We start from the raw sequence: 115,343 nt of genomic DNA, 5'->3' as shown, positions 1-115,343 counted from the left end.
GCTTAGACCAAGTACTTAAAACAAAGACCAAAAGAAGTCCAATAATTCCGGCTACTAAAGAAACGACAAACTTCGTGTTCTCTTCATGAAGAAGTCCTTTGTCCCAATCTAAACCGTAAAGGTTTACCCCTACAAAAAGTAAAAAGAGTACTAAAAAGAATTTATAAAGCCTTTCCATAACTGCTATAGTTTAAAAATGAATATACGATTGAATTAGTTCTGCAAAGTTACTCGTAAATAATTTAATAGAGATCGCTAAAAGGATAATTCCGAATACTTTTTCTATTACTTTCAGTGTAGAGCGTCCTAGCTTTCTTTCAATCAAACTTGCGGAGCGAAGAACTAGGTAAACAAATAAGGTATTGAGTAAGATTCCAAAGATAATATTAATGTCATGGTACTGCGCTTTCAGGGAAAGTGTAGTCGTTAAAGTTCCTGCTCCTGCAATCAAAGGAAAGGCAATCGGAACGATGGAAGCTGCTTTTGCCTCTTCGTGACGCTGAATTTGAACGCCCAAAATCATTTCAAGGGCAATAATAAAGATAACGAAAGCACCGGCAATGGCGAATGAATTCACATCCACCCCAATAAAGCCAAGTATCTTATTCCCCACAAAAAGGAAAGAAATCATAATAAGTCCTGCCACAATAGAGGCTTTCCCCGAATCAATGGCTCCAAACTTTTGTTTCAAACTCACAATAATCGGAATTGAGCCGATGATGTCAATCACGGCAAAAAGAATCATTGAACAAGTAAAAATTTCTTTAAAAGAAAAATGGCTGAATACTTCCATAACTCAAATTATTAATTTCGCAAAAATATGAATAATAAATAATAATTATACAATTTTCTTATAAATTCTTTCTGCCTGCTCATAAAGCCCTTCTAGTGGCTCTGCGGCGTGTGCAGGGGCATACTTTTCGATCTTCACTTTCTGTCTAAAATCGCGATACTCCTCTGCGGCCATCGCCCCAAACTGGGCTTCAAATTGCGATTTTATTCCTTTCGGATTTGTTTCCTCTACTTTCTGCTGCGCCTTTGCATCCAAATCTTCAAGTCCTTCAAAAAAAGCATCTCGATTTCCATTTTTCGCCTCTGTGGACAGCTCACTAAAGAGGCCCTCAAAGTTCATCTCCATTTCTCTGCGGATCTTCTCCTCGGTTTCATGGACCGAGCCTAAATCCACCTTCTGCGTTTTGGAGTCGCTTTTCATTAGCCTTCTAAAGAGAGAATAGAAGAGTAAAATAACGGCTAAGAACACGGCTATAAGCGTGTAATTGGAAAGAAGCGTCTTCCAATTGAATTTGTCTTTTTCTTCTATCTTAAATTGAGTGGTCTGTACAATGGGAGTGTTTACAGTCTCGAGCACACTGTTGGTGTACTCGTTTACTTTTTCAATGGCAGATTTACTCCCTTTGATTTCTTCCTCGGTCAAAACGTTTACAACCACAGGACTCGGATCTAGACTATGAAACTGCCCGTCCTTTGGATTAAAGTAAACAAACGGAGTGCTGGCCACTTGAAAGCGTCCCGCCACTTTAGGGATCACTAGATACTTGGCGCTCACATAGCCGTCGAGTCCTCTTTTACCCCCTAAAATGCGGGTGGTGACCTCCGGTCTAAACATTGAGCTCTCGCCCGTAACTGATAAATGAGGAAGCATCGTGCGACTTAAATTCCCTGCGCCTGTAAGGCGCAGTTCAAAGGGAATGGCCTTCCCTACTTGCAAGGGTTCTTGTTTTAACTTAGGAACGAGCGTAAGTTTATAATCCCCTACCGCTCCCTTGTAGCCCTTAGGAGGTGCAGAAGGCAAATCTTTCACGTGGAGCTTTGCACTGCCGCTTCGGAGTTCATGCGCTTTGTTCCCTTCCGCCATTACGTTCACGCTCACTGCAGGAACGGTTAGGGAACCTGGTTCTTTTGGAATCACGAGAGCCATTCCAATGACTTGAGAAGAAACTCCCGTCTTTTGCTGTATTTCGGATTTGTCAAAAGCCACAGGCTTAAAACGCATATGATCGCTTTTAGGGAACTTTACTTTCCCCACCCGACGTAGTTGATTAAAGTCTTTGCTATAGGCTCGAACAATCGCCATAGTAGGTTCACCGGGGTAGATCTGCTTTTGATCGATCTCCATTTCGATCGAGATTTTAGAAAGGGAAGACTCCTGCGCTGCGCGCGTATTAAAATCTCCATCTCTTACCGTCACCTCAAAGGGATCGGTCATGTAAATCTGGCCGTTCACGGTCACAAGAAAAGATCCAATCTTGAACTTCCCACTGCTTTTAGGCTCTAATAAGAATTCGTAAATCAACTGATTGATGACGGTACTCGTGGAGGGATCTCCATAGGTCTGCCGCACCGAACCTTGGCCTAAGACATGAAATTTGGATAAATCGGGTGTACGCAGAGGCGTTTCTTGAATCAGGTCGTTTCCGTTGAGTTCCTGAATTACGTAGAGGGTGAATTTCTCCTTACCGTTAAGAACTTTCTTATCGGTATCTGCTAGTAGACTCACCTGAGCATCGCTCAAACCTGAGACTACAAGGAACAGAAAAAATAAGAGCCTAGTCTTCATCACCAATCTTTCTCGTTGCTCCTAGGCACCGAATATGTGTTTTTATTTAATATTTTTCTTGCTGTCTCTGATTCCCGTCCTTCTACACGGTTCAGTAGTGCATTTTGCTCATCTTTTGGCATCTGACTTCCTTTGGGTGCATCTCCCTGGTTCTTTCCGTCCTCTCCTTTTCCTTCTCCTCCTTCTCCTGCAGTGCCTTCACTCGGTTTTCCATTCGGGTCCTTTTGGGCGTCTTTGCTTTTGTTATTGCCCTCATTCCCACCGCCGCCACCGCCGGCATTCTGAGATTCTTTCTCTTTTTCTTTCAGCATGGCAATCTCGTAATTTCGCCTTGCTTCTTCTTGGTAAGGATTTAACTTTAACGCTTGTTTGTAGGCCGCAGCGGCCCCTTTAGAATCATCAAGCTTCATAAGGGAATTTCCCAAATTGTACTGCGCCACGAGTCCTTCCTCTTTTGTCTTAGCGAAAGATAGGGCTTTTTCATATTCTGCCCTAGCCTCTTCAAATTTCTTTTCTTTATAAAGGGAATTCCCAAGATTGTAATGCGCTGCAAAATCGTTAGGGCTTTTTTCGACTGCACCTGAGAATTTCGATCTTGATTCCGAGAACTTTCCTTTTTCAAAATACTGATTCCCCTCGTGCATGAATAGCTTATAACTTGACTGGGCTTTTACAGAGTAAAAACCAAGCATAACAAAGAGAAATAGAAAATAATTTTTTTTGACCATTGATGCTACAAAATTATTTCTTTTAATCTGAATATCTGAGGGTAAAACCGTTAAAATTTGGTTAAAACAGCCGCTTTGGGTGGGGCTTTAGAAGTGAAAACCTCTTTTCGGATTGAAAAGAAGGATTAGCAGCCAGAAAAAGAGCGATACAGCTAAGAAATATTGGTAAAAATGCTTGGCATTTTGCGAGTCCACATAGAGATTCGAATCGCTTGAAGCCTTCTTTAGTTCATGCAGAATTTCTCTGGAGGCATTGTCAAGGGAATTTCCATTTACATAGCTGCCTTTGGTCCCTTCTGCCAGAGCTACAAGAGCCTTTTCCTCACGTTTTGTGACCACAGGCTGACCATCAAGTCCCATTTTGTACCCTAGAAGTTGACCGTACAAATATTCAGGAACTGGAGCACCTTCCGCAGTGCCAATGCCCACGCTTAGAATGCGAATGCCTTCTTTTTTCGCTAGGGATAAGGCTGCTTTCTGCTGCTCTTCATTGTCCTCTCCATCCGAGATCAAAACGACTTGCCTGGATCCTTTTGGAACCGACTTAAATTTCTTAACGGCCTCCTGAATCGGTTTTAAAAAATCCGTTCCTTGGCTTTGCAAAATCGTGGTCTCAATTCCTTGAACGTAGGACTGCACCGCGGTAAAGTCCGTCGTTAAAGGAAGGATGGAGCGACCCTCTGCGGCAAAAACAATGATTCCGACGCGATCGTTTTCTAATCCTTGCAGGGTGTTAATTAAAATGTTTTTTGCCATCGTGAGCCTACTTGGCTCTATGTCCTCGGCATTCATGGAACTGGAGACATCGAGTAAAAACAGAACGTTGTTCATTTTCTGCTCGGATTTGATTTTCTCACTTGCTCCTAAAACATCGACAATCGCAAGGACTAAAAATGCAACTGCCAATAGATAGAAAAGAGGAAGAACTCTTGAGATTAGACTGCTTTTAGAAAACAATTTTTCTCTAAACCTGGGTTCTGCAAAGGCCTCACGAGACTCCCGTCTCCATCGCAAAAACGCGACGATAAGCACCCCTAAAAATGGGATAAGTAGGAGTAGAAGCAGATAAAGAGGTTGGCCTAAGCTTACGTCCATGCGTGGTCTATTTAGAGTATGGTTTTAAACAGTGCCCATCTCAAAAGGGCATCTACGAGTAAAATCAGTAGTGCCCCCAAGAGCAAATAACGAAAATACTCGGTATAGTTATACATTTTCGAGGTTTTCACCTCGGATTTTTCAAGTTGGTTAATCTGCGCATACACATTTTGAAGCGCATCGTTTGAGGTAGCTCTAAAGTACTTCCCTCCCGTTTTCCTTGCAATGTCCAAAAGAGTGGGTTCATCAATCTTCACCTCGACTTCGGTAAAAACAAGGTCTCCAAAGATATCTATATTCGTGGGCATTAAGGCGTAGCCATTGGTTCCAATCCCAATGGTATAGACCTTAATTCCCAAACTTTGCGCCAAATCCGCTGCGACAAGGGGCGAGATGGAATTCTCAATCGTGTTGACCCCGTCGGTCATCAAAATAATAATCTTCGTTTTGGCTTTGGAATGTCTTAAATGCGTGGCCGCGACGGAGAGTCCGTCTCCAATTGCGGTTCCAGGCTCTAGTTCCATTGGATCTATTTGCTCGATTTCATCTAGCACAATCTGATGGTCAGAGGTGACGGGTACTTTGGTTAAGGCTTCTCCACTGTAAGTCACAAGACCAATTCGGTCGGTGGGCCTGTCCTTCACAAACTGACTTGCGATTTTTTGAAGCGCAGAGAGTCGATCGGGTTCTAGGTCTTTAGAAAGCATACTTAAAGAGGCATCCACTGTCAGCATAATGTCCATTCCTTTAGTGTCGTCCTGAAGCTCTGAAATACTAAAAGTCCGTGGCCTAGCCATGGCTAGGAAAAGAAGACTTAAAATCAAATATTTAGAAAGTTTTAAAAACTTTAAAACAAGGCCATACCCTTTCGAAGAGTCCATATCCTCTAAGGAACTTACTCTCAGCTGCTGGCTATTTTTCTTTGAAAAATCTCGAATCAGAAGGGGAACAAAGAAAAGAAAGAGCAGAAGCATCCAGGGGCTTTCCCATTGAAAATTCAAATCAAACATCCTTTCTCAAATTTTCAAATTCTAAATCCTTGCTCGATTCTTTAACCATCTGCACAATCGAGTCGTAATCCTTCGTCATCGCCTCCATATCTGGGAAAATTTTCGCAAATTTCACGAGATCTCCTCTTGTGAAAACTTCTTTTAAGATGGCTTCGCTCGGCTGCGAGACCGTTTGGTTCATATGAATCAGATCAAGTAAATCTTCCGTTAACAGAACGTCCGCAGGAATTCGGTATTGACGCGTCAAAAAGGCTCTTGAAATGTCGATTAACTCCACATAGAAAAGTCGGTAATTTCCTTCTTCAATGTACTGTTTCTTCTTAAGCTGTGCGAGGGCCTTTAATGTTTGGTTGGTCGCTACTTTTGGAGAGTCTTTTTGTCGTTTTCCGTACTTTATGAATTGGTAGATTAAAAAGACAATTGCGAGTAAGGCGAGCAGTCCTAGTAAGTAAAACTTATAGAGGTCCCAATAGTCTTTCATATTGAGTTTTACCTCCCTGTTTTTCATGATGTCATTAATTTGATCGCCCTTTTGCGCTGTGTTCACGACTTCTAATGTGTAAGGAATGGTTTTTAAAACTTTCTCTCCCACTTTCACCTCAAAGGCAGGAAGCGTAAAGGTACCTTCCTCAAAAACCGTAAAGGTAATGAGGCGCTCGTAATGATCTCCTTGCAAAGAAATACTGTCTTTAATCTCTTCGAAGTGAAACGGCAGCAACTCCCCTCGAGGGGCAAGCTGTACGTTTTGTCCGTTTAAATTTTCAATTCGGATCTTGTAGGTATTAGGCTCCGCGAGTGCAATGGTTTTCTTTTCTAGTACAGAAAAAAGCGTTTGACTACTTACACCTAGGCTCCAAAGCCCAAAAAGCAGATAGATAAGTTTTTTCAATCTCCTTACGTTTATCGGTTTAAAAAATACTGGTGCAGGGCACGCGTATACGGTGCTCCCGTGTTTAATTCAATAAGTCCTGCACTGTGTTTTTCCAAAATTTCTTTTAATTTTCGGGCTTTGGTTCTTCTCGCTTCGGCGAAATTATAGCGCCAGCGTTTGCTCGAAGTATTGACCCATTTGACTTCTCCTGTTTCGGAATCTTCAAAAGCTAAGTAGCCTAAATTCGGAAGTTCTAAATCGCTTCGATCGTTGACCCGAAAGGCGAGCAAACTGTGGCTTCTTGCCGCTACCCCAAGGGTTCTTTGCTCAATTTCTTCTTGAAAATCCGATATCATAAAGACAAAGGATTTCTTTTTGAACACTTTCATAAGATACGAAAGTGCATCGGCGTGATTGCTTTTGGCGCGGACGGGCTCAAAAGAAAGAATCAAAGAAAGAATCGAAAGCACATGCTTTCTGCCTTTACTCGGAGGAATCACTTTATAAACTTTGTCGGCATAGAGGATCAGTCCGACTTTGTCCTGATTGCCTGCTGCTGAAAATCCGATACTCGCGCAGATTTCAGCCATGTATTCTCTTTTTAGAGCGCTGTGGGTTCCAAAATCCATCGAGGAAGACACGTCCACCATGAGAATGACGCTGAGCTCTCTTTCCTCCTGCATTACCTTTACATAAGGCTCTTTAAATCGTGCCGTTTTGTTCCAATCAATTCTCCGAATCTCATCGCCAGGCTCGTAGGGTCTAATCTCAGAAAAGACCATCCCTTGTCCTTTAAAGGAACTATGGTACTGCCCCATAAGCGCAGCCTGGCTTTTGTGCCGGGTGCGTATCTCAATCTGTTTGACTTTCTTTACAAGTTCTTTAATGTCCATAGAATTCGTTCCTTTCTCTTCTTCCCTTTCGTAACAGAGAATTTCTCTTTTTACGGCGCTTGAATTTTCGCTAGAATCTTTTCAATTAAAGCCTCCGTAGTTAATTCTTCCGCCTGGGCCTCAAAGCTAAGGCCAATTCTATGTCTTAGAACATCCATTGCGACGGCTTTCACATCTTCCGGAATCACAAAGGCGCGGTTTTGCAAGAAGGCATGCGCGCGACTGGCAATGGCTAAATTAATGGAAGCTCTTGGAGAAGCTCCAAACGTAAGAAAATCGGAGAGTTCACTCAGTCCGTATTTTTCAGGATACCTTGTGGCAAACACCATATCCAGAATGTACTTTTCAATTTTTTCATCTAAGTAGATCTGATTCACGATGGTTCTTGCTTCTAGAATCTGATCTAAGCTAAGGACTGCATTAATAGTCTCAGGAGTCCCCGTAGCCACACGTCTCATCACTTCTCTTTCGTCTTCAAAGTCCGGATAATCAATCGTACATTTAAGCATGAATCGGTCACTTTGTGCTTCAGGAAGCGTATAGGTTCCTTCTTGGTCGATCGGGTTTTGCGTCGCAAGAACGAGAAAGGGTCTGGGTAGAGCCATGGTTTCATCGCCAATGGTCACCTGCCTTTCTTGCATCGCTTCTAAAAGTGCAGACTGCACTTTCGACGGCGCTCTGTTAATCTCATCCGCAAGGACAAAGTTTGCAAAAATAGGACCTCGCTTAATTAAAAAATCGTTCTCCTTAATGTTGTAAATTTGGGTTCCAATCACGTCCGCTGGAAGAAGGTCCGGTGTAAATTGGATTCTTGAAAATTCGCCATGCACCGCCTGGGCCAAAGATTTGATGGCTAAGGTTTTGGCTAGGCCGGGAACTCCCTCTAATAAAACGTGTCCGCTTCCCAGAAGCCCAATGAGCAGTCGGTCTATCATATAGGACTGCCCGACTATGGCTTTGTTAATTTCCTGTTTTAAACGTGTAAAATGAGCGTTGGTTTCGGTAAGCTTATGCGTAAGAATCTGAAGCTCTTCAGCCTGCTTTATTTCTGACATAAATTGAATTTAATATTGCGTGGGTAAAATTGCGATAAATACAAGCAAAAGTCAACACAATTAGTGCCAATTTCGCGTTAAAATTTGTTAAATGTAAAAGCGCCGGAATTGGGCTATAGAACCCTCTTTCTTTTGCTTTCTAAGTGCAATTTACAAGATTTTTGGCTTTGAAACTCAAATTTTGTCTTTGAATTTATATTTGCCTCCCCGCTCCTAACTCTGAAAAACCAAACCCCACGGTACCTGTAACCCTCTAAAATAAAGGAAAGAAGGATGTTTTTATCTGCGTGGAAAACAGGACACAAACTAAGTTTGCATGAATAGAGGCTTAGTAGGGCAAGTACTTCCACAAAAATCTTCTAAGGGAAAAGGGGGCCTTTGCCTCCTCTATTCGCATGCCTAAGGGGAACTTAAATGTAGCGCCTCTACTTGTGATTTACAATTAATTAAAGTACTTTTGAGGCTTAAAACCAAGTCTTATGACCTATCAATTTCAGACCCATAAAACGGTCAGAAAGAACTTAAAGGAAATCCTAGATTCCACTCCGTACGAGGAGCTTATGCTCATTCCCGATGGATTCAATAACAACCTATATTGGAACATTGCGCACTGCGTAGCGACCCAACAACTTCTTCATTATTACCTAAGTGGCAATTCGTTTCGAATTGATAAATACTGGGTGGAAACCTACAAAAAAGGAACACTTCCCAACCTAGACGTCTCCACTTCAGAAATAGAAGACCTCGGGTTCTTGCTCACGGAGACTTCCAAGATTTTAGCAAAAGATTACGATGCGAAGCTCTTTACAGACTATTCGAATTATCCCACAAGTTTTGGGATCTCCCTTAGTTCCATTGAAGAGGCCATTCAGTTTAACAACCTGCACGAGGGACTACACTACGGCTATGCCCTTGCACAAAAACGCGCCATTTTAGGCGAAACCCATTAATATGAAAGATTTTAACTCAAGCGAAGGTATCGACAAGAAAGACGACATGGTCTTTGGAATCCATCCCGTGATGGAAGCCATTGAAAGTGGCAAAAACATTGACAAAATTTTTGTTCAAAACCAACTGGTTGGAGCGAATGTACAGGAACTTAAAGCCTTACTCGCAAAGCACAAAATTCGTCCCAACTATGTACCGGTAGAAAAACTAAACCGACTCACTAGAAAAACTCACCAAGGGGTTGTGGCTTTTATCGCTCAGGTCCCGATTTACAGCATTGAAGACATTTTACCCGGAATGCTCGAGGAAGGGAAAACTCCTTTCCTTCTTATTTTAGATCGACTCACGGACGTAAGAAACTTTGGTGCGATCTGCCGTACGGCAGAGTGCGTAGGCATTGATGCCGTGATCGTCCCAGAAAAAGGAGGCGCACCGATCTCCTCGGATTCGATTAAGACTTCGGCCGGAGCCCTTTTCAACATTAAAATTTGCAAGGAGAAAAACTTAGCCCACACCGTGGACTATCTTCAACAAAACGGAGTGCTTGTGTATGCTGCGACAGAGAAAGCTCAAAAACTAGCCTACGATGTAGACTTCAATGAACCTTGCGCCCTTGTGATGGGGAACGAAGAGAGTGGAATTTCAAAAGAAGTGCTACACCATGCAGACGAAAAAATCAAACTTCCTATTGAAGGAAAAACCCAATCTCTAAACGTATCGGTAGCCACGGGCGCGATCCTGTACGAGGCCATTCGTCAAAAATCTCTTTCCCTTAAACTCGAATCGTAAGATTCACCACATTCGACTTAATTTATGAAAAAATATACTATTGTTCTTTTTGCCCTACTAAGTGTGACCGCTTGCAAAAAAGAAAACACAAGTTCAACGACTACTTCAAAAACAGATAGCCTTGCGCCCAATGCGTCTACATCCGATTCCACTGCGGTCTTAGGGGCTGAGAGTGCAGGACCTGCCATTGCTCAGAAGGAGGGGGTCTATACCCAAAACTTCAAATTAGCGATTGGAGAAACCTATCCTCTTACCACCTACCAAAGAAACCTTCAATCGGTCGTGGGACCGGACGGCAAGACCCAAAGGGCATCCAGCAATTCTACGGACGAGATGAGCTTCACGGTGAATGATTTGAAAGACGGAGTTTATGACATCACGATTAATTTAGTTGGAAAAACCAATTCCCAAACGGCCGCAGGAAAAACGCAGACGGTGGACACCAAAGGAAAAGAACCTGAGGACCCTCAATTAAAGATGATGTGGCATATGAACCGCGCACTTACAGGGAACAAACTTCAAATGAAAATGGATTCCAAAGGAGAAGTTCTATCCATTACTGGATTTGACCCAATCTATAAGAAAATCACAACAGCCGCCACTTCTCAAATCAAAGAAGCTGCGCAAAAAGAAGGTTTCCTTCAAAGCTTCAAGGATAGCTTCAACGAAAATACCATTAAGGAGCAGTTTACCAAAAACCTAATGGTTCTCCCAAAAGCCGGAGCGAAAATTGGACAAAAATGGAGTGAGACCGAAAATGCAGCACCGGACGGTTCTGTAAAACTAACGACGAATTACACGCTTGAAAAAGTAGAAAATGGAATCGTTACCATTAAAGTAACCGGCGGCATTCCGAAGAAATCAGACAAGAAAACAAACGAGGGAGTGACCCATACGATCTCCTCTGAGCTGACTCAAAGCGGAAGTGTGAAGCTGGACCAGGCCACAGGTTGGATCAAAAACCAAAACGTGAGCGTGAAAACCAAGCAAAGCCAAACGCTTTCCGATGGAAAACAAAGCGAAACCATGAAAAGCGAGTCGACTTCCACTGTCATTGTCAACCCTGAAAAATAAAGATTTTTACTTCTCATGAAATTCATCCTTCTTACGATACTCTCTACGATCATCATTTTCTTTGTGTGGAATATTTTAAAGAGACTCTTTTTCAACAAATTCTATCAATTTCCTAGTCCAAAAAAGAGTACACAAAGTCCTAAAGAAAAATTGAAGTCCAATTTAAAATGGGACGCTGAAACGGTAGAGTATGAAGAGTTAAACGACAAAGCAAATGGCCAAAAAGACTAATCTCCTATTCATAGTCCTTTCCTTAGGGATTTTACTTGCCATCTCCCTCTTGTACCTCTCTCCTGTTCTTACGGGTAAGAGTGTCATTCAGCCCGACATCGTGCATTACAAAGGAGGCGCAAGTGAACTTTTGGATTACCGCGCGAGCCACGGACAGGAAACCTATTGGAGCGATGCCATGTTTGGGGGTATGCCTACTTACCAATCGGGAGCTCAGTTCCGAGGCGATTTAATTAAGCAAGTAGATTATGCGCTGCAGATTTTGCCAAGACCTGCCAATTATATTTTCCTACTCATGGCGGGATTCTTTTTGCTTGGCTATGTGGTGACCAAAAGCTGGAAGTACGCCCTTTTAGGGGCAACCTTTTTTGGTCTTTCCACTTATTTTTACATCATTATTGCGGCCGGGCACAATGGAAAAGTCCATACCCTCGCCTATTTTGCGCCTTTGCTAGCAGGAATTCTCCTGGTTTACATTCGAAAGAAATACCTACTCGGGTTTGTTCTCACCACGCTTTTCATGGGACTGCAAATTGCAGCGAACCACCCTCAAATGACCTACTATCTCTTTATTGCCCTTGGGTTCCTCTTCCTATCGGAACTCTACAGAGCGATAAAAGACAAAACGAGACTTCGTCACTTTTTAGTGAGTTCCGGAATTCTGGCGCTCGCGTTTGTTCTAGGCGTCGGAATGAATTCACAAAGATTACTTGCGAATGCCGAATTTGTAAAGGAAACAACCCGTGGAAAACAGATTCTAGACAACCCTACCCAATCGAGTACGAAATCCGGTCTTGACAAAGAATCCATTACGATGTGGAGCTATGGAAAGCTCGAAACTTTAAACCTCTTCATTCCACGCCTAATGGGCGGCGCGAGTAGCGAAGAAGGATCTGACAAGATCATGGAAGGATTCCAGACTTTGGTGCAAGAGAACGTACAGAGTCAGGCGCAGTGGGATCGAATCTCTCAAGGCCTTCGAAGTTTAACTTACTGGGGCGAGCAGCCGGGAACCTCTGGACCTGCTTACCAGGGTGCGGTGGTTGTTTTCCTTGCTATACTAGGATTTTTCTTTGTTCGAAAAAAGTACCGATACTGGATCTTAGGAGCCAGTATCCTAACGATTCTACTCGCATGGGGGCATAACTTCTCCCTACTCACAGACTTTTTCATTGAGTACATTCCTTTGTACAACAAATTTAGAGCGCCTTCCTCCATTTTAGTGGTGGTAGAACTTCTGCTGCCTTTGGTGGCCATTTTAGGACTGTATCAGTTCTTTCAAAGCTCGGAAATATCCAAGGAAAAAAAGCAGAAAACACTTATCCGGGTCAGTGCAGCGGTGGGTCTGTTTTTAGTTTTACTTCTTCTAGGCGGAAAATCGCTTTTAGGTTTCTATACGCCTAGTGAAAAGACCTATCTTCCCCCTTATTTATTAGACTATCTTGCAGAAAACCGTCATTCGGTTTTTGTCCAAGACACGCTAAAAACTTTGGGCTATGTTGCACTTGTCTTTGCTCTACTCTTTTTGAGTCTAAGACAAAAGCTATCCCAAAACGTAGTTTTAATCGCAATTGGTCTTCTTAGTTTAGTGGATCTTTGGAGCGTAAACAAACGCTATTTAAACGACACCAATTTTGTTGAAAAAGCCTTTGCAGAGCAGCCTTTTTTAACCGAAGACTCTGAATTCTTACAGGAAAAAGCGAAGGACAATTCGTACATTCAAGGACTTTTAGGCCAAATCCCGGTGAATAGGGCTTTAGAAGAATTAACCACGACAGACACGAGTCATTATCGGATCTACAACCAAACTTTAGGAACTTTTGGTGAGACCAATACGTCGTACTTTAAATCTTCCATTGGAGGCTATTCCGCTGCGAAATTAAGAAGGTACGATGACCTCATCGATCGGTATTTCTTAAGAGGGGATTCTGTCCAAACTCCCAAAGTACTGAATCTCTTAAATGCGAAATACCTCATCTACGGCTCGACCGCAGATCCACAAGTGGCCCTGAATCCAGACGCAAACGGTCCGGGCTGGCTAGTCTCAGAAGTTCTCTTCACAAAAACAGCCAATGAGGAATTTGAAGCGATCGGTCAGGTAGACAGCAAAAAAGTAGCGGTCATTAATGCAGCAGACCAATCTTATCTCGAAGGAAAACCTCTTGCCGCGGATTCCACTGCAAGCTTTACCCTCACAGACTACAAAGCCAATGAGATTGCATTTGCATCCAAATCCAAAACGCCTCAATTGGCCGTGATATCAGAAATGTACTATCCGTATGGATGGAAAGCCTATGTCGATCAAAAACCTGCGGAGTATATAAAAGTAAATTATCTCTTACGAGGAATCTATCTGCCCGAAGGAAGTCATGAAGTAAAAATGGTCTTTCAGCCAGAGGTCATTCAAAAAGGAAAACTTTATTCTCTTTTGAGTACGGGTCTTTTTGTACTTCTTGCCGGACTTGGATTCTATATCGAACGAAAAAAGAAGCCTATAAAACCTACCAACAAGGAGGTTAAGGAGCTAGAGGGAGCGTAAAATGAACAAAAAAAAAGTTTTAATCATCACGTACTATTGGCCTCCCGCAGGGGGTCCTGGCGTACAGCGATGGCTAAAATTCACAAAATACTTGCCTGAGTTTGGGTATGAGCCCTATGTCTATACGCCTGAAAACCCAAGTTACCCTCTTTTAGATCCTTCGCTAGAGAAGCAGGTTCCAAAGGAACTCACGCTGGTACAAACCAAAATTTGGGAACCCTATCAATTGGCTGAACTCCTTAGTTCAAGCAACCAAAAATACAAAGCCGGTCAGTTTGATAAGGTAGAGAACCAGAGCCTAAAAGGAAGACTTTCCATCTGGGTTCGAGGGAATTTCTTTATCCCGGATGCCCGAAAGTTTTGGGTGAAGCCTTCGCTTCGTTTTCTAAAAACCTATTTGAAGAAGAACGGCATTGATACGGTGATTACTTCGGGTCCACCGCATTCTATGCACCTAATTGGTCTTGGACTCAAAAAAGAGGATCCCTCCCTAAAATGGATTGCGGATTTCCGAGATCCGTGGACAGAAATATCCTACTACAAGCATTTAAAACTCTCCAAGTGGGCGGATCGCAGGCATCACGCACTAGAAAAAGAAGTACTGCAAACCGCGGATCTCACTTTGGCAACCAGTTACTCTGACGCAGAGCAGTTTAAATCCTTAGGTGCTAATGCGATTTGCATCACCAATGGATTTGACCCAAGCGATTTGCCTGCTATCTCAAACGATAGCCCTAAGTCCGATTCAAAGTTCAGCCTCAGTTATATTGGCGTTTTAGAACAATTAAGAAATCCCCAGCTGCTTTGGGATGTTTTAATTGAGCTTGTAGAAAGCGAAAAAGCATGGAAAGAGAAGCTTGAGCTTCGTTTTGTGGGTCGAATCGACCCCAAACTTCTAGAGAGTCTCCAAAGCTCCCCACTGTCCCCTCACCTAAAGGAACTAGGCTATCTCTCTCATGAAAAGGCTTTAGCACAAATGCAAAAAGCTTCCTTACTTCTGATCACCAATTTTCCTTCAAGTGCCTCCAAAGGTATTATCCCAGGAAAACTTTTTGAGTACTTAGCCTCTGAAAAACGAATTTTGTCCTTTGGACCACCCTCTGCAGATGTACAGAAGATTCTAGAAGAAACGAAAAGCGGGTCTCATTTTGCGTATGACGAATCGAGCGCGCTTAAAGAATTTTTGAAAAAAGAAATGGACCTTTTTGAGTCCGGCGAAAAAAAACAAGGCTCGGCTTCCATTGAAAAGTTTACAAGACGCTCTTTAACAAAGTCTCTTGTCAATGCCCTTGAACGTTTAATTCCTTAAACTCAACCTCTATGACCCCTAACGAAAAACTATCCGAAAAAAGCACTCAGGAGCTCATTTCAGAGCGAGCAAAAATTAAAACGGCCCTCTTAACGAACGCGGTCATGGTCGGCGTTTTGATCGGCATCGCGATCTACAGTACCTATAACAATGGACTGAGCATTCTTACGTTCTTTCCACTTCTTTTCATTCCCATGTTTACAAAAAAGGCAGCGGGCAAAAAAGCGATTGACCAAGAACTTAAGAATCGAAACGTACTGTAAACGTTGGAATTAAAAGAGGCTCCCCTCTTATCCAACTTATAAATTTCTTTCTACTTGCTGTGTTCAATTAAATAATTGGCAATCACTTTCTCAATGAGTTCTTCCTTGGTTAGGTGATGAAAAGTGGATTTGATTTGAAGTTTAACCTCTTCTGGAATTTCACGGTTGGGTTTGGTTTTGAATACTTTTTTTGCCCAAACCAGAGTGTTGTTCCATTCTAGGTCTTTTGCATCTACTTTCCCTGCCGGCTCAAAATGAATTCCAAGTTCTTTTTCAAACGCAGCAATGTCTTTAACCTCTTCCTCTTGAAGGATCGTCATAGACAATCCTTTGGCACCGGCTCTCCCTGTCCGACCGCTACGGTGCACATAGGCCTCTTTCGTATCAGGCAAATGGTAATTCACCACGTAGGCAAGCTCCTTTACATCAATTCCTCGAGCCACTAAATCCGTGGCCACGAGTATGTCAATATGCCCTTCTCGAAATTGCTCCATGATGCGATCTCGAATGGCTTGGGTTAAGCTTCCATGAAGAGCCCCAGAGGGGATTTTACGGATGGCTAAGTTCTTGGCCAATTTGTTTACAGCCGCTTTGGTTTTGCAAAAGATAATCCCTCTTCCTCCTTTTTGAGAATTTAGAAAGTGCAGCAGCACATCCAGTTTTTCAATAGGGTCTACGACCAGATACTGATGATCGATTCCTTCGTGCGGCAATAGATCTGATTCAGACTGAACTGAAACGGCATTTTTGTTTAGGTAATTATGCACAATCTCTTTTAATTCTCCAGGCATCGTGGCACTAAACAAATACGTGCGACGCTCTTTAGGGAGAGCTTTTAAAATCTCCATCAAATCCTCTTTTAAGACTTGGAACATTTCGTCCGCTTCGTCGAGTACAAGATGCTTTAATCCTTTCACATCAAAGGCTTCTCTTTTAAGTAAATCTAAGAACCGACCGGGCGTCGCCACCAGAATTTGAGGGGAGGCTTTCAGGGCCTCGATTTGTGATTTAAGCGTACTTCCCCCTGTGATTAAGACGGTGGAAACTTCCACAGAGTAGGTAGAGAAAGAAATTAGGTTGTTATAAATCTGCTGACTTAGTTCTCTTGTGGGTGCTAAAATTAGAGTTTGTACCCCCGATTGCTGTGCATCCACGAGTTGCAAAAGAGGAACTCCAAACGCAGCGGTTTTCCCCGTTCCTGTTTTCGCAAGTGCGACAAGATCCTTCTTTTGGTCTAGAATTACAGGAATCACACGCTCTTGAATCTCGGTGGCTACCGTGATTTCAAGATCCGCTAAAGCTTTTTGAAGGGACTCGTTTATTCCCAAATCGGAGAGGCGTACAGACATATCTAATTTTCGACAAAGATAGCGACAGTTTTGCTCTTAAGACTATTCTAATCTCGTGAATTGTGGCAACTCCCCTAGATCCCTCCTTTTGGCCCTAAAATAAGAAGTCCGTCTCACCTTGGGTGAGACGGACACTTTTCTTTGACTGCGCACGTAAAGCGCGGCAGATAGAGAAGGGTTTAAGGGTTTACAACCATCCCATTTCTTCCATCCACTCGTCGTTATAGATTTTTCCTACATAACGAGAACCGTGGTCATGAAGTAGGACGACAATCACATCGTCTTTCTTAAAGGTGTCTTTCATCTGAACCAGGGCCGCGATGGCACTTCCTGCAGAATATCCACAGAAAATCCCTTCCTCTTTTGCCAGTTTTCTCGCGTAGATCGCGCCGTCTTTGTCGGTCACTTTTTCGAAATGGTCAATTACGCTCATGTCGTAATTTTCAGGAATAATATCCTCTCCAATTCCTTCCGTTATGTAACTGTACGCGTTCTCTAAGTTGATTTCGCCAGTTTCATGGTATTCTTTAAGTATAGATCCATAGGTATCCACTCCAATCACGTTTATACTTGGGTTCTTTTCCTTGAAGAACTGTCCACATCCGGTTACGGTTCCTCCGGTTCCTGCTCCTGCCATAAAATGGGTAAGCTTCCCCTCCGTTTGCTCCCAAATCTCAGGAGCGGTAGACTCGTAATGGGCCTGACGATTGGATAAGTTGTCGTACTGGTTCACGTACCATCCGTCTTTTGTTTCCTCAGCTAAGCGCTTGGAAACAGAATAGTACGAACGCGGATCTGTCGGTTTCACATCCGTAGGACATACGATGACCTCCGCTCCCAGAGCTCTAAGGATATCGCACTTTTCTTTGGATTGTTTGGAGTTGGTGACAAAAATACATTTGTATCCTTTCACAATCGCGGCAAGGGCAAGTCCCATTCCCGTATTCCCTGAGGTCCCTTCAATAATGGTCCCTCCTTTTTTTAAACGTCCGTCTTTTTCTGCGTCCTCTATCATCTTTAAGGCCATACGGTCTTTGACAGAATTCCCAGGATTAAACGTTTCCACTTTGGCAAGGACTAGGGCTGGAAAATCAGGTCCTAGCACTTTATTCAATTTTACAAGTGGGGTATTCCCGATGGTTTCGAGAATCGTATTTGCATAGTTCATAGCGTCTTTTCTACTGGTATTTAAGTGGTGCAAAGATACAATTTTCCCCTTAGGTATATTTGATAGAACGCACAGGAGAAATCTTTGAAATAAGGACACTAGGTAAAACCAGTGAGACCGCAGAAATTAGAAGTATCCCTACCGAAATCCCTACAATATAAAAGGGATTCAAATCCACCGGTACTTGACTTACGTAGTAATTCTCAGGATTCAGAGAGATAATGCCGAAGTATTTTTGAAGCAGTAAGAATCCAATTCCAATGGCATTTCCCACCACAAGCCCCGGAATCATGATAAGCAGCGTATAGTTAATAAAAATCATCCGTACCTGTCCATTGCTCGCTCCTAGGGTTTTCAAAAGTCCAATCGACTGAGTCCTTTCAATAATTAGGATGAGTAAGACCATGATAATGTTGATGACCACCACGGTAAGCATGATGGTAATAATCAGGGCGATATTCACATCAAAGATATTGATCCAATCCACGATTTGTGGATACTTAGAGGTCACTTTATCTGCCCGATTCCCCTCACCCACAAGCGCAGCAACCGCAGGAAACACCTCTTCTAAATCGTTGTTGTTGTCTAAGAAAACCTCGTATCCCCCGACATCCGTCGAACTCAAGTCTTGAATTCTTCTCGCGTGGTTGATCCCTCCGAGCACAAACAAATCGTCAATCATTTTGATGTCCGTCTTGTAAAGTCCAGAGATTTCAAATTTTCGGTATAGAGGGTTCTGGTCTACTTTAGAAAAAATGGCCACAATGCTATCCCCTACCGATTTCTGCAAGTCTTTCGCTAACTTTTCGGAAAGCACAACCTCATTCGTATAGCCTTCTTCCGTCACGATAGGAGTTCTCCCCTTCGTCACAAATTGTTTGAAGCGCTCATGGTCAAAATCCTTTCCAATGCCTTTGAAGATAATCCCTGCAAAGTTCGTCTCGGTTCGCATGATCCCACTCACCGTCACAAATTTTTGAACCTTGACTACGTGAGGGCTCGCTTCTAGTTCTTTTAAACGAACCGATGAAGTATTTAAAATAGCGGAATTGTAGGACGTGCTGCTGTTTTCACTTTTGATCTCAATGGCACCGGCAAAATCCGCCATCCTATTTTTGATCGCATTTTTAGATCCAATTCCTGTGGAAACGGTGATTAAAGAAACAATAATTCCAAGGGCGACGGAGAGTCGGCCAATGAAAATGATAATCTGTGAGAGATTATTTTTGCTATCTTTGGAAAACGCAATTTTCTGCGAGAAATAGAAAGGAAACTTCAACCCGATGAATTTTAGCCTCAAAATTAAAACTTTACTTCTTACAAGCCTAATTTTTTACGCAGCAATCGCTGGGTTATCCGCGCAGACCTCCTCAAAGGAATGCTTTAAGGCGGGCGCAGACCGACCTGAGCTCTATTTGCCGCTGTTAGAGGGCAAATCGGTGGCCGTGGTCACCAACCAAACGGGACTCTTAGAGGATGGGCAGCATCTTGTGGATTATTTGGTCTCTCAAAACATCAAAATCAAACACATTTTTGCGCCCGAACACGGCTTTAGAGGAACAGCGGATGCAGGCGCCGTGGTTAAAAATGGAGTGGATACAAAAACGGGACTCTCCGTTCTTTCGCTGTATGGAAGCAATAAAAAGCCATCTGCCGCTCAGCTAGCAGGCGTCGATCTTATCTTGTTTGACATTCAAGATGTGGGAGTTCGTTTCTACACATACATCTCCACACTCGCGTACGTTCTAGAAGCTGCGGCTGAACAAAAGATAGAAGTCATCGTTCTAGATCGTCCGAATCCGCACGATGGATATACCGACGGACCTATTTTAGAATCTAAATTTTCAAGTTTTGTAGGTCTTCATCCTGTGCCCGTAGTCTATGGACTTACCATTGGAGAATATGGAAAAATGACCATTGAAGAGGGATGGCTTAAAAACAAAGTAAAGCCTTCCTATACGCTCATTCCGATGCTAGGATACCATAAAAAAGAGCGGTATCCGATGCGGGTAAAACCCTCTCCGAACTTACCGACGGACCAGGCGATTAACCTTTATCCCTCGTTATGCTTTTTTGAGGGCACGCAGGTTTCTGTAGGTCGGGGAACGAATCTCCCGTTTGAAGTCTATGGCAGTCCTTGGACGCCCTCACTTCCTTATAGCTTTACGCCAAAACCGATGCCCGGAGCAAGCGACCCTTTCTTAAACGGGAAAAAAAGTTATGGAGAAAATCTGTCGCTTGAGCCTACGGATTTACGCAAATTAGATCTTTCGTATCTTCTAAAAGCCTATCAGGCATACAAGAATCCAAATCAAAATTTCTTTTTGAAGAATCTATTTTTTGATAAACTGGCAGGAACGGATGCTCTACGCAAACAAATCGTAGAAGGCAAGTCCGAATCAGAGATTCGAGAATCGTGGGAGAAGGGACTCATTTCTTTTGAGGCCATTCGCAGCAAATACATCATTTACCCGAACTAATCGAACGGCTCAGGTTTGTTTTTATCGTCCTTGTTTTTGTAAAGGATAAACATACCAATAGACAGTCCAATCACGCCTGCGGCGCCATTTAATAGTGCGCGAGAAAGCCTGTCCTCTGCATCGCTGCCAATATAGTTCATCCCAAAAATTAGGGCAAAAGTAATGATTGAAAATACAATGTGTGCTTTTCCGAATAGTTTCATAATTAGTTCAGTTTATAAGAGACCATAAGCCCTCCGCGGTACGGAAGCCATTCTCCACTTTTATTCCAACCTTCCGCTTGGTCGTAACGAATCCATTTGTCGGGTGGAACTTGCTCATACCCGTGGTACATTCCTTGACTGGTTCCCCCTCCGATAAAAGCATCTAGATTCCACTTCTCATGAATCTGCCACTGATATCCAAGGGTTGCTCCGACCATGAAATTAAATCCTCTTTGAAATTTTTCCGTTCCGATGTAATTCCACTTCGTTAAATCGTATAGACCAAACCCTGCGTTTAGTCCTAAATAAAATCCGTCCATTGCGGATTTAAAATAATGTCTTCCCTCAATATGTCCCATGTAGACTTGCATATGGTTTCCTACAAAGGATTTCCAAGGGGATACCAGGATGTCCGCTTGAAGGGTTTGTTTGCGGGAGAGCTGGTATTCAGCTCCTGCATTTAAGATGAGCGCGGGAGCAAGAAGGGCGTTGCCTTTCAAAAAGAGTTTGTGATCTTCTGCTTGCTGCTGCGCAGAAAAATGAGTGGTTCCAAGCCAAACAAGGCTCGTAAGAAAAAAAATGGGTTTCATTAACTGTTTTCAAGCTCACTAATTAGTTCTTGCACCAGAGAAGGATCTCTTCCTTCTTTCTTCACAAGGGCAAGGGCCAGATTTGCGCTGCTGCTCGCAAGCTCTGTATTTCCTAATTTCTGGTGCAAAAGCGCAAGAAGATAGGTGTTTTCCATACGAGCTTCTCTTTCGACGGACTGCTCCGCCCAAAGGACAGCCTTAGAAAGGGCCTGTGGATCTTGAATGTGTTTCCAAAACAAATAGCATGCCTCGTCTAATACAGAACTCTCAATCGACTCTCCCTTTTGAAGATAGGAAATCGCGGCATTCTCATATTTTTCAAAATTGCCCACAGAGGGGTAAAAATTCATAGCCAATCGGTGGAGCTCCAAATTTCCTTTTTCAGGTCCTAAAAGTTTAATTGCTCCATTCAAAAAAAGAGATTCGTCTAAAATCCCTTTCTCTATATCCATAGCCGACTTGGCTAGGGTGTTAAGCCGTATTCTTTGCTCATACGAATCGTAAATATCGCGTGGCAAAAGCTCTAAAATATTCTTTTTGTTCTTAGAAAAGACTTCGAACGTTTTATCTTTTGTGGATTCAATAGACGAAAGAAGCAGCGCCACTTCTTCATGGCTATAGGGTCCCATCGGTTTGATTTCAAAATAACGGTTGACCACTTTTTTCGCGAACTGAGGCTCTGAGCTAAGATACTTCTTGCTTGCCTCCATTAAAAAAGCGAGATCCGTTTCTCCCTTTTCAAAGCGATTCTTGATACTGCCCTGTTTTTTCTGGTCTAGCGCCTTTTGGCCTAGTCCAATTAATGCTTCCTTATTTAAATATCCATAGCCTCTTACTAGCACCTCGCCCTGGGCATCTAAAAATAAATAATGCGGAAAGGTATTCACCCCATAGGTCACTGCGAGATCTTTCCCCTCGCCTTTTTCCATGTCAATATGGGTGTTGATGAAATTGGAATTGTAAAAATCTCCCACGGTCTCGTCCGGAAACACGTTTTTCTCCATGAGTTTACAAGGTCCACACCAAACGGCGTACGCATCGATAAAAATGAGTTTATCTTGTTTGCCCGCCTCCACTAAAAGATCCGAAAACGGAGAATCATTAAACTCAATTCCTCCCTTCGCATACCCCAGCACGCTCACAAAAAACACCAAAAGGGCCACTATTCTATTCATATTCTCAGTCTAATGATAGGGTAAATATACAGAAAAACGCTTCAATTCAACCCTTCGCTTTCTCTGATTTTATGTAAAATTTAAGATAATTCCGTAATGAAAACAAAATTAGACGATTACAGAGTGCTTTAATTGCTCCTCTTGAGAAAATACGACAATTCAATGCTTTCTTCTTAAAAGCGGAAAGAAAAAAAGAGTTTAAAAATGGAAATTATATAAGACCTCAAACCTCTCAAAATTGCTATATTGCAAGCATCTAAAAACCGATAATCGTTTTGAGCTCATGATTCTAATTGTTGACGACTCTCCACAGAACATCATTTCACTGAAAAAAGTACTCGAAAAAAACAATTTCACAGTCGATACCGCGTCTTCTGGTAAAGAGGCACTTCGAAAAATCTTAAACCAATCCTATGTATTAATTATTCTGGATGTTCAAATGCCAGAAATGGATGGATTTGAAGTAGCAGAGGCCATTTCAGGCTTTTCAAGAGCCAAAGAAACCGCCATTATTTTCCTGTCTGCGGCCAGTGCTAATCTAAGTTTGATCACGCGTGGATACTCCTCCGGTGGACTGGATTACATCACCAAACCGGTGGATATGAATATTCTGCTATTAAAAGTAAAAACCTTTTACCGCATTTACGAACAAAACAGGGCGCTCAATTTAATGCAAGACACCCTTCGCGCAGAAATAGAAACTCGAAAAGATGCAGAACGAAAAAAAGACGAGTTTATTAGCATCGCAAGTCACGAGTTAAAAACTCCGATGACGAGCGTCAAGGGCTATATTCAACTCATGGAGCGAAGCCTTCTGAAAGGCGATATTGAAACCACAAAAGTAAGGCTGAGCAAAGTTCAAAATCAAATTGAAAAGCTAAACCTACTCATTGCGGATCTTCTTGATATTTCTAATATTGAAAGTGGCAAGATGCGCCTTAACCAAAACTACTTCTCGATGAGTAGTTTGGTAGATCGGGTCTTAGAGGTGATGCAACCCTCAAATCCCTCCATCGAATTTCAGCATGAAGTTCATTATAGTGAACTAATCTATGGCGATGAAAACCGTATTGAACAGGTGGTCATTAATTACTTGACCAATGCAATTAAATACTCTCCGGGCGAAACCCAGGTCCTTATCAAAACCTACGAGAAAGACAACCAAGTCTTTTTCTCGGTCCGCGACAAAGGCATTGGGATGAGTGAAGAAAATCGCCGAAAAGTCTTTGATAAATTTTACCGAATTGAGGAATCCTCTGAGCGGTTCCAAGGTCTTGGAATCGGACTTTACATTTGCAAAGAAATCATTCACCGCCACGAAGGTACTGTGGGAGTGCATTCCAAACCCAGGTTTGGCTCTGAATTTTTCTTTAGCCTTCCTCTACAACTAACCCCAATCCCTCATGAAGGGGCAACTCAATAAACCAAGCATGAATTTTAAATCCAATTTACTTTACGGTCTCGGACTTGCACTTTTGGTTCTCCTTGCCAGTTCCGTGGCCTCTTATATTAGCATTACCAATCTAATTAAGAGTTCTACGCAAGTAAAAAAGAGCAACGAGACCATTCAAGACATTTCCACCCTTTTCTCTTTAGTGAAAGATGTGGAGACGGCTCAAAGAGGATACCTTCTTACGCGCGATACTCAATTCTTACCCTCCTTTGAGGAAGGGAAGAAAAAAATTAGCACGGCCGTAGAAGAAGTTCGCTTAGAGTTAAGTGATAGCGATAAACAAAGGGCCAATTTTCAGTTTTTAAGCGAAAGCATCCAGGCTCGCGTGAAATTACTAGATCAAAACATAGCCTTACGAGAGGTACACGGCGGCACTTCAACCCTAGAATTGATGGAGGGAAAAACCCAAATGGATAACATTCGATCGGCCGTTGTACGCATGCAGCGAGAGGAGCAAGCCCTGCTTCAAAAGCGCACCAATCGAATGGATAGTTTTGCCTCGTATACACCTCTATTAATCGTGGCCTCTGCCCTGCTCGCCTTTCTAATTACTTTCTATTTCTTTCGGAAAATAAACGAAAGCTATAAAAAAACCCTTTCTCTCAGTCAAGAAGTAGAAAAGAAAAACGAAGAGAGCGAAAACCGTCTTCTAGCCATTGGAAAGGTCGCAGAACAGATTTCTTCGGGCGATTACAATATCAAATGGGACCAAAACATGCAGAATACCCTAGGCACAGTGGCAATCTCTTTAAATCGAATGTCCGACTCTTTGGATTCATCCTTCAAACTCTTAGAGGATAAACAGTGGTTAAGCTCTGCAAGTGCTCAACTGAGTGAACGAATGCTGGGAGAGAAAAGCTTAGAGACTCTTAGTAACGAAATCTTGGAGTTCCTAACGAGCAAAACGAAAAGTTTCTTAGGAGCCATTTACCTTCTCGAAGAAGAGGACCATCAACTTCATTTAAAAGGAAGTTTTGCCCTGGATTCTAGTGCAATGCAGAGAAGGATCGCGATAGGAGAAGGACTTTTAGGTCAGGCCTTCCAATCGAGAAATGAAATTCTTGTGCAGGAGTTTAATGAGAATTCCCCCTCAGTTACGTATTCGAGTGGAAAAACTTTGCCTACCAATTTATTAATTCTTCCCCTTACTCGTCACAACATGCCTTTAGGTGTGCTGGAGATTGCCTCGACCCATACGTACTGTGAAACCGAACTTGAGTTTTTGCGAAGTGCAGCGGGCACCATCGGTCTCTCTATTTTTGATACGCAGAATCGCATTAGACTTCAAGAACTTTTAGAAGAAACCCAGGCGCAGAGTGAGGAACTCATGAGCCAGCAATCGGAGCTGGAGAATATTAATTCAGAACTGGAAGCGCAGTCTCAAAAATTACTAGCCTCCGAGGAAGAACTTCGCGTTCAACAAGAAGAACTTTTGCAATCTAACCAAGAACTAGAAGAGCGTACAAGCTTACTAGAAGAACAAAACGAACTAATTGAACAGAGAAACCTAGACATTCAACAAAAGTCAATTGCCTTAGAACAGAGCACACGATACAAATCAGAATTCCTGGCTAACATGTCGCACGAACTGCGCACCCCACTCAACTCAATTCTTCTTTTATCCAAACTGATGACCGAAACAGAGGAATTGGAAGAGCAATACGTGGAATACGCCAGTGTAATTCATAGTTCCGGACAAGGACTCCTTACCTTAATCGATGAGATTTTAGATCTCTCGAAAATTGAATCGGGAAAGATGAACTTAGAACTCCATACGGTGCACGTTAAAGAGATTACCCATAGCATGCAAATGCTCTTTGGAGAAATCGCCAAAGAAAAGAACTTAAAGCTTGAAATCAAAACAAAGGATTTAGAAATAGAAACTCTTTACACGGACAGATTGCGTGTGGAACAAATCCTTCGAAACCTCCTTTCCAATGCGTTAAAATTCACCTCCGAGGGCACAGTAACGCTTGACATCTCCAGTGACAAGGACCAAGGCCAGGTGCATTTCAAAGTGTCGGATACAGGCATTGGAATTGCAAAAAACAAAATTCAAATGGTCTTTGAAGCCTTCCAACAGGCGGACGGATCTACGCAGCGTAAATACGGAGGAACCGGTCTAGGCCTCTCCATTAGCCGTGAGCTTTCTAAACTTTTAGGGGGAGAGATTACGCTCTCTAGTAAGGAAGGAAAAGGAAGCACTTTTACTCTTATTATTCCAATCAATGCCACAGAAGTATCCGAGGTTCCCCAGGAGCAATTGACAGAGACTTTTGAGGCGATTCCTACAGTACTCGCTCCTAAAGAACCTACAGAGGAGGGACAGCAGCGCTACCTATCTTCTAGCATTCCCAAAGCTGTCGAGGATGACCGCGATACGATCCAAAAAGACGATAAAATTATTTTGATCATTGAGGACGATACTTCGTTTGCGAAAATCCTTCTGGATTACGCCCGCAAAAAAGGATACAAAGGACTTGTATCCGTCAGAGGTGACCAAGGAATTGAGCTTGCCGAACACTACAATCCTCTCGCCATTTTATTAGACATTCAATTGCCAATAATGGACGGATGGCAAGTAATGGAAGCACTTAAATCGAATCCGAAAACCAAACCGATCCCTGTACACATCATGTCTTCAATGAAATTTAAGCATGAAAGTCTCTTGCGTGGCGCAGTGGATTTCATTAACAAGCCTTTTGCCTTAGAGCAAATGCAAGTTATTTTCAACACCTTAGAAAAAGCGATCAGTCGCTCTCCAAAAAAGGTTCTCATTGTGGAAGAAAATCCGCAGCATGCCAAGGCACTTAGTTATTTCTTAAGCACGAACTCTATTTCCAACACGATTGCAACCAACGTAGATGAAAGCATTGATTCCCTCACAAGCCATAAAGTAGACTGCGTCATTCTCGACATGGGCGTTCCAGACCGATTGGCTTATGAAACCCTTGAGACCATCAAAGAGCAAGAGGGACTCGAGAAGCTGCCTATCATCGTGTTTACAGGAAAAAACCTATCCAAAGGAGAAGAAACGCGGATCAAAAAATACGCGGACTCTATCGTGGTGAAAACCGCCCATTCTTACCAGCGTATTTTGGACGAAGCGGGACTGTTTTTGCATTTGGTAGAAGAGAAAAACAAAAAGGACAAAAAACAATCTTCTGCCGATACCCAAAGCACGCTTAGAAATATTCTTAAGGACAAAACCGTACTTCTAGCGGACGACGACGTGCGTAACATTTTCTCCCTCACTAAAGCCTTAGAGCTTCACGGGATGAATGTACTGCCTGCCTTAGACGGCAAAGAAGCTCTTAAAACCCTGGATGAGAATTCTCAAATTGACATTGTCCTAATGGACATGATGATGCCGGAAATGGACGGATACGAAACCATCGGTCAAATCCGAACCAACCCTTCGCACAAAACGCTACCTATCCTTGCTGTCACGTCCAAAGCGATGATGGGAGACCGTGAAAAATGCATTGCCGCTGGAGCTTCGGATTACATTTCTAAACCGGTCGACATTGATCAACTCATTTCGCTATTGAGAGTTTGGCTTTACGATAGAACCTAAAAAAAAACAATCCATGAACCCGACAAAAAAAATTCTAGTCATAGACGACGACAGCAAAAACATTTACGCCCTTAGTGCGGTTCTAAAAGCGAAGGGGTATGTAAGTATTTCAGCGCAAAGTGCGAGAAAAGGCTTAGAGCTTTTAAAGACAGACCCGAGCATTGGACTGGTTTTACTCGACATGATGATGCCTGAGATGGATGGATACCAAGCTCTTACAGAAATCAAGAAAAATCCTGTCCTTCAGAACATACCCGTCATTGCAGTGACCGCCCAAGCGATGACTGGAGACAAGGAAAAATGCCTTGAGGCGGGAGCGGACGGCTACCTTTCCAAACCTGTGGCTATGGATCAACTCTTAGCCGTATTACAAACCTACTTATAAAAACATCTGTTTTGGAATCTTTTGAAGACGAGCATATTGAACTTTTACTATCCGACATTCTTGAATTGTATGGCTACGACTTTACGGGCTATTCGAGAGCCTCTCTCAAGCGTCGGATCGTTCGCCTATTTGCTCTCGATAAATTTGTCAGTTTCGCAGAGTACCGGTATCGAATCCGAACCGACAAATCTTATTTCAAACGTTTTCTAGAAGAGATTACAATCAACGTAACCGAAATGTTCCGTGATCCTGAATTTTACAAAAATCTTCGTGAAGAAATTCTACCTAAACTACGAACCTATCCGTTTATCCGCATTTGGATTGCAGGTTGCAGTACGGGCGAAGAAGCCTACTCTGTGGCCATTCTATTAAAGGAACTCAAATTACTTGATAAGAGTTTAATTTATGCGACGGATTTAAATTCGGCCGTTCTTGAGACCGCTTCTCAAGCCATGATTCCATTGAACAAATTGAAGCTTTATACGGAGAACTACCTCGCCTCTGGGGGTACGGAGCAATTCTCTGATTATTATTCAGCCAATTACTCTTTAGGAAAACTCTCGAGCGAATTAAAAAGCAAAATTATCTTCTCGACCCATAATTTAGTCACAGACCATTCGTTCAACGAATTTCAACTCATTCTTTGTCGCAATGTGATTATTTATTTCGATCGAGAACTGCAAAACGGTGTGTTTACTCTTTTTGACCAGAGTTTAGAAACTTTTGGTTACATTGCTTTAGGGACGAAAGAAAGCCTCGACTTTTCCCCGATAACGAAAAACTACGAAAGAATGCCTGGGGCCAAAATATGGAGAAAATTAAGATAAAATGAGAACTTGCAAAGCCTTAGTGATTGGTGGTTCAGCCGGAAGTTTAAACATACTCTTTAAATTTCTGCCGAGTCTCAGTGCCTCCCTTTTGTTTCCAATAATTCTTGTGGTGCACCGAAAAGCAGGCAAAGAAGAAATGCTCACTGAACTGCTCGCTTCCAAGACTCAATTAAAAGTAAAAGAAGCGGAAGAAAAGGAGACCTTAGAGGCCTCTACGCTTTACATTGCGCCTCCAGGCTATCATCTCCTCATGGAAAAAGACAGAACACTTTCTTTAGATGCCTCTGAAAAGGTCAACTTTTCTCGTCCTTCCATCGATGTAAGTTTTGAGTCCGCCGCCGATACCTTTGAAGAAGGCCTAGTAGCACTACTCCTTTCTGGAGCAAATTCAGACGGAACGAGTGGTCTTCAAAAAGTAAAAGAAAGAGGAGGACTCACCCTCGTACAAGATCCTGAATCTGCGCAGGTTTCTTTCATGCCGCAAAATGCAATTGATCATGCTCCCATTGATCATGTTTTAAAACCAGAACAAATCGCCCCCTTACTTAATTCTTTAAACGACGATTCTTATGGCAAAATCTAAAGTATTTTTATTTGACGACAACGAAGAAATCCTTGAATTATGCGTTGAGATTTTACAAGACTTAGGTTGTGAGGTGAAATTTTCTCCCACCACAACCGATCTACTTTCTCAATTGGAGCAGTTTACGCCAGATCTTATTTTCATGGACAATTGGTTACCTGATATTAGCGGAGTGCACGCTACACAAATGATTAAAGCGTCTGAGAAATTCTCCCATATTCCCGTGGTTTATTTTACCGCCAACACCAACATAGAATCGCTTGCGAGAATGGCAGGTGCGGATCATTACTTAGAAAAGCCCTTTGATATTGAAGATTTTGAAAATCTAACCTTGCAAGCTTTAAAAAAAGAAAAGTAGATTTACTTCCATTCTTCCCATAGGAAGACACTTTTCTTTGCAAGGGTTAAATACTTTTCTCTCTACCCGGAATTTCCCCTAAAGGTTTTACATACACGAGACTCCCCTGCTTTGGATGGTACGAGGGGAAATATAGAATCAGATCCATAGCTTGCAAATCTTGAATGCATCGATGGTACGTGGAATTCGACTGAATCCTACTTTTGCTCATGATTTCCCTTCTAGAAATCTGAAAAGACTCTGTGTAATTTTGCGCGCTCCACTGGTGGCATAAGCACAAATAGATGCTTATGTGGGTGGGGGTTAATTTTTTCGATCGTGCAATAAAATAAAAGAACGCGGCTAGGTGGCTTTCTGCTTTCATAAGAGTTAATTTTCTAAATCTTTTTCGTGTACCTTACCCCTTTCACTACTCGTTGAGTTTTGGCATTTGCACGAATAAAGAATGGGTTACTGCAGCGAAATTGAAAAGATTAATTCACAATTCATCCCTAGTCCTTCGGTACTACCGAAAGAAAAATTTGATTTTTCTCTTAATAAAGTTTTCAATAAAAAAAGACACAAAAAAAGCGTTTAGTAGTAATACCAAACGCTTTTAGTGGTTTCTCCAGGAATCGAACCAGGGACACACGGATTTTCAATCCGTTGCTCTACCAACTGAGCTAAGAAACCATCACTTTAATTCTGTTGTTTAAAGTGGTGCAAAAATAGCATCTTTTTCAATACAACGCAAGACTTAAGATGCTTTTTATCGGCATTGAGCGAAAAGCTATTGATTTTCAGATGCATTTTTTTCATTTTCCATTCGCATTTGCTCTGCGATTTCTTCTAACACGGGATTTATCGTGCTTTCCGGAATTTCACTTATGCGAATATACATGAGTCCATCAATGGCATCGTTGAAACTTGGGTCCACATTAAAGGCAATTACTTTTGCATTCTGTTTGATGTACTTTTTAATAAGTACAGGCATTCTCATGCCCGGTTCTAAGTCGTCAATTAACTTGTCTAGTTTGTTTAAGTCGGACTCTACTTCTTCTACAAATAGATTTTTGTCTCGTTCTCGAATCTTAATTTTAAACTCATGTTTTGGGTGAACGTATTGCGCGACTGCAGAATCGTAATAATTGGAACGCATAAAGTCAATCATAAGCGATTTTGAAAAATCGGAGAATTTGTTGCTAATGCTCACTCCTCCCATTAAAAACTTATGATCTGGATTACGAAGACAAACGTGTATAATGCCCTTCCACAGTATAAACAGGGGCATTGGTTTTTGTTGGTATTCTTTGGCAATGTAGGCTCTACCCATTTCAATTACCTTACGGAAGAATGGATGTAGCTCCTGATCAAAATCAAAGAGAGAACTGGTATAAAAACCACTCACGCCATATTTACGCATAACCATCTTTCCAAGTGCCATCCGGTAAGCGCCTGCGATTTTATTTTCTTTCTCGTCCCATAAAAAGAGGTGATTGTAATGCTTATCGTACTCGTCTAAATCAAAGGGAAGGTTGCTCCCCTCTCCTACGTCCCGAAAGGTTATTTCTCTTTGTCTTCCAATTTCTCTCATCACAGAGGGAATCTCTTCATAGGTGGCAAAATAAACCTGATACTGTCCGCTTTGAAATAGCATCTTATCTTGAGCTTTCAGCGCCTGAATTTCCTTCTCGATATCCTCTGCCGGCGTTTCATCAATAATATTAGCGACTAAATTCCCTGCCTTACCAATGGGAAAACTTAATTTAAGATCCGGCAGATTCATTTTCTCCATGAGCGATTTACGTCTTTCGTAATAGGCTCGAAGAATGTAAATTTTATCTTGCAAATAATCTCCTAGCTCTGCTATGGTCTCCTCCTCGTCCATCTGACGAATACTTACGGGTCTACCAATTCGTATGCGTATAGGACTTTCCCGATTTCGCATCATTTCGGAGGGAAGAAGTAGGGTTTGCAAATCAGGATGCAAACGAGCCGCTTGGTAGAAAAAGGCGCTGTTCTTTGCATGAAAGTACATAGGCACAACCGGTACGCGAGCTTTGCGAATAAGCTTTAGTGCGGGCGTTGCCCATTTTCGATCTCTAATTTCACGTGTGGGATTGTTTCGGTTAGAAACTTCTCCTGCTGGAAAAATGCCAAGGCAGCCTCCATTTTCTAAATGCTGCAGGGTCTCGCGCATTCCACTTGAGCTACTATAGAGTTCTTTTCTAGATTCAAAAGGGTTTACCGCAATGACATAAGGTTCAAGAGGCTTAATTTTATCAAGTAAAAAATTTCCCATCAGCTTAAAATCAGGGCGCACTGCGGAAATTACTTTTGCCATAAGGATTCCGTCGATTGCACCTAAAGGATGATTGGAGACCAAAATGAAAGGGCCTGTTTTGGGGATTTTAGCAATGTCCTCCTCAAAGACCACGTATTTAAGGTCTCTTTCTCTTACAAAACTTTCGAAAAAATCAGCTCCTTCCTTGTCTTTCAATTTGTCGTAAAGTTCGTTAACCTCGTCGATTTTTGTCACCTTCATAAGCGAACGAGCCGCTAATTCCTTTACGGGACCCAGGCGCTTTAGCCCTGCCGCTTTAATTAAATCGTTCTTTGTAATTAGGCTCATAGTTTTATTCTTAAAGTTCTCCTTGGAACACCATCTGAAGGGTTCCTCGCGACATTTGTTCTAGAAGCACGGTTTTGTGATCGTAAAAATGGGCAGTGGATTCGATCGTTGAATTTCGAACGGTCAAAAGTCTTACTTTTTCCTGAATTTCCACTTCAAATTTTGAATCAAGCGATTCCATTAATTTATCGATTGAATTGTACTTATCTTCCAAACAAAGTTCCAGGCAAATCGCCGTGGTCTGCATTAAAGAGATACGAATTTGAAATGCGTAAAGAAGAGCGAAAATTTCACTTAGGTGATGCTCCGCAATAAAAGAGAAATCTCTTGTGGATACGGTGAGTAAAATTTGATCCTCTTTTAGGATGTAACTCTCAAGCACCTGTGCTTTTGGACTGCTGCTTACTTTCGTTCCGGGTGCGAGTGGATTTAAAAAAGATCGTACAAAGAGCGGAATGTCTTTTTTCTTTAGAGGTTGAAGGGTCTTGGGGTGAATCACCGACGCCCCGTAATAGGCCATTTCAATCGCTTCTTCATAAGAGATGTAGGAGAATAGTTCCACGTCCTTAAACTTGCGCGGATCTCCCGTCATCACGCCCGGTACATCTTTCCAAATCGTCATGGACTGCGCTTCTAGTCCGTAGGCGAAGATCGCTGCCGAGTAATCAGATCCCTCTCGCCCTAAGGTGACGGTGAACTGATTCGCATCGCCGCCGATAAAACCTTGGGTCACGTAATTTTGATTTTTATCCAACGACTCTATCCTTTCTTTGGTCAATTTCCAATCGACCTCGCCTTCGCGAAAGGTACTGTCGCATCGAATGTACAAACGAGAATCTAGCCATTGATTAAAAAAGCCTGTTTCATGGAGATAGGAACTCACGATAAGGGAACTAATGAGCTCTCCATAACTCACGAGCTGATCGTAATAAAAATCATACCCTCCTTTGTCCTCGTCTAGCTTGATGTTGGAAAGAGACTCAAAAAGGAGATCAAGCTCTTGGAAGATGGAATGAGAAGGCTCAAAAAGAGCATTCGCAATTTCCAAATGAAACTTCTGAATTTGCCTGATTTTGGTTTGGGTTTCTCTTCCGTGCATTAGATCCAGTAGGACCTCTTCTAACGCGTTGGTTGTTTTCCCCATAGCAGATACCACTACGAGAATTGAGTCCTGCCCTTGCAGTTCCAGTACTCGTGACACATTCCTTACACTCTGAGCGTCCTTTACCGAGGCGCCTCCAAATTTATATACCTTCATGCATTTTCTAAAATTAGCATCGAGAAATTCGATAGCTAAAATTTTAATCAAAAATAGCAAAAAAATACCTGATTCGGTGGGGCGAAGGAAAGCTAATTTCAAGGGAATCCCTCAAAAGAAAAAAAAGAACCAGGGGTCTAGGGGCAATTCAAATAATTTTACGAAATTTGAGCATTAACCAAAAACACAATAATGGCAGAGCAGTCCCTTCAAACCTTAGGTGAATTTCTCATTGAGAAACAAGATGATTTCCAGTACTCTACGGGAGAGTTTTCTCGACTTCTAAGCGCCATACGCTTAGCTTCAAAAGTGGTAAACCGAGAGGTTAACAAAGCGGGAATCGCAGATATCATAGGGGTTGCGGGGAATACCAACATTCAGGGGGAAGACCAGCAAAAACTCGATGTGTTAGCAAACGAGATTTTCATAACGGCCTTATCCCAACGTGAAGTCGTTTGTGGAATTGCCTCCGAGGAAAACGACGATTACATTGAAATCAAATGCGGAACCAACGGTCATTTAAGCAAATATGTAGTTCTAATCGATCCTTTGGACGGATCGTCCAACATTGATGTGAACGTATCTGTCGGAACCATCTTCTCCATTTACCGCCGTGTCACGGAACCAGGAACCCCTGTAGAACTCAAAGATTTCCTTCAAAAAGGATCTGAACAAATTGCAGCCGGGTATGTGGTATACGGCTCCTCTACCATGATTGTATACACAACGGGGAACGGAGTAAATGGATTCACATTAGACCCTAGTTTAGGAACCTACTATCTTTCCCATCCCAATATGCAGTTCCCAAAAGAGGGAAAAATCTATTCCATCAACGAAGGAAATTACATCAAATTTCCTCAAGGAGTGAAAAACTACCTTAAGTACTGCCAAATGATGGAGGGCGATCGCCCTTACACCTCAAGATATATTGGTTCACTTGTTTCGGATTTTCACCGAAACATGATCAAAGGAGGAATCTACCTATATCCTTCTTATGCGAATGCTCCTAATGGAAAACTAAGACTTTTATACGAGTGCAACCCGATGGCTTTCATTGCGGAACAAGCAGGAGGAAAAGCATCCAATGGATTTGAACGCATTATGGACATCGACCCTACAGAACTACACCAAAGGGTTCCATTCTACTGTGGTAGCATCACAATGGTGGAAAAAGCAGAAGAATTCATGAGAATGGATGCGATAAAAGAATAGTTAGAACCTACTTTTTCATGATTGCCTCCATCCGCCCTTATACTTTAGATTTTATTACGCCTGGCGGCACTTCGCGCGGCGTTTTAAAAACCAAGGATACTTTTATTTTAACCCTTCAATCTGAAAAAGGAGTTGGGCTTGGCGAATGTGCTCTTTTTCGTGGACTCAGTATGGAGGATACGCCCCTGTATGAAGAAAAATTACAGTGGCTCTTAAAAAACATCAATCTCCCGCCTGGTGAAATCGAAAATGAGCTTCGAGCTTTCCCTTCTATCTTAATTGGATACGAACAGGCCATGCTTAATTTAAGGTTCGGAAAAGACCTCTATTTTCCAAGCGATTTCACGGAAGGGAAAGACTCTCTTGTGATTAATGGTCTTATCTGGATGGGAGACAAAGCCTATATGGAATCCCAAATTCAGCAGAAACTGGAGGCAGGCTATAAAACCCTGAAACTAAAAATTGGAACCCATTGGGAAGAGGAAAAAACCATACTCACTTCTCTACGACAAACCTTTAGTGCAAAGGACCTAGAACTTAGGGTCGATGCAAACGGAGCCTTTACTTATGAGCAGGCGCTTAAGGTCCTAGACGAATTGGCTGAGTTAGAAATTCATTCCATTGAACAGCCCATAAAGGCGAATCAGAAGGACTTAATGGAGAGGCTTGCAAAAGCAACGCCTACACCTATTGCACTGGACGAGGAACTGATTGGAGTCGTGCAACCCGAGGATAAAAAAGACCTATTAGAGAAAATAAAACCTCAATACATTATTCTAAAGCCCTCGTTACTGGGAGGATTTAAAGCCACAGACGAGTGGATCTCTCTTGCAGAAAACGTAGGGATAGGTTGGTGGATCACCTCGGCACTTGAGAGCAATTTGGGGCTCAATGCCATTGCTCAGTATACCTATACAAAAAATCCTACCTTACCTCAAGGTCTTGGAACCGGCTCTCTATACCAGAATAATTTAGATTCTTCCCTTATTTTAGAAGGTGAAAACCTCAGAAAAAAAGTAAGTTAAGGCCAGACCTAAAAAAGTAAAAACCCAATACCCTTCGTTGTAAAACAAAAAAAATCTGAAACAAAGTCAGATTTTTCTTTTTGAAGTCGTTTAAGCAAAAGCTTGCGCCTTGACAAAATCCCCTACTTAAATGACATCTTCTACAAAAATTCTCTTCTTTAATGCTTGCATCCAATGTGCAAACCTTCTTTTGATCGCCTTCATAGAAAAAATATTAAATGTTAATAAATGATGATTTAGAAATACCAAATTTGTGCCAAGCTCACGCCCTTTTCAAAATTTAACACAAGCTTTGCATTGGATAAGCAGCTCTGGCCCTACCCATTTACTAGATTTATAACTTATTAATTTTCATATACTTATTCATCTCGTCCCCACTACACTTTTGAGTAGAGAGGCGGACTTCCAAAGCAAAGGGACTCCCTTTACTCGCCAAAGAAAGACCCCTATTTCTGTGCTTTTTTTACTAAATTTGCCTCTGAAATTCTTAAATCATGGAAGAAGAAAAAAAAGGACTCAATTTTATTGAGCAAATCATAGAACAAGATCTACAAAACGGACTAAGCAAAGACGCACTTCGCTTTCGTTTTCCCCCAGAACCGAACGGATACTTGCACATTGGTCACACCAAAGCAATTTGCATCAACTTTGGTTTAGGAGAAAAATACGGCGCGCCTGTCAATTTACGTTTTGACGACACAAATCCTGAAAAGGAAGAACAGGAGTTCGTAGACTCGATTAAAACAGACGTAGAGTGGCTTGGTTTCAAATGGGACAAAGAACTCTATGCCTCGGATTATTTTTCTCAGCTCTACAACTGGGCTGTCCAGATGATTAAAGAAGGAAAGGCGTATGTGGACGAACAAAGCTCTGAACTCATAACGGAGCAGAGAAAGTCACCGGTAGAAGTTGGGGTTGAAAGTCCTTACAGAAACCGTCCTACCCAGGAGTCTTTAGAACTCTTCGAAAGAATGAAAAATGGAGAATTTGAGGAAGGAACGATGTCTCTTCGTGCCAAAATTGACATGAGCTCACCCAATATGAATATGCGCGACCCGGTTATGTACCGGATTTTGAAACGCCCTCACCACCGTACGGGAGACACCTGGAAAATTTACCCCATGTACGACTGGGCGCACGGAGAAAGTGATTATATCGAGCAAATCTCCCATTCACTTTGCTCTCTTGAATTTGAGAACCACAGACCGCTATACGATTGGTATTTAGACCAGGTATATAGCGAGGGTAATGTGAGAAACAAGCAAAGAGAATTTGCTAGAATGAACGTGAGTTATATGATCACCTCCAAACGAAAACTACAAAAACTAGTTAGTGAAGGTTTAGTGGAAGGATGGGACGATCCTAGAATGCCTACGGTATCTGGATTGCGCCGCAAAGGGTATACCCCTACGGCCATTAAGAACTTCATAGAGCGTGTGGGTGTAGCGAAACGTGAAAACTTAATTGACATTCAACTTTTAGAATTCTTCGTTCGCGAAGACTTAAATAAGATTGCGCCCCGTATGATGGCTGTGGTGGATCCTGTCAAACTAGTGATTGAGAACTATCCAGAAGGGAAAGAAGAATGGCTAGAATCGGAAAACAATCCTGAAGATTCAGAGGCAGGCACAAGAAAGCTTCCCTTCTCTAGAGAACTCTATATTGAAAAAGAAGACTTCCAAGAAGAAGCCAACCGTAAGTTCTTCCGACTAAAATTAGGAGGAGAAGTTCGACTAAAAAGTGCTTACATTATTAAAGCCGAAAGAGTGGATAAGGATGAAAATGGAGAAGTAACCACAATCTATTGTACGTACGATGAGGAGAGTCGCTCTGGAAGTGGAAGCGAAGCCAGTCTACGAAAAGTAAAAGGAACTCTTCACTGGGTAAGTGCCGCGCATGCGCAGCCTATCGATGTGCGTCAATACGAGAGACTCTTTACCGTAGAGCAGCCGGACGCAGAAAAAGATGCAGATTTCTTAGCCTATGTAAATCCAGACTCTGTGCACATTCAAAAAGGATTTGCAGAACCCGCTCTAAAAGAGGTAGAAGTCGGAGCCCCAATCCAGTTCCAAAGAATTGGGTACTATACGAAAGACCGGAGTTCGACAGAAGATAACTTAGTCTTCAACCGCACGGTCACGCTTAAAGACAGCTACAAACCCGAGCAATAATTAAAATCAATACATACTTCAAAGTCTTGTCCTCGGGCAAGACTTTTTTATTCACCCAAGTCCTAAATTATATCGTATTTTAGTACGCTTGAGTCCTTGTCCTTATGGTAAAATCATTCTTCATTGTAATTCTTGTCTCGTTTTCCCCACTGCTTGTCCTAGCGCAAAAGAAAGACACGCTAAGCGTCTTGGAAGAAATTACGCTCGATGCGTACCAAAAACCCATTTCTCAAATGACTTCCACCAAGTCTTTTGCCCTTAGCAGTGAAAGATTCCTTGGACAAAACCCACCGGATCGGCTCTTAGAGTCTGTCAATTTACTTCCAGGCGCTTCTTTAGAGCAGCGCTCTCCAGGAAGCTACCGACTTGCTCTTCGAGGAAGCAGTCTAAGGAGTCCCTTCGGCGTTCGAAACGTAAAGATGTATTTGGATGAATTCATTCTTACCGAGGCCAGCGGATCAAGTAGTTTAAACAGTATAGATCCTACGTTCATAAAGTCCATGGCTCTTTACAAAGGGCCTGAAGCTGGAGATTTTGGGGCGAGTACAGGAGGAACGGCGGTACTTCATACGCAAACAAAGAACTCCGTGGGTCTTTCTATAGGAAGTTACGGGGCGTTTTCCCAAAACCTTTCCTTTTCAAAAATATTTGGAAAACATTCTCTCACCCTTCTTCAGGGGTATTCGAGAGCCGACAATTACCGTGAGCAAAGTCGCTTTTCTAGGGCCAGCGTTCTTATAAAAGACCGTATTCACTACAAAGAAGGAAGTGAACTGGGTCTTATGCTGCTACTAAGTGACCTTTCGTATCAAACTCCAGGGGGACTCACCCTTTCCCAAGCTCTAGAAAACCCAAAAGGGGCTAGACACAGCACCTCCACTCTTCCCGGCTCAAAAGAGCAAAACGCAGGCATAATGACAAAGAGTGCTCTTTTTGGCATTTCGCACCGTACAAAACTCTCCTCGAACTTGAGTCATTTTGCACTCATTCAAGGAGGATATTCGGATTTAAGAAATCCGTTTATCACCAACTATGAAAAACGCTACGAAAGGCAGTTTGCGGCAAGAACCTATTTCACGTATGAAAAACGTTGGGAAAACTGGGCCTATGAAAGCCGGTTAGGACTCGAGGCGGCAAGCAATAAGTCCACCGTGCAAAACTACGACAACCTCAAGGGTAAGGTAGGTGCGGCTCAAAATTTTGATGAATTGTCCGCTCGAAGTGGCTTTCTATTCACCTCGCAAAAAATGACTTACAAAGAAAGGTTGGTCTTAGAAGGGGCTTTGAGTTGGAATGCGATTTCTTTGGGATGGACTTCCCTTTACCCTGAAAAAAGCAAAGGTGCAAAATCTCCCACGACAGAACTTCTTCCTTCCCTAAGTGCACTCTATTTATTTGAAAGAGATCTCTCGCTTCGGATTAAACTCTCCAAGGGAAGCTCTTCGCCCACTTTAGAAGAGATTCGAAGTTCCGATCAAAAGATTCGCTCTTCGCTTCGTTCGGAGTTTGGTTGGAACAAAGAAATAGGCCTGCGCAAAGCGCTAGGTTCCTTTTTGTTTGTAGATCTTTCTTACTTTGAACTCGATTTAAAAGAGGCGATTGTAAAGAGGCAAAACAATCAGGGGGAAGATTACTTTCTAAACGAGGGAGGGCAAAAGCAAAAAGGGTTTGAATTTTCTCTAGAAACTCGTCCCATTTCGATTGGCATTCTCCGAAATGTTCGGTTCTATGGTTCAGGAAGCTTCTATGATTTTACTTTTGAATCAAGTTCTACTGACTTGGATCCCTTGCTTGAGGGCAAAAGAATTCCTGGGGTTCCCTCCACGAGCCTTTCTTCTCTGTTAAGTCTTGATCTTTTTCAGAATTTTGGAATTCACTTCTCGAATTACTACCGTTCTTCCCAATACCTAAACTCTCAAAACACGGTAGATGAAAGTGCGAGTTTGCTAGGCCAACTGCGACTGGAATATCGCTTTCTACTTGACCACTCAGAAGCCGAAGTCTTTTTTAGCCTTCCGAATCTTTATAACACCAAACAAAGCCTAGGATACGATATTAACGCCTTTGGAGGGCGCTATTACAATCCCGCTCCGCCTACAGGATTTCAATTGGGAATCAAAGCCTCTTTTTAAGAAGAGATTTTTTTTCAATACGGTCTAAAATAAGACTTGCGTGACTACGGGAGTTTTCAATAAACCAAAGATGCGTGTCTTTCCCTCCACAAACCACGCCTGCCAAAAAGAGATTCTCCACATTGGTTTCCATGGTTTCGGGATCGTAGATTGGATTTAAATTGGGTCCGGTAAGCTGCACCCCTACGGATTCTAGAAATTCAAAATCCGGCAAATATCCCGTCATAGCGAGCACGAAATCATTTGGAATTTCTATTTCTTCCCCCTTCTCATTTTTAAAACGAACACTCCTCTCTTTGATCTCAAGGAGGCTAGAATTAAAATAAGCCTTAATACTTCCTTCTGCAATTCGATTTTCAATATCGGGTTTCACCCAATATTTCACTCGAGAAGAAATCTCTTTTCCTCGTACGATTAGGGTTACATCCGCACCTTTACGGTAGGTTTCAAGAGCGACGTCAATGGCCGAGTTACTCGATCCAACCACCACGACTTTTTGACGAGTATAGCCATACGGTTCCGAGTAATAATGTCTAACTTTAGGAAGATCCTCCCCTTTCACATTCATTCGGTTTGGGATGTCGTAAAAACCTGTGGCAAGAATTACATGACGCGCCTTATAGGTAGCTTTTGAGGTTTGTACTTCAAAATAGGACTCTTTCTTCACAACATTCTCTACTTTCTCGTAGTGATTCACCTTTAAATTTCTGCTTCTCTCGATGCCTCCATAGTATTCGAGCGCATCTTTTCGTCCGGGTTTGGCCCCAGTGGAGATGAAGGGCACCCCTGCAATTTCTAGCTTGTCTGCAGTGGAGAAAAATTGCATGTTGAGGGGGTAATGGAAAAGTGAGTTAACAGTGGTTCCTTTCTCAATAACTTGATACGAAAGGCCGCGAGCCTCAGATTCCAGTGCGCAGCAAAGCCCAATTGGACCTGCCCCTACAATAAGTACGTCGAGTAATTCCATAGGGACAAAGGTACTTCTTTTCTCTCTAGAATGTAAAGCTGCCTACTCACTACTTACGAATAAGAGCTGCCTTGCATTAGTCTTCGGTTTTCAGATTGAAGAGACTCAATCTGCGTTAAAAGCCGCGTGATAATCTCAAGTCCGGGAACGTTTACTTCCAAATCGTAATGAAAATTTAAAAGGCGCTCAAATTGTCCGAGCTCCTCGTAAAGGAGGTAGGTCACCTCGTTTTCGATGCGGGTCCGAATCAGCCCGCAGGATTCTAATTCTTGAAAGAATTCTACTTCTATTTGGTAGAGCTTTATAAGCTCTTCTTTGGATATGCGATCGCTTTTCATTGCCCTTACTTTTTATAAGTTCGTAATTTTTCAAACAGTTCTTTTTCCTCCGTGCTAAGGCTCTTTGGAAGCACCACTTCTAAACTCACAAGTAGATCTCCAAATACACCCTCTTTCTTATAGGCAGGGAAACCTTTGCCTTTCAGGCGAACCGTAGAGAGGTTCTGCGTCAGAGGTTTGACTTTCAAATTGACTTCGCCCTCTAAGGTGGGAACCCGTAGCTCCCCTCCTAGAACTGCCGTATATAGATCGACTGGCATTCTTAGTCTCAAATTATGGCCCTCTAAAGTAAATTTCGGATCTTTCTCAACCGTAAAAGTAATGTAAAGGTCTCCCGAGGGACCGTTTTGATGACCCGGGGAACCGTAGCCTTTCAGTTTAATCTGAAGTCCATCGTATGCGCCTGCAGGGACTGTGATGCGGACTTTTTTACCCCCCACCTCAAACGTGGTCTGGTGTTCTTTCGCCGCTTGTCGAAGGGAAAGAGAAACTTCTCCATGCAAATCACTTCCTTTGAATTTTCCAGAAGCGCTGCCTCTTTGACGGCGGTCAAATCCGCCCCCAGCTCCTCCAAACATTTGTTCGAAGAAATCGGAATACTCTTCTCTTGATCCGCCTCCTTCATGAGAGAACCCACCAAAATCTCCAAAACCTCCGCCAGAAGAATAGCCTCCGCTTTGTTTTTGAGCCTTTTCGTAGGCCTCCCCCTGCTGCCAATTCTCTCCATACTTATCGTATTTTTTGCGGTACTCGGGATTGGAAAGAACTTCGTTCGCTTCATTCAATTGCTTGAATTTTTCTTCGGCCTGCTTATCCCCTGGATTCACATCCGGATGGTATTTTCTTGCGAGTTTTCGGTAGGCTTTTTTTATTTCTTCCGCCGTTGCGGAAGGCTTTACACCTAGAATTTCATAATAATTGGTATGTGCCATAAGAGTCAATTACTCTTTAAAGGTACAAATTCAAATGAGAAAATAATCTATCTTTGGTTAAATTTAAAGCTTGTGATCGAACTCTTTCGGAACTATTCCAACCTGCTATTGTTAATTTTAGGGATTTTACTAGGCAGTTTTCTGGGTCTATTTTGGCCGGAATTCGTCGTGTATTTAAAACCTGTTGGGGATATCTTTCTAAACTTACTCTTTGTAAGTGTAGTCCCTCTGGTCTTTTTTGCGGTAGCCAATTCCATCTCTAGTGTAGCGCAGAGTGGAAAGTTCTCAAGGATCCTTTTTTCCATGATCTTTAGCTTTTTGCTTTTCATTGTCATTGCGGCCTTATTTACCATAGGCGCTGTGACTCTTTTCCCTACAGAGGCTGTAGGCATCACCGACCCCAACTACGCATCCACTCTTCCTACGGAAGGAAATTGGGGAGATCGAATTGTTGAGTTCTTCACCGTAGGAGAATTCACGGCCCTTTTCTCACGCCAGCACATGCTAGCGCTTTTAATCTTTGCCTTTCTCCTGGGTTCTGCCATTCGAAAAGCGGGGGAAAATGGAGCCGTTTTTCAACGCTTTGTAGCCTCTGGCTACGAAGTCATGAAAGAACTTTTACTCATTGTCATGAAATTAGCTCCTATTGGACTTGGTGCGTATTTCGCTTACCAAGTTGCGACCGTGGGACCCGAACTCTTTGGCTTTTACGCGCGCCCTTTAGGACTGTATTACGTAGCCGGAATCGTTTACTTTTTTGTCTTCTTCTCCCTTTATGCCTTTATGGCCAAAGGAACCAGCGGGATCAAACTCTTTTGGAAAAACAATATTTACCCGTCGATTACCGCCTTAAGTACCTGTAGTTCTTTTGCGACCATGCCTGCGAATTTGCAAGCAGCGGCTAAAATCGGTGTACCGGATTCGGTGGCAAACTTGGTGATTCCAATTGGAAGCACCTTGCATAAAAACGGTTCTTCCATGTCCTCCATTATTAAGATTTATGTGGCGTTTTTAATTATTGGAGAAGATTTCTTTGATCCTTTGAACCTACTCTTAGCCGTAGGGATTACGATTTTCGTTTCCATGGTGGCGGGAGGCATACCCAACGGCGGCTACATTGGGGAAATGCTTATGATTTCCGTATACCAATTGCCTCAAGAAGCCATTCCTGCGGTCATGATTATCGGAACCCTTGTCGATCCCTTAGCGACCGTTTTAAACTCCACCGGAGACACAGTGGCGGCCATGCTCACCACAAGGCTTTCGGGTGAAAAATTTAACGAGCCCTCGGTCGATTCGTAAGGCTCAAGTATTCTTCCTTTAATACCCTTTTCGTGATGAAACCAATGCACAATCCCGAATTAGAATCCTACTTTAAAAAAGAAGGCCCTTTTCTGCAAGTGGCAAAAGAGCTAAGAGAAATCCTTCTGTCATTTGATCTTAGAGAGGAGAAAAAATGGTATCAGCCCTGCTATACCTATAAGGGAACTAACCTTTTCATCATTGGACAATTCAAATCCTACTGCGTTTTAAGTTTCTTCAAAGGAGCTGTATTAGAAGGATTTGATGACTTGTTAGAAAAACCAGGAGAAAATTCAAGAATTGCGCGGGTAATTAAATGCACCGATTTATCAAGCGTTCTAGATCGAGAAGAAGAAATTAGAAATGCCATTGCAGCCATGCTAATCGCTGAAGACAAAGGACTCTCTCCTAAAAAGGAGCCTCTCACCCCAAAAGCCTACCCAAAAGAAATTTTAGACCTTCTCGAAAAGGACCCTAAGTTCAAAGAGGCATTTGAGTCTCTTACACCCGGGAGAATGCGAACTTGGGCTATGCACATTGGCTCCGCCAAACAGGAAAAGACCCGACTGGATCGACTAAACAAGGCTTATCCAGAAATCTTAAAAGGAAAAGGACACAACGAAGACTATCAAAGAAAAAAGAAATAACTTTCTTCTTGGCTTTGCTATTTTCAGCTTTGTTCTTCGGCCCAAAACCCGCTTTCTTTCCTTTAGAATAATAATAAAAGAAGCCCTCAGTTCTACCAAGGGCTTTGTTATATACATTGAAAGGTTCTAGAATCTAGTTTGATCCTTTTCTGTTTTCCTTTTTACTTACTTCTCCCTCTCTACGTACTGATAATAGCGAGCTCCTCTAAGGGTTGGACTTTCGGATTCAATAGACTCTAGAGAAAATCCCTGCGGCCTGGTTGCAATTGAGCTTGAGAGTTGTTTGCGGTGAAGCTTCTCATACGTTTCAAAAGTGACAGCTTCTCTCTTTGCTAGCGTGTCAAATAGATTCCATTGTCCTACTACCTCTTTCCATTCTTTTGAAATCACCCCTTCGAAGACCTTCGCTTTGGATCCGCTACCATAGGCTAAAAAGCCGATCTTCTTTCCTACCAATTCTTCCCCAGAATCTAGACTGGTCTGCAGTGCAGACAAAAGCGCCATAAATACAGAAGCGGTATACATGTTTCCAATTTCAGAGGAAGCTCTTTGAGAAGGCTCAATCTTTTCTGAAATAAAGGAAAGATACTCTGGCGATTTCGCCACGGCTCTTTGCTCTTCCGGTGTCTCCATGGAGAGACCTTTCTCCTCGCTATAAATCTCAGTAAAAACCCTTTTTCCATGAAAGGCATAAGGCAGGTGAAAAATCAAATAGCGCCAATTTTCATACGGTTTGTCCGCTCCTGTCTTTTCCTTAAAGTGTTCGTAAGCTTCTTTGATTTGATTTTGATAACATGAGTTGGAATACTGTCCGTCAAAAACGGGTTCTTCTGAGAAGAGCTCCAAAGTATCAGGCATCGTTTCCGAGGCTCCGTTCAAATCCGACTTTGAAATTTTTATGCGAGGTTTGAAAAAATCAAACACGCTTCTTGTGGCCACACCCACGGTCGGCTCCAAAGTTAAAAGTTTGGGATTGTTTGATAAGAGAAGCGCAACAGCGCCGCCGCCTTGTGTATATTCACCTGAGCTGCCCAGTTCATACCGAGCATAGTCCGAGGCAATCACCACTGCTTTTCGCGAGGGATCCGCGCGGCAATAGTCCATACAGTTTTCTAAAGCATCCACGGCTCCAATGCAAGCAAAGGTCATGTCCACCACGTCACAGTTCTTGAAGACTCTAGGTCCATAAGTAGGCTCTAAAACCTTTTCTACCATACCCATGGCATAAGTAGCAGTAGGTTTTGCGGAATCCAGCGCACTTTCCGTTCCTAAGTAAATCCTAGAGATTTCACTCGGATTCACGCCCGACTCTTTAATTAATTTCAAAAGCGCTTCTGCCGCAAAGCTCGCGGCATCCTCATGCACATCGGCTAACGCCATTTTATAAAGTCCTAAACCTTTTTCTAGTTTTAAGGGGTCTAAATCACGATGAAGCGCTAAGTCTTTCATATTCAAATAAAGAGAGGGCACATAGTAGCTTGCAGCTTGAATTCCGTACGGCATAAATGGTAATTTTACTACGAAATTAACAATTCTTAAGGCAAATGACAGTCAAAATGGGAACTATTTATGCACATTCAAGTGCAAATAGTTTTTTTATCGAAAATGACTTGGTCTTTAAAGGCTTTTAAAACAATGTTTTGGGCTCTAACTTCTGTGTCCTATTTTCTTCAATTCTTTCCTATTTAATTAAATAGTCCATTATGCCACACTTCTATTTAGAAAATGATTTTTTCTTGCTTATAAATTCATATAAAAGGACATTTATAAACACGAGAACTGCCATGCAAATTGCTACCCAAAGGACCGTTGTATTTTCATTTTTATTTGCAACTGCAATAGCCAAAAACGCCCAAACGGCCACCAGAGCAAATGCGGACATCCTTTGTTTCCAAATCATAAATAAATGCAGGAGCGATGCAATTGCAAGCATGATTACGGTCCAAACCGTTTCTGAAATCCCAAAGCCTCCCCATTGTATTTTTTTGAGATAGGCAGCTATATCCGCAATTAGAGCCACTGAAATCCAACCGGAATAAATGTAAAATGGCAAGCGAAGAAATAATGCAGTCTGCAAAGTTTTCGTATCAAATTCGGATTGAATTTTTTGTATGATTTTAAACAAAGAAACCAACAACACCACCATGATGGGGATGGTTAAAAATGTAAAGTCATATAACCATGCCAATACCCAAAAACTATTGGCAAAGCAGGAAATAACAAACCACCAACCTATACTTAGAACCACTTTTTCTTTGGCCGTCGTTTGCTTAGTTAAGGGTCCAAAATAAATCACAAAGCCCAAAAGCCCCAAATAAATTAGTCCCCAAATCGAAAAAGCATATCCTGCTGGTGTGAACAGGTTTTGATATTTTGCAGAAATGGTTGCCATGGTTTCGCCATTAAAAGCACCTGTATTGGAGAGGTAATTAATAACAAGAGTTGCTATGAGTACCACTGCGTTTACTATTTGAAATTTCTTTTTCATGCGGTTTGATTTTTAAGTTCGCTTTTTTTGAATTTATTAAAGAAATACAGTACCAATAAAAATTGTGTATAACCATAAATCGCATCTTCAATCGGAATGGTGAGTATTCTAATTCCCAAAAAATCTTTTGGATTATAATTGACTATAGGCGTTTCTATTCCGCTTCCCGTTAGAATTCCGTTCACTGGAAAGAAACCCAGCATTAGGACTGTAAATACAAGTGAGGCCTTACCAATCCAATCTACTCTGGCGATAAAATGCAAATAAACGAGTGTGAGAATAGTGGAAAGGGCGGTGACCAAAGTGTAGATTTTGTCGTGGTGCAGTAAAGCAATAACTGCACAAACAACAATAGCTACAAAAACAATTACATTATTAAAGCCCGACAACCCATCCATTTTGAAAAATTTGTCGAAACAGAAATAGGTAAATACGCAAGAAAACGGAATACAAATAAAGAACAGCCATTCTTCTATAGGCAATCCCGCAATCACAAATCCCAATGTATAATTCGTATTGAACCACCAAACGCCTTTTGCAGTGAACCATACGTCCCAAGCGATAAAAGGAATAGCGACTAAAATTGCGGATTTTAGAAATGCTCCAAAATGCTGGTTGAACTGCAATCGTTTGTCAAAAGAAGCAATAAAACAAATGATGACTGTAAAAAAAAGAATCAAAATATAAGTGTAGCTCATCATTTTTTAGTGGTTTTAAAGTACATTTTGAAATAAATGAGAGGCACATACAAAAACCCAAAGCATTCGCCCTGTTCTTTACCCAAGTGCTTGTGATGTTGCTTATGTGCTCTACGCAATGCTTTGAAATACGGGTTTTCTGTCCGGGTAAAATACTTTAAACGTTGATGGATAAAAATATCATGCACAAAAAAATAAGCCATTCCGTAAAGCATGATCCCCAACCCGATATAAAATAAATAATTGAAATCTTGCAAAGATCCAAAATACATTAAAGCAATCGTGGGAAGTGCAAAAATGACAAAGAAATAATCGTTTTTCTCCAAAGCTCCTTCATTGCTATGGTCATGATGGTCTTTGTGCAATATCCATAAAAAACCGTGCATCACATATTTATGAATGAGCCAGGTTGCTCCTTCCATAAGTATAAAAACCATCACGACCAGTAGTAAATTCATTTCCAGCGTTATTTTTGATTAAACTTATTTTCTAAAAATTCAAAACGATAATTGAATATCTCTTCAATTTTTTTTCTTACTAAAAGCGGATGTACTAGTTGACCGACTAGCCCCAATGGAAGCTCATAATCTACCGTGTCTTTCATTAACACACCCTCTTTATTTGGGACAAATTCGTGGTGATGATTCCATGATTTATAAGGTCCTTTTTCTTGAAAATCGGTAAAGCTTTTTTGAAAATCGACTTGCGTAATTTTTGTTTTCCATTTCAACGGAATTTTGAAAATCGGCGACACGGTATAATCAATTTCCATTCCTACAAAAATAGGTTGATCACCCAAATTGGTGTGCACCACAAAGCCCATGTCTTTGGGTGTGATTTTAGAGAGATTGTGTGGTGATGAGAAAAACGACCATGCCGTTTCTATAGGGCAGTTTAGTTGTTGTTCTCTATACAATTGATATTTCATTTCTAATCTTTTAATAACAAATCAATATTTTTTTTCAAAATTTCAGATTGAACTTTGCTTCGGTTCTTGACAATAAATTCTTTATCATTTTTGACGTGCGAATGATACCCTAAAAAAGTAGGTGCGTTTTTTTGTACCGACAGCCTAATAAATCGCAATTCTATATTGCTAGGGTCTTGTTCAATGGCCTTTTCTATATTTTTCTTTCCCGTTTTAAAGGTCTGGAGTTTGGTCATCGGACTGAAAACATGTTTTGCCCAAACGGTTTGATAACCTCCCAAATACCCCAAATAAAGGGATGAATTGTTTTTTTCTTTTTCTAAATCTCTAATCATTTTTTCGCACAATATCTTATCGGTTGCGGCTTTGCTATACCCCGTACGATAGGTTTGTAAATTCGACTGACTTACACTCCACATAAAAAATAAACTGGATGCGATGTAGATAAAAATATTCATTATAAATAGGTTGTTTTAAATCGCACATAGCTTTTGAATGCGACAAATGCTTTCTCGGGATTAGACACTCGCACACGATTATTCAAAATATCTTTTGAGGATTTTGATTTTATTTTTTTAAACAACGATAAATAATACTTATACGCCAAATAAACTCCAAAAATAGCGACAACGGGTAATTTTTTAATACCGATTAACGCCTCTTTGAACTCCTGTTCAATTTCCTTTTCTATCTGACTTTTCACGTCATTATCGAATATTTTCATATCTACATTTGGAAAATAAGTTCTACCCATAACTTGATAGTCCTCCTTTAAGTCTCGTAAAAAGTTAATTTTCTGAAAAGCCGAACCTAACTTCATGGCATAAGGCCTTAATTCATCATATTTTTCATTCTTTCCCTCGGTAAAAACCTGTAAGCACATGAGTCCAACCACTTCCGCAGAACCAAAAATATATTCGTTGTACAATTCGGAATTGTAATCTATCTTCTGCAAATCCATCTCCATACTATGCAAAAATTGATGGATAAGCGTAGGGTCGATTTGGTATTTATGTACCGTTTCCTGAAAAGACTGCAAAATTGGATTTAATGAAATCCTTTCGGATAATGCATTTTCAGTTTCTATTTTTAATCGGGTTAATAATTTTTCTTTGTCATATTCATGGAAACTGTCCACGATTTCATCCGCTAGCCGCACATAGCCGTATATAGCATAGATTGCCGAACGAATGGAAGGCTTTAATGCTAAAATACCTAACGAAAAACTCGTACTGTATTTTTGTGTTATCATTTTACTGACCGAATAAGAAAGTTCGTCAAATAGTCGTTTCATAAGGTGTGTTTTTAAAGTTGATGAACTTCGCTTGCTACAATTTTCCCGGAAATAATGGAAGGGGGAACCCCAGGACCGGGAACGGTTAATTGACCGGTGTAGAACAGGTTATTTAATCTTTTGTTTCTTATTTTTGGTTTTAGTACGGCGGTTTGACTAAGTGTATTTGCTAGTCCGTAGGCATTGCCTCCATAGGCGTTGTAATCGGTCATAAAATCAGAAACACAATAACTTTTTTTGTACTCAATTTTTGATTTTATACCGACCATTCCCGTATGCTTTTCTATTCTTTCAAGCATTTCGTGCAGATATTTTTCCCTAATCGCTTCTTCATCGTTTATTCCGATAGCCAAAGGCATCAGTAAAAACAAGTTCTCTTTTCCTTCGGGCGCGACATTTGGGTCCGTTTTCGATGGACAACAAACATAAAACAACGGTTTTTCAGGCCATTTTTTATCACCATAAATGCAGTCGATATGCTCATCCAGATCGTTCTCAAAGAAAAGCGTATGGTGTTTTAGGTTGTCCATTTTTTCGCTTACTCCTAAATAATAAATCAAACTGGAGGGGGCAAACGTTTTTTTCGCCCAATAATTTTCATCATAATTTCTATATACAGGGTCTAAAAGTGTTTCTGTATGATGATAATCAGAGGATGCAATAACGGCATCGAATTCATAGGCTTTACCGTCAATCGTCAAGGATTTCACTTTGTGCTTGTCTGCATTAATTTTTTCCACTGCTGCATTAAAATGAAAAGTTGCCCCTTGTTTTTCTGCTACTTGTTGCATGGCTAATACCAACTGATAAAAGCCTCCCATAGGATAATGTGTGCCTAAAGCGTACCCTCCGTAGTTCATTAGACTGTATAAAGCAGGTATGTTTTTAGGCGAAGCTCCAAGGAAAATTACAGGAAACTCCATCAAGGTTCTTAATTTTTCATTTTTGAAATAGCGAGAAACGTAACTTCTAAAGTTGCTGAGTAAATCTAATTTTAAAGCACTTTTCGCTATTTTAGGAGAGATAAATTCACCCCAATTATGACAAGGTTTAGTGACAAAATCTTGCATTCCAACTTCGTACTTGAATTTTGCCGATTCCATGAATTTCTCCAGTTGTATTGAGGCTCCTTTTTCAATCGTTTCAAACACAATTTTTAATTCCTCTAAACTTTCAGGCACCTCCAGTTTCTCATCTGAAAAAACCATTTCAAATTGCGGATTTAAAGAGATTATGTCAAAAAAATCGGATGTTTTAAACCCAAAATCTTTAAAAAATCGCTCAATTATATCAGGCATCCAATACCAACTGGGTCCCATATCGAAGACATAGCCTTCGCGGGTCGTAAATTGTCGTGCTCTTCCTCCCGGTTGGTTGTGCTTTTCAAAAACATGTACTTCGTGACCCGCCTTTGCACTGTATGCCGCCGCAGACAATCCCGAAAAACCGGACCCTATGATTGCTATTTTCATTTCACTTTATTTTTGCTGACTTCCTTTAATAAATTCTCTGAGTCAATGTTTTGCTCATAAATGGGTAAATGGAAATCATTTAGTTTATTAAGAAGTCGTATCAATTCCATTTTTTCGATGTGATTAAGATCACCCGTTACTATTTTAGTGGCCTGCCTAATCTTATCCATTTGAGTATCTAAGGCTTCTAATCCTTCTTGAGTTATCGAAATAACCCTGCTTCTCCTATCAAGGGATGAGCGATTTTGCTCCACAAAGTTTTGCGCTATTAAGCGATTTATAATTTGCATTCCAGAGGGTTTTTCTTGTACATTTTTTTTAATCAATTCCATCTTGGTCATTTCACCAAAAGCTTTTAGATTTATTAAGAATATAAAATCTTCCTGTGTAGAAAAATTAGATCCAAAAATGGCCGATTTAGAATAACTTTTCGCATAACGATTCATATGGATAAGCAGTGTATTGATAACACTATCTGCACTTCTACCTTTTTCTTTACCTTCCCAATCCGGCTCTTCTTTGCTGTCTAGTATCGTGTTATTTGTTACTATCCAATGGATGAAATCTTCCACAGAAGAATTAGATCTGGTACGATTCCCTTGTTCATATTGTTCTACTAAATCAACAACCTCTTTTATCAATTGATAATTCATTACACCTTAAATTTAGGATGTAAATGTACTAATTATTTTTTAAATAGTATTTTTTTATACTAAAATAAATAAAATATAGTTTACATTTGCACCAAGTAATTTTTTGTTACAATGGAAAAAATCATTTTTATTGTTTTTGCAGTTCTACTGAACTTTAATTTGAATGCACAAAATGTAGGTTTCGTATCGGGTGTGGTAAAGGATAAAAACACACAAGAAGAACTGGTTGGCGCAACGCTCAAATTCATCGGAAAGGATACGATTTACACGACTACGGATGAAAAAGGGGATTTTAGTATAAAATTACCAGTAACCAAGTACAATATTGAAATATCGTCTTCTGGATACATTCCGATGATTGTATACAATATCAATGTGGGTTCTGGGAGTACTCAAATCCTTCAATATGAACTGGATGAAATAAGCCAAGAATTGCAAGAAGTAGTCATTAAAGCGGGTAAATCGGTCAGGGCTACGGATATGATTACACCCCTGGCAACCCAACGATTAACATCGGAAGAGATAAAAGTAAATCCGGGAGGTAATTTTGATGTTTCAAAAGTAATACAAGTCTTGCCCGGTGTAGCCGGCGGCACGACTCCCAATCGAAATGACATAATTGTGAGAGGTGGGGGTCCGAGTGAAAATGTGTATTACTTAGATGGTATTGAAATCCCTGTTTTAAATCACTTCCAAACGCAAGGGGCAAGCGGTGGTGCCACAGGAATTTTGAATGTCTCCTTTATCCAGGATGTTCAATTGACATCGTCCGCCTTTAATAGTAAATATGACAATGCACTCGCATCCACTATTGTCATCAACCAACGAAATGGAAACCCGGATCGTTTGAGTGGTAACGTCCGACTTTCGGGCAGTGAATTTGCGATTATGCTGGAAGGTCCATTAAGTAAAAAGACCACATTTATGGCATCCGCAAGAAGGTCTTATCTGCAGTATTTATTCAAACTACTCGATTTATCCATTCGTCCTGATTATTATGATTTTCAATATAAAATCAATCATAAGATCGACAAGAAAACCGAAGTGAATTTTATCGGTTTGGGAGCTATTGACAATTTCAAACTCGCAATTCCCGAAAATAGCGATGCCAACAATGAATACATCAATCGAGCGAATCCTCTCATTCAACAATGGAACTACACGGTAGGAGCCAATTTGAAGCGATTAGTAAACAACGGCTATTTCAACCTTGCGTTAAGTAGAAATATGTTTTTTAATGGCGCAGAACGATATGAAAACAACGCTCTAAAAGAAGGCAATAAATTATATTCTCTCCGTAGCCATGAAACCGAGAACAAGTTGCGTTTTGACATGAATAAATTTGAAAACGGATGGAAATACAGCTACGGTGCCGATGCCCAATATGTAAAATACGATGCGGATGTATTTAGTACGATAAAAGAAGAACAAAGAGATGAAGAAGGAACTATAATCTCACCCGCGGTAAATTCTACAAGCAATTCGGCCATTGAATTTTTCAAATTTGGACTGTATGGACACGTGTCAAAATATTTTTTTGAGGACCAATTGTTGGTATCCGGAGGTATAAGAACGGATGTGAATACGTTCACGAAAACGGGTTTAAACCCAATCCAATCCTTATCTCCAAGGATTTCATTTTCGTATGTTCTGAGCGACCAATGGAAACTTTCAGGATCGGTTGGCAGTTATTATAAACTTCCAGTTTACACCATGCTGGGTTTTAAAGATGATTCCGGAAATCTAACGAATAAAAATCTGAAATACACCAATGCGATCCATTATACGATAGGAACTGAATACGTTCCTAAAAACGATTTACGACTTACCTTTGAAGCCTTTTACAAAGATTACCGAAATTATCCCGTTTCCTTAACGAATGGAATTTCTTATGCTAATATTGGAACCGATTATTCTGCAGTGGGTGGCGAGCCTTATATTTCCACGGGAAAAGGCAGGGTGTACGGACTAGAGGCCTACATACAACAAAAATTGGTGGAAAATTTATTTTATGTGGCCAGTGCCACGCTTTACAAATCCGAATTTGCTGGAATCGATGGAGAATTTAGATCTTCGACCTGGGATTATGGTTTTGTATTATCGAGTACTTTCGGTTACAAATTCAAAAACAATTGGGATGTCGGGGTAAAATACCGAATGGCAGGTGGACAACCTTACACGCCTTTTGACCTTGCGACTTCCAGAGCATTGTACCTCACCAACGGAAGGGGAATTTATGATTATACCCAACTAAACAGCAAGCGACTTGGAATTTTTAATCAGTTGGATTTAAGGGTCGACAAGAAATACAATTTCAAAAAAGTGAGTCTGAATCTCTTTATTGATTTTCAGAATGTTTTAATGGACAAAACCCCTAATTTACCTAAGTTTACCTTTGAAAGATTGGAGGATAATTCGGGATTTAAAACCACAGATAGCCAAACCATAAAATCAGACGGAAGCAATGCCATTCCGCTAATCTTAAATGAGGAGTCCGCCACGATTGTACCCTCTATTGGATTTATTTTGGAGTTTTGATTCAGTAGGAATAGGGAAAGTAGAATATTCAATCGGACATGAAATCGAGTGGATTAAGAAATTCTCTTTACCCGTATTTGATACAGATATAATCGCTAAAGCTTATTTTATTTAATGCAAAGCGCTTTCCATCGTATCATACTGAAATACAAATCCTGCGTCTATTATTTTCTCATTACTTACTTTCGAGCCTTCTAAAAGCATGGCAGCCATTTCGCCAAACATCAACTGAATAATAAATTTGGGGGCATTGGGTAAAAAGCTCTTTTTGCCAAAAGATCTTAACAATAATTTTGAGAATTCATTCATGGAGATAGGCTGGGTACTCACGGTGTTGAAGATTCCCGATAGTTCGCTCTCGCTTAGAATAAATTCATACAAACGAATTAAGTCACGTATATCTATCCACGGCATGAATTGTTTCCCATTCCCTAGAGCCGTATTGATACTCCACTTGGCTAAGGATGCCGTTTTAGCATACATGCCACCCTCTTTACCAATGATGATCCCTTTTCTCAAGACAATGGTCCTTATCCCTAATTGATTAAATTGAAAAGCCGCATTTTCCCATTCTTTGCAGATATAGGCTAAAAAATCTGTACCGTTAGGGGATAACTCCGTAAAAACCTGCTCCGTGGTTACAGCTCCATAATAACCTACGGCGGAGGAAGAAATAAGTGCAGTAGGTTTGTTCTCAAGCTGACGTACATACTTAAACAATAAATTAATTGATTCGACTCGGCTATCGACAATTTCCTTTTTTCGCTTTGCGGTCCAACGTTTTTCAGTAATATTAGCACCCGTAAGATTGATTAGGACATCCACTCCCTCAAAAGCCTTTTCATCTATTATTCCCTTTTCAATATCCCACTGAAAAAAATGCAAATTTTCGTTTTTAGAGCTTTTTTTAGTTCTAGTTAAAGCGTGAATTACATGCCCTTTCTGCAATAAATATTGAGTTAGATGTTTTCCAATAAAGCCAGTACCTCCTGCGATCAATAGGGTATTCATTACGTGTTTGTTTTTAGGTTATTTAACTTATTATTTAAAGTGAAACACTATCTCAGAAATGGTTTTACAAACGTATACTTTAACACAGTTTCTAATTTTTCACTCGTAATTATCTTTCCTTGTGTTCCTGAATTTTGGACTAAACTAGGTAAATCCAATCTCTTTTCTCTACGTAGTGCATCGTAATATTCCGCTTTGGTAGGATGATAAGGTGCTACGGCATTGAAGATTTCACCCCCAATTTCTTGTTGAATTATTTGTATAAGGATACCCAAACAATCCTCTAAATGTATAAAATTGATAGGCCTATCTGGATCTTTCATTTTATTTTGTGGGCGAAGAAAATGAAGTGGATTTCTATCTTCGCCTATCAATCCCCCGAAGCGAACAATGGTGGTTTTAAAGTGTTCATTGCTTCTCAATAACTGTTCTACTTCTAACAGCTGCTTACCCGATTCCGTCTCTGGCCCAGGAACCGTTTCTTCGGTAACCAAATCGTGACGACTATTCCCATAAACCGAAGTGGAACTAATAAAAATAAGTCTTTTTACGGTAGAATTTTGAATGTAGAGAATTAAATTCTTGATTTTAGCAACAAAATTTTCATTCGTATCTGTCCTTAGTTTCGGTGGAATACTAATGAGTAAAACTTCCTTATTATTTAGAAAATTTTCAATATCGCCTGCAACGGAATTCGTTTTCAAATCCAATAGAAACGGTTCTATTCCCACTTGCTCAAGTTTAAGAAAATCGGTTGTATTCCTAACGCTCCCATTTACGGCATATCCCATTTTAAAAAGGGCTTTTGCCAATGGGAATCCCAACCAGCCACAGCCCAAAATCGCTATTGATTTATTTGTATTCATTTCAATTTCTTTTTTATAAACGCATGGCAAACTTTTCATTTTGTAATCGTGGATTCAACACTCGAAAGTGCGCAGCAGCATCGAGGCCCGAACCTGCTGCCCATTGCCCGTTTTTCCTTCCCATCACAACGTAAACTCCCTCTATTTGACTTGCAAAAAAGGGAGCTCCAAAATTTATTTTTGAAATGAGATGTCTACTTATACACTTTTAAGGCACTTGTCAATAGATCCACCTGTGCATTGAGGGATTTGCTAGAGGGTTCCTTTCGTAGAGCCGCTAGTTTTAAATCCAGTCCCTTTTGAATGGTCTGAGCTAAGAGCATTTTCGCCTGCGCATTTTCACCTAACTGTCCATGCACTTGGGTGAAGATTTTGGTAATCTTGTGAGTGGCTAGATAATCGTCTGAACTCATAATCCATTCGTATCCTTTTTCTGCCGAGGCACCTGCCACGGGGTCTTGGAATTTAAGGAAAGGATAGAAAGCAACCGTAGAGGCAATCTCTGCGCGGTGCTTTTCAATCTTATTTTCAACCACAATCGGAATCAAAACCGTCATGACATCAGAAGATAAGCCTTCCAATTCAACAGATTCTAGTTTCTGCTTCGCCATTTGCGGATTGATCTGCGCAAGTGCGCCAAGGGAATTCCCTTTGATGGAATTGGATACTTCTGAAACTCCTTTTTCATAGAGAGGTAGATATTTGTCATTTTTCGTTTTAGAAAGTGCGCCTATGGCAGCTCCTCTTACAAGGGTTTTCTCATCGGAACTTGCAAGCTGCTCTACTTTAGAAAGCGCTGCTTTTTGATGGTCGGGTCGGGAAAGATCAAGTCCATTCAAAGCCTCAATTCGAAGTCTAAAGTTTGAATCGTTAAGTCCTTCCTTTAGCGTCTGAATTGCACTTGCATCCGCAAGGTTTAAAGCGGCATTTGCAAGAGCACGCTCTTTAGGTAAGAACTCTTTTGCCGTTTGATATTGAAGCAAATACTGGGCAGGGGTTTTCGATTCGGTAATCTCGCTTAACAACACGCCGTCTGAATTTAGATTAACCAGTTTTGGATTTTTGCTCACCGGAATCGAAAATTCATTCTTTGCTTTAGCACTAACCCAAAGACTTTCTCTTTTCACGGCGTTGTCTTCTACAATGTCCACAGCAATAGGAAATTCAAAATACCCTCCCCCTTGCGTTTGAGCAATCGAGAGTACGATTTCTTTTTTCACCGGTTCAAAGCGAGTGGTATAGGTAAGTTTCGGATGACCTCCTCCAAAATACCACTGCGTAAAGAACCAGTTCAAATCCTTACCGGATACTTTCTCGAAAGCGAGACGTAAATCCGCCGCTTCTGCCGTACCGTAGGCATGGGTCGTTAAATACTGATTTAGCCCTGCGAAAAAGGCATCATCTCCTAAGTAATTTCTAAGCATGTGCAAGATCCCTCCTCCTTTGTTGTAGGAAACGGCATCAAACATATCTTCTCTATTGTGGTAATTGTAGCGAACCAAATCTTTTGAGACATTGGAGGGATCGCCAAAATAGGCCTGCAGTTCTCTAAAGAGTCCATAGTCCGCAATGTCTTTCCCGTATTTGTGTTCGTTCCACAGGTATTGCGAATAGTTTGCAAAGGATTCGTTCAGCGTTAAATTGCTCCAGCTCTCCATGGTGACGAGGTCGCCAAACCAGTGGTGAAAGAGTTCATGGGCAATGGTATCTTCCCAAGAATTTTCATCCACCAATTGAGAGGGTTTTTGTTGAACGTCCTCTGCGTGAAGTACGGCTGTGGTGTTTTCCATCGCCCCACTCACGTAGTCTCTTGCGCTCATTTGCGCATATTTGTTCCAAGGATAATCGTAGTTTAATCGCTTTGAGAAAAACTCAATCATCTCGGGGGTGTGTCCAAAGATTTGCTTTGCGTAGGGTTCGTATTCTTTCTCTACATAATAATCCACAGGGATTTGGCGCCATTTGTCCTTGACCACGGCGTAGTCTCCTACTCCCATAAAGAAAAGGTACGGAGCATGCGGCTTGTCCATAACCCAGTAGTCGGTACGAAGATCTTCACCTACATTTTTTGAACTCTTTAATTCACCGTTCGAAAGCGTGATGTACTTTCTAGGCACGGTCATGTAAATTTCTTGCGTCGTTTTTTGATTGGGTCTATCAATGGTTGGAAACCACACAGAGGAACTCTGGGTTTCTCCTTGGGTCCAAACTTGGGTTGGCTTTTCTTTATCTTCTCCTAAGGGATTGATAAAGTATAGACCTTTGGCATCCGTGATGGCCTGGCTTCCCTTTTGAGTCACCTGCTCCGGTCTTGCCGTGTACTTAATATAGACCTTGTAGTTCTCATCCTTTGCATAACGCTTATCTAACTGAATCTTTAAAAGATCGTCTGCGTAGGTATACTTTAAAGGGCTTTTTGAGCTTCCTTTCTCTAGAGCCACTTCATGAATAGCCATGGCCTTCGCATCGAGCACGAGCGAATCACTAGGGTAAAAATAAGGACTTGCGGTAAGGGTTGCCTCCCCGTTTAATTCCATTTTAGAATAATCAAAACTCACCTTTAATAGGGTGTGCTTTAAACTGGTATATTTAGTGGAGGTAGCCTGATAAGGCTGGGTGCGTCCTGAATTTAAAGTCTGCGCCTCAAGGGAACATCCTAAAAAAAGACCGACAAGAGAAAGGGACAATAGAGTACGTTTCATACAACTGGGATTTTAGTAACTAGTCTCAAAATTAAGTCTAAAGTTACAAAATTGGCCCTGTAGATCCCTCTACCCCAGAGAGAATTCATAGAAACTTAACCTCTCTAAAGAAAACGCTCGTACGCTAAATCAATAAAATAAGGATAGAAATTTAGATTGCGACCGGCGCCTTAATTCCAGGATAAGGATCGTAATTCTCAAGCGTGAAATCTTCAAAATCAAAATCAAATAGGGATTTCACCTCTGGATTCAAACACATCGTTGGAAGGGCTTTTGGCGTTCTTGAAAGCTGCCTTTCCACTTGTTCAAAATGATTGTTGTAAATATGCACGTCCCCAAAACTATGAACGTAATCTCCTACTTCAAGGCCTGTGACTTGCGCCATCATTTGAAGTAGCAAGGCGTAACTAGCAATGTTAAATGGCACACCTAGAAAAACATCGGCACTACGCTGATAGAGTTGCAAAGAGAGTTTGTTATCGGCGACATAGAATTGGAACATGGTATGGCAAGGCGCTAGAGCCATTTTTGAGATCTCAGTTGTATTCCATGCAGAGACAATTAATCGACGAGAGTCTGGATTGGTTTTAATTTGCTCTATGACCTGTGAAATTTGATCAATCACTTGTCCACCTGAACCTTCCCAACTTCTCCATTGCGCTCCGTAGACAGGACCTAAATCTCCATTCTCATCTGCCCACTCATCCCAAATGCTGACTCCATTATCGTTCAAATACTTTACATTCGTATCTCCCTTTAAAAACCAAAGCAGTTCATAAATGATAGACTTTAAATGCGTTTTTTTCGTGGTCACCAAAGGAAATCCTTTGGAAAGATCGTAACGCAATTGATAGCCAAATACGCTTTTTGTCCCTGTCCCTGTGCGGTCAGTTTTATCCGTTCCGTTGTCTAAAATATGCTGTAAAAGGTCAAGGTAATTTTGCATGGCTAATCTAAAAATCTAGGGGTTGGCTTAAATCTGAGCGTAAATATATAACATATATTTAAGTAAAAAAAAGGCTAGTGTCTTTGATGTTCTTGGAATTTTCGGTAGAGTTTTAAAAGCCGAAGTTGCTTCTCAAAACGCGCCATAAAGCCTTTGTGGTGGAGAAGTGCGCCTGCGGCAAGCCCAATACACGCGCCCATTAAAGAATCTAAAAACCGCGCCCAAATTAGCGCATTGTGGGAAGCCCCGCTTCCTAAACTGGTCTCTGCCAAAAGGATGGTAAGGGGCGTAATAAAGATCACGGCAAAGAAATAATTGCGAACGACAAGGAGTTCAATAATGATTTGCAAAAGAGCAATAATAAACACGAGAGCAAGAGGCTCAGGTTTTAAAAGAATTAAAACCCAGGTGAGTCCAATCCCAATAAAGGTTCCGAGAACCCGGTGTGTATTTCTTTCGGTGGTATGCGTTAAATTTCGCCCTTGCAAGATGGCTAAGGTAGAGACTGGAATCCAGTAAGGACTTTGAGGATCCACTGCATATCCAAGTAGTAACGCTAAACTCACACCTACGCCTAGAATCAAACTTTCTGCTGTAATGGTATATCGGTTTCGTTTCGGTTTTACTCTTGGAATGTGCACCGTAGCTTTCGCAATAAAAACCGAGTACACAAAGGCAAGAAAGACCGAGACCATCGCTCCAAGAGCAAAGACCCCAATTCGAACAGGAAGCAGCTCTAAAGAAAATGGAAGGTTGGTAGCTACAGCAGCGACCATAATAAAAAAGAAATTCCGAGGGGGAGGTATATCAAAATATCCGCAAAGCCAGTGGGTTAACACGGCGATCAAAAAGAGCGAAAAGACGCTCCAATATGGATTAAAGGAAAACAGTAAGGAAGTGGAAAACGCCACGATCATTCCAAAGGCGCACACGATTAAGTGAACCATTCGTTTTTCAAGGGAAGCATGCGTAAAATAAAGGATCGTTAAGGCTCCAATGGAAGCCAAATTTCCGTAGGGCTGATTCTCAAAATACCAACCTGCAAAAAGACAGACCCCAATGCAGAGTCCCGCCAAAACTGGAAAATGCCAAAGCCTTTCGGTTTCCCTAATGTGAATCATGGAAGCCAAATGGCTTCTCAAAGGCGTTTGCAAGTTTCTTTTCATTTGGATCTTTTCTATAGATCATCTAAAATTTAGGATTCCGCCCTCGTCTCAAAACCTTTGGCCTTTTCCCAAAGCGCATCCATTTGCTTTTCGTCAAGTTCTGCGAACTCAAGTCCCTGCTCCCTAGCCAAAAGTTCCATCTTCTTAAATCGAGACACGAATTTTTGATTGCTTTTCTCTAGGGCAGTATCGGCATTCAGCCCACTAAGTCTCGCATAGTTGACAAGGGAAAACAGCACGTCTCCTAATTCTTTTTCTTTTAAGTCTAAGTCGGTTTCGGCTTCAAATTCGAGTAATTCCTCTTTTACTTTTTCCCAGGCGTCTTTGCTTGAGGCAAATTCAAACCCGACTCCTTTTACTTTCTCTTGAATTCGATGGGCTTTCACGATGCTAGGTCCCGATTTCCCTACACCGGACAAAACGGAAGTATTTCCTTCCTTTAGTTTTAATTTTTCCCAATTTTGTTTGACTTCCTCTTCTGAGCTCACTTTTGTATCGCCATAAATATGAGGATGGCGGAAAATCAACTTTTCGTTCAGCGAGTGAATGACGTCTGCAATGTCGAATTGTCCTTTTTCAGCAGCAATCTTTGAATAAAAAACGAGATGAAGAAGTACGTCTCCTAACTCCTTTTTAATCTCGGGCATATCCTCTTTTAGGATTGCATCCGAGAGTTCATAGACCTCCTCTAGGGTAAGAGGACGAAGGGAGTCTAGGGTTTGTTTTTGATCCCAAGGGCATTTCGCCCTAAGATCATCCATGATGTCTAATAGTTGGGAGAACGCTTGTAGTTTTTCTGATTTCACGTGCATAGTCAATCGCATTTTTCTGGACTCTACAGCCCAAATGGTTGGAATAAAGGTAAACTAAAAAAACTTTGTTACGAGGGGTAACAAAGTTTTTTTATTTCTTGAAGGTAAAGGAATTAACCTTGTTTTCTCTTGGTAGATTTCACCTGCGCTTTCGAACTGCTTGTGGCAGGTTTCGCTTTTGCAGTAGAAGGCTTTTTGGTTTTAGCCTCTGGTTTCTTCGCTGTCGTTTCAACGGCTTCTACTTTCGGAGCACTAGCCTCCTCTTCTACTTCCTCTTTCACAAAGCTCTCTGGCGTAATGTACCCTGCTTTGTGCAATGTGTTATACCACTGAACTAATTTCTTGATATCGGAAACATACACTCTCTCCGTGTCATAATTAGGAAGTGCTTTGTCCATTACTTCGCGAAGCTCTGCATCCGAAGACTTATGGGAAATAGACGGCTCGTAATTCACTTCTTTTGCAAGCGTTTCGAATACATCAAACAAAGGAACTTCTTTATCGAATGTAAACATGGCGATATTATCCAGAAGACTTACTTGGGAAGAATTTCCGATGCTCATTTTTTTCTTCGTGGTTACATCCTCAATAATAAACCCATTTTTAAGCTGTGAAACGAGCTTAAAAAGACCTGGTTTTCCAGAGATGGAAATAATTTTTTCTAACTGCATAAAGTATTGTCTTTAGTATTTAAACTTAATTAATAATAAGGCGATTCACTTATTTAGGAAACCGCATTTTGTAATTTACACTTACCTCTCCTTGTGAAATCTTAGAAAGTTTCCCTTTAACCAGCTTTTTCTTAAGCGGCGAAAGGTGGTCGGTAAAGAGTACGCCATCAATATGGTCGTATTCGTGTTGAATTACGCGGGCACGAATATCGGAAAAAGTTTCCGTATGTTTCACAAAATTTTCATCTTGGTATTCGATTACAATCGTCGGTTGACGCTTCACGTCTTCGCGAACGTCCGGAATTGACAAACAACCTTCGTTGAATTTCCACTCCTCTCCGCTCTCTTCTAAGATTTGCGCATTTATAAAGACTCTTTTGCCTTGTTTAATAAGCTCCTCTTTAATGTGGGCGTAGTCTTCATCTTCCGCGAGTGGAGTAACATCAATCACAAACAAACGAATATCCAATCCTATTTGTGGAGCTGCGAGTCCAATCCCATTGGCTGATTCCATGGTCTCGTACATGTTTTCAATCAATTCCTTTAAATTCGGATAGTCAGGCTCAATGTCTTTTGCTACTTTTCTGAGGATAGGATCCCCAAAGGCACGAATCGGTAATATCATCTTTTTCTTAAATCTAAAAAATTCTGTAAAATTAATGTGGCACTCACCTTATCAATCAGCTCCTTGCTCTCGCGTTTCTTTTTGCTTTTTCCGCTTTGCGAAATATAAAAAGAAGCCATTTTTGAGGTAAAACGCTCATCCAGTCTTTCGACAGGAACAAAGGGAAACTTGGCCTCAAACTCGGCAATAAATTTAAGAATATCGCCTTCCACTTCGGAGGGATTTCCACGAAGATCCGTGGGAAGTCCAACCACCATCGCTTCTACCGTATTTTGACTAAGGTAAGCTGTCAAAAAATCAATTAAGTTCACGGTTTCTACGGTGTCTAGTCCTGAGGCAATGATTTGAAAATCATCGGTCGCCGCAAGTCCGGTTCTTTTTTTACCGTAATCTACGGCTAAGAGTTGTCCCATGCTGCAAATTTACAAATTTTAAAAATTCTATCCCGAACTTCGTCTTATTTTAATTTTTTGTCTATTTTAGTTTCCCCAAACCAAAAAAACAAGACCCCGTGAAGACATTATTTTTGATTCGACATGCCAAGAGTGACTGGACCCACGAAGTCGAAGATTTCCAAAGACCCTTGAACGAAAGGGGCCATCAGAACGCTAGAGGCATGGCTAAGTTCCTTTTGGAAAGTGGCTTTGAGATTGACAGTTTTGTGTCCTCTCCTGCCAAAAGAGCCTTAACGACTTGCCGTTATTTTGCAGAAACCTACGGAAACTCTGCCATTAAAAAAGTAGAAGATCTCTACGAACCTTTGCTTGAAGATTTTTACAAAACCCTAGAGCGCACCTCAGATGAATTTAATTCCGTTGCCCTATTTTCTCATAATCCTACTATTAGTGAGTTCTTGTCGGACTTAGTTTCAGAATCGCGCGAGTTTTCGACCTGCACGGTGGCCATCGTGAAAATTGACTGCGAAAGTTGGTCCGAATTCTCAGGGGCAGAAAAGACCCTCACTCATTTCCTACTACCGAAAGAAATTTTAGACTAGAAATCATTCCGACAACAAAAGACACTCTTTTTAGTCCCATGTTACTATAGGGAAGTCGGGGCATCCGAATCTATTTTCCAAACCTTAATTTGGAAGTCACTCCGATTTCTTCAGGCCGCACACCTGCGAATTTTGAACTCATTTAAAGTGTATTTCTACACGGCACTTCGTATAGTAAATTCCTTCTCATTCTACTGTGGAATAAGGAGATGGGGACCAATGAGACTATCCGTTCGTAATTTCTGATAAAAAAAACTGAATACATTGGAACTTCTTGAGGCTCAAAGATGATATTGAGATAAATACAATGCCATTTAATTCAAAAAGTCTGTTATTTCAATCGTATTTACTATTTTTGTATGAAATAACAAACGTTTTGAATTTAAAGAAGCAAATAATTCTTCCAAAATATACACAGTTACTTGAAGAGATGGGAGAAAATATCAAGCTGGCCAGAAAGCGACGAAAACTAACCGCGAATCAAGTGGCAGAAAGGGCAGGAATTGCACGCTCCACATTGTATTTGGTTGAGAAAGGTAATTCAAGTGTTTCTATGGGAGCCTACTTTAACGTTTTACAGGTTCTAGGATTGCAAAATGATTTTCTGAAATTGGCTGCCGACGATGAGTTTGGCAGAAAACTTCAGGATCTGAATTTGCTAAGATAAGTGAACTATGAAACTAGGATCATTTATCGCTTCGCAAACGGAAAAAGATTTTCTGAGCCATAAGCAATCGGGATTCAATCCGCACAGGATGGAAAAGGAAAAAAGGAATTCAATTTTGAGTAGAATTAAAATCAACTACTCTCTACGTTTAGGTAGATATTGCAAGTCTATATAAGTTCGGCAAAAATTTGATACTTTGCCAAACTTACATCCTAATTAAGCTTTGTTTTTTAGCGATTTAGATCTCAATATACCATCCAAAAGACAATAGAAGTATAAAACAAAACTAGCCTCGCAATTTGCGAGGCTAGTTTCATTTTATAAGGCTACTTCTTTATCCCATTCCTACTAGGAATCAAAAAACAAGTCCTTAAAACATTATTATTTCTTTGCTTTTACCCTCTGTAAATCAAGGTCTTCAAAATCAAAACTAAAGTCAGTAATGTCAGAAATTGGTTTTAAGCTAGCAGCGGTTGCATTTCCATTCTCGTCCAATGCAAAAGTTAAATAGGCATCCGCATCATAACTACGATCGTCCCATTTTACAATAAAGGTATTTGGAGAATAAGCTATTAAGTCTCCTTTTAAACGAGGAGAAGTTTTGCATTCGAGTCTATACCCTTTTCCATTTTGAGAGATGTTTACATCGCCAAACCAAAGGTCATTGTAGGTCCCCACAAACTTTGATGCGGATAGTTTTCCTTCTTTTGCTTTTCCAAACTGAGCTGCCTTTGCATAGGCCTCTTCTTTTTGTTTTTGGTAGGATTTACCTGCTCTGTCCATACGTTCAGAATACGTCTTTAGCCAGTTTCTGTCTTCAATACCTAGGTAAGAATCTTTGAGTGCATTGGTAATGGTATTAAAAGCGGCTCCGCTTTGTTGGTTGGTTAAAACCACAATTCCAAGGTTCATATCTGGAATGAGGGTAAATAAGGTCACGGTTCCTATCAGTCCCCCACTGTGTTGAACTTGCTTATGTCCTTTCACATCGGAAATAAACCATCCAAGGCCGTACCCGTAATTTCCTGTATCATAAGAATTGCTTAATGCCACCGTAGAGGGGCGTTGAATTTGCCAAAGCTGCTGAATTTGGCGATCGGATACAAGTTTTTTCCCGTCTTTCGTTGTGAACCCATTCATTAAGAAATTAGCCCAAGTAAGCATGTCCTCTACATTACTCATAATACCTCCCGCGGCATTTGCAGTTTCGTTCCAATCGTGTGGAATCTGCTTTACAACTCCGTCTACAGGAGCGTGCGCATCAATTTTATTTTTCACCGCCTGAGCGCGAACATAACTACCGTGGCTTGAAGTCATACCGACCGGTCTTAAAATGCGGCTTTCGATAAATTCAGCCCAACTTTGATTAGAGATTCTTGAGATTACTTCTCCCGCTACGATAAACATAATGTTGTTGTAGTCTAATTTATCACGGAACTCATTTGCAGGTTTTAAATAACGAACATTGTGAATAAGCTCCTGCAGAGAAATCGTTCCTCCTTCTGGAAAAAACATAAGGTCGCCTTGTCCGAGGCCTAGACCGGCTCTATGGGTCAAAAGGTCTCTCACGGTAAGATGCTTACTTACGTAGGGATCGTACATCTGAAATTCAGGAATGAATTTCGTCACTTTATCGTCCCAGCTTAGTTTCCCTTCGTCCACAAGCATGGCAAGAGCTGTGGCTGTAAACCCTTTTGAATTGGAAGCAATTCCCACGAGGGTTTTCTCGTCCATTTTTGCCTTGCTGGTAAGGGAGGCTACGCCATGACCTTTGGCATAAATTACTTTTCCGTCTTTTATCACTCCTACGGAGATTCCAGGAACCTCAAAGGTCTTTAGGGTATTTTCCACTAGCTGATCTAGCTGTTTTTCCGCGATCTGTGCCTGGGTAAACCCTCCCAGTGTGATCGCTAGCATTACGACAAAGCTTTTTCTCATAGAATCAAATTTTTCTCAAATGTATGAATTCTACGCGGGATTTCTGAAATGCACCTTTGGGTCTTTAGGGATTTTGACTTAACTTTGTGCAAACCTTTTTGACACAATGACAGACAAGAGAGAATTCTTTTTGGAGTGCTACAAGCACCAAATTGTAAAGTTTGGCCGTTTTACACTAAAATCAGGGATTGAAAGTCCCTTTTATGTAGATCTACGCCCGCTTGCTTCCGATCCAAAAATCCTTAAAAATCTAGCCGCGCGTATGCTGGACATCGTCCCTTTGGATGAATTCGATTTGATTTGTGGAGTGCCTTACGCCGCATTGCCCATGGCGACGGCTATGTCTTTAGAGAGCTACCTGCCTTTAATTATCAAACGAAAAGAAGCCAAAGCCTATGGCACCAAACAGCTTATTGAAGGTCTCTACGAGCGTGGACAAAATTGTCTCTTGGTAGAAGATGTGATTACCTCCGGTAAATCGCTTCTGGAAACCATTCCAGAAATTGAAGAGGCCGGATTAAAAGTATCTGACATTGTCGTGGTTTTAGACCGCGAGCAGGGAGGAAAAGAACTTCTAGAAGAAAAAGGATACCGTGTTCACACACTTTTCACTATTACGGAGATTTGTCAAATTTTAAAAGAAGAAGGAAAACTAGACGAGGAGCAAGTCGAGAGAATTCAAGACTTTTTGAAAGGAAATACTATTTCCTTTGAAGCTCCGAAAAGGCTCTCTTATGAATCTAAACTAGAGTGCCTTACCCACTCCAAAGCACAAAGGCTTCTAGAGATTGCCATTGAGAAGAAATCCAATTTAATTGCTTCTGCGGATTTACTTTCTACCGACGAGCTTCACGAGTTCGCGAACAAAGTAGGACCTCACATTGTAGCGTTAAAAACTCATATGGATGTCGTGACCGACTTCGAATACGAAAAGACCATCCTTCCTTTAATCGATTTAGCTGCAAAGCACAATTTCTTATTAATGGAAGACCGAAAATTCGCGGACATTGGTAGTACACAAGAACTTCAGTATGCGTACGGAGTGCATAAGATTTCCAATTGGGCGGATCTAGTGACCGCTCAGCTAATCGGAGGCTACGCATCCCTAGATTATTTTCACAGTGCGGGGGTCATTGCCATTATCGGTATGTCTTCACAAGGAACACTTACGGACAAAGCTTACCGAGAAGAAGCCACTAAAATTGCCGCTTCTCACCCAAATGTAATTGGAGGGGTCGCACAAGCGCAGCTTCCAAGTGAACTTCTACTTTTCACCCCAGGCGTTAACCTTCAGAGCAAAGGCGATGGAAAAGGCCAGCAGTACAATACTCCGGCGCATGTATTCAAACAACTTCACACGGATTTCATCATTGTAGGAAGAGGAATTTATAAAGCCGAGAACCCAGAAAAATCCGCCTTAGAATACAAAATTGAAGGTTGGAAACACTACGAAGAAAGCTTGTAGAAATAGAACTACAAACTCAAAATAAATTCAAAGAGCAGCCCAGAGCTGCTCTTTTTCTATTTTTTCTTTTCGATTCTTACCATAGGTCAACGAAATAAAGGACTTTCTATTCTTATCTTTGTATCACCAAATCAAAACACATATAAAAATGAAAGTAAACATATTTAGTGACATCCGATGTCCTTTTTGCTATGTAGGCAAAAAGAAATTCGAAAAAGCACTAGAAAGCTTTGAGCACGCAAAAGACATTGAAATCGAATGGCACAGCTTCCAACTACATCCTTCTTTACAATCCGATCCAAACGTGGATCCTTTTGAATACTTTTCAAAAGCAAAAGGCGTGTCTTTAGAACAGGCAAGGCAAATGCATGCCCATGCGCAAAACGCAGGAAAGGAAGTAGGAATTGATTTTGAGTTCGCAACTCAAAAAATCGCCAACTCCTTAAAAGGGCACCTTTTAATCCAATTGGCAAAACAAAAAAACCTGGCTAGCGAAATGGAGGAAGCTCTTTTTAGCGCCCAATTCCTAGAAGGTAAAAACATTGATTCTGAAAGCGATTTAATTGAAATTGGAACCCGTGTCGGACTTTCAGAGGTGGAAGTAATTGAGGCCCTAAATTCAGATGAACTTCGCTACAAAGTCAAAGAAGACGAAATGCTAGCCCGCAAAATCGGGGTAAGAGCGGTTCCTTTCTTTATCTTAAACGACAAATACGGAATCTCCGGGGCGCAGCAACCTTCTATGTTTTTAGAAGCGCTTGAAAAAAGCTACAAAGAATTCTCGGAAGGAGACAAAGGACTTGAAATTTTAGGAAATTCCCCTAGCTGCGAAGTCGACGGAAATTGCGACTAAAAAACACAGTACCTGACACTTATCAGATTCTAACTCAAAAAAAATAACGATCTTTGATCAAATTCAATAACAAACCAAATTCAAAAATAAATCCTATGAAAAAGATGTTTTCAATGATAGCTTTAATGCTATTCACTCTTAGTATTACAGCTCAAAAAACACTTGTAAGCGATCCTGCACATTCTAGAATTCAGTTCTCTGTCATCCACTTAGGAATTAACGACATTACAGGAAACATGGACAAAGCGGCTCTTACCATCCAAGCGGATGAGCAAAACTTTGCAAATTCAACTTTAACGTTTGAAGTAGATCCATCTAGCATCAATACGCACATTGAGGCAAGAGACAACCACTTAAAAAGTGCAGACTTTTTTGATGTTGACACTTTCCCAACCATGGCGTTTACCTCTACCTCTTTAAAGAAAACAGGAAAGAAAAATTACTACGAGCTTAATGGAAACTTGCTTATGCATGGAGTAACGAAACCAGTGAAACTAACTCTTATCTACAGAGGTTCAACAGAATCAAACAAGAAAACCGTTCACGGATACCAAGTTCTTGGAACCTTGAAAAGATCTGACTTTGGCGTAGGAACCAAATTCCCTGAAGCAATGGTTTCTGATCTAGTAAGAATCAAAGGAGACTTTGAGCTTAAAGAAAAATAAATCCGATTTTTTAAAAATTGTTTAAGGGGAGTAGCGGCAGAAATGTCGCTACTTCTTTTTTTTGCTGCACAAAGTATCCAATAAAAATTACATCCAGAATTCAGGAAGATAGGAGGTTTGAAAAAGAAATCTAATTTGCAGTTAACCAAAATAGTAATATCTCGATTGACTGATCTAGAAGATGTAGTATGTCAAATGAAATCTCCAAAATATAATTTGAAATTAACTGCTTAAGCATCAATGGTTCACTTGAAAAAAGAATTAAAAATCAGGGAATACAACACAGGTGAAGTGTTGCTCGAATAAAAGATGGGTTTCTATAGAAGCAAAGCGATAAAAAGCGAGATATTAATGCTACTGACAGATTTAAAAAATATCACTTATACTTTAAGCAAGGTTTGTAAATTACATTAAAACAATTGATTTCAATCAATTATGGATTTTAAGCAAGATTGACAATAGAATAAGCAAGGTAGAAAACCGTTCACGGATACCAAGTTCTTGGAAANAACCGTTCACGGATACCAAGTTCTTGGAAACTTGAAAAGATCTGACTTTGGCGTAGGAACCAAATTCCCTGAAACGATGCTTTCTGTACGAATCAAAGGAGACTTTGAGCTTAAAGAAAAATAAATTCGATTTTTAAAAAATTGTTTGAGGGGAGTAGCGGCAGAAATGCCGCTACTTCTTTTGTTTTGTCCTAAAATACAATCACAACGCCTAATCCTCATCCTATATTCTTTGAACTGTATGTTGAAATGATTCAACTTGGTGAACTAATTAAAAAAACAGTACCTACTACTAGGTATTTTATCTCAATCTTCGGACTTCATAATTAAACGTATAGTACTATATATTAGTTATTTAAGAAAATTAAACAAAAAGGCAAATGGTATGAGAAAAATACTTTTTATTGACTTTTATTTTGCAGTTCGGTGCAAACAACTATATTTGAGACTGCTTTGCACACAGGATGAAACACGCGCATTTAATTTTCTATATTTTGCTACTTCCCTTTTGGAGTTTTGCACAGGGCGATAGTCTTGTGATCCGCGCGAGCCTAAACGAGAATTTAAAAGATCTCGAAGTAGAACAAGAACTCTACTATACCAATAAGTTCTCCCATCCTATTTCCGAAGTTGAACTCCTGAACTGGATTGCCGCCTACAGAAACGAAGGCACTTCCCTTTCTACCCGAAAAATTGAAGACAGACAAAAGCAGCTCTATTTTGCAAAAAAAGAAGAGTTAGGGTCTCTTACTTCACTACTTATTAACGATTCTCTTTCTGTGAAAGAGCTTCACAAGGAAAACTTAAAAATTCCTCTTTCAAGTCCTTTAGCTCCTGGAGAAACCCTTACACTTCGATTAAAGTATTCGCTTTCGCTTCCCTCTATCGCAATGACCGGATATGGGACCTCCCAGAGCAGTCTCGCTTTAAAATATTTCTTTTTAGTCCCCAATACTTTTGAAACCATAGATCCTGAACCCAGGCAATTTAACGACACGGAACAAACCCAAAGCGGCGGGCAAAGCTGGAGGATTTCCTTATCCGTTCCCCAAGGATACCAAATCGAGAGTAACCTTAAAAAAGAAATGGATTCTTCCTTTGTCTTTTCTGGTAAACTAGCAGACGATCCCGAGTTCTTAATCTCCCTAAACGATATGCCTACGCTTCAATCAAGCTCTCGATACGGTGAAACGACCTTCGTGTTTGGGTATCCTATTGAAAAGGAGCAGCTCTCGACTCTCAGTTATTTGCTTCCTGTGCATTTAAACTTTCTTGGCGAGAAATTAGGGCACGTACCTTCCAAAGTTTTTATCTCGCCTAAATTCAACTCCAAAGAAGATTTCTTTGGAATTGATGACATCAAGTTCTGGAAATTCCGATACAAGCTTTTCTCAGACATGGAAAAGACCGATCTGGATTATTTCAGCATGATTTCTAAGAAGGTTATTCAAGCCGAGGCCATTACTCAAAAATCCAAAGACCATTGGTTTAAAAATGGACTCCAGACCTATCTGGAAATGCAATATTTGAAAGAGAACTACAAAGATGCTCTACTCATTGGAAAGCTACCCCAAGAAGCTCAACTTTTTGGAATCCATCCGCTTCGCTACTTGACGGCCGCTAAACTTAAGCTTACGGAGCGCTACGGTTTAGGCTACCACTACATCTTAACCAAGAACTTAGATCAAAAAATAGGAACACCTTATCCTGTGCTTAGCAACTTTAATGACATGGCTATCAGTCAGTTTGAGACGGGCAGCCTCTTTAATTTCATTGCAGAGAAAATGGGCACAGGCGAATTTGAAGAATTCACTCGGACTTATCTTTCCAAAAACACAGACAATCTATTAAGCACGAAAGACTTTTTAGATCAACTCTCGATTCGTACAGGATACTCATCCGCTTTTCTTGAAGATTTCATCTATAAGAACAACCGGGTGAATTTCAAAGTGAAAAAATTTGAAAAACTACCGGAAGGCTATTTGGTGAAAGTGACAAAGAACTCTTCGTATGGAATACCGATTCAAATTACCTCAGAAGATTTTGAAGGAAACAAGAAGTCCTTTTGGTACGACACCTCCTCCAAAAGAAATGAAGGGCAGTATTTAATTCCTCGTCCTGAGGTAAAGAAAATCTCGGTGAATGACGAATACCTCTTTCCCGAGTCTAACTTTAGAGACAATTACATCTACACCAAAGGACTTTTTTCCAATACCAAACGAGTTAAATTTAAATTACTTCCAGACATTCCAGATCCAGAATACAACGAAATTTATTTGAGTCCAAAAGTAACCTTTAACGCTTACGACAAAGTGCTGTTAGGGATTGGGTTTAAAAACAAATCCTTTTTTGACCAGCCTTTCCAATATGCGCTCTCTCCCTATTTCAGTACAGGAACCAACACGTTTGCGGGTTCCGGAGGACTCTCTTATCGTTTTCGACCGCAAGATGCCTTTTTCCAAAACTTGGAAATTGGAGCCAGTGCCTCCTACTTCCATTACGATTACGATTTAGCGTACAAAAAGATCAGCGTAGCCTCCACACTTAATTTCTCTAAAGTCTTACGAAGCGATATTAGCCGAGCCCTTTATTTCTCTTTCAGCCATTTTGAAAAAGACCTTACACCCGAATTAATCGCAAAAGGAGAATACGACCGCTATGGCCTCTGGAGTTTGGGCTACGGATACAACGACAAAAAAATCATTCATGAAATTTCCTTTGGCTCGAGCCTTCAGCTAATGAATGATTTTCAAAAGCTATCCGCAGAAGCTTATTACCGCTGGGAATATGCTCAAAACAAAAAAATCAGCTTCCGTTGGTTTGGTGGGGTATTTTTCAAAAACGAAGCAAGAAACAATCTTTTTGATTTTGGAGTCTCCCGGGTGTCCAATTACGCCTTCAATTACAGCCTCCTTGGTCAGAGTGCAACCGAAGGGATTCTCTCTCAGCAGTATGTACAGGCCGAAGGTGGATTTAAATCCCATGTTGGGGAACCGGTCAGCCGGTGGATTTCAAGTGTGGGAGTGGATGCCCATATTTGGAAACTTTTCAACTTATATGCCGATGCAGGAGTGTATAAGAACAAGGGACAAAGTGAGCAGTTCATTTGGGATTCTGGAGTGAAATTAAAAGTCATTCCCGATTTCCTAGAAGTTTACTTCCCTCTTCAATCCTCTCTAGGCTTTGAACCTTCATTAGACAATTACGGGAAGCGAATTCGATTCACCCTAATTCTGAACTTAAGCGCACTTACGAGCCATTTCCGAAAAGGCTGGTACTAATTCAGGAGCACCTCACCATCCGTTTGCGCCTTGTTCTTGCTTGTTTTTTTTGCCCTAATTTGCGTACAGACACTTTTGCTGATACTTAAGTCGATATTTTGTATTTTTGCAGCATGGTAAACATAGGCCCGATTCAACTTCCCGACTACCCTCTTCTTCTTGCTCCTATGGAGGACGTAAGCGATCCCCCTTTCCGTAGACTTTGCAAGATGCACGGGGCGGATCTTATGTATTCGGAGTTTATTTCCTCGGAGGGTTTAATTCGCGATGCCATGAAAAGCAAGAAAAAGCTTGACATCTTTGATTACGAAAGGCCTGTCGGAATTCAAATTTTTGGAGGAGACGAAGAAGCCATGGCACTTTCTGCGAAAATTGTAGAGGCCGTAGAACCCGATTTGGTGGATATTAATTTTGGATGTCCGGTAAAAAAAGTGGTAACCAAAGGGGCGGGTGCCGGAGTTTTAAAAGACATTGATTTGATGGTTCGCCTTACGAAGGCTGTAGTCAAATCCACGCATTTGCCCGTGACCGTAAAAACAAGACTAGGATGGGACTTTGATTCCATTAACATTGGAGAAGTCGCCCTACGTTTGCAAGATGCGGGAATTAAAGCGCTTACCATTCATGCAAGAACGCGTTCGCAAATGTATAAAGGGGAGGCGGATTGGAATTACATTTCTCAAATCAAGAACCACAACGATATTGAAATCCCTATTTTTGGGAATGGCGATATTGATTCGGGTCCCAAAGCAAAAGAATATAAAGAAAAATACAACTGTGATGGGGTCATGATTGGAAGAGGAGCCATTGGGTATCCTTGGATCTTCAATGAAATCAAGCATTATTTCAAAACAGGAGAAATCCTTACGCCTCCTACCATCACAGAGCGACTCGAAGCCGTTCGTCAACATGCGGAGTGGAGCATTGAGTGGAAAGGAGAACGCACAGGTATGGTGGAAATGCGTCAGCATTATAGCAACTACTTCAGAGGAATCCCTCACTTTAAGGATTTTCGTCGAAAATTCTTAGAGGCCTATACCCTTGAAGAAATGGATGAAGTGATATTTGAAGCGGCCCATTTCTACAAAGAATTTCAGCTTACAAACTAAAAAGAACAATCCGTTTATGCTAACTGAAGTCCATCCGAAACTACCGATGCGGGATCGAGAGATCACCTACCAATATTATGTGAAGGAATTAGGGTTTCAGCCTGTGGGAGAAGCCGAGTATCCCGACTATTTAATGCTTAAAAAAGACCAAGTGGAACTTCATTTCTTTTTGTTTGAAGCGCTGGACCCTCTCCAGAATTATGCGCAAATTTACCTTCGGGTAAGTGACATCGATTCGCTTTACAAATCTTTTTTAGATCGAAACATTGCAATCCATCCTAGCGGATCTTTGCAAACCAAACCTTGGGGCGTAAAAGAGTTTTCTCTACTCGATCCGGATCATACACTCCTTACCTTCGGGCAGAAAGTTTAAGAAGTCTCACTCAAGCGTAAAGTCTTGTAACAAATACGCTTATTTCAAGACTTATTGGACTATATAAAAACCCATAAAATCACGCTCGAAATAAAGCACAAGAAGTCAAGAATTCACATCCATACCCCCTTCGAAATCGGAGCCAAAACATTGGGTAAAAGGGCGTAAAATCCCCATTTTGACTTCTGTATGTGAAGTATTTTTGCGATCTTGTGATTCCATATTTTAAACTCGTATTTTCGATGCTAAAAGCAACCCACGTTACGAAAACATACCAAGCCGGAAAGAAAACCGCCCTACAAGATTTCAGTATAGATGTGCCTAAAGGCAGCATTTACGGTCTTTTAGGCCCCAACGGCGCTGGAAAGACTACGTTCATCCGGATTATCAATCAAATCTTAGCCCCGGATTTGGGTGAGATTTTTATTGAGGGAGAACGATTATCTCCTCATCATATTTCACAGATTGGTTATATGCCTGAAGAAAGAGGGCTCTACAAGAACATGACGCTTGGAGACCAGCTCCTCTATTTTGGAGAACTAAAGGGGATGAGCCGTACCGATGCCTTAAACCAGGCTAAGTTTTGGTTTGAAAAACTCGGCATGGAACAGTGGTGGAAAAAGAAACTCTCCGAACTATCGAAAGGAATGGCGCAGAAACTTCAGTTCGTCGTGACCGTTTTGCATAGACCCAAACTCCTCATACTAGACGAACCCTTCTCAGGATTTGACCCGGTAAACGCCAATTTAATTAAAGACCAAATCCTTTATTTGAAAGAAGAGGGAACGACCATTATTCTCTCCACTCACCGAATGGAAAGTGTAGAGGAACTCTGCGACTCTGTCGCCCTGATTCACAATTCAAAGAAAGTACTTGACGGAAAGATTTTCCAAGTTCGCGAACAGTTTAAAAAGAACATTTTCTCTGTCACTTTAAGCGACGTGGAAATAGAGAAATTGGAGGCTTTTAAGGTAAGCCACCCACTTTCCAATTTGCGACTTGACCACGACCTCTATTCTTTTGAACTCGAAGGAGGAACCAGTCAAAATGCGCTGATTGAAGCGCTGCTACCCATTGGGAAAATCCGAACCTTTGATGAGAAAATCCCAAGTATGAACGAAGTATTTATTAACGCTGTAAGCGACCCCTCTTAAATAAGCCCAATGAAGAACATCCTTCTGATCACCAAACGGGAATACCTAACCCAAGTTAAAAAGAAGTCCTTTATCCTTTTGACCCTTTTCGCCCCACTTATCTTGGTGGCCTTTGGCGTTTTAATCGGAGTTATGGTGAATGCCAACAAATCCAACTCCAAGATTAATGTAATTGACAAGAGTGGAGTATTTCAGGAATATTTAAAATCGAACGAAACGGTCACTTACCTCTTTCTCGACCCAAGCACAGAGGCGCAAATGAAAGTGCTTTTAAAAGAGGCTGAGGACATGGACGGACTTTTGATCCTTCCTCCCGTGAGAAATGAGTCCCTTGAAAACCTCGAAAAGGACGCCGTTCTTCTCACGAATAAGAAAATAGGAATGGACACCAAATCCAAGATCCAGAGGGATTTGGAAAGTGTAATCCGCGAACAAAAAATCAAGGATTTAGGCCTTAGCGATGCTCAAATTGACAACCTTGACAAAGGTTTCAATTTGAAACTACAAAATGTGGTGGATCAAAATTCACAGGACAGCGATTTAAACTTCGGCGTTAAATACGGACTAAGCATGGTCCTTATGTACGTTATCTTTATGTTTATCATCATCTACGGAGTTCGTGTCATGCGGAGTGTTTTGGAAGAAAAAAACAACCGTGTGGTAGAAATCATCATCTCATCGGTCAAACCTTTTGATTTAATGCTAGGGAAGATCTTTGGAGTCACGCTCGTAGCCTTAACGCAGTTTGTGGTCTGGATTACCATGTCCATCACTGCTGCCCTCATTTTAAACACAGGCTTTAGTGCATTGAGCGGGAATTTACCAATGGGAGGAGAGGCAAGCGAAGGACTCACCCAAGGAATGGATCTAAAACTTTTGGCAGGTGAAATTTCCCATACTCTCTTAAGTTTAAATTTCCCTCTCATTATTACCGTCTTTATCTTATTCTTCCTTTTAGGATACATTTTCTACAGCGCCATGTACGCGGCGATTGGATCCGCAGTGGATAACGAAACCGAGACTCAGCAGTTTACTCTTTTTGCTATTCTTCCCCTTACCATTGGTATGTACGGAAGTGTAACGATTCTGAACAACCCGGAAGGACCTCTGTCCTTTTGGTTATCCATGATTCCGTTTACTTCCCCTGTCGCCATGATTGCAAGAATCCCGTTTGGAGTTCCCCTTTGGGAAATTGCTCTCTCCCTCGTACTACTTGCAATTTCCGCTGTGGGAATGGTCTTCATTGCATCTAAGATTTATAAAGTAGGAGTCCTTATGTACGGAAACAAAGCCACTCTAAAAGAAATATGGAAATGGATTCGAAGCTAGTCTAGAATCGTATACTTAGCGAGTCTTCTTCCATTTAAACAAAATATTGTTTACAAGTACAGAAGTACTCGCTTTAAGTTCTTACTTTAGCACGCATAATGGACCCTTTTTTATAAAAATCAGATCCTGCGACGTGCTATGACAACCCTTAAATCTATTCTGCGAGGAATCGGACAGATTATGTTCCAAAACAATAGCTTTTCTGGGCTTTTGTTTCTTTTGGGCGTTCTTTATAGTGCTCCTCAATTAGCAGCCGCCGCCGTGGTAGGAACCCTTTTAAGTACAGGTACCGCTCAACTGTTAGGATATTCAAAACAGGATATTCGAGAAGGACTGTATGGATTTAACGGCGCCTTAACCGGAATTGCTATTGGGTACTTTTTTGGATTTACGTTAACCACCGTCTCTGTTTTAATCCTTGGCGCTGCGCTTACCTCGCCGCTAAGCTTTTACCTGAAGAAAGTAATCCCGCCCTATACCGCACCTTTTGTGCTTGTAACTTGGATTTCAATGGCCGTGCTTCTCTTTCTATTTAAGATTCCACTGCTCGCCTTTCCACTGCCATTAGACATGCCGCTCGATCTCTTCGCTGCCACAGCGAAAAGCTTTGGACAGGTTCTATTTCAAGAAAACAGCGTGACTGGAATTCTCTTTCTTTTGGGTCTTCTACTAAACTCAAAAACGGCCGCTATGTATGGACTCTATGCGGCGATCCTAGGAACTTTAATTGCGCTGCTCCTAAGAGAACCTATATCCGGTCTTAATGCAGGCTTAATGGGATACAATGCGATTCTTTGTGCGATTGCACTTGCCGATTCAAAACGAAGCTCATTTGTTTGGATTTCAATTGCGACACTTCTATCCGTACTTTTAAATATCGGACTTGCTAAAGCTGGGATTATTACGCTAACCGCTCCTTTTATACTCAGTACTTGGATGGTTCTAAAACTGAAATCTTTCCAAAATAGATCTACTCCTTTAGCGCCGCTAGCTTAGGATGGAATGAAGCCAATCTCGCCATTCCCTATTTTTGGAATGGCCTTAAAACGACTACTTAAAAGATTTGACTTGGGTCCTAAAGCCAAAAAAATGAGCGACCCAATGGATCGCTCATTTTTATGTATTCAAATAGGATTCGATTATCCTAAGATTTTTGCTACCGTCACTCCGATGTCTGCAGGAGAGTCTACTACGGTAATTCCGTTTGCTCTCATGATTTCCATCTTCGCTTGTGCCGTGTCTTCATCTCCTCCAACGATTGCACCTGCGTGACCCATCGTTCTTCCTTTTGGAGCGGTTTGACCTGCGATGAAACCAACTACTGGCTTTTTAGATCCGCTTTCTTTGTACCAACGAGCTGCTTCTGCTTCAAGAGATCCTCCAATTTCACCGATCATCACGACCGCTTCCGTTTCAGGGTCGTTAATGAAAAGTTCAAGAGCTTCTTTCGTCGTAGTTCCGATAATTGGGTCTCCCCCAATTCCGATTGCAGTCGATACTCCGTATCCTGCTTTTACGACTTGGTCTGCTGCTTCGTACGTTAAAGTTCCCGATTTTGAAACAATTCCTACTTTTCCTTTTTTGAAAACGAATCCGGGCATAATTCCGATTTTCGCTTCATCCGAAGTAATAATTCCTGGACAGTTAGGACCGATAAGTCTTGCATCGCGGTCTGCAAGGTAAGATTTTACTTTTACCATGTCAGCCACTGGAATTCCTTCTGTAATACATACAATGACTTTAATTCCTGCTTCTGCCGCTTCCATAATAGCGTCTGCTGCGAATGCGGGTGGTACAAAAATAATGGACACGTTTGCTCCCGCTTTTTCTACAGATTCTGCAACGGTATTGAAAACCGGCTTACCTAAGTGTTCAGAGCCTCCTTTTCCTGGAGTTACACCCCCTACGACTTGGGTTCCGTATTCAATCATCTGAGAAGCGTGGAAAGTTCCTTCGTTCCCTGTAAATCCTTGTACAACTACCTTAGAGTCTTTGTTTACTAGTACTGACATTGTTATTTGATTTATTTTATTATAACGTTTTAATGCTTACAAATTTACTCAATCTTACCGAGGTAAAAAAAATTAAATTCAGTAATTTTCTTTTCGTTTGTGCATGCCCTTTGATCTAGGGCAAGCAAAGTGTTTTTACTTTAGATTTTTTACTTTGACTTCTTTGCGAAGGTAGTCTTTGAACTCGGTCGCAAGGGGCCCAAAATAGGTCCCTTTCTTAAGACTTTGGTTTACTCCCGTTTGCCCTAAAATGACGGTTCCTTTTTCCACATGAACGCCTGAGGCCATTCCTACCTGTCCCCAAATACTCACCTCGTCTTCGATGTGGCAGCAACCTGCAATTCCGACTTGGGCCGCAATAAGGACTTTTTTGCCAATCACCGTATCGTGTCCTATTTGAATCTGATTGTCCAAAACGCTCCCCGTTCCAATAATTGTAGTGTCTGTGACGCCTCGGTCAATGGTGCACAAGTTTCCGATCTCCACTCCATCTTCAATCACGATGTTTCCTACGGATTTTAGTCGTTCATGACCTTGCGCCGTTTTCCGGTAATAAAAGGCATCTCCTCCTAACACGGTTCCGGCTCCAATTCGAACATAATCTCCGATTCGGGTTGCGTCTCCGATGACCACATTTGGACTGATATAACATCCTTTTCCGATTTGAACATCGTTTCCGATGACCACCGAGCTATGGACAAAACTATCTTCTCCTATGGTTTGATTGCCCGGTTTCTCTTGAAAATGAGTAAGCGTAGAGAAATGCTCATTAATGAGGTTAAAGTCTCCAAAAGGATCCTTTGAAACTAGAATCGCTTTGCCCTGAGGCACCTCGACTTCTTTATCGATTAAAACGACACTGGCTCTCGAGTTTAGAGCTTTGTCGTAGTATTTGGGATGGTTCACAAAGACAATTTCACCTTCGATTACACGGTGAATTTCATTGGTTCCCAGAATGGGAAACTTAGGATCTCCGATTGCTTGAGCTCCTATGAGCTCCGCAATGGTTTCTAGGGTTTGTACAGATTCAAATCGCATCGTTTACGTATATAGCAAAAAGTAGCGCCTTTTTCCTTTTCTTTTAAAAAAGGAGCGCTAAAAAAGTAAAGGTCTTAAAAAACCAAAAGCCTTTGCTCTTTAGAAGAGGAAAGGCCTTTGATTAGGTATTTTTTACTTGACGCGTTCTTGGTAAGAACCGTCTTCTGTAGAGACTTTAATTTTATCTCCGGGTTCGATGAAAAGGGGCACGTTAATACGGGCTCCGGTTTCTACGATTGCATTTTTAAGAGCATTGGTCGCAGTGTTTCCTTTCACACCTGGATCCGCTTCTACCACTTCTAAAATCACAGAAGGGGGAAGTTCAGCCGATAGAGGGGATTCATCTGATTCTCTCAGAATGATCATCACCTCTTCTCCTGCTTTCATGAACTGCGCGTTGTCGATCATTTCTTTGTCAATGTAGATTTGAGAAAAATCGTCGTTGTTCATGAAGTGAAATCCATTGTCATCTTCATAAAGATATTGGTACTTGCGTGTAATTACCTTTACTTCTTCAATTTTGTGTCCCGCTGAAAATGTATTGTCAAGTACTTTTCCATTGGTTACGGATTTAAGTTTGGTTCTCACGAAAGCAGGACCTTTCCCTGGCTTCACGTGCAAGAACTCGATTACCTTGTAGATGTCATTGCTAAATTCGATGCAAAGACCTTTTCTAATGTCAGCTGTTGTTGCCATTTATAATTTCGAATGTATATTACGTTGTCTAAATCTTCGTTCTTTAGTCTTTCCCAGTCCCGTATCCTCTTACAATTCCTCTTGGAGAGTTGCGGACAAATTCAAGGATTTCATCGCGCTCTGCGGTAGGAAGCATTTCCTTTTCAATCTGGCTCATCGCCTGAGTCACATTGGTTTTCATTTGAAAAATGTAACGGAAGATTTTTTGAATTTCAAAAATCTTATCGTTGCTATAGCCTCTACGACGTAGCCCTACGGAATTAATTCCCGCATAGCTCATCGGTTCTCTTGCGACCTTTACGTAAGGGGGAATGTCCTTTCTTACTAAGGTTCCTCCCGCAATCATCACGTGTTTTCCCACTTTGCAAAATTGGTGAATCGCGGACAATCCTCCCATAACAGTATGGTCTCCAATTTCCACGTGCCCCGCGATTCCGCAGCCATTGACAATCACCACGTGATCTCCAATGACGCAGTCATGCGCAATGTGCGTGGTTGCCATAATTAGGCAATCCGTCCCTAGCTTTGTATGTCCAAGAGCTTTGGTTCCTCTATTGACTGTGACACATTCTCGGATCGTAGATCGATCTCCGATATAAACGTAGGAGTCTTCTCCTTCAAATTTTAAATCTTGTGGAATCGCCGCAATAACCGATCCTGGAAAGATTCGACAATCTTTCCCGATTCTTGCGCCGTTCATAATGGTGACATTGGGACCAATCCATGTGCCTTCTCCAATTTCAACATCGCCTGCAATGGTCGTAAAGGGTTCGACAATGACATTTTTTCCAATTTTGGCCCTTTTATCGACCGCAGCTAATTGATGTACCATGCTTAATCTGTTTTGTTACGTGCCACCTGGGCCATAAGTTCGGCCTCGACGGCCACTGAATCGCCGACATACCCGTAACCTTGCATATGTACAATGCCGCGACGAATCGGCTCGATGAGTTCAATCTTGAAAATAAGGGTATCTCCAGGAATGACTTTGCGTTTGAATTTGACTTTGTCAATTTTGACAAAGTACGTAGAATAGTTTTCTGGATCCGGAACGTTTGCCAGTACAAGGATTCCCCCCGTCTGCGCCATCGCTTCAATTTGAAGAACGCCTGGCATCACCGGTTCCTTTGGGAAATGCCCCACAAAGAAAGGTTCATTCATGGTGATGTTCTTCACACCCACCACGTGCGAATCCGAAAGCTCCATAATGCGGTCTACCAATAAAAAAGGAGGACGGTGCGGAAGGAGTTTCATAATCCCGTTAATATCAAAAACAGGAGGTTTTGTTAAATCAAAATCAGGCACATTCTTTCTTCTCATGAGCTTCCATTGACGGTTAAGTTTTTTAGCAAACTGAGTGTTCACGAAGTGTCCAGGTTTGTTGGCAATCACTTTTCCCTTCAGTCTCACCCCTGTAAGGGCTAAATCTCCGATGACGTCCAAAAGTTTATGGCGCGCGGCTTCGTTCGGGTACTTAAGGGTTAGATTGTCTAAGATTCCGTTGGGACGGATGGCGACATCCTCTTTCCCAAAGGCTTTTTTAAGTTTATCGGAAGTCTCATTTGTGAGTTCTTTGTCCACATACACGATGGCATTGGATAAATCCCCTCCTTTGATAAGACCTGCGTCCATGAGCATTTCAAGTTCATGCAGGAAGCTAAAGGTTCTGGCTTCCGAGATTTCTTCTTTGAATTCAGAAATATCTTTAAGCGTCGCGTTTTGAGTACCGAGTACTTTGGTCCCAAAATCGACCATGGTGGTAATTTCGTAAGTGTCTGAAGGAATAATGGTCAGTTCAGAGCCTGTGCTTGGACAGGTAAAACTAAGAACTTCTTTCACCACAAAGTATTCACGCGCTACCTTTTGCTCTTCAATCCCTGCCTCTTCTATCGCTTCTACAAAAAATTTAGAAGACCCGTCCATGATGGGCGGCTCAGCGCTTGAGAGTTCCAAATACGCGTTGTCTACATCGCAGCCTACTAAGGCGGCTAGCAAATGCTCGCAGGTATGAATGCGAACCCCTAGTTTTTCTAGAGTTGTGCCTCTCTCGGTTGTAGTCACGTAGTTTACGTCTGCTTCCACCTGAGGATGCCCTTCGAGATCGGTTCTTACAAACACGAATCCCGTATTTTCTTTCGCGGGCTTAATGGTTAGTTTTACTTCACTACCGGTATGTAAACCGATACCTGAGAGTGAGACTTCACTTTTCAGGGTTTTTTGCATGTCAGTCATCAGTCCTATCGTTTGAGTTCGCCTCTAGCTCTTCGATTCGTTTGGCTAGCTGCGGTAAATTCTTAAAATGGACGTAGCTACGTCTAAAGTCTCTCGCAGGAATGGCCGGAGATCCATAAAGAACTTCTCCATCCTGCGTACTCGAGTTCACCCCGCTCTGGGCCTGAACACTTACTTTATTTCCTATCTGTATATGGCCTACGACTCCCACTTGTCCTCCGATCATGTTCCAATCGCCAAGAGTCGTGGAGCCTGCAATTCCTGCCTGGGCAGCAATTACGTTATGTTTTCCGATTTTTACGTTGTGCGCAATTTGAATTAAATTGTCAATTTTGGTTCCCTCTCCAATGATTGTGGATCCAATGGTTCCTCGGTCAATGGTGCAGTTCGCTCCAATTTCCACATTTTTTTCAATCACCACATTTCCTAATTGAGGAATTTTTTGATACCCGTCCTTCGTCGGCTGAAAGCCGAACCCGTCCGAACCAATTACGGTATTGGAATGAATGATGGTGTTGTCACCAATCACGCAGTAATCGTAGATTCTGACCCCAGAAAAAATCTGGCAATTTTTCCCGATTTTCACGTGTTGACCTACATAGACATGCGGGAAAATCTGAGTACCGTCCCCTACCTTCACCTTTTCGGCTAAGTACGTAAAGGCTCCGATGTACACATCTTCACCCAGCACAGCGCTTTGGTCAATACTAGAGCCTTCCTCGATCCCTTCTTTTCTTTTTTGAAGCTTTTGGTAAAGATTCATCAGAACTTGAAACGACAAGTAAGCATCCTCCACGGCAATAATCGTGAAGGGATACGCTTTAGTATCATCAATTAATTTGTTTGAAACAATCAGAACCGCGCAGTCGGTTGTTTGCAAATAAGGTGCAAATTTTTCCTGTGCGACAAAGGACAAATGCCCTCTTTCTCCCCTTTCGATCGGAGATACTCCATTAATTACAGTGTCCTTATCACCGATGATTCGACCACCTATAATTTCTGCAATTTGGGATGCGGTAAATTCCATATCGTGCAAAGATAGAAAAATATGAAATAGTCTCTATTCTTATTTGATGGATTCTATCGATTTAAAGCTATTTTTCTGCCCTATTCTTCCCTGAGCTTCCTCCTCCTAGGTCTAGTAGGGTGCAAAAAAAGACTTTTCTAGCTCTCAAACTTAAATCCAACCCTCACGTACGGAGCGTGCGATCAATTCTTGAAGCGAAATGCAGCCTGACTTTTCAAGGATATTTTTGCGGTGTGTTCTCACGGTATGCACACTGCGGCAGAGTCTATCTGCAATACTTTGGCTCGTATGCCCTTGAATAACGAAACCTAAAATCTCCTTTTCCCTAGGCGACAGTAGGCTGTCTTGCGCATTAAACTCCTCTGTCAGGTGTACATTGTAATACGAGGGTGCCTCTTCCATTCCAATAAAGGAAAGCTTAGGAATTCCGGTGATATTTAGGTGGGTAAGATCCGTAAAGATGGCCAGTGTTCTTGCGCCTCCCTGAGGAAAATAATAAACTGGAACGACTTGTTGTAGGACTCTCTTGTAAATGCCTCCCTCCGTACGGAGTCGATAATCATAAGAGAACTTGTATTTGAAAAAGTGCTCCTTGTCAAGGGAAGTGAAAAACTTGACCGCACTTTTTTCGTAATGAAAGTAATAGGGACTGTCCTCAGAATGAAGGTTTCCTAAGATCCATTCTAGGGTAAACTCCTTAGGCGCAATTCCCAAAACTTTTTCAACCCCTGGATCCACAAATTCCATCTCTGTGGTTTGGGTGTTAAATACGACATAAAAATAATCACCAAAATGAAACAAGTCCAGATACTTCTTGACAATTTTCTTGACGGACAATTCGACTTGCTGACTTTTCGAATTCGGAATGGAATCCCAAATCTTCGCTAATTTTTTAATTTCGTCCACGGTTAAAAGAGTTTTTAGTTTTGATTTGTTTTTACACAAAACAAACCTTTTGGTAGTTTGTGGTAAATATACACAATACTTACCATATTATTCTCAATCAATTTTCAAATCGTTTAACAATCGTCCAATTCATTGATTTCATCCATTTCCACAAAGGTTTTTAAAATCTCAGAGCAATCAAAAAAAAAGGAAGAAGCCCTCTATTTTTAGGAAATTGCGAGTCCCTATACAGGGGTATCCTTTAAAGTTTTATAAAAAAAAGGGTCTTCTTTCTACCGATTTTTGTCCGGTACGAAAGAAAACCCTAAGGAGTTTATTTTTGAAATTTTAAAATATCGAACCTATCGAAGATAAACCGCTTTAAGCTTGGCTATTTCTTTTTCGGTTTTGTCTTTTAAAACAAGTGTATCCTCTGTTGGAACATAGAGTAAATCAGAGCGTAAGACTTTAAAAAAAGCTTCTTCCGTCTTTACTCCATCACAGGCCATTCTATAAAACTTTCAAAAAATCAAAAAGGAATAGACCGCGTATTTTTTATCAAGTTCTATTTTTTCTGAAGTCTCATGATGGCAATATCGCCTGTAATCAGTGTAAGGGTATTTCCGTTCACGCTATATTTATTCACTTTCTTCAGACTGTTGAAAAATACAGCTTCGCCCTGACCCTCACAGGCCATTTTTGTGGACATGATTTCTCCAAATTGGATTCCTCCGTTTTCTAATTTAGCCTCTGTATTGTAATTGTTACAACTACTGGTACCGTGAACCTTTCCTGTCGCTGCATCAAAACTAAGGGTAGGTTTCCCATTTGGGTAAAGCGCTGAAAACTCCACGCTTGGATCCGCAATATAATCGACTTCCCACTGTCCTTCTAATTCTTTGGCAAGCTCTGCTTCGCTTACGGCCGCAAACCTTGCAAGTGGGGCCATGCGCGCTTTGTTTAAAGAAAGAACGCCGTCTTTGATGTTATAATTGTCTGCGGTGGTCAAAACTTTATTTAAACCCGTTTCATATTGCATATTTTCACAAGCCATCATCGTAGACATTCCTTGTGCAAATTCAATTTTTCCCGAAGTAGGCTTCTCAAGTTGTCCTCCGATTCCGTTACAACCTGCCCACGCAGAATACCTTCCGCTCTGCGCATCAATCTTTAAGAACGGCATTTTTCCATTCACCAAATCAGGCACCTTTTGTCCGTTCAACTCCACAAGTCTCCATTTCGTTCCTTCTAAAGGTGTTTCGTTCATCTGTGTTTCGGTTTGAGTTTGGGAAGAGTCCTGCACACTGCAAGAGCTAAAACTAAGCATAGCGGCAAAAGCGGCCCCATAGATTGTATATTTCATAATTCTTTTATTTCTACTCCTTCTTTAAGTCAATTTTTATGCCAAGGCTCTAAGCCCACTCCCATAGAGAAAGGCTCTCCAGTGGTTTTCGTTTCCTCCCCTCGGGCTCACTCTCTTCTAAAAATTAACCTACGCCTTTTCCCTCAAAATAAAAATAGTTCTGTACCTTTAGATCCCTTTGATTAAGGGGAGTATTTACCCCTCAAAAAAAGCTTTTTTAAACTATTGAACAATTTTCAACCCCTTAAATTCACCCTATGAGCCATCGAATTCAACTTGCAACTGCAGACCCCGCCGCCCTTCAAGCCATGTTAGGACTTGAAAAATACTTGAGCCAAAGTGGACTTGACAAAAACCTATTTGAATTAATAAAGATTAGAGCCTCGCAACTCAACGGGTGCGCTTATTGTCTAAATATGCACACTAGAGACGCCCTAAAAATTGGAGAAACACCACAAAGAATTTTTCTTCTGGATGCTTGGAGAGAAACCAAACTCTATACGCCCAAAGAAAGGGCTGTACTGGCTCTTACAGAAAAAGTGACTCTCATCTCGAAGGGTCCTATTTCAGACGAAGTTTACGCGGAGGCCAAAGCGCATTTGAGCGATCAGCAGCTCGCCGCGGTCCTTATGGCGATTGTCACGATTAACGGATGGAACCGCCTTGGAATCACGCTTGAAAACGAACTAGATTAAAGTTCATTAAAAACCAATAGCCGATGGACCTTGAACAAATCAGTGCAGAATTAGACAAACTAAGAATTTCTAGCGATCAGTTAGAACCAAACGAATCTCAAAGGCAGGAGTCTTTTCGAGAAATAGAATCGTACAGTGAATTTTTCCTAAGCAGCCTTGAGAAAGGGAAAGGATATCAAAAAAAGGAAATTGGAAACTTACAAATCACAGGAGAAAGGAAAAATCTCTCCGAGCTTCTCAAAACCTACCACCGCGAAGTTGCGCAGACAGGAATCAATGCCGCCTCCCCTAAACACTTAGGCTACATTCCGGGCGGGGGACTCTTTAGCGCTGCCCTCGCTGATTTTATTGCGGCCATCACCAACCCCTACGCAAGTGTGTACTACGCTTCTCCCGGAGCGGCCACCCTCGAGAACGAAGTGATCGAGTGGCTAAAGACGGTGTTCTCTTTTCCTAAACATGCGGTGGGAACCCTATGCTCCGGAGGATCCATTTCCACTCTCGTTGCTTTTACTGCCGCTAGAGACCATCATAAAATTAAAAACGAAAGAATCCCCAAAAGCGTGGTCTATTTAAGTTCACAGGTCCATCACTCTTCTCAAAAAGCACTGCGAATCCTAGGATTGGAAGATGCCATCCTTCGGTTTGTCCCCCTAGATTCAGAGCACAGAATGATCCCCAGTAAATTAAATGAAATCCTACATGCGGATCTTGAAAAGGGGCTAAGCCCTTTTCTCATCGTGGCGACCGCGGGAACCACAGATACGGGAGCTATCGATCCTTTAAATGAACTTGCAGATATTGCTCAGCAGAATCGCCTATGGTTTCATGTCGATGCAGCCTATGGAGGCATGTTTATCCTCTCTTCGCAAAAAGAGAAATTTAGTGGCATTGAAAGAGCCGACTCACTCATTGTCGATCCCCACAAGGGACTCTTTCTTCCGTACGGCGTAGGTGCCGTGCTTGTCAAAGAAGCGAAGGATGTTCTTCACTCGCATTATTACACGGCGAATTACATGCAGGACGGGCAGCAGATGGAACTGTTGCAAAGCCCTGCCAATCTATCCCCAGAACTGACCAAACATTTCCGAGGACTTCGTGTATGGCTTCCCTTACAGCTGCACGGTCTTGAGCCGTTTGTTAGCTGCCTTGAAGAAAAACTGCTTCTCACGAAGTACTTCCGAAAAAAACTGGAGTCCTTAGGATTCTGCCTGGGCCCAGAGCCAGACTTAAGCGTAAGTTATTTTTGGTTTCCTTTTGAATCCAAAAGCGAGGAAAAAAACCGCAGATTGCTAGAAGAAATTCATCGCGACGGCAGAGTTTTTCTTAGTTCGACCCAGATTGCTTCGAAGTTTGTCATCCGAATGGCCATCCTCTCTTTTCGCACGAAAAAAGAGACGATCGACTTAGCGGTTCAAATGATTGAAGAAAATCTTCAAAAAGTTTTGGAAAAAGAATCTTAATTGTATTTCATTATTTTCTATCTTCGTCGCACAAACTTACCCCATGAAACGAAATAACACCCTAAGAATGAGCCTTCTATTTCTTCTTTGTGCGCTTTACTCGAGCGCGCAAACGGTAGAAGAAATCACTCAAAAGATTAATCAAACGCTGTATAATTACGCTCCTTATTCTGACGCCGGATCCTCCTTTATGTTTCGCAAAGAGGCACTGCAGCCCGAGTCCGATGGAAATTTTAATTTCTTTTTCTACCATAAGGTAGAGGGCGAAATTGCCCAATTCCAAAATTCTGATTTGGATTTTTCAAAAGTCATAGGAATCAGTACGGAAAATGAATCTCTGTTTCTTCATTTCCCAAAGAAAATGGTTTCAACCCGCGTCACTTTGAGAGATTTTGACAAGGAAGTTCAAAAAACCCGATATGTTACTTTATTTGCTCAAGAAAAAGACAAAGCCCAAATGACAAAGGCACTTTATGATTTGGTTATCAATTCCAAAATCAAAAAAGGCGTGATGACTCAAAATGAAGCGAAAAAAGAGTGGAAGGCTTATACCACAATGCATCCCGATATTTTCGTACATGAACACCGAAACTCGATTTTGAGCTATCCTTATTACGCCGCAAAAGATCAAGCTAGACGTCAGGAGAATTTTGACTACCTCGAAGAAGAGCTTCCTTTAGCCTTCGAAAAAGAAAAGGACCGTTTTCCGGATTTAAGAATTCAAACTCAGGAATGTGAGGCCATTCTACTCTACAGTGAGGGCAACCATTTGCACAGAATTGTGCTTCCTTATGGAAAGATCCAAATATCAGATGAGGGAATCCTTTCCTATGCGGAGCCTAAGGTCCAATATTTTCAAAAGCTAAAATCAAGTTCAGAAGCTTTTGAAAAGGTAAGTACGAAGAAAGACTTATCTCCCCTTAAAATTTCCAAAGGGCAATACATTGCCCATTACTTTTCAACCCTAGGGTCCTTCTGTGATTAATCCAGGACTAGATTTACTTTTTTTTCAGCTGAGCTATTTTCTTTAGAAGCGCATCGCGATGTTTTGCTTCATGGTAAAACTTCGGAAGCTTTTCAAGGAGCGTAAAATGCTCTCGGTCCTTATGTTCCCTTAGCTTTGCCCCTATGTACTGTTCAAGGTAGAGCAGATGAGCTAAATTATACGCGACAATCTGATAGTCCTTAAACGGAGTTCTGTACCATAAATTCACCTCGAAGTACTCGTGAGCAGCCACTTTGTAGAGGGCGGTTTTGCCCATGATTTTCACCTCCATGGATTTGGTTTTCAAAAGTCCACAGTGGGAACATCGAAGGCTCGCCATTTTCTTTTCTTCGTCCCGAATCGCGGTGGCCATTTTCCCACACTTGGGACATTCCACATCCACTTGATGCAAAAATTCCTGCAGCTGAAGATTTTGATCCTGAAAACGTTTTTGCCCTGATTCCATCTTTATCGAATTTAATAGGTGAAAAATTAGAATTTGCTTTCTCAAATATAAACTAATTCTTCAAGTGCGTAACAAAGGACGCACCCCTGTTCTTCCCTCCCTTTTCCAAGCCCTAATTTCCCTGACCAATGTCAGGAAAATAAGCCGGGTGAAATAAGAGATTGAACCTTAAAAAACGCTTAATTTTATACTAGAAAAACAACCTTGAAACGAGCTCAATTAACCCCGGCATTCCTGCCTAAAAAAAACCAATTCTATGAGAACTTCCCTATGTCTACTCTTTGCCACTCTTTGCGCTTTTTCCTTTGCGCAAAATACGGCTGACACTTTACAACCTTCCCTAAAAGCGGCAGAAGTATCCGTTTTAGAAGAAAGACTCCCCGAGCCTTCCCTCAAAAAACCTTTTGATATTTCTGTAAGTGGGTACCTTCAAACTCTCTATTCCCATGAGAGTTTTAAAGAGGCACCTAGCACCTCGCAATTTCGGTTAAGCCATTTGTTTTTAACCCTAAAGGCAGAGGCACCTGAAGAAAAACTAAGTGCGACGGTTCAATTGGATTTTGGACTCAAGGATGCCTTTTTAGATGCATGGATCGCGTACCAGCCTACCAAAAACATCACGCTTTCTCTAGGTCAAAAACAAACGCCCTTAAACAACAAAGAACTCATACTCAAATCCTCTAAACTCACCTTTCAGGACAAAAGTCTACTCAGCAGTGCTTTTGGTGCAAGCGGACGAGAGCTTGGTGTGTATGGAGAAATGGTTCTTGGAAAAAAAGAATTAAAACTCGTACCCCAAGTCGCGATTACTTCGGGCGACGGTCGCAATGTACTAAGTAACGACATCGGAGGACTTAAATACGGAGCCCGACTGGATTTCTATCCTTTTGGCTTTTTCAAAGACCAAAAGTCCTTAACGATTGGGGACCTACAACACGAGCCCAGTCCAAAACTTGTTTTAGGAGCTGCCTATTCTTACAACCAGGGCGTAAGCCACAAATCAGGAGAAGGCCATGGAGATTTTCTACTGCTCGACAAGGACCTAAATGCGGTATATCCCAACTACGAGAAAATCTACGCCGATTTACTTTTCAAATACCGGGGCTTTTCTTTCTTTACGGAATTGGCAAAGGCCCGTACTTCTGGAAACTCGACCCTTGCAAAGCATGAGAATGGAGAAGACCTTGTGGGCGAAGCGAAGGAATTATACTCCTACTTATCCTTAGGAAAAGCGTACAATTTGCAAATGGGTTATAGTTTTCCAAAAGGACTTGGAATTGATCTTCGCTACGCCTCCATTGCACCCGAGTACAGCTCCATGCAGAATTCAGTTCTTCAGAAAAGCAGCGCCTTCACCCTTGGAATTAGCAAGTACTTCCTTCGTTCTGCACTTAAACTTCATACCGCGTATAGCTTCCTAGAAAAAGAAAAGGTAGGACCTTCCCAAAGGGCCGATCTACTCGTTCAACTTTCGTTCTAAAGAACGAAAAATAAAGCTATTACGAAAGAATCTCTCGAGGAAAATAAAGGATGTACTTTGTGTTCTCACTGGTCATGGAACTGGTGAGAATCTGGTTCTCAAACTCACTGAGAGATACTTTCTGTCCGTTTTTCCGAAGAAGATGAATGGGTTGTTTTTCCGAGTTGTAAGGAAGTAAACTTCTCGAAATCTCTCCCACCAGTTCTTGTCCAAGTCCGGCGCCAAACTGCGCATCGGTAAGTTTAATCTTTTCCTGAGCAAACTCCCTTGAAAAAGGCTGGGAGGCCAAAATGGTTTTGGGTATTCTTCTTCCTAATACACACTTGCAGAAATAAGACAGCACAACGTCCTCATGATTTTGCCATAATTTAAGGGCTTGAATCACATCGTTATCGTCTAGTTGCGTAAAGCGCTCTATGTCCCCTTTGCTGGCAGCAGAATGTTTGGGTTTGTACAGAAAATAGCGAAGATTCTCTGGCGCTTCTAACGGAACTCCTTCTAATGTAAGGGTTCTTGCCCGAGCAAGAATCCTAACGAGTAGATGCTCAAGTAAGGCCGCGGTCTTGTGGTAATAGACCTGCCAGTACATAAACATTCGGGCCGTTAAATAATTCTCAATGGAGTAAACTCCTTTTGCATCGATGACCAGTTGGTCATTTGATACATTTAGCATGGAGAGGATTCTCTCTGTATTGATGCTTCCCTCCGAGACTCCCGAATAGAAACTATCGCGTCTTAGATAGTCCAGGCGGTCTACGTCCAGTTGAGAGGAAATGAGTTCATTAAAAAAGCCTCTGAAGTAGCGTCCTTGAAACATTTCGATGGCAAGAGTGAGTTCCCCTGAGAACTGCCCGTTTAGGTCCTGCATTAAAAGTAGAGAGAGTTTCTCATGGTGGTAATCCTCAAAGAGCATGTTTTCAAGTGCATGCGAAAAAGGCCCGTGCCCTATATCGTGCAAAAGGATCGCTAAGAGCGCAGATTCTTGTTCTTTTTTTGAAATCTCTACTCCTTTTAGTTTCAAGGTTTCCAGCGCCGTAAACATAAGATGCATCGCTCCGATCGCATGATGAAATCGCGTATGGGTTGCCCCAGGAAAAACCAAATTCAAAAGACCTGTCTGACCAATTCTTCTGAGTCTTTGAAAATAAGGATGCTCCAATACATCAAAAATGAGCGGTGAGGTGATTTTAATAAATCCGTGAACCGGATCGTTGATGATTTTAAGTTTGTTTTGCATAGGAAAACGGGTCTTCAAGTAGAGTGGACAAAGGTATTCAAAAAAAAGAAATTCCTCTGGAATGGATCCTCTACAAAATTAACTCAAATTTAACTACTTGCGTAGATTAATTAACCATAACTTAAGAGAGATTGGTCGTATTTTTGAACTTAAGAAGAAGCAGAATATATTATAAAATAAACGCTCATCTCAAGGATTAGGAAAAGAGGGAGATGAGAGAAAAAAAGAAAGCATCTATTTTTCACAATTCTAAAGCCAGTAGTTTTTTTTCATAGTTTATTTTTACTGGTTTTAGTGCGGAGAAGATTCTATGGGATCTTCTCCGTTTTTATTTCAACCTCTACAGAGAGCGAGTTTTGCGCTTGGCCTTTTTTCTTTTCGCCCACCATATGAGAAAACCCGTTACGGGAAGACTCGCTAAAACCAGCCCTGCTAGAAAGGCGATGACCTTGCCAAAGAGTCCCCAAATCTGTCCTGTGTGCACATCGAAATTAGCGAGAACGGCCTTTTCGCCAAAGCCTAAATGCCCATAAGGAACATGGAGCAGCAAGTCGCCGGAGTTTTTATCAAAGTACATTTTGTGTCGCTGGTGAAGCGAGTACTCCAATTGCCTTACCTGCACCAGGATGTAGGGCTGGGGATCTCCTGCCTTGCCTTTGCCCTCAATCATAAGATCGTAGGAAGCCGCCGTGGGATGAGCCGCTTCGATTTGCTCGGAGATGCGGTCCAAAACCTGGCCTTGGCTAAGGACGATCTTCGTTTGCGACTCAAGACCGGCTGTATAATCCGGCGCACTCGCTCCGCCAGAAAACACAAAGTACAGAATCGTCGGTACGATTTTAAACGCGTAATAAAGACCGGTTATACCCAGAATAAGGCCTACAAAGGCGCTGTAAAATCCAAGTACATTGTGCAAATCGTAGTTCTTACGCTTCCACGAGGTCCCCTTTTTCCACTGAAACGTCAGGGCCTTCTTCCAATTGATTTTCTTTTTCGGAAACCACAAGATAAGGCCGGTAATGAGCATGACTACGAAAATGAGCGTGGCAATACCCGCCACCCAACTGCCTATTTTACCGCCCAGCAGTAAGGAATAATGGAGTCTTAGCGTAATAAAAAAGAAGTCCGTTCGCTCGTCGTAAATCGCTTTAATCTTCCCGGTAAAAGGATCGACGTAGGCGGATTTATTGAGCTCAAACTCGGAGAGGTACGTATTGCCATCCCGATTTCTTTTATACAAATGAAACCAGTACGTCTTTTGTTTGTTGAGGGGCACGGTAATCCATCCGATAGGCTCTTTTGGGCCTTTCTGCTCACCCACCCTCTCCATAATCTGGCTAATTTTCAGCGGCGCTTTTTTCAAAGCTTCGGGGTTCTGATGCCAAATCGCCTCCCTTCGAAGGGAGTTTTGCACCTCGTCTTTAAAGACATAAAGCGATCCGCTAAGGGACAAAATAAACACAATAACCCCCACCAGCAGTCCTAGGTAAAGGTGCAGTTGACCGGTGAGTGCTCGTTTTTTCTTTGCCATAGAAGCCGTGATTAAAATTTATATTCTAAGGTCAAGGTTCCGCGCATTCCTGGCGCGTTCGAGAAGTCCGCATCGCGCGCGGTCCACCAAGCAATGCTAGGTTGGTAGAGCTTGTTAAATAGGTTCTCCACTCCAAAACTTACTTTCCAATTTTGGTTATAACGATACGAGCTGGCCAAGTTAAAGAGCGTATACGCCGGCACGGGAGCCTCCCCATACCCGTATAAGCCTTTCGCGTTAGGCGCCTGCGAGGCCTGCTGCTTGAAATTATTCACCATGCTAAGCTGCGCACTAAAATTGGCACTAGGTCTAAGCTGGATGTAGGAAATCATACGTGGCGCCATGATGCGGGCATTGTAAATCTTCTTCTCGTAGTTCCCGTCGTTGTCTTCGTCTAGTAGCCCTTCAATATAACTGTAGTTGGTTCCTAAACTAAGCCAGGGTGTGGGGTAAAGGTTAATGTAACCTTCCACGCCGTAGATTACTTCCGGGGCTCTTAGAATGTCAAATTTTCCTTCCGGAGTGGTAAAATACGAGGCCCCGAACTTGGAGCTGCTCACGTAGGCCGTCATTTCGTAATCCATCCACTTCACCGGTCTTCCGGTCGCCCCAAACTCGTAGTTGTTGGCGATGATCGGATCGGTAGGTAGCTCGGAAATGATGCTTTTGGTCGATTCGCGAAGAATCCGCCCCAGCTCGTTGATCACAAAAGACTGAGACCAGCTGGAATAGAACTGCACGGCCTCGTTTAAGTTGTAACGAATCCCGACGTTCCCCATAAGGCTGTTGTAATTGATTTCCCCGCCTTGAACAAAGATGCTCTCTGTATAGTCATCGGTCGCTTTATTGTACCTCGAAACGGTGTTGAAATCACTCACGTCCACTTTGGCATTCTCGTAGCGAAGTCCGCCCTTGAGAATCCATTTTTTACCAAGATCCAATTTTACCAAGGCAAAAGGGGCCACATTCACCATGTCCATGTTTGGGGTCCAGAAGCGGCCGTCTTCCAATTTTTGGGCGGTGACGTCGTTTAGAATATCGGCACCGTATATCAAATCGACGGTTGAATTCTTTCCGCTCACCAGGTGGGTATCCAAATTGAATCGAAGTCCTTTCTTTCTGGATTTAATGTTGGACTGCCCTCCGTTTAAAAAGGTTTTTTCGTTACTAAAGCCGTATACGGTTCTAAAGTCCTGATAGTATAAATTCACATCCAGGGCCGTATTTTTAAAGATTTGGTTATGTACGTAGCTTAATTTAGCATTGTGGTTTCTTGGGGTGCCTTGAGGCACTTCTCTTGGATCCTTTAAAACCGAAGTATCTCCTATGGTAGCGGTTTCTCCAAAGACCCCGACTTTATTTCCAAAATCAAGCTGAGACCTTGAAGCGTACCCAATATAGCTCAGTTCCAAGCGCTGATCCGAGTTTAAATCATAGCCTACTTTCAGCATCCCGTTGTAATTGTCCATTTCCGCCGGGCTGTAGGTGGTGCTCATGTTCTCCCCATTCGCATCCTTAAGTAAGCCGGTGCGTTCGTAGGCTAAAGTGAGGGCAAAATCAAACTTGTTTTTTTGTCCCGATAGATACTGACTCGCTCGGTACCCTAGGGTGCCGCTGTAAGGCTGTGCGGTGAGTCCCACTTGGGTAATTCCGCTCAGGGGTTTATTTGGATCGGCTTTTCGGGTGATGTAATTGATAATCCCACCGTCCGCTCCATTGCCGTAAATAGAGGTGGCTCCTTTAATGACCTCTATGCGCTCTAGGGCTGTGGGGTCTATGGTTCTTAAATCCCGACCTCCGTTTCTTAGCGGCGTACTCTGAGGAATCCCATCGATTAAGACCAGTACGTTACGGCCTCGAAGGGTTTGTCCGGTGCTGCTGGTTCGGTAGGTGCTGTTGCCTAAACTGGGAACGGTATTCTGCAAAATCGCCGTCACATCGGAATTGACACTCATTTGAAGTTGGATGTCCTTTTTTCCCACAATGGTCACCGAGGACGGTACCTCTTTAATGCTTTCGACTTTACGGCTTGCGGTCACAAGCACTTCGTCAATACGATTTTCTTTAAGAGAGTCTGATTCTTGGGCGCTTAAAAAAGCGGCCCCTAAGAGTCCTAATGCAACAACAGTTTTTTTCATAAAAAGGGATAATTTTTTCCAATGAGTGCCGCAAAAGTAAAAAATATTATTTGTTATTTTTAACTATTCTAAATAAACTTACAACACACAGATTAAATAAGAAATCGCACAAGGCTCGATTCCATGTAAAATAGCGCTCGGAATCGCGGACTACGAAAGCCTTTAGGGGGTAGAATCGCGTTCACCTCCACTCGATCAAAAAAAATTGAATTTCTTTCCCATGCCTTACGGGTCTCGTAAAACTTCCTAGGCAAACGCGGAGTTATAGGCTGCTTCCCCCAGTTAGGACAAATTGTCACCTTGAGCGCGTTGGTATTTTTTTTGAGATTCCCGTTGCAATTAAAAAACAAACCCATTATGAGATCAGGAAATATCAATGTATCTGTAGAAAACATTTTTCCGCTGATTAAGAAATTCCTTTACAGCGACCATGAGATTTTTCTAAGAGAATTAATCTCCAATGCCACCGATGCGACCCTTAAATTAAAGCATTTAATCAGCCTGGGCGAAGCCAAGGTGGATTACGGCAACCCTCAGATTGAAATTAAACTGGATAAAGAAAACAAAACCCTTCGCATCATCGACAAAGGAATTGGGATGAGTGGAGAAGAGGTTGAAAAATACATTAACCAAATTGCCTTTTCGGGAGCGGAAGAGTTCCTAGCCAAATACAAGGAAGGCGCAAAAGACTCCGGAATTATCGGACACTTTGGCCTTGGGTTTTACTCGGCCTTTATGGTGGCAAGTAAAGTGGAGATTCTAACGAAATCCTACCGCGAAGAAGAAAAAGCGGTACGATGGATCTGCGACGGAAGTCCGGAGTACACGCTGGAAGAGACCGACGAAAAAACTTCGCGCGGTACTGAGATTATTCTTCATATTGCCGAGGACTCTACTGAGTTCTTAGAAGAGGGCAAAATCAGAGAGCTTCTTACGAAGTACAACAAGTTCATGCCGATTCCAATTAAATTTGGAACGAGGTCCGAGACCTTGCCCTTACCTGAGGATGCGGCAGAAGATGCGAAACCTGAAACCATCGAGGTCGATAACATCATTAACAACCCAAGCCCGGCTTGGACAAAGTCTCCCTCAGAACTAGGGCCAGAAGACTACAAGAACTTCTACCGAGAACTCTACCCGATGCAGTTCGAAGACCCGCTCTTCCACATTCACTTAAACGTGGATTACCCGTTTAATTTAACCGGAATCCTGTTCTTCCCGAAACTAGGGAATAACGTGAACATTGAAAAGGATAAAATTCAGCTGTATCAAAACCAAGTGTTTGTAACGGACGAAGTCAAAGGAATTGTTCCCGACTTCTTAATGCTACTCAGAGGGGTAATTGATTCCCCTGACATTCCACTGAATGTCTCTCGCTCTTATTTGCAAGCAGACGGAGCGGTAAAGAAAATATCGTCGTACATCACGAAAAAAGTAGCAGACAAAATGGTTTCTCTAATTGGAGAAAACCGAGAGGACTACGAGCAGAAATGGAACGATATAAAAGTGGTGATTGAATACGGGATGATCTCAGAAGATAAATTCTATGAGAAATCCGATAAGTTCGCCCTTTACCCGTCGGTGGATGGAAAACACTACCTATGGAATGAGTTTGAGGCGCAGCACAAAGAAGCGCAGACCAACAAGGACGGTAACTTTATTGTGCTTTACGCATCGAATCCAAGTGAGCAGCATAGCTACATCCAAGCGGCTCAGGACAAAGGGTACGAAGTTCTTCTGTTAGATTCTCCAATTGCCCCGCACCTGATTCAAAAATTGGAAAGCTCAAAAGAGAAGATCCAGTTCGTACGAGTGGACGCGGATCACATCAACAACTTAATTAAGAAAGACGATGTGCCAATTTCAAAGCTCACGGATACGGAAAAAGAAACCCTTAAAACCAGCATCGAATCCACGATAAACGATTCAACCTTCACGGTTCAATTGGAAGATATGGACAGCACCGATGCGCCGTTTTTAATCACCCAACCGGAGTTCATCCGTCGTATGAAAGACATGCAAGCAACAGGCGGTGGCGGCGGTATGTTTGGCATGGGAAGTTTCCCTGAAATGTACAACCTCGTGGTGAACACCAACAGCGATTTAGCCGGAAAAATTCTGGAAGGAGGCAGCGAAGAGGACAAAAACGCCAAGATCAAAAGAGCCCTTGATTTGGCTAAACTTTCTCAGAATCTCCTAAAAGGAAAAGACCTCACGGACTTTATCCAAACAAGCTACAAAGACTTAGTCGGTAAATAAACCACCGATTCAAAGTATAGAAGTCCCCCTGAAGTTTCTTTTCAGGGGGATTTTTGGTTTCATTCAAAAATGTTTTTAAGGCAATAGAGACTAAGCTCTTTAGGTGCATACGCGCTAAAGAAAAAGAGTTAGACTTCTTGCTTTTTATACTGTAAAATTATCTTGTTTGCGTAGCTCTCGACTGTGCGACCTCGGAGAGCCTTCAGGCGATATACAAAAGAGAACAAGACCCATTGCAAAAACAAGAAATCCAAATGCACTTGCCCAAACCGAACTAAAAAGAGATTCTGTATTAAAAATTGAGAGCAGTGCTAAAAATTCAATCACTAATCCTCCGTAAATAAGAACTTTATAATAGAATTCTCTACTACGGAAAAACTTGCTTTGGGCAATTAACTGAGTATTGTGGGGCACTTGAACCTCTGGATTCGCTTCCTTTTGGAACGAAGGGGACTCGTAGCTTCTATTTTTCATGATTCAGATGTTTTTAGTTTTTTTATTTTTTTACGGGAAGTAACACGGACTCTTATAAAAAATGGAATTCACTTGACACTCACCTACTCGGCTCAAAAGTCTACAAGGTCCAAGAAAGGGGGAAATTTGCAATGGAAATTAGTTTTATTGAGTAGTATAGTCTCTTCCCCCTGTGGACCTGCTGAAAAAGGAATGATCCTTTGAAATATTGAATTTATCAAGGTTTATTCTATTTGCTTGCTTGTCGCTTACGCCGTCTTGAAACTTCCAATGAAAAAAGTAAATTGCCATCCTCGCATTTTAGAAGTTAAAAATAGCGTTGATCTGCGTAAAGATGGCAATTCGTAAAATCAAAGCTTCGTGTTTTCTTTCCTCATTTGTGTTTCGATGTCCAAAATTAGAACTTGGATTCTTTAAAAAGAAATCCAAGTTTGTCCAAGTTGATCATTTAGGAAGAAAGCGTGTCCTGAGTGCACATGGAAAAATCCCCCTCTAGATAACGAAGGACAAGGTAAAGTCTTGAATTAGAACTTCAGGACCAGAACTTGGACGGTTTAAAAATAAATCCAAGGTTGCTTAAGTTGAACATTTAGGAAGAAAGGGGGTCCTTTGTGTACCTTGAAAAGTCAGGATCTAAATCGCGAAGTATACTGTAAAGTCTTGTATAATGCGTTTTCTCTATCACCTGGGAAAGCTCGATCATAAGGGACTTCTTTTGAGTAGTGGACTTCGCTAAGAGGATCCGATACACCAGGTATAGACCTTTGGTATACCTATGGTAAAGGAGATCCGCCTGGTCCGTAAAATCTGTATATTCAATTTCAAATTGTGGAGGAAGAGGCTTTTCTAAGGCTTTATACAACAGGGCAAAACTCACTTTTAGAAACGCGAAGTTCATTCCAAAATAATGGACGTAGGATTTCTCGATTTTTTCTTGTAGCGGTTTGTAAAAATATTTTGCTTCTTGAAGGAGTTCAAATCCTTCTTCATAAAGCCTGAGCCAGATAAGCGTATTGGCAAAAAAGACCAAAAGCTCCTGCTTATGACTTGACGAAAGATTTTGCCCTTCCAGATTTCTCAAATAGGCTTTTATTATTGAATTCGGATCTGATTTTCCATCCATGAGCTGAACGGTCGCATAGCGCATCTCATGGTAAGGCATATAATCTCCATCGGCCTGATAAGCCTCGTAAATAGTGGAAATCGTTTTAAAATGCCGCGAGAATTCTGCATCGTCATTTGCCATAAGGGCACCAAAACAAAGAAGATTTGTCTGAGACAATTTCACGTGGTTGACCTTTGTGCTTTTGACGAGATCTTCCATCGCCTGCCGCACATACGGAGTTCCAAATAAATTGTAATTCGGAACCCACGCCAGGATATACTCCACAACCCACGGGTTGTCTCTATACTTCTCGTAAAAATATTTAAAATGGTCAAGCGATTTGTATATGTAATGAGTATATTCGTTCAACGTGCCTACGATGGTCGTGTTTTGGTGATATCCATCTTGGTATTTTTCTCCATTCTTGAAAAAGATTTCCATTGCATCTATGATATCCTTATCCTCTTTGCTGACAGATTCGGTGGATCCAAGGGAAAGACAGAAGCTGTCCCAGTCTTTGTACCCAATGTATTGACAAAGCATGGAGAGTGTAGAGCGATTCGTTTTATGGGAAGATTTGATCTTTCCAAAAAGACGTCTAAGAGTCTGCGGACTGACCTGCGTTAGTTCACTTAGCTCATCAAAACTTTTAACGGAATCGAGAGGTTTTACATATTTAATTCTAACTCGCGATAGGAGCTCCGATTTCGAGACAGAAATAGAGGACTCCTCAGCGATTTGCGAGAGGTTTTCGGGCATAGTTTTTTTTAATTGCTGGTAATTCTGCTTCCTTAAATTCTATACTACCAAAATTTGAAAAAGCAGGATTATAAAATAGGAAAAAAAAGCAATAATTGCAAAGCAAGCCAGAACCTGCTTTAAACTCCCTTAACAGACGAAAAAAGAAAAAAACGGGTGCAGAAAAAGCATTTTTCCACACCCAAAATCCACACCCAAAATCCGATTTTAGCGTACTAGGAAAGGAATAAGCTACACTGTAAACGGTAGGATCGCCACCTTTACGAAGGATTTCGTGGGCGGGCTAAAAGTGACAAATCCAGTTCGAAAGAGTGGACGATGTGGACGAAAGAGCCAAAATCAAAAGAGCCCTTGTTTTGGCTCAAGCTTTCTCAGAACCTCCTAAAAGGAAAGGGCCTACCCTACTTTATCCAAACAAACAAACAAGATTTAGAAGGCCACTTCGCGACTATCAATGCAAACAAAATCCCCTGCTTATAGGCAGGGGATTTTGTTATTCATGGAGTTTGTAAATTAAGCTCACACCAAAGAGATTGTATCGGTAGGAATCGCTCAGGGGCTTATGTAAATAATAGGTAGAGGATCCGGCCCTCATTTCCGTATTCACGCTGCCCAGCTCCAGGATTTTTTCACTTTTGAGCGATCGAATGCTGTATTGAACCCCTAGGGCAAGTGCGGTTTTAGGAATTGAAAAATGAATCCCGAACTTGCCGTAAGGACGAAGTTGATGCTTAAAGCTATCCGCAAAATCAGAGGCCTCGCTATACTGAGTGCTGAGCAGGGTGTAATTTTGAAAGATGGGAAATTCGGCGCCATACAGCCCGTAAAGCACCAGAGACTTTATCGGAATTCCAACACCTATGGCAAAGGATAAATTGAAATTTTGCTGCGTAAATTCGGCGGGCGGGGCCGAGACCGGCTGCGAATTTTGATTCATAAGCGAATATTGAAACGTGGGAGAACTGCTGTATGAGAACCCGAAATTATAGGCAATAAGTCGATAACTGGCCAGTTGTAGATCCACATGAAAAGGTTCGGACTTCACGCCTGGAGACGCCTCGACTTTCATGCCGCCCGCGTAGGTTAATTGCCAACCGAAAAAAGTGGGAACATCCCATTTGTCTAACGCGTTCTCGATTCCCACGACCCCGTGCGCAATGCCCTCGGAGGCGACCGCTAAAGAGCTTACTTGGGCAATCTTTTGGCGCAATTCCTCAGTCGGTGCATAAGAATAGGCTTCTTGGTATTTAAGGAGCGCATTTTCACTGAACGGGCCTTCACTTCTTACAAACGCATCCCCCTCAAGTTCAAGACCCTGAGCGATCAAAACGTAATTAATTTCAGATTTTTCCGCTGTTGAGGACGTCTTGGATTCCACCGTAAGGCCGGTACTCACAACCGATAAACGTTCGCCTAAATCCTCAACCATCGAGCGAATCTCGCCTTTGCGATACCTAGGAACATACAGGGGCGAAAGCGCATCGTGTCGTCTGAGTGTGGCATCCTGCCAGCCGCTACCCGTCTCCAGGTACTTATAATCTGAAAGCCGAGCCGGATCAAAGTCAATCTGGTAGACCTGATACCCGCGAGCAAGGTGTTCCTCAATGATGCCTGTTCTCATTTTGAGCGCCGCCTCACGTTTTGTATCGGAGCTCAAAATGGAATACCGCCTACTGATTTCAGGATGTACGGTAGTGGTTATAACTTCAACTTTGGGGGAGTTAAATGCAATGTTGTCATAATCGTTCCAGCCAGGTACGGCTTCGTCGAACTCGATTCTCTCAAGTAGCTTACCAAAATTCAGAAAGTGCTGGGTCTCAACCGTAGAGCTACCGAGTTGATCTTCTTTAAAGGCTATAAGATGCGAACTAATAAGCAAAACTTTAAAGGATTCCATGCTGGTCACATAACCGGTTTGATAAACAAAAGAGACGGGATCACCGCTCGAAATTTGAGCCCTTAGGCCTGAAGCAGAGCCTAAGAGTAAAAAAGCAAAAAGAGAGGCGAAGCGTAAGCCAGAATAGCCTAGAATCCATTTCTTTACTGGGGGACTGAGTTTCATAGGGTATATTTTTAAAGGTTCATTTCGTGTCGACTCGGGAGGAGCCAGAGCTCCTCTAGGAAAACCAAAAAAAAGAGCCTTAAGCTGAGTGTTTTTTCAAAGAGTCCCTAAGTGGCACAAAACTGAGCATAATAAGGAAGCGAAGAAATACCCAATACTAGGTATTTTTAGTTCCCAAGCGAGCCTTACTCTTAAAGACACAAAACTCCTGATCCTTTGGGGTTTGGATATGCCTGCAACCTTCTTTACCAGCAGGGAAATCGAAAAAGTGGCAATAGAAAAAGCATGCTGAACCCAGATAAAATCCGCCCCAAAATTCGTATTATTGTACGATGAGACTAATAAGCTACAACGTAAACGGTATTCGCGCCGCATTTACAAAAGATTTTGTGGGCTGGCTAAAAGTGGCAGACCCAGACGTGATTTGCATTCAAGAAAGCAAAGCTGGGAATGACCAAATTGACACCGCTCAATTTGAAACGGCGGGCTATTACAACTATTGGCACAGTGCTCAAAAGAAAGGCTATAGCGGCGTGGGAATTGCTTCCAAAGTAAAACCTAAACAGGTCATTTACGGATGCGGAATTGAAAAGTACGACAACGAAGGTAGAATCCTTAGAGCAGACTTTGAAGACTACTCCGTGATCTCCGTTTATGTCCCTTCTGCTTCCAACATTGAGCGATTGGATTTCAAGATGGAGTTTTGTAATGACTTTTTGGAGTACATTAAAGAACTTCGTAAAACGATTCCAAATCTGATTATTTCAGGGGATTTCAACATTTGCCACAAGGCAATTGACATTCACAATCCCGAAGGCCTTAAAAACACCTCAGGCTTCCTTCCTATGGAAAGAGAATGGATGACCAAGTTTATTGAAGAGTGTGAACTTATTGATAGTTTCCGACATTTCAATGACCAACCGGATCACTATTCTTGGTGGAGCTACCGACAAAATTCAAGGGCTAGAAACAAGGGTTGGAGACTCGATTATAACTTCGTATCCTACCCCATGAAAGACCGACTTACAAGAGCCGCGATCTTAAAAGAAGCCTTTCATTCGGATCACTGCCCTGTCCTGGTTGAGTTTTAGGACTTCGATGGGTTAAAATGAAAACCTTCCCTTATAAGGGAAGGTTTTATTTTAAACTTTCGAAAACCAGAGAAAAATAAAAAAGCCAGCGTTAACGCTGGCTCTACTTTTTCAATGTCGTATCGACTAGTCGATAATTTGATATTCAATTGGCATTGTACCTCTGGCTAAATTTCCAATTTCATCGAAGGCTGCTTTGGATAAGTCTAAAGCTCTTTTCGCATGAAAGGGTCCTCTATCGTTGATCGTTACGATGCAACTTTCTCCATTTCTTAGGTTGGTCACCTTTACTTTGGTTCCAAAAGGTAGGGTTCTGTGCGCAGCAGTCATCTCAGAATTTCTGAAAACTTCCCCACTGGCGGTTCTTCTTCCGTTGAACTTGTCGTGATAATACGACGCATAACTCGTTTTCACCTCATCGTTGTCATTGGCATTGTATTTGTCGAATGAATACAGTCCAAGAGTTGAAATCATCATTATGATTACGAGAGTTACTCTTTTCATCATTTTGAATTGTTTTTATTGGTTTTGACTCGGCAAAGGTATATTCGCACCTTTAAGTTCAAAATTCACATTGTTAAATTTTCTTAATGTTTTGTTAACACTATGTTAAAATCTCTGTAAAACCTCGTGAATTCAGGCTTTTACAAGATTTGTTAAAAAGTGTTAAAATTAAGCTCTATACGTTAACTAAATTAACAATGTAGTGAATAATACGCCAGATTTAGTAGGCTATATCCCTGTATATCAACACACTGACCCCCTATTACCAAGCACCAACCTTTTCGCAAAAATTTCGATTTCCGCGTAACCTCCACACTCACTACAGCAAACAAGTCCCATGGAAGGTCGTGCGTTTTTTGGACATCTTTCGCAATTGAAAACGAAATTATAGTTTCGCTCTATGCTTTTATAGCAATCAAAAATCACCTTAAAAATTGCGATCTTATGGAACCCAACGCACAAGATTACGAAAAGTACATTTGGCAACTGACCGTAGCTGAATACATTGAACTTCACCGTGAAATGGTGAAAGAGAAAAAATACGAGTACGGCTATTCCGGTCTTGCCAAAGTCCTGGGTTGTGGCAGGTCCACCGCTTACAACATTAAAGCCTCTGGCGTTCTAGACGAAGCGATCAGCCAGCAAGGGAAAATTATTGTTGTAGACGTAGAACATGCCCTTCGAATCATTCGACTTAAAAACGTGAACATTCCCAAACAAAGAGGAAGACCTTCTGCTTCAAACCAAGGAACAGCAAATTAGTTTGCGCCTTCTCCATTTTAATCCTGCTATGGCGTATCCACAGAGCTACCCATTTAGATTTGAGGTTCTTTGGATTCAAACTCTACGTTGCAATCTTTCCCTAAAGAGGACCGTACTTTTAAAAAAATGCGTGACTAAAATTTCTTATTCTGAATTCGAACCGCGTTTAGAATCGCAAGTAGAGCAACACCAACATCTGCAAAGACCGCTTCCCACATGGAAGCAATCCCTCCCGCTCCTAATGCCAGCACTATGGCCTTCACACCAAAAGCAAGTATAATGTTTTGCCATACGATGGATTTGGTGGCCTTTCCGATCTTGATGGCCATAGGCACTCGAAGGGGATTGTCATCTTGTATGACGACATCCGCCGTTTCAATAGCAGCATCGCTGCCAAGTCCTCCCATTGCAATCCCTACATCGCTTAAAGCAAGCACAGGGGCGTCGTTCATTCCGTCCCCGACAAAGAGGATCGGACTTTCTGTTTTCCCAAGGGTTTTCACGTGCGCCACTTTGTCTTCAGGCAAAAGTCCGCCGTAGGCGCTTTTGATTCCTAGCTCCGCGGCCACCTTTTGAGCCACTGCTTCTTTATCTCCACTTAGGAGCGTGGTTCGTAGACCCAGTTGATGCAGCTCTGCAATCGCAGCATGCGACTGCTCTTTGAGCTCATCGGCAAGGGTTAGGTATCCTTTGTATACTCCGCCAAATGCAATGGCTATGACGGTATCTACGTTCTTTTCATGCTCACTTGGAAAAGAAACCTCTTCTTTTCGTAAGAGTTTAAAATTCCCCACAAGAAGAGTTTTGTCTTCAAGAACCGCTTTTAATCCGTGTCCTGGAACTTCCTCAATGGATTTAAATTCTAGACTATGATCTACTTCTCCTGCATACTCTTTAATTGCACTTGCAATGGGATGCGTGCTATGACTCTCTAAAGTATTGACAAGAGTGAGTAGGTGCTTTTTCTCTTCTTTACTCGCCGCTAAAACTTCATCCTGTACGACTTTAAAGACTCCTTTTGTAAGGGTCCCCGTTTTGTCCATCACGACGCTTTTTGCGGCGGCCAATACATCGAGGAAATTGGATCCTTTTATGAGGATTCCATTTTTACTTGCGGCTCCAATACCACCAAAGTAGCCCAGGGGAATTGAGATCACGAGTGCGCAAGGGCACGAGATCACCAAAAAGACGAGGGCTCTGTAGAGCCACTCGGAAAACACATAATTCTCGACCCATAAAGCAGGCAGAATGGTAATCCCAATGGCTAGATACACGACAATTGGCGTATATACTTTCGAGAACTTACGGATGAAAAGCTCGGTAGGAGCTTTATGAGCCGTAGCCTCTTGCACAAGTTTTAGAATCTTGCTCAGTTTTGAATCCTTGAATGCAGTGGTCACTTTCACTTCGGTCACCTGCCCGAGGTTGACCATTCCGGCTAAAACGATCTCTCCTTCTCTCTTGGTATCCGGTTTGCTCTCTCCGGTCAGCGCGGCCGTATTAAACGAGGCGGAAGTAGAAAGGAGCAGAGAATCAAGCGAGACTTGCTCTCCCGGCTTTAAGCGAATCACTTCGCCAATTTCAACATCTTTTGCGCGAAGTGTAGAGGGAACTCCCTCCCTTATCACAGTGACTTCTTCAGGTCTTTGGTCCAAAAGCTCTTTTATGCTTCCTCTTGCTTTTCGAACGGCCATGCCTTGAAAAACTTCCCCAACACTGTAAAACAGCATAACCGCAACCGCCTCGGGATATTCCCCAATTGCAATCGCTCCAAGGGTCGCAATCCCCATTAAGAAAAACTCAGAGAAGAATTCTTTGTATCGTATGCTTTCTACCGCATCCCTTAGCACAGGGATCGCCACAGGCAAATAGGCAGCTAAATAATAGACAATTCTCACGGGCCCGACAAACCAAGAAGGTTTTAGGAAGTGGTCAAGCAAAAGACCTACTAAAAGTAAGGCAAATGAAAGAAGTGGAATTTTAAAAAGGGAAAAGTAAGAAGTGCTTTCTGTGGCTCCCTTCGCATGGGAATGCTCATGACTCTCCGAGTCGTCTTCGCCTCCCGAGTCATCCTCGTGAGCGCAACAGCTGGGCGCACTTTTCTTTTTTCTTGGAGTTGAACTGCAGCAGGAGTCCTCAGATTCCATAGAATCTAGGTTAGATGCCGCTTTTTGACAGCATAGCTGTCTTCCCTTTGCATCGTAGCGATGGGTATGTAAGTTTGAAGAGTTAGATTCGGCCTCGTGGCCACAACAAGATTTTGACATATTTCTCCGCCCTAGGCGCTCTACTTAATCGACTGTTGAACATTAATCCTTCACTACTTCACTGAGTAAGAGGACTCTCAAAACACGAAGTCGGAAAAACAAAGAATGCGTTCTCCAACTTGGCAACATGCAAACAAAGATACAAGAGAATTTTGAAACCGATTTAAATTAAGTCCATTTTCTTCTTTCTACTCGGCTGCACCTCACCATTCTGCTTAGAAATGGAGTGTACAAAAGCTTCATTCAAATCGTTAAATCCTTCTTTTGAAATCCCATACACGCGACGAACGTCCCTAACCTTTGCTTGGGGCATACCTCCCCTAATTTTCTGTGTTGCTTTTTCCCCTGCCTGATCCCCGTCTAAGCATACAAACACATAGCCACTAAAGGAGCTAAAATCTTCTAAAAAACGAGTGCATTGCGTCACGGAATTTAGAACTACGAGTGTTCTTCGAATGTGAGATCCTTTCTGGTACTGCAATTCTACATAGGTGAGTAAATCCGTGAGTCCTTCGAAGACGACCATTCGTTTGGCACTTTGCTCTACAATGGAATAGCTACTAGGACCTGATTTTAATTTCCAAGTGGAGGATCTTAGATCGTATCCCCCTTTGGAATTTTCAAGGCCGAAGGCCACGCCTTTTCTTCCTTTCAGCTGAAAGCAAACTTCCAGTCCGTAATCCTCAAGGACCGTCGAAGAAATGCCCCTGGATTTAAAATAGCTCCGAAGGGCTACATCTTTCACAGAACCGAAGGAAAGGAGCTTCAACGTACTTTTCGAAGGCGCCCTTTTTCTTTCTTTGGAGGCCTTTATTTTGATTTCGGTAAGCTGCGAGGAGGACAGGCTAAAATCCGCCTCCAAGAAAGCCACGGCAGAAAGAAAACTTAAATTCTCTAAATCCATCACCGCCGTTAAAAGGCCTCCCCCTTTGTCTTTTTTAAAATCATAATACACCTCTCCTTGGATGGCCATTTTAATGCCTTTTGCTTCAAAATAGTGATGGGTTCCAAAGCGACCTGTATAACATAGCGTTCCGGACATTACCAAATAAAAGGCATAATCTAAAAGAGTCACACTCGAGAGAATCTCCTGAATTTGAGAATACGAATAGTATTTGCTTGGACTCATGTCGTTTAATTTTGAGTTAAAGTTGGGGTCTGGGGTACGAAGTATCCTTCTTTTAGAAAGGACTCCGCCTCCTTACTTCTTTCCAGTCTACGCAGCAGCTGCATGGAGTAAAATATATCTTTCTCTACATCGTAATAATCAATTCTCTCCAGTCTTCCCCCGTACTCCTGTTCAATTTGCGGATACAGCGCGTAGGGAAGCAAAGAATCGGATTTCAAAATATAATACCTCGAATACTGCTCAGGCGTTGAGATTTCAAAACGTTTGTAATGCCTTTTAAATAGAATCGTATCGCTTAAATTCCTTCTTCTCCCATAGTAGGAAATGGGATCCTTTGAAAAAGGCGCACCGTGTGTTTTGGTAAGTACACTCTTTCCTGCTTTGGGATCCATAGATATCCTCACCCCTGCTTCTAAGCCGTAATAAAGGGAGTCTTTAATTAAAAAATACTCCATGTCCGCTACTTCCCCAAGTGCACTGGGTGCAATTTCAAAAACTCCAATGGGTAGGAAGCTAAGGGAAGAGCGGTGAAAGGTCTTGCTATTTTCTAGGCCTTTGGAGGCCTGAAAATACACACTAAAGAGCAGATCGGCTCCTCCCGTGTCCGCTCGTGGAATCTCTTTCGTACACGAAAGAAAAAGGGGGAGCAGAAAAATTAGACTCCACTTTTGAGCCGTACTCGGGATTAATAAAGAAAAGGATAGTTTCATAGGATGCATTTTTGAAAGGAGAAAAGGAAAACAAGAATTTAAATCGTAGAGTGACTCATTCTACAAGCAATAGACTTGAACAAAAAGCCTTTAGCGCTTGACGCCATTTCGTGGGGGAAGCAAAGGCTCTGCAGGTGCAATTTCTTTTTCACTCGCAACATCAAGCCGCTCTAGCACGGAGGTTTCGCCCTTCTGCTCTTTTCCTCTCATGTTCCCTGTTTCTTTACCCTTCTTTTGGTGATAGCTCTGTACCAATTCTTCTCGAAGGGTAATTTTGGAATGATTTAAAAGAGAGTAATAGTTGCCGCTTTCAAGCCGGATTCCATCCAGCGCCGAAAATCCGAGGTTGGCCAGTTTGGTTTTGTAGCGTTCAAACAATCTCTCACTAAGGGAATTGCCATACAGAATAGCAGAAGTGCCCCCGTATCGGGACAAAAGCTCCACAAGCTTCTCGTACTGCTTATTTTGAGGAAGAATGAACTTGCCCATAATCTCGTTGGCATTGTTGAGAATTAAAGCTTCGGTTCGATCCGAGAGGCCAAACTTTTGAGCCGACAGATAAGCCGCCGTTTGTTCCGGGTTGGTGATTTTATCGGGTTGGTAATTCACGCAAAACAGTTGCTTGTTAAAACTATACACGGGCACTTGTTTTTCCTTTCGTTTGGGATCCTGGTGCTCAAAGATTCGATCGGAATCGCTACTCGTTCCAAACACTAAATACTGTCCCGATCGAAGATTGAGCACAAGCCCATCCTTCACCTCGACTTTGGTGTTTTCAAACGCGAGCCGCAGTCGACTTAGCATTTGCTGATCCTGACGCGAAGAGATTAGCTGTCCACTGGGATGGTTATGCACGAGGGTAATCGACTCGGGGCTCAGTTTGTGAACGTGCCCTGCCAAAAGCCGCAGATCCACCACCGCGGAGGAAAGCCCTCCGCTGGAGAGGTGCTGCACGAGGTAGCTGCTGTCTTTAAACTGATAGACTAAAAACGTATGCTCCACGGCCTCCGATTCTAATTCTCGAAAGAGCCAAGCGACATCCGAAATCGAGGTTAAAATCGATCCGGACATAAAATCAAGCGCTTTGTAACGAGAAAACTGCCGCTCCATGAGAGCAAAATCACTTGCGCTTTTCTCTAAAGGTTCAAGGCCTGCCTTTGATTTTGCTTTTTGTTGTGGAGCCTTAAAGCGCGCAGTGGCACTGTACAGTTCGTAAGGAAATTTCTTTCCTAAAGAACTCGTTAAATACTCCGTTTTTGAAGTTTCTTTAAATCCAAAATTGGTATTCTCCCCGTAACGGGCTTGGTAATTAAATAAATCCACGGACATAATTCTTAACTATTTTAAGGTTATACTTTGGCCTTGTTAACGACGGCGAGCTCGATAGGGCTCTTTTTCTAGCACCAACTTTTCCTTCTGTTGAGCCCGAAGAGAGTTTGCAGCCGTTTCTACTTGGGACTCTTTTTCGCTTATTTCTACTTTTCTTTCCACAGAAGTTTGTGTCGGATTTTGTTCTCCTACCAAGGAGGACCTTGCGGGTTCTTTTTCAAAAGGCACTTTTGAAGCTTTTGGCTCAGCGCCTCCACTTAAAGACCTAACACTTCTTGACACTTTAGAAAGCTCTTTGGAAACCAGGCCTAATTGCGCTTTAAAATCCTTTGCGCTATGGGGGTATTTTTTCATTTGTTTCAAATAATAATTCTTAATCCGAAACAGCTCCGTTCGATAGCGGGATTGAGACTTTACATCTCCTTTTTCTAATACTTCTTTTCCGATTCTAGAGAGATGCTTCACTAAATCCAGTTCCATGAGCTCCCCACTCACTTCGTCTTTTAAATAGGCTTTCTTCTCATACCGAGAACTCTCTCCATAGGAAGTGGCGGTTTCTTTGACAAGCTGTAAAAACTCGGTGCTACTAGACTCCTGCACGTAGGAAAGGCTTTTCTCGAGCGTACTTTCTCGAACCGTTACATTCCGTGAATAAGGATCCAGAAGAAAAGTAAGTCTCTCCCTACCGCTTGTCGCGCATAGCGGTTCTCCTTTTAAGAACTGCTCAATTTCAAGAGAAGAGAGTTTAGAGCAAAAGGAGCGATCGGGGTTTAAAAGGCCGTACTCCATTAAAGTAGCCTCCGTTTGGGTAGTTAAATTCATATTTTACTAATTTTAGATTTGGTGTTCTTTTTTTAATCGCACTTGAAAGTTTCAAAACGTTTGAAACGTTCAAAACCCTTAGAGTAGGGCCTACCTCAGTTTTGAGCGTAAAGTTTAGAAGATGCGCCCGATTCCATACTTTTGTTGTAAAGGAACTCCTGAGGAGAGCGCAGCTCTCCGTTCTCTCTCACCATAAAATGAAGGTGAGGTCCTGTGGACCCGCCTGAGTTTCCACTGCGGGCAATGATATAGCCCGCTAGCACTTTTTCTCCCTTCCTGTAATAACGCTGTGAGAGATGTAGATAGGAAGTTGAGATTCCCCCTTCGTGCTGAAGGGTCATATAATACCCTCCTCCTTTGGAATCCCATCCGCTTTTTTCTACGACGCCGTCCATGACCGCAATCACGCTCTCATAGGACGCTCGAAAATCCAGTCCTCGATGAAATTTAACTTCCCCCGAAAGTGGATGCACTCGATTCCCGTAAGGAGAAGAGATGGAAAGTTTCCCTTCTAGGGGAAAGTAGAAATCCCTTCTCGCCTTCTTACTTGGAGAGAGGGGCTCTTTTGTAAAGGACCTTCTATTCCCATCAAGGGAGGAATCCATTCGATCCCTTGCGATCGGGTTTAAAGCCTTTGCCTTTTTAGAGGGTTTTGAAGAAGGACTCAAAGAATCCCTCTTTCTCTTTTCCTCTCGGTACTCTTTTCGATTCGCTCGCTCACGTTTGTAAATGGAACGCAGAGAATCGAGGCTTGTTTTAAGGCCTCCATTGAACTGCACCACAGGCGGAAGGGATTTCAAGGAAAAATGAACTTTCCCCGGAGTCCGAAGTGAATCGGGAGTCGCTTTTCCCATTCCGTCTTTAAACCGGTTGAAAGCCTCCATCGCTTTCTTTTTGGAAGGAGGTTTTAAATAAATCGAATCTCTCAACAAAGGATTGGTCAGGGTATCCCCTTCAAGCTTTGAAAAATCAGGCATACTTCGAAAATCCCCAGCTAAATAAAAGGAAGAGTTCTGCCCTATGCCCTTCGGGTTGTTTGATAAATAAACCAAAAGGAAAAATGGAAACAAAAACAGAAGAAAATGAAAAAGAGTGCTAATTGGATTCATAAGATTGGGTTTAAAAAAGGTGATTTGATTTGATTTGATGAGTAGAAAGAGTACCAGGTCTTTGTTTTACTAAGTTTAGAGTTAAGGCCAGGTTCTAGCGAAAGTTCCAGCTCAAGTTTAAATTGAGAATCAATTCAAACTTGCAGTGGAAGCCGCAGCAGCCGCACTTGAACTAGAAGTTGTTTTAGTCGTTGAACTTGAACCTCCTTTAATTGTTGAATTTGCAACGCCTAAGCGAAGAATGTCGTTCACGAGCTCGTCCGTTTCCCTGAGGATGCGAGAGAAGTTTTGAAGTAGGACTTTTTCTTTTTGACAAGTGCCCTTCTCATCTTTAAAATCATAGTAGATCGGCATTTGCACTTCGCTCTCGGCCAAATAAAGGGAGTCAGATTCCAGTAGCTCAATCTTTCCACTCATCGCAGAACTTCGGTATTCTCCTTCCGAAGAATAGAAGCTTGAGGCAATCATTCCCACCATTTCTCCTGTGCGAAGCGAAGCAATTTTTCCCGCCGGAATCATGGTGTCCATCTTTTCGCTGCTCGAAAAACTAGTTCCTTGACTCGAGTAAGACTCGGAGTAACTTTTTTGTTTGATTTTCCCAAAGAGCCTTTCGAGCCATTCCAGGGTATGGCGGTCTCGAACGGATCCACAAAGAATATTGCCCATGACCGAGCAGATTGTATCGGCCACTTCTCTTTTGTAGAGCTGCTTTAACTGGGGCAGCTCTTGCAGCCCCAGCATAACCGCGATTTTACTGCTTCGCGCCGTGGCCACAACGGAATCAATCTTATGAATGTAGATCGTGGGAAACTCATCCGCAATGATTCCCGCCGGTAGATTTCCTTTTTGGTTGATGACTCGTAGCACTCGGTTTAACACTGAGGCATAGAGCGCGGAATTAATTCCTTCGGTCTCGGGACTGGAAGCGAGGACTAAAACACTCGGATCATTCTGATCGGTTATTTTCAGATTCACTTCTTCTCCCGAAAAGACCCAGTAGCTCTCTTTTGTCGAGAGGCGCGAGAGCAGAACTCTAAGCGTACCTACCTGCCCTTCCAACTGATCAAACGCTCGATTGTCGTACGCTGATTTAAAGGGCGCGAGCATGGAATGAAGTTCTGGCTCTGTAAAAAGAACGGAAAAAATCTCCTCGTAGCTTTTGTTCAAAAAGCTAAGCAAATGAGGAAGCGAACTGTACTTTCCTTGCTTCTGGCTCGCTAAGAAATAAATGCAAGCAGAAAGGAAGTTCACCGCACTTTGCGTAAAGAACTGGTCGGCTCCCCCTGAATTTGCAGAGCCTCCCTTTTGAAGGGAAAACACCATGGACTCAGCCATCTCTTGAGCCATCGCTAGATTGGGAACGTATTTCTTCTGCAAAGGATTAATTCGTCTACTCTTTTCCACTTCGTTTAGATTCACCACATGAAAAGAGTGGGTGTATCCAGGATTTTGTTTTTTTTGCTGCAAATGGTGGTAATACGCAATTTGCGCAAGGTCGGGGAACTTAAAATCGTACAGGCAAAGGGAAAATTCTTTGCTTACCATTTGACGGATTGCGGGCGCAATTACGCCAAAGGATTTTCCACTGCCCGGAGTTCCAATCACGAGGGTCCCCCGAAAGGGATCTAAATTCACCCATCCACGGCGCATCTTAGACCCGTGCCTGTATTTGTAGGGAAGGTTAATGGATGTGGCATTTCCGATAAGCTCTTCGTTCTGCTTAAAACTTTCCTGCTCTGTATTAAACCGGTCCTTCCCTAATTTACCTTGCACAAATTTTGAAATGGAATCGGCCCCTACTTGCACGAAAAGTGCTCCTAGTAGGGAGAACAATGCATAAAATGCATGCATGAGATAAAATCCGTAAAAAAGTTCAGGTCCTTTTTTCCCTTGAAAACTAAGGAGGATGAAGACACTTGCGGCCATAAAGAAAAGACCAAGGAAAATAGGACGAACAATGGCCTTCCAAATCTTAAGATCTGACTTTTTGCGCGCTTTGGTCCCCACAGCCACAATGCAAATGAGAATCAGCGTCCAAATCTTGGCATAAAAAGGAGGGAAAAATATATAGAGATAGGACAAACCTAGAAGGACGTCAGAAAAAATCGGAATTTTTGTATCCAGATAGACCACGCACAGCGTTTCCATGACCACAAGGCCGTAGACCATCTTTTGAAAAAAGCCGTAGATTTTAAGTTGGTGAATTTGTTCTTGCATCGCACTTGTTTTTTATAAGGGTTACCCCTCGTAGGAATTTGAATAGAAGGCCGTAGAAGGCAGCATAATAGAATCGTCCCTGTAGTCCGCTCCTACTTTCAAATAAGACTTCATTTATTTAGAGCGTGTCTGCTTTTAAAAGTGCAGAATAGGGAAT

The 115,343-nt window shown here is 41.8% G+C and carries 104 protein-coding genes and 1 tRNA gene (2 of these 105 cut by a window edge); 39 read left to right on the top strand and 66 right to left on the bottom strand.

Features of this window, described 5'->3' with window-relative positions; translation table 11 throughout:
- From ACX3PU_RS04115 to ACX3PU_RS04075, 9 genes are all read right to left on the bottom strand, one after another.
- A protein-coding gene (locus ACX3PU_RS04115) for a hypothetical protein (protein ID WP_459083649.1) crosses the window boundary here: on the bottom strand, window positions 1-178 show its 5' portion. It extends 29 nt beyond the left edge of the window; the window shows 178 of its 207 coding nt (coding positions 1-178); its start codon is at window positions 176-178; the stop codon falls past the left edge of the window.
- A gap of 12 nt (window positions 179-190) precedes the next feature.
- Complete coding sequence (locus tag ACX3PU_RS04110; RefSeq protein WP_459083648.1) at window positions 191-793, bottom strand: MarC family protein; 603 nt, start codon at window positions 791-793, stop codon at window positions 191-193.
- Window positions 794-838: 45 nt separating this feature from the next.
- Window positions 839-2,578 carry a BatD family protein gene (locus ACX3PU_RS04105; protein WP_459083647.1) on the bottom strand — a complete coding sequence of 580 codons (1,740 nt, stop codon included), beginning with the start codon at window positions 2,576-2,578 and terminating at the stop codon, window positions 839-841.
- Window positions 2,578-3,270 carry a tetratricopeptide repeat protein gene (locus ACX3PU_RS04100; protein WP_459083646.1) on the bottom strand — a complete coding sequence of 231 codons (693 nt, stop codon included), beginning with the start codon at window positions 3,268-3,270 and terminating at the stop codon, window positions 2,578-2,580. The genes ACX3PU_RS04105 and ACX3PU_RS04100 overlap by 1 nt, the downstream gene beginning before the upstream one ends.
- Window positions 3,271-3,393: 123 nt before the next feature.
- Window positions 3,394-4,401, bottom strand: a complete 1,008-nt coding sequence (locus ACX3PU_RS04095; RefSeq protein ID WP_459083645.1) for a vWA domain-containing protein — start codon at window positions 4,399-4,401, stop codon at window positions 3,394-3,396.
- Window positions 4,402-4,412: 11 nt separating this feature from the next.
- Window positions 4,413-5,411, bottom strand: a complete 999-nt coding sequence (locus ACX3PU_RS04090; RefSeq protein ID WP_459083644.1) for a VWA domain-containing protein — start codon at window positions 5,409-5,411, stop codon at window positions 4,413-4,415.
- On the bottom strand, window positions 5,404-6,300 hold the full coding sequence (locus ACX3PU_RS04085; RefSeq protein WP_459083643.1) for a BatD family protein: 897 nt from the start codon (window positions 6,298-6,300) through the stop codon (window positions 5,404-5,406). Before ACX3PU_RS04085 ends, ACX3PU_RS04090 begins: the two co-directional genes overlap by 8 nt.
- An 11-nt stretch (window positions 6,301-6,311) precedes the next feature.
- A complete protein-coding gene (locus ACX3PU_RS04080) occupies window positions 6,312-7,175 on the bottom strand; it encodes a DUF58 domain-containing protein (RefSeq protein ID WP_459083642.1) in 864 nt (287 codons plus the stop codon).
- A 50-nt stretch (window positions 7,176-7,225) separates the two neighbouring features.
- Window positions 7,226-8,230 carry an AAA family ATPase gene (locus ACX3PU_RS04075; RefSeq protein WP_459083641.1) on the bottom strand — a complete coding sequence of 335 codons (1,005 nt, stop codon included), beginning with the start codon at window positions 8,228-8,230 and terminating at the stop codon, window positions 7,226-7,228.
- A gap of 479 nt (window positions 8,231-8,709) precedes the next feature.
- Between ACX3PU_RS04075 and ACX3PU_RS04070 the strand changes: the two genes are divergently transcribed.
- Genes ACX3PU_RS04070 through ACX3PU_RS04040 form a run of 7 tightly spaced genes read left to right on the top strand, consistent with a single transcriptional unit; the run spans window position 8,710 to window position 15,383 of the window.
- Entirely contained in the window at window positions 8,710-9,180 is a 471-nt protein-coding gene (locus ACX3PU_RS04070) for a DinB family protein (RefSeq protein ID WP_459083640.1), read from the top strand.
- Between the two features lies 1 nt (window position 9,181).
- Complete coding sequence (rlmB, locus tag ACX3PU_RS04065; protein WP_459083639.1) at window positions 9,182-9,967, top strand: 23S rRNA (guanosine(2251)-2'-O)-methyltransferase RlmB; 786 nt, start codon at window positions 9,182-9,184, stop codon at window positions 9,965-9,967.
- A 24-nt stretch (window positions 9,968-9,991) separates the two neighbouring features.
- Complete coding sequence (locus ACX3PU_RS04060) at window positions 9,992-11,041, top strand: DUF6263 family protein (RefSeq protein ID WP_459083638.1); 1,050 nt, start codon at window positions 9,992-9,994, stop codon at window positions 11,039-11,041.
- A 15-nt stretch (window positions 11,042-11,056) separates the two neighbouring features.
- A complete protein-coding gene (locus ACX3PU_RS04055) occupies window positions 11,057-11,272 on the top strand; it encodes a hypothetical protein (protein WP_459083637.1) in 216 nt (71 codons plus the stop codon).
- Window positions 11,256-13,811: a YfhO family protein gene (locus ACX3PU_RS04050; RefSeq protein WP_459083636.1), complete on the top strand. Its 2,556-nt coding sequence runs from the start codon at window positions 11,256-11,258 to the stop codon at window positions 13,809-13,811. Before ACX3PU_RS04055 ends, ACX3PU_RS04050 begins: the two co-directional genes overlap by 17 nt.
- A gap of 1 nt (window position 13,812) precedes the next feature.
- Window positions 13,813-15,120: a glycosyltransferase family protein gene (locus tag ACX3PU_RS04045; RefSeq protein ID WP_459083635.1), complete on the top strand. Its 1,308-nt coding sequence runs from the start codon at window positions 13,813-13,815 to the stop codon at window positions 15,118-15,120.
- An 11-nt stretch (window positions 15,121-15,131) separates the two neighbouring features.
- On the top strand, window positions 15,132-15,383 hold the full coding sequence (locus tag ACX3PU_RS04040) for an FUSC family protein (RefSeq protein ID WP_459083634.1): 252 nt from the start codon (window positions 15,132-15,134) through the stop codon (window positions 15,381-15,383).
- Between the two features lie 50 nt (window positions 15,384-15,433).
- Here the strand turns inward: ACX3PU_RS04040 and ACX3PU_RS04035 are convergent, their stop codons facing one another.
- The 3 genes from ACX3PU_RS04035 to ACX3PU_RS04025 form a co-directional block, all read right to left on the bottom strand.
- The gene (locus tag ACX3PU_RS04035; RefSeq protein WP_459083633.1) at window positions 15,434-16,732 is read right to left on the bottom strand and encodes a DEAD/DEAH box helicase; all 1,299 of its coding nucleotides are present in this window, start codon (window positions 16,730-16,732) and stop codon (window positions 15,434-15,436) included.
- 187 nt (window positions 16,733-16,919) lie between these two features.
- The gene (locus ACX3PU_RS04030; RefSeq protein ID WP_459083632.1) at window positions 16,920-17,900 is read right to left on the bottom strand and encodes a PLP-dependent cysteine synthase family protein; all 981 of its coding nucleotides are present in this window, start codon (window positions 17,898-17,900) and stop codon (window positions 16,920-16,922) included.
- Window positions 17,901-17,949: 49 nt separating this feature from the next.
- Window positions 17,950-19,179: an ABC transporter permease gene (locus ACX3PU_RS04025; protein ID WP_459083631.1), complete on the bottom strand. Its 1,230-nt coding sequence runs from the start codon at window positions 19,177-19,179 to the stop codon at window positions 17,950-17,952.
- 4 nt (window positions 19,180-19,183) lie between these two features.
- On the opposite strand from ACX3PU_RS04025, the gene ACX3PU_RS04020 reads away from it, so the two are divergent.
- Window positions 19,184-20,380 (top strand): exo-beta-N-acetylmuramidase NamZ family protein, encoded by a 1,197-nt coding sequence (locus ACX3PU_RS04020; RefSeq protein ID WP_459083630.1) that lies wholly within the window; start codon window positions 19,184-19,186, stop codon window positions 20,378-20,380.
- Here ACX3PU_RS04020 and ACX3PU_RS04015 read toward each other — a convergent pair.
- The 3 genes from ACX3PU_RS04015 to ACX3PU_RS04005 are packed head-to-tail and all read right to left on the bottom strand — an operon-like array spanning window position 20,377 to window position 22,348.
- The gene (locus ACX3PU_RS04015) at window positions 20,377-20,583 is read right to left on the bottom strand and encodes a hypothetical protein (protein WP_459083629.1); all 207 of its coding nucleotides are present in this window, start codon (window positions 20,581-20,583) and stop codon (window positions 20,377-20,379) included. The genes ACX3PU_RS04020 and ACX3PU_RS04015 overlap by 4 nt on opposite strands.
- A gap of 2 nt (window positions 20,584-20,585) precedes the next feature.
- Window positions 20,586-21,173, bottom strand: coding sequence for a DUF3575 domain-containing protein (locus tag ACX3PU_RS04010; RefSeq protein ID WP_459083628.1), 588 nt, complete (start codon window positions 21,171-21,173; stop codon window positions 20,586-20,588).
- Entirely contained in the window at window positions 21,173-22,348 is a 1,176-nt protein-coding gene (locus tag ACX3PU_RS04005; RefSeq protein ID WP_459083627.1) for a thioredoxin family protein, read from the bottom strand. The genes ACX3PU_RS04010 and ACX3PU_RS04005 overlap by 1 nt, the downstream gene beginning before the upstream one ends.
- A 283-nt stretch (window positions 22,349-22,631) precedes the next feature.
- Between ACX3PU_RS04005 and ACX3PU_RS04000 the strand changes: the two genes are divergently transcribed.
- Genes ACX3PU_RS04000 through ACX3PU_RS03975 form a run of 6 tightly spaced genes read left to right on the top strand, consistent with a single transcriptional unit; the run spans window position 22,632 to window position 29,534 of the window.
- Window positions 22,632-23,771 (top strand): hybrid sensor histidine kinase/response regulator, encoded by a 1,140-nt coding sequence (locus ACX3PU_RS04000; protein ID WP_459083626.1) that lies wholly within the window; start codon window positions 22,632-22,634, stop codon window positions 23,769-23,771.
- Between the two features lie 7 nt (window positions 23,772-23,778).
- A complete protein-coding gene (locus ACX3PU_RS03995; RefSeq protein WP_459083625.1) occupies window positions 23,779-27,378 on the top strand; it encodes a response regulator in 3,600 nt (1,199 codons plus the stop codon).
- Between the two features lie 13 nt (window positions 27,379-27,391).
- Window positions 27,392-27,763, top strand: a complete 372-nt coding sequence (locus ACX3PU_RS03990) for a response regulator (protein WP_459083624.1) — start codon at window positions 27,392-27,394, stop codon at window positions 27,761-27,763.
- 11 nt (window positions 27,764-27,774) lie between these two features.
- A complete protein-coding gene (locus ACX3PU_RS03985) occupies window positions 27,775-28,590 on the top strand; it encodes a CheR family methyltransferase (protein WP_459083623.1) in 816 nt (271 codons plus the stop codon).
- Between the two features lies 1 nt (window position 28,591).
- Complete coding sequence (locus ACX3PU_RS03980) at window positions 28,592-29,176, top strand: chemotaxis protein CheB (protein WP_459083622.1); 585 nt, start codon at window positions 28,592-28,594, stop codon at window positions 29,174-29,176.
- A complete protein-coding gene (locus tag ACX3PU_RS03975; RefSeq protein WP_459083621.1) occupies window positions 29,163-29,534 on the top strand; it encodes a response regulator in 372 nt (123 codons plus the stop codon). Before ACX3PU_RS03980 ends, ACX3PU_RS03975 begins: the two co-directional genes overlap by 14 nt.
- Window positions 29,535-29,580: 46 nt before the next feature.
- Here ACX3PU_RS03975 and ACX3PU_RS03970 read toward each other — a convergent pair whose 3' ends face one another.
- The 4 genes from ACX3PU_RS03970 to ACX3PU_RS03955 all read right to left on the bottom strand — a co-directional run bounded on the left by ACX3PU_RS03970 (window position 29,581) and on the right by ACX3PU_RS03955 (window position 33,403).
- Window positions 29,581-29,898, bottom strand: coding sequence for a hypothetical protein (locus tag ACX3PU_RS03970; RefSeq protein ID WP_459083620.1), 318 nt, complete (start codon window positions 29,896-29,898; stop codon window positions 29,581-29,583).
- A 235-nt stretch (window positions 29,899-30,133) separates the two neighbouring features.
- Window positions 30,134-30,206: transfer RNA gene (locus ACX3PU_RS03965), tRNA-Phe, on the bottom strand.
- 97 nt (window positions 30,207-30,303) lie between these two features.
- A complete protein-coding gene (locus ACX3PU_RS03960) occupies window positions 30,304-32,145 on the bottom strand; it encodes a lysophospholipid acyltransferase family protein (protein ID WP_459083619.1) in 1,842 nt (613 codons plus the stop codon).
- Window positions 32,146-32,155: 10 nt separating this feature from the next.
- The gene (locus tag ACX3PU_RS03955; protein WP_459083618.1) at window positions 32,156-33,403 is read right to left on the bottom strand and encodes an aspartate kinase; all 1,248 of its coding nucleotides are present in this window, start codon (window positions 33,401-33,403) and stop codon (window positions 32,156-32,158) included.
- Window positions 33,404-33,595: 192 nt separating this feature from the next.
- On the opposite strand from ACX3PU_RS03955, the gene fbp reads away from it, so the two are divergent.
- The 4 genes from fbp (at window position 33,596) to ACX3PU_RS03935 (ending at window position 39,943) form a co-directional block, all read left to right on the top strand.
- On the top strand, window positions 33,596-34,615 hold the full coding sequence (gene fbp / locus ACX3PU_RS03950; RefSeq protein ID WP_459083617.1) for a class 1 fructose-bisphosphatase: 1,020 nt from the start codon (window positions 33,596-33,598) through the stop codon (window positions 34,613-34,615).
- A 17-nt stretch (window positions 34,616-34,632) separates the two neighbouring features.
- Entirely contained in the window at window positions 34,633-35,640 is a 1,008-nt protein-coding gene (locus ACX3PU_RS03945) for an o-succinylbenzoate synthase (protein ID WP_459083616.1), read from the top strand.
- Between the two features lie 494 nt (window positions 35,641-36,134).
- Window positions 36,135-37,811: a glutamine--tRNA ligase/YqeY domain fusion protein gene (locus tag ACX3PU_RS03940; protein ID WP_459083615.1), complete on the top strand. Its 1,677-nt coding sequence runs from the start codon at window positions 36,135-36,137 to the stop codon at window positions 37,809-37,811.
- A gap of 104 nt (window positions 37,812-37,915) precedes the next feature.
- Window positions 37,916-39,943, top strand: a complete 2,028-nt coding sequence (locus ACX3PU_RS03935; RefSeq protein WP_459083614.1) for a TonB-dependent receptor — start codon at window positions 37,916-37,918, stop codon at window positions 39,941-39,943.
- Here the strand turns inward: ACX3PU_RS03935 and ACX3PU_RS03930 are convergent.
- The 3 genes from ACX3PU_RS03930 to ACX3PU_RS03920 are packed head-to-tail and all read right to left on the bottom strand — an operon-like array spanning window position 39,927 to window position 42,180.
- Entirely contained in the window at window positions 39,927-40,910 is a 984-nt protein-coding gene (locus ACX3PU_RS03930) for a YpdA family putative bacillithiol disulfide reductase (protein WP_459083613.1), read from the bottom strand. The genes ACX3PU_RS03935 and ACX3PU_RS03930 overlap by 17 nt on opposite strands.
- Before the next feature lie 53 nt (window positions 40,911-40,963).
- Window positions 40,964-41,248: a chaperone modulator CbpM gene (locus tag ACX3PU_RS03925; RefSeq protein ID WP_459083612.1), complete on the bottom strand. Its 285-nt coding sequence runs from the start codon at window positions 41,246-41,248 to the stop codon at window positions 40,964-40,966.
- Window positions 41,249-41,253: 5 nt separating this feature from the next.
- Window positions 41,254-42,180, bottom strand: coding sequence for a DnaJ C-terminal domain-containing protein (locus ACX3PU_RS03920; protein WP_459083611.1), 927 nt, complete (start codon window positions 42,178-42,180; stop codon window positions 41,254-41,256).
- Window positions 42,181-42,252: 72 nt separating this feature from the next.
- On the opposite strand from ACX3PU_RS03920, the gene ACX3PU_RS03915 reads away from it, so the two are divergent.
- Together ACX3PU_RS03915 and ACX3PU_RS03910 are read left to right on the top strand one after the other, a co-directional pair.
- Window positions 42,253-43,482 carry a dicarboxylate/amino acid:cation symporter gene (locus tag ACX3PU_RS03915; protein WP_459083610.1) on the top strand — a complete coding sequence of 410 codons (1,230 nt, stop codon included), beginning with the start codon at window positions 42,253-42,255 and terminating at the stop codon, window positions 43,480-43,482.
- A 35-nt stretch (window positions 43,483-43,517) separates the two neighbouring features.
- Complete coding sequence (locus ACX3PU_RS03910) at window positions 43,518-44,129, top strand: YdeI/OmpD-associated family protein (RefSeq protein ID WP_459083609.1); 612 nt, start codon at window positions 43,518-43,520, stop codon at window positions 44,127-44,129.
- Between the two features lie 165 nt (window positions 44,130-44,294).
- On the opposite strand, the gene ACX3PU_RS03905 is transcribed toward ACX3PU_RS03910, so the two are convergent.
- From ACX3PU_RS03905 to ACX3PU_RS03865, 9 genes are all read right to left on the bottom strand, one after another.
- Complete coding sequence (locus tag ACX3PU_RS03905) at window positions 44,295-45,632, bottom strand: hydroxymethylglutaryl-CoA synthase family protein (protein ID WP_459083608.1); 1,338 nt, start codon at window positions 45,630-45,632, stop codon at window positions 44,295-44,297.
- Between the two features lie 211 nt (window positions 45,633-45,843).
- Window positions 45,844-46,617, bottom strand: a complete 774-nt coding sequence (locus ACX3PU_RS03900; protein WP_459083607.1) for a tryptophan-rich sensory protein — start codon at window positions 46,615-46,617, stop codon at window positions 45,844-45,846.
- On the bottom strand, window positions 46,614-47,318 hold the full coding sequence (locus ACX3PU_RS03895) for a lycopene cyclase domain-containing protein (RefSeq protein ID WP_459083606.1): 705 nt from the start codon (window positions 47,316-47,318) through the stop codon (window positions 46,614-46,616). The genes ACX3PU_RS03900 and ACX3PU_RS03895 overlap by 4 nt, the downstream gene beginning before the upstream one ends.
- Window positions 47,315-47,773: a sterol desaturase family protein gene (locus ACX3PU_RS03890; RefSeq protein WP_459083605.1), complete on the bottom strand. Its 459-nt coding sequence runs from the start codon at window positions 47,771-47,773 to the stop codon at window positions 47,315-47,317. The genes ACX3PU_RS03895 and ACX3PU_RS03890 overlap by 4 nt, the downstream gene beginning before the upstream one ends.
- Window positions 47,774-47,781: 8 nt before the next feature.
- Window positions 47,782-48,243, bottom strand: coding sequence for an SRPBCC family protein (locus tag ACX3PU_RS03885; protein ID WP_459083604.1), 462 nt, complete (start codon window positions 48,241-48,243; stop codon window positions 47,782-47,784).
- 2 nt (window positions 48,244-48,245) lie between these two features.
- Complete coding sequence (locus ACX3PU_RS03880) at window positions 48,246-48,701, bottom strand: hypothetical protein (protein ID WP_459083603.1); 456 nt, start codon at window positions 48,699-48,701, stop codon at window positions 48,246-48,248.
- On the bottom strand, window positions 48,701-49,537 hold the full coding sequence (locus ACX3PU_RS03875; protein ID WP_459083602.1) for a phytoene/squalene synthase family protein: 837 nt from the start codon (window positions 49,535-49,537) through the stop codon (window positions 48,701-48,703). Before ACX3PU_RS03875 ends, ACX3PU_RS03880 begins: the two co-directional genes overlap by 1 nt.
- A gap of 11 nt (window positions 49,538-49,548) precedes the next feature.
- On the bottom strand, window positions 49,549-51,009 hold the full coding sequence (locus ACX3PU_RS03870) for a phytoene desaturase family protein (protein WP_459083601.1): 1,461 nt from the start codon (window positions 51,007-51,009) through the stop codon (window positions 49,549-49,551).
- On the bottom strand, window positions 51,006-51,662 hold the full coding sequence (locus ACX3PU_RS03865; RefSeq protein ID WP_459083600.1) for a MarR family winged helix-turn-helix transcriptional regulator: 657 nt from the start codon (window positions 51,660-51,662) through the stop codon (window positions 51,006-51,008). The genes ACX3PU_RS03870 and ACX3PU_RS03865 overlap by 4 nt, the downstream gene beginning before the upstream one ends.
- Before the next feature lie 111 nt (window positions 51,663-51,773).
- On the opposite strand from ACX3PU_RS03865, the gene ACX3PU_RS03860 reads away from it, so the two are divergent.
- Window positions 51,774-54,200 (top strand): TonB-dependent receptor, encoded by a 2,427-nt coding sequence (locus ACX3PU_RS03860; RefSeq protein ID WP_459083599.1) that lies wholly within the window; start codon window positions 51,774-51,776, stop codon window positions 54,198-54,200.
- A 111-nt stretch (window positions 54,201-54,311) separates the two neighbouring features.
- On the opposite strand, the gene ACX3PU_RS03855 is transcribed toward ACX3PU_RS03860, so the two are convergent.
- The 9 genes from ACX3PU_RS03855 to ruvX all read right to left on the bottom strand — a co-directional run bounded on the left by ACX3PU_RS03855 (window position 54,312) and on the right by ruvX (window position 63,412).
- Window positions 54,312-55,211, bottom strand: a complete 900-nt coding sequence (locus ACX3PU_RS03855) for a TIGR01777 family oxidoreductase (RefSeq protein ID WP_459083598.1) — start codon at window positions 55,209-55,211, stop codon at window positions 54,312-54,314.
- 47 nt (window positions 55,212-55,258) lie between these two features.
- Window positions 55,259-56,077, bottom strand: coding sequence for an NAD(P)H-binding protein (locus ACX3PU_RS03850; protein ID WP_459083597.1), 819 nt, complete (start codon window positions 56,075-56,077; stop codon window positions 55,259-55,261).
- Between the two features lie 194 nt (window positions 56,078-56,271).
- Window positions 56,272-58,779 carry a M1 family metallopeptidase gene (locus tag ACX3PU_RS03845; protein WP_459083596.1) on the bottom strand — a complete coding sequence of 836 codons (2,508 nt, stop codon included), beginning with the start codon at window positions 58,777-58,779 and terminating at the stop codon, window positions 56,272-56,274.
- A gap of 151 nt (window positions 58,780-58,930) precedes the next feature.
- Entirely contained in the window at window positions 58,931-59,725 is a 795-nt protein-coding gene (locus ACX3PU_RS03840) for a thymidylate synthase (RefSeq protein WP_459083595.1), read from the bottom strand.
- A gap of 74 nt (window positions 59,726-59,799) precedes the next feature.
- Window positions 59,800-60,891, bottom strand: coding sequence for an FUSC family protein (locus ACX3PU_RS03835; protein ID WP_459083594.1), 1,092 nt, complete (start codon window positions 60,889-60,891; stop codon window positions 59,800-59,802).
- A 29-nt stretch (window positions 60,892-60,920) separates the two neighbouring features.
- Window positions 60,921-61,703, bottom strand: coding sequence for a nucleoside triphosphate pyrophosphohydrolase (gene mazG, locus ACX3PU_RS03830; RefSeq protein ID WP_459083593.1), 783 nt, complete (start codon window positions 61,701-61,703; stop codon window positions 60,921-60,923).
- A 113-nt stretch (window positions 61,704-61,816) separates the two neighbouring features.
- On the bottom strand, window positions 61,817-62,374 hold the full coding sequence (locus tag ACX3PU_RS03825; RefSeq protein WP_459083592.1) for a DUF5606 family protein: 558 nt from the start codon (window positions 62,372-62,374) through the stop codon (window positions 61,817-61,819).
- Between the two features lie 49 nt (window positions 62,375-62,423).
- The gene (gene def, locus ACX3PU_RS03820; protein ID WP_459083591.1) at window positions 62,424-62,999 is read right to left on the bottom strand and encodes a peptide deformylase; all 576 of its coding nucleotides are present in this window, start codon (window positions 62,997-62,999) and stop codon (window positions 62,424-62,426) included.
- A complete protein-coding gene (gene ruvX / locus ACX3PU_RS03815; RefSeq protein ID WP_459083590.1) occupies window positions 62,996-63,412 on the bottom strand; it encodes a Holliday junction resolvase RuvX in 417 nt (138 codons plus the stop codon). The genes def and ruvX overlap by 4 nt, the downstream gene beginning before the upstream one ends.
- A gap of 98 nt (window positions 63,413-63,510) precedes the next feature.
- On the opposite strand from ruvX, the gene ACX3PU_RS03810 reads away from it, so the two are divergent.
- Together ACX3PU_RS03810 and ACX3PU_RS03805 are read left to right on the top strand one after the other, a co-directional pair.
- Complete coding sequence (locus ACX3PU_RS03810) at window positions 63,511-63,996, top strand: SixA phosphatase family protein (RefSeq protein ID WP_459083589.1); 486 nt, start codon at window positions 63,511-63,513, stop codon at window positions 63,994-63,996.
- Window positions 63,997-64,426: 430 nt separating this feature from the next.
- The gene (locus ACX3PU_RS03805; protein ID WP_459083588.1) at window positions 64,427-64,663 is read left to right on the top strand and encodes a helix-turn-helix domain-containing protein; all 237 of its coding nucleotides are present in this window, start codon (window positions 64,427-64,429) and stop codon (window positions 64,661-64,663) included.
- 381 nt (window positions 64,664-65,044) lie between these two features.
- Here ACX3PU_RS03805 and ACX3PU_RS03800 read toward each other — a convergent pair whose 3' ends face one another.
- On the bottom strand, window positions 65,045-66,601 hold the full coding sequence (locus ACX3PU_RS03800) for a serine hydrolase (RefSeq protein WP_459083587.1): 1,557 nt from the start codon (window positions 66,599-66,601) through the stop codon (window positions 65,045-65,047).
- 106 nt (window positions 66,602-66,707) lie between these two features.
- On the opposite strand from ACX3PU_RS03800, the gene pyrF reads away from it, so the two are divergent.
- The 9 genes from pyrF (at window position 66,708) to ACX3PU_RS03755 (ending at window position 78,335) form a co-directional block, all read left to right on the top strand.
- Window positions 66,708-68,066 carry an orotidine-5'-phosphate decarboxylase gene (gene pyrF / locus ACX3PU_RS03795; RefSeq protein WP_459083586.1) on the top strand — a complete coding sequence of 453 codons (1,359 nt, stop codon included), beginning with the start codon at window positions 66,708-66,710 and terminating at the stop codon, window positions 68,064-68,066.
- 148 nt (window positions 68,067-68,214) lie between these two features.
- Window positions 68,215-68,919: a DsbA family oxidoreductase gene (locus ACX3PU_RS03790; protein WP_459083585.1), complete on the top strand. Its 705-nt coding sequence runs from the start codon at window positions 68,215-68,217 to the stop codon at window positions 68,917-68,919.
- Between the two features lie 95 nt (window positions 68,920-69,014).
- On the top strand, window positions 69,015-69,584 hold the full coding sequence (locus ACX3PU_RS03785) for a YceI family protein (protein WP_459083584.1): 570 nt from the start codon (window positions 69,015-69,017) through the stop codon (window positions 69,582-69,584).
- 973 nt (window positions 69,585-70,557) lie between these two features.
- Window positions 70,558-73,374: an aminopeptidase gene (locus ACX3PU_RS03780; protein ID WP_459083583.1), complete on the top strand. Its 2,817-nt coding sequence runs from the start codon at window positions 70,558-70,560 to the stop codon at window positions 73,372-73,374.
- 113 nt (window positions 73,375-73,487) lie between these two features.
- Window positions 73,488-74,483, top strand: a complete 996-nt coding sequence (gene dusB, locus ACX3PU_RS03775) for a tRNA dihydrouridine synthase DusB (RefSeq protein WP_459083582.1) — start codon at window positions 73,488-73,490, stop codon at window positions 74,481-74,483.
- 16 nt (window positions 74,484-74,499) lie between these two features.
- A complete protein-coding gene (locus ACX3PU_RS03770) occupies window positions 74,500-74,856 on the top strand; it encodes a bleomycin resistance protein (RefSeq protein WP_459083581.1) in 357 nt (118 codons plus the stop codon).
- Between the two features lie 242 nt (window positions 74,857-75,098).
- Window positions 75,099-76,010: an ABC transporter ATP-binding protein gene (locus ACX3PU_RS03765; protein WP_459083580.1), complete on the top strand. Its 912-nt coding sequence runs from the start codon at window positions 75,099-75,101 to the stop codon at window positions 76,008-76,010.
- Between the two features lie 9 nt (window positions 76,011-76,019).
- Complete coding sequence (locus ACX3PU_RS03760) at window positions 76,020-77,339, top strand: ABC transporter permease (protein ID WP_459083579.1); 1,320 nt, start codon at window positions 76,020-76,022, stop codon at window positions 77,337-77,339.
- Between the two features lie 138 nt (window positions 77,340-77,477).
- The gene (locus tag ACX3PU_RS03755; RefSeq protein ID WP_459083578.1) at window positions 77,478-78,335 is read left to right on the top strand and encodes an urea transporter; all 858 of its coding nucleotides are present in this window, start codon (window positions 77,478-77,480) and stop codon (window positions 78,333-78,335) included.
- Window positions 78,336-78,478: 143 nt separating this feature from the next.
- On the opposite strand, the gene sucD is transcribed toward ACX3PU_RS03755, so the two are convergent.
- The 9 genes from sucD to ACX3PU_RS03710 all read right to left on the bottom strand — a co-directional run bounded on the left by sucD (window position 78,479) and on the right by ACX3PU_RS03710 (window position 86,592).
- Window positions 78,479-79,351: a succinate--CoA ligase subunit alpha gene (gene sucD / locus ACX3PU_RS03750; RefSeq protein ID WP_459083577.1), complete on the bottom strand. Its 873-nt coding sequence runs from the start codon at window positions 79,349-79,351 to the stop codon at window positions 78,479-78,481.
- A 135-nt stretch (window positions 79,352-79,486) separates the two neighbouring features.
- Window positions 79,487-80,389 (bottom strand): LpxD N-terminal domain-containing protein, encoded by a 903-nt coding sequence (locus ACX3PU_RS03745; protein WP_459083576.1) that lies wholly within the window; start codon window positions 80,387-80,389, stop codon window positions 79,487-79,489.
- Between the two features lie 132 nt (window positions 80,390-80,521).
- The gene (efp, locus tag ACX3PU_RS03740; protein ID WP_459083575.1) at window positions 80,522-81,085 is read right to left on the bottom strand and encodes an elongation factor P; all 564 of its coding nucleotides are present in this window, start codon (window positions 81,083-81,085) and stop codon (window positions 80,522-80,524) included.
- A gap of 43 nt (window positions 81,086-81,128) precedes the next feature.
- On the bottom strand, window positions 81,129-81,917 hold the full coding sequence (gene lpxA / locus ACX3PU_RS03735) for an acyl-ACP--UDP-N-acetylglucosamine O-acyltransferase (RefSeq protein WP_459083574.1): 789 nt from the start codon (window positions 81,915-81,917) through the stop codon (window positions 81,129-81,131).
- A 2-nt stretch (window positions 81,918-81,919) separates the two neighbouring features.
- Window positions 81,920-83,317 (bottom strand): bifunctional UDP-3-O-[3-hydroxymyristoyl] N-acetylglucosamine deacetylase/3-hydroxyacyl-ACP dehydratase, encoded by a 1,398-nt coding sequence (locus ACX3PU_RS03730; protein WP_459083573.1) that lies wholly within the window; start codon window positions 83,315-83,317, stop codon window positions 81,920-81,922.
- The gene (gene lpxD, locus ACX3PU_RS03725) at window positions 83,310-84,344 is read right to left on the bottom strand and encodes a UDP-3-O-(3-hydroxymyristoyl)glucosamine N-acyltransferase (protein WP_459083572.1); all 1,035 of its coding nucleotides are present in this window, start codon (window positions 84,342-84,344) and stop codon (window positions 83,310-83,312) included. The genes ACX3PU_RS03730 and lpxD overlap by 8 nt, the downstream gene beginning before the upstream one ends.
- Window positions 84,345-84,494: 150 nt before the next feature.
- Window positions 84,495-85,250: a LuxR C-terminal-related transcriptional regulator gene (locus ACX3PU_RS03720; protein ID WP_459083571.1), complete on the bottom strand. Its 756-nt coding sequence runs from the start codon at window positions 85,248-85,250 to the stop codon at window positions 84,495-84,497.
- Between the two features lie 341 nt (window positions 85,251-85,591).
- On the bottom strand, window positions 85,592-85,738 hold the full coding sequence (locus tag ACX3PU_RS03715; protein ID WP_459083570.1) for a hypothetical protein: 147 nt from the start codon (window positions 85,736-85,738) through the stop codon (window positions 85,592-85,594).
- A gap of 56 nt (window positions 85,739-85,794) precedes the next feature.
- Window positions 85,795-86,592, bottom strand: coding sequence for an META domain-containing protein (locus ACX3PU_RS03710; RefSeq protein WP_459083569.1), 798 nt, complete (start codon window positions 86,590-86,592; stop codon window positions 85,795-85,797).
- A 257-nt stretch (window positions 86,593-86,849) separates the two neighbouring features.
- Here ACX3PU_RS03710 and ACX3PU_RS03705 point away from each other — a divergent pair, with 257 nt between their 5' ends.
- The 3 genes from ACX3PU_RS03705 to ACX3PU_RS03695 are packed head-to-tail and all read left to right on the top strand — an operon-like array spanning window position 86,850 to window position 89,735.
- Window positions 86,850-87,287, top strand: coding sequence for a carboxymuconolactone decarboxylase family protein (locus ACX3PU_RS03705; RefSeq protein ID WP_459083568.1), 438 nt, complete (start codon window positions 86,850-86,852; stop codon window positions 87,285-87,287).
- A 23-nt stretch (window positions 87,288-87,310) separates the two neighbouring features.
- Window positions 87,311-88,750, top strand: a complete 1,440-nt coding sequence (locus tag ACX3PU_RS03700; protein WP_459083567.1) for a pyridoxal phosphate-dependent decarboxylase family protein — start codon at window positions 87,311-87,313, stop codon at window positions 88,748-88,750.
- 43 nt (window positions 88,751-88,793) lie between these two features.
- A complete protein-coding gene (locus ACX3PU_RS03695; protein WP_459083566.1) occupies window positions 88,794-89,735 on the top strand; it encodes a hypothetical protein in 942 nt (313 codons plus the stop codon).
- A 13-nt stretch (window positions 89,736-89,748) separates the two neighbouring features.
- Here ACX3PU_RS03695 and ACX3PU_RS03690 read toward each other — a convergent pair whose 3' ends face one another.
- Entirely contained in the window at window positions 89,749-90,201 is a 453-nt protein-coding gene (locus ACX3PU_RS03690) for a hypothetical protein (protein ID WP_459083565.1), read from the bottom strand.
- 256 nt (window positions 90,202-90,457) lie between these two features.
- Between ACX3PU_RS03690 and ACX3PU_RS03685 the strand changes: the two genes are divergently transcribed.
- Window positions 90,458-91,681, top strand: a complete 1,224-nt coding sequence (locus ACX3PU_RS03685) for a hypothetical protein (protein ID WP_459083564.1) — start codon at window positions 90,458-90,460, stop codon at window positions 91,679-91,681.
- Window positions 91,682-91,700: 19 nt separating this feature from the next.
- On the opposite strand, the gene ACX3PU_RS03680 is transcribed toward ACX3PU_RS03685, so the two are convergent.
- The 3 genes from ACX3PU_RS03680 to ACX3PU_RS03670 all read right to left on the bottom strand — a co-directional run bounded on the left by ACX3PU_RS03680 (window position 91,701) and on the right by ACX3PU_RS03670 (window position 96,587).
- Window positions 91,701-92,918, bottom strand: coding sequence for an HD domain-containing protein (locus tag ACX3PU_RS03680; protein WP_459083563.1), 1,218 nt, complete (start codon window positions 92,916-92,918; stop codon window positions 91,701-91,703).
- Window positions 92,919-93,258: 340 nt separating this feature from the next.
- Entirely contained in the window at window positions 93,259-94,449 is a 1,191-nt protein-coding gene (locus ACX3PU_RS03675) for a PepSY-associated TM helix domain-containing protein (RefSeq protein ID WP_459083562.1), read from the bottom strand.
- Between the two features lie 11 nt (window positions 94,450-94,460).
- Window positions 94,461-96,587, bottom strand: a complete 2,127-nt coding sequence (locus ACX3PU_RS03670; protein ID WP_459083561.1) for a TonB-dependent receptor — start codon at window positions 96,585-96,587, stop codon at window positions 94,461-94,463.
- Between the two features lie 357 nt (window positions 96,588-96,944).
- On the opposite strand from ACX3PU_RS03670, the gene htpG reads away from it, so the two are divergent.
- Entirely contained in the window at window positions 96,945-98,846 is a 1,902-nt protein-coding gene (htpG, locus tag ACX3PU_RS03665; RefSeq protein WP_459083560.1) for a molecular chaperone HtpG, read from the top strand.
- Between the two features lie 144 nt (window positions 98,847-98,990).
- Here htpG and ACX3PU_RS03660 read toward each other — a convergent pair whose 3' ends face one another.
- The 3 genes from ACX3PU_RS03660 to ACX3PU_RS03650 form a co-directional block, all read right to left on the bottom strand.
- Entirely contained in the window at window positions 98,991-99,320 is a 330-nt protein-coding gene (locus ACX3PU_RS03660; protein WP_459083559.1) for a hypothetical protein, read from the bottom strand.
- Between the two features lie 589 nt (window positions 99,321-99,909).
- Window positions 99,910-101,184: a hypothetical protein gene (locus ACX3PU_RS03655; protein ID WP_459083558.1), complete on the bottom strand. Its 1,275-nt coding sequence runs from the start codon at window positions 101,182-101,184 to the stop codon at window positions 99,910-99,912.
- 493 nt (window positions 101,185-101,677) lie between these two features.
- Window positions 101,678-103,246, bottom strand: a complete 1,569-nt coding sequence (locus tag ACX3PU_RS03650) for a hypothetical protein (RefSeq protein WP_459083557.1) — start codon at window positions 103,244-103,246, stop codon at window positions 101,678-101,680.
- A gap of 332 nt (window positions 103,247-103,578) precedes the next feature.
- On the opposite strand from ACX3PU_RS03650, the gene ACX3PU_RS03645 reads away from it, so the two are divergent.
- On the top strand, window positions 103,579-104,337 hold the full coding sequence (locus ACX3PU_RS03645) for an exodeoxyribonuclease III (RefSeq protein ID WP_459083556.1): 759 nt from the start codon (window positions 103,579-103,581) through the stop codon (window positions 104,335-104,337).
- Window positions 104,338-104,463: 126 nt separating this feature from the next.
- Here ACX3PU_RS03645 and ACX3PU_RS03640 read toward each other — a convergent pair whose 3' ends face one another.
- Window positions 104,464-104,844, bottom strand: a complete 381-nt coding sequence (locus ACX3PU_RS03640; RefSeq protein WP_459083555.1) for a septal ring lytic transglycosylase RlpA family protein — start codon at window positions 104,842-104,844, stop codon at window positions 104,464-104,466.
- Window positions 104,845-105,285: 441 nt separating this feature from the next.
- On the opposite strand from ACX3PU_RS03640, the gene ACX3PU_RS03635 reads away from it, so the two are divergent.
- Window positions 105,286-105,603, top strand: a complete 318-nt coding sequence (locus tag ACX3PU_RS03635) for a DUF3853 family protein (protein WP_459083554.1) — start codon at window positions 105,286-105,288, stop codon at window positions 105,601-105,603.
- Between the two features lie 134 nt (window positions 105,604-105,737).
- Here the strand turns inward: ACX3PU_RS03635 and ACX3PU_RS03630 are convergent, their stop codons facing one another.
- The 8 genes from ACX3PU_RS03630 to ACX3PU_RS03595 all read right to left on the bottom strand — a co-directional run.
- Window positions 105,738-107,870 carry a heavy metal translocating P-type ATPase gene (locus ACX3PU_RS03630; protein ID WP_459083553.1) on the bottom strand — a complete coding sequence of 711 codons (2,133 nt, stop codon included), beginning with the start codon at window positions 107,868-107,870 and terminating at the stop codon, window positions 105,738-105,740.
- A gap of 163 nt (window positions 107,871-108,033) precedes the next feature.
- Complete coding sequence (locus tag ACX3PU_RS03625; protein ID WP_459083552.1) at window positions 108,034-108,999, bottom strand: toprim domain-containing protein; 966 nt, start codon at window positions 108,997-108,999, stop codon at window positions 108,034-108,036.
- 5 nt (window positions 109,000-109,004) lie between these two features.
- Window positions 109,005-109,709 carry a hypothetical protein gene (locus ACX3PU_RS03620; RefSeq protein ID WP_459083551.1) on the bottom strand — a complete coding sequence of 235 codons (705 nt, stop codon included), beginning with the start codon at window positions 109,707-109,709 and terminating at the stop codon, window positions 109,005-109,007.
- Between the two features lie 90 nt (window positions 109,710-109,799).
- Window positions 109,800-111,038 (bottom strand): JAB domain-containing protein, encoded by a 1,239-nt coding sequence (locus ACX3PU_RS03615; RefSeq protein WP_459083550.1) that lies wholly within the window; start codon window positions 111,036-111,038, stop codon window positions 109,800-109,802.
- A 36-nt stretch (window positions 111,039-111,074) separates the two neighbouring features.
- Window positions 111,075-111,860: a hypothetical protein gene (locus ACX3PU_RS03610; RefSeq protein ID WP_459083549.1), complete on the bottom strand. Its 786-nt coding sequence runs from the start codon at window positions 111,858-111,860 to the stop codon at window positions 111,075-111,077.
- Between the two features lie 95 nt (window positions 111,861-111,955).
- Window positions 111,956-112,969 (bottom strand): M23 family metallopeptidase, encoded by a 1,014-nt coding sequence (locus ACX3PU_RS03605; RefSeq protein WP_459083548.1) that lies wholly within the window; start codon window positions 112,967-112,969, stop codon window positions 111,956-111,958.
- A 129-nt stretch (window positions 112,970-113,098) separates the two neighbouring features.
- Window positions 113,099-115,186, bottom strand: a complete 2,088-nt coding sequence (locus tag ACX3PU_RS03600) for a TraM recognition domain-containing protein (protein ID WP_459083547.1) — start codon at window positions 115,184-115,186, stop codon at window positions 113,099-113,101.
- Between the two features lie 118 nt (window positions 115,187-115,304).
- On the bottom strand, window positions 115,305-115,343 hold the 3' end of the coding sequence (locus ACX3PU_RS03595; RefSeq protein WP_459083546.1) for a DUF4138 domain-containing protein. Its footprint extends 1,011 nt past the window's final position; 39 of the gene's 1,050 nt are visible here — the last part of the coding sequence; the start codon falls outside the window, past its right edge — the gene reads right to left on this strand; its stop codon occupies window positions 115,305-115,307.

It is taken from the genome of Chryseobacterium sp. A301 (assembly GCF_054489425.1).
The sequence above is the reverse complement of the archived record's forward strand: the minus strand, read 5'-3'. Positions and strand labels throughout refer to the sequence as shown.

Excerpts from the sequence above, each read along its gene's own strand:
- ACX3PU_RS04110 (WP_459083648.1), bottom strand. The coding sequence starts at position 793 with ATGGAAGTATTCAGCCATTTTTCTTTTAAAGAAATTTTTACTTGTTCA.
- ACX3PU_RS04105 (WP_459083647.1), bottom strand. The coding sequence starts at position 2,578 with ATGAAGACTAGGCTCTTATTTTTTCTGTTCCTTGTAGTCTCAGGTTTG.
- ACX3PU_RS04100 (WP_459083646.1), bottom strand. The coding sequence starts at position 3,270 with ATGCTTGGTTTTTACTCTGTAAAAGCCCAGTCAAGTTATAAGCTATTC.
- ACX3PU_RS04095 (WP_459083645.1), bottom strand. The coding sequence starts at position 4,401 with ATGGACGTAAGCTTAGGCCAACCTCTTTATCTGCTTCTACTCCTACTT.
- ACX3PU_RS04090 (WP_459083644.1), bottom strand. The coding sequence starts at position 5,411 with ATGTTTGATTTGAATTTTCAATGGGAAAGCCCCTGGATGCTTCTGCTC.
- ACX3PU_RS04080 (WP_459083642.1), bottom strand. The coding sequence starts at position 7,175 with ATGGACATTAAAGAACTTGTAAAGAAAGTCAAACAGATTGAGATACGC.
- ACX3PU_RS04075 (WP_459083641.1), bottom strand. The coding sequence starts at position 8,230 with ATGTCAGAAATAAAGCAGGCTGAAGAGCTTCAGATTCTTACGCATAAG.
- ACX3PU_RS04070 (WP_459083640.1), top strand. The coding sequence starts at position 8,710 with ATGACCTATCAATTTCAGACCCATAAAACGGTCAGAAAGAACTTAAAG.
- rlmB (WP_459083639.1), top strand. The coding sequence starts at position 9,182 with ATGAAAGATTTTAACTCAAGCGAAGGTATCGACAAGAAAGACGACATG.
- ACX3PU_RS04060 (WP_459083638.1), top strand. The coding sequence starts at position 9,992 with ATGAAAAAATATACTATTGTTCTTTTTGCCCTACTAAGTGTGACCGCT.
- ACX3PU_RS04055 (WP_459083637.1), top strand. The coding sequence starts at position 11,057 with ATGAAATTCATCCTTCTTACGATACTCTCTACGATCATCATTTTCTTT.
- ACX3PU_RS04050 (WP_459083636.1), top strand. The coding sequence starts at position 11,256 with ATGGCCAAAAAGACTAATCTCCTATTCATAGTCCTTTCCTTAGGGATT.
- ACX3PU_RS04045 (WP_459083635.1), top strand. The coding sequence starts at position 13,813 with ATGAACAAAAAAAAAGTTTTAATCATCACGTACTATTGGCCTCCCGCA.
- ACX3PU_RS04040 (WP_459083634.1), top strand. The coding sequence starts at position 15,132 with ATGACCCCTAACGAAAAACTATCCGAAAAAAGCACTCAGGAGCTCATT.
- ACX3PU_RS04035 (WP_459083633.1), bottom strand. The coding sequence starts at position 16,732 with ATGTCTGTACGCCTCTCCGATTTGGGAATAAACGAGTCCCTTCAAAAA.
- ACX3PU_RS04030 (WP_459083632.1), bottom strand. The coding sequence starts at position 17,900 with ATGAACTATGCAAATACGATTCTCGAAACCATCGGGAATACCCCACTT.
- ACX3PU_RS04020 (WP_459083630.1), top strand. The coding sequence starts at position 19,184 with ATGAATTTTAGCCTCAAAATTAAAACTTTACTTCTTACAAGCCTAATT.
- ACX3PU_RS04015 (WP_459083629.1), bottom strand. The coding sequence starts at position 20,583 with ATGAAACTATTCGGAAAAGCACACATTGTATTTTCAATCATTACTTTT.
- ACX3PU_RS04010 (WP_459083628.1), bottom strand. The coding sequence starts at position 21,173 with ATGAAACCCATTTTTTTTCTTACGAGCCTTGTTTGGCTTGGAACCACT.
- ACX3PU_RS04005 (WP_459083627.1), bottom strand. The coding sequence starts at position 22,348 with ATGAATAGAATAGTGGCCCTTTTGGTGTTTTTTGTGAGCGTGCTGGGG.
- ACX3PU_RS04000 (WP_459083626.1), top strand. The coding sequence starts at position 22,632 with ATGATTCTAATTGTTGACGACTCTCCACAGAACATCATTTCACTGAAA.
- ACX3PU_RS03995 (WP_459083625.1), top strand. The coding sequence starts at position 23,779 with ATGAATTTTAAATCCAATTTACTTTACGGTCTCGGACTTGCACTTTTG.
- ACX3PU_RS03990 (WP_459083624.1), top strand. The coding sequence starts at position 27,392 with ATGAACCCGACAAAAAAAATTCTAGTCATAGACGACGACAGCAAAAAC.
- ACX3PU_RS03980 (WP_459083622.1), top strand. The coding sequence starts at position 28,592 with ATGAGAACTTGCAAAGCCTTAGTGATTGGTGGTTCAGCCGGAAGTTTA.
- ACX3PU_RS03975 (WP_459083621.1), top strand. The coding sequence starts at position 29,163 with ATGGCAAAATCTAAAGTATTTTTATTTGACGACAACGAAGAAATCCTT.
- ACX3PU_RS03970 (WP_459083620.1), bottom strand. The coding sequence starts at position 29,898 with ATGAAAGCAGAAAGCCACCTAGCCGCGTTCTTTTATTTTATTGCACGA.
- ACX3PU_RS03960 (WP_459083619.1), bottom strand. The coding sequence starts at position 32,145 with ATGAGCCTAATTACAAAGAACGATTTAATTAAAGCGGCAGGGCTAAAG.
- ACX3PU_RS03955 (WP_459083618.1), bottom strand. The coding sequence starts at position 33,403 with ATGAAGGTATATAAATTTGGAGGCGCCTCGGTAAAGGACGCTCAGAGT.
- fbp (WP_459083617.1), top strand. The coding sequence starts at position 33,596 with ATGGCAGAGCAGTCCCTTCAAACCTTAGGTGAATTTCTCATTGAGAAA.
- ACX3PU_RS03945 (WP_459083616.1), top strand. The coding sequence starts at position 34,633 with ATGATTGCCTCCATCCGCCCTTATACTTTAGATTTTATTACGCCTGGC.
- ACX3PU_RS03940 (WP_459083615.1), top strand. The coding sequence starts at position 36,135 with ATGGAAGAAGAAAAAAAAGGACTCAATTTTATTGAGCAAATCATAGAA.
- ACX3PU_RS03935 (WP_459083614.1), top strand. The coding sequence starts at position 37,916 with ATGGTAAAATCATTCTTCATTGTAATTCTTGTCTCGTTTTCCCCACTG.
- ACX3PU_RS03930 (WP_459083613.1), bottom strand. The coding sequence starts at position 40,910 with ATGGAATTACTCGACGTACTTATTGTAGGGGCAGGTCCAATTGGGCTT.
- ACX3PU_RS03925 (WP_459083612.1), bottom strand. The coding sequence starts at position 41,248 with ATGAAAAGCGATCGCATATCCAAAGAAGAGCTTATAAAGCTCTACCAA.
- ACX3PU_RS03920 (WP_459083611.1), bottom strand. The coding sequence starts at position 42,180 with ATGGCACATACCAATTATTATGAAATTCTAGGTGTAAAGCCTTCCGCA.
- ACX3PU_RS03910 (WP_459083609.1), top strand. The coding sequence starts at position 43,518 with ATGAAACCAATGCACAATCCCGAATTAGAATCCTACTTTAAAAAAGAA.
- ACX3PU_RS03905 (WP_459083608.1), bottom strand. The coding sequence starts at position 45,632 with ATGCCGTACGGAATTCAAGCTGCAAGCTACTATGTGCCCTCTCTTTAT.
- ACX3PU_RS03900 (WP_459083607.1), bottom strand. The coding sequence starts at position 46,617 with ATGAAAAAGAAATTTCAAATAGTAAACGCAGTGGTACTCATAGCAACT.
- ACX3PU_RS03895 (WP_459083606.1), bottom strand. The coding sequence starts at position 47,318 with ATGATGAGCTACACTTATATTTTGATTCTTTTTTTTACAGTCATCATT.
- ACX3PU_RS03890 (WP_459083605.1), bottom strand. The coding sequence starts at position 47,773 with ATGAATTTACTACTGGTCGTGATGGTTTTTATACTTATGGAAGGAGCA.
- ACX3PU_RS03885 (WP_459083604.1), bottom strand. The coding sequence starts at position 48,243 with ATGAAATATCAATTGTATAGAGAACAACAACTAAACTGCCCTATAGAA.
- ACX3PU_RS03880 (WP_459083603.1), bottom strand. The coding sequence starts at position 48,701 with ATGAATATTTTTATCTACATCGCATCCAGTTTATTTTTTATGTGGAGT.
- ACX3PU_RS03875 (WP_459083602.1), bottom strand. The coding sequence starts at position 49,537 with ATGAAACGACTATTTGACGAACTTTCTTATTCGGTCAGTAAAATGATA.
- ACX3PU_RS03870 (WP_459083601.1), bottom strand. The coding sequence starts at position 51,009 with ATGAAAATAGCAATCATAGGGTCCGGTTTTTCGGGATTGTCTGCGGCG.
- ACX3PU_RS03865 (WP_459083600.1), bottom strand. The coding sequence starts at position 51,662 with ATGAATTATCAATTGATAAAAGAGGTTGTTGATTTAGTAGAACAATAT.
- ACX3PU_RS03860 (WP_459083599.1), top strand. The coding sequence starts at position 51,774 with ATGGAAAAAATCATTTTTATTGTTTTTGCAGTTCTACTGAACTTTAAT.
- ACX3PU_RS03855 (WP_459083598.1), bottom strand. The coding sequence starts at position 55,211 with ATGAATACCCTATTGATCGCAGGAGGTACTGGCTTTATTGGAAAACAT.
- ACX3PU_RS03850 (WP_459083597.1), bottom strand. The coding sequence starts at position 56,077 with ATGAATACAAATAAATCAATAGCGATTTTGGGCTGTGGCTGGTTGGGA.
- ACX3PU_RS03845 (WP_459083596.1), bottom strand. The coding sequence starts at position 58,779 with ATGAAACGTACTCTATTGTCCCTTTCTCTTGTCGGTCTTTTTTTAGGA.
- ACX3PU_RS03840 (WP_459083595.1), bottom strand. The coding sequence starts at position 59,725 with ATGCAAAATTACCTTGACCTTTTACAGCATATTTTAGACAACGGAACG.
- ACX3PU_RS03835 (WP_459083594.1), bottom strand. The coding sequence starts at position 60,891 with ATGAAAAGAAACTTGCAAACGCCTTTGAGAAGCCATTTGGCTTCCATG.
- mazG (WP_459083593.1), bottom strand. The coding sequence starts at position 61,703 with ATGCACGTGAAATCAGAAAAACTACAAGCGTTCTCCCAACTATTAGAC.
- ACX3PU_RS03825 (WP_459083592.1), bottom strand. The coding sequence starts at position 62,374 with ATGCAGTTAGAAAAAATTATTTCCATCTCTGGAAAACCAGGTCTTTTT.
- def (WP_459083591.1), bottom strand. The coding sequence starts at position 62,999 with ATGATATTACCGATTCGTGCCTTTGGGGATCCTATCCTCAGAAAAGTA.
- ruvX (WP_459083590.1), bottom strand. The coding sequence starts at position 63,412 with ATGGGACAACTCTTAGCCGTAGATTACGGTAAAAAAAGAACCGGACTT.
- ACX3PU_RS03805 (WP_459083588.1), top strand. The coding sequence starts at position 64,427 with ATGGGAGAAAATATCAAGCTGGCCAGAAAGCGACGAAAACTAACCGCG.
- ACX3PU_RS03800 (WP_459083587.1), bottom strand. The coding sequence starts at position 66,601 with ATGAGAAAAAGCTTTGTCGTAATGCTAGCGATCACACTGGGAGGGTTT.
- pyrF (WP_459083586.1), top strand. The coding sequence starts at position 66,708 with ATGACAGACAAGAGAGAATTCTTTTTGGAGTGCTACAAGCACCAAATT.
- ACX3PU_RS03790 (WP_459083585.1), top strand. The coding sequence starts at position 68,215 with ATGAAAGTAAACATATTTAGTGACATCCGATGTCCTTTTTGCTATGTA.
- ACX3PU_RS03785 (WP_459083584.1), top strand. The coding sequence starts at position 69,015 with ATGAAAAAGATGTTTTCAATGATAGCTTTAATGCTATTCACTCTTAGT.
- ACX3PU_RS03780 (WP_459083583.1), top strand. The coding sequence starts at position 70,558 with ATGAAACACGCGCATTTAATTTTCTATATTTTGCTACTTCCCTTTTGG.
- dusB (WP_459083582.1), top strand. The coding sequence starts at position 73,488 with ATGGTAAACATAGGCCCGATTCAACTTCCCGACTACCCTCTTCTTCTT.
- ACX3PU_RS03770 (WP_459083581.1), top strand. The coding sequence starts at position 74,500 with ATGCTAACTGAAGTCCATCCGAAACTACCGATGCGGGATCGAGAGATC.
- ACX3PU_RS03765 (WP_459083580.1), top strand. The coding sequence starts at position 75,099 with ATGCTAAAAGCAACCCACGTTACGAAAACATACCAAGCCGGAAAGAAA.
- ACX3PU_RS03760 (WP_459083579.1), top strand. The coding sequence starts at position 76,020 with ATGAAGAACATCCTTCTGATCACCAAACGGGAATACCTAACCCAAGTT.
- ACX3PU_RS03755 (WP_459083578.1), top strand. The coding sequence starts at position 77,478 with ATGACAACCCTTAAATCTATTCTGCGAGGAATCGGACAGATTATGTTC.
- sucD (WP_459083577.1), bottom strand. The coding sequence starts at position 79,351 with ATGTCAGTACTAGTAAACAAAGACTCTAAGGTAGTTGTACAAGGATTT.
- ACX3PU_RS03745 (WP_459083576.1), bottom strand. The coding sequence starts at position 80,389 with ATGCGATTTGAATCTGTACAAACCCTAGAAACCATTGCGGAGCTCATA.
- efp (WP_459083575.1), bottom strand. The coding sequence starts at position 81,085 with ATGGCAACAACAGCTGACATTAGAAAAGGTCTTTGCATCGAATTTAGC.
- lpxA (WP_459083574.1), bottom strand. The coding sequence starts at position 81,917 with ATGGTACATCAATTAGCTGCGGTCGATAAAAGGGCCAAAATTGGAAAA.
- ACX3PU_RS03730 (WP_459083573.1), bottom strand. The coding sequence starts at position 83,317 with ATGACTGACATGCAAAAAACCCTGAAAAGTGAAGTCTCACTCTCAGGT.
- lpxD (WP_459083572.1), bottom strand. The coding sequence starts at position 84,344 with ATGGAATTTACCGCATCCCAAATTGCAGAAATTATAGGTGGTCGAATC.
- ACX3PU_RS03715 (WP_459083570.1), bottom strand. The coding sequence starts at position 85,738 with ATGGCCTGTGATGGAGTAAAGACGGAAGAAGCTTTTTTTAAAGTCTTA.
- ACX3PU_RS03710 (WP_459083569.1), bottom strand. The coding sequence starts at position 86,592 with ATGAAATATACAATCTATGGGGCCGCTTTTGCCGCTATGCTTAGTTTT.
- ACX3PU_RS03705 (WP_459083568.1), top strand. The coding sequence starts at position 86,850 with ATGAGCCATCGAATTCAACTTGCAACTGCAGACCCCGCCGCCCTTCAA.
- ACX3PU_RS03700 (WP_459083567.1), top strand. The coding sequence starts at position 87,311 with ATGGACCTTGAACAAATCAGTGCAGAATTAGACAAACTAAGAATTTCT.
- ACX3PU_RS03695 (WP_459083566.1), top strand. The coding sequence starts at position 88,794 with ATGAAACGAAATAACACCCTAAGAATGAGCCTTCTATTTCTTCTTTGT.
- ACX3PU_RS03690 (WP_459083565.1), bottom strand. The coding sequence starts at position 90,201 with ATGGAATCAGGGCAAAAACGTTTTCAGGATCAAAATCTTCAGCTGCAG.
- ACX3PU_RS03685 (WP_459083564.1), top strand. The coding sequence starts at position 90,458 with ATGAGAACTTCCCTATGTCTACTCTTTGCCACTCTTTGCGCTTTTTCC.
- ACX3PU_RS03680 (WP_459083563.1), bottom strand. The coding sequence starts at position 92,918 with ATGCAAAACAAACTTAAAATCATCAACGATCCGGTTCACGGATTTATT.
- ACX3PU_RS03675 (WP_459083562.1), bottom strand. The coding sequence starts at position 94,449 with ATGGCAAAGAAAAAACGAGCACTCACCGGTCAACTGCACCTTTACCTA.
- ACX3PU_RS03670 (WP_459083561.1), bottom strand. The coding sequence starts at position 96,587 with ATGAAAAAAACTGTTGTTGCATTAGGACTCTTAGGGGCCGCTTTTTTA.
- htpG (WP_459083560.1), top strand. The coding sequence starts at position 96,945 with ATGAGATCAGGAAATATCAATGTATCTGTAGAAAACATTTTTCCGCTG.
- ACX3PU_RS03660 (WP_459083559.1), bottom strand. The coding sequence starts at position 99,320 with ATGAAAAATAGAAGCTACGAGTCCCCTTCGTTCCAAAAGGAAGCGAAT.
- ACX3PU_RS03655 (WP_459083558.1), bottom strand. The coding sequence starts at position 101,184 with ATGCCCGAAAACCTCTCGCAAATCGCTGAGGAGTCCTCTATTTCTGTC.
- ACX3PU_RS03650 (WP_459083557.1), bottom strand. The coding sequence starts at position 103,246 with ATGAAACTCAGTCCCCCAGTAAAGAAATGGATTCTAGGCTATTCTGGC.
- ACX3PU_RS03645 (WP_459083556.1), top strand. The coding sequence starts at position 103,579 with ATGAGACTAATAAGCTACAACGTAAACGGTATTCGCGCCGCATTTACA.
- ACX3PU_RS03640 (WP_459083555.1), bottom strand. The coding sequence starts at position 104,844 with ATGATGAAAAGAGTAACTCTCGTAATCATAATGATGATTTCAACTCTT.
- ACX3PU_RS03635 (WP_459083554.1), top strand. The coding sequence starts at position 105,286 with ATGGAACCCAACGCACAAGATTACGAAAAGTACATTTGGCAACTGACC.
- ACX3PU_RS03630 (WP_459083553.1), bottom strand. The coding sequence starts at position 107,870 with ATGTCAAAATCTTGTTGTGGCCACGAGGCCGAATCTAACTCTTCAAAC.
- ACX3PU_RS03625 (WP_459083552.1), bottom strand. The coding sequence starts at position 108,999 with ATGAGTCCAAGCAAATACTATTCGTATTCTCAAATTCAGGAGATTCTC.
- ACX3PU_RS03620 (WP_459083551.1), bottom strand. The coding sequence starts at position 109,709 with ATGAAACTATCCTTTTCTTTATTAATCCCGAGTACGGCTCAAAAGTGG.
- ACX3PU_RS03615 (WP_459083550.1), bottom strand. The coding sequence starts at position 111,038 with ATGTCCGTGGATTTATTTAATTACCAAGCCCGTTACGGGGAGAATACC.
- ACX3PU_RS03610 (WP_459083549.1), bottom strand. The coding sequence starts at position 111,860 with ATGAATTTAACTACCCAAACGGAGGCTACTTTAATGGAGTACGGCCTT.
- ACX3PU_RS03605 (WP_459083548.1), bottom strand. The coding sequence starts at position 112,969 with ATGAATCCAATTAGCACTCTTTTTCATTTTCTTCTGTTTTTGTTTCCA.
- ACX3PU_RS03600 (WP_459083547.1), bottom strand. The coding sequence starts at position 115,186 with ATGCAAGAACAAATTCACCAACTTAAAATCTACGGCTTTTTTCAAAAG.